Raw genomic sequence first — 107401 nt, forward strand, 5'->3', positions numbered from 1 at the left:
ACCAGCAGCCCGGCGGTCAGAACCCCGAGCGGGGCGGTGAACCCGAATACGAGGGGGTGGCGGCCGACGGGCCGTCGGGCCCTGCCGATGGGCAGGCCCGGCGCGTCCGGTCGCGGGCCGGACGCGTGGCCGTCCCGGCCGGCCGCGCCGGGTTCGCCCGGCGGGGCGGAGGGCGTGAACTGATCACCAGACATGGGGGCTCCTGAACCTGAGAAACCCCCTTCTCTGCCCGGCCGGGACGCGGTCTATCGTCACCGCCGCCGCCGGTGATCCGCCCGGTGGCCGAGGCGGGGACGCCGTGCCGCGCCCGCCGCACGATCAGGGCTCTGACCTGCGCCGTTTCGCCGGACCGGGCAGGGGGTAGGCCGCTCATCCCGGGGTGGGCGGGGAGCGGGCAGGACACGAGCCAAGGAAGAACGGCATGGGGGAACCGCAGCAGGTGCAGGTCGAGATCCTCGACCAGGTCGCCATCGAGGACCTGATCGGGAAAGTGGAGGACGTCGCCCGGCAGCCCGGCGCGGCCGACCGGGTGGCCAGCTGGCGTGCCGAGCACGGCTCCGAGCACGCCACGCCCCAGGCCCGTTCGTTCGTCGTCGTGGGGCCGACGCTGATGTTCCTGCACCCGTGCCCGGACGGCGTCGTCCTGCCGTTCGCCGCGTACCCGGACGGGACGGTGAAGGTCTACACCGATCCCGAGCACGCCGGGCTGAGCTTCTACCGCGACTCCGGCGGGTAGGCGCGTCCGGCATGGTGCCCGGTCAAGGGGGTACATCGTGGTTGCGGTCAACCCCCCGCAGGCGGCGCTCGTGCGAGCGGGCCCGCGCTGTGGCCTCGTCACCGGCCTCACACCACACGAAGGCACGAACATGAGGACATCACCACGGGGCCCGCGAGCGCTGCTGCCCTTCCTGTCGGCCCTCTGCGTGCTGGCGCTCCTGCCGGCCTGCAACCCGGGGCAGCGGGAGTCGCCCCTCCCCCAGGGCACGTCCAGGGAGGGGCTGGTCGACGGGCAGGTGGGCGCGATGCGGCTGCTGCACGTGCACATCCTGGCCCCGCCCATGGACCGGCAGAAGGCGGGCGACGACCTGGGCCTCTACCTGACGCTGGTCAACGAGAGCGACCAGCCCCAGAAGCTCGACGGCGTCACCACCGTGCACGCCAGGAAGGTCGTCTACCGCGCGGGGCCGGGTGCGCCGCAGCAGGACGTCAACGTGACGGTGCCGGCTCGCTCGACCGTCTCGCTCCAGGAGGGGCAGAGCCGTCCGCACCTGGAGGTCCTGGACATCGACCGTCCGCTCGGCGCCACGCCGATCGACGTCACCTTCCGCCTGACCACCGGCACGACCACCCTGCGCATCCCGGTGCTGCCGCTGGAACCGGGGAGCACGCCCGCCCCGGGCCACAGCTGACCCGTTCGCGAGGCTTCTGCCATTCTGTGGAGCCATGTATCCCGGGTCCGCGCTTGGTGAGTTCCTTCGTTCCCGTCGTGCCCGGCTCAGCCCCGAGGAGCTGGGGCTGAGTCACGGCGTCCGCCACCGCCGGGTGGCGGGGCTGCGCAGGGAGGAGGTGGCCCCGCTGGCCGGGGTCAGCGTCGGCTACTACACGCGTCTGGAGCAGGGGCAGAGCCCGAACGTCTCCGACGACGTGCTGGACGCGATCGCCCGCGTGCTGCGCCTGGACGAGGACGAGGTCAGGCACCTGCACCGGCTGGCCAGGGTCGCGCGGGCCAGGGAACGGGTCCGGCCCGAGCGGCTGCGTCCCGGCATCAGGCTCATGGTCGACTCCTTCGCCGGGGCGCCGGCGATCGCGGTGGGCCGGCGGGGCGACATCCTGGCCTGGAACCGGCCTGCGCACGCCCTGCTGGCCCCCCACTGGGCCTTCGACGCCGAGGAGCGACCCAACTTCATCCTCATGGACTTCCTGGAGCTGGACTTCGCCCGCCGCCTGTACGTGGACTGGCCGGGCAAGGCCCGGGACGACATCGCGTACCTGCAGGGGTCGCTGTCCAGGTTCCCCGGCGACGAGGGCGTGACCGGCCTGGTCGAGGAGCTGCTGGTGCGCAGCCCGGAGTTCCGGGAGATGTGGTCGGAGCATCCGGTCAGCAACTGCGCCTCCATCTCCCGCGACTACCGGCATCCGGAGGTGGGCGTCATGACCCTCACCGCCGAGCTGCTGCGCACGCCCGACGACGAGGGCCAGGGGGTGACGGTGTTCCAGGCCGAGCCCGGATCGCCGTCGGCGGAGCGACTGGGCCGCCTGATCGAACTCGTCGCCGCCCGACCCGTCCCGTCGCACCGGCTCGCCGGCGCCTGACCGGTCGCGTCGCCCATCAGGCGGCGAGGCGGCGGGCGGCGGGGCGTGCGGCGGGGGCGCGGCGCGGGAGCAGCGCGGCGGCCGCCGCGCCGAGCAGGGCGACCGCCCCCGCCACGACGAAGGCGGCGTGCAGCCCGCCCAGCGTCGCCAGCACGCGGGTGGTGACCGGGACGAGGGCCTCGGTGCGCGCGGCCACGACGGCGATCAGCCCCGCCACGCCCACGGCTCCGACGAACGTGGGCAGCTGCGCGAGGCTGCCGGCCACGCCCTGGTCGGCCTCGTCCAGGCCGGAGGTGATCGTGGTGATGGCGGCCACCACGGTCAGCACGTGCCCGAAGCCCATGGCCGCCGAGGTGGCCAGCAGCACCGGCAGCCCGCCCTGGGCCGGCAGCAGCACCATCGCCGCCGTGCCGGCGGCCTGCACGACCAGGCCGAGCACGATGGTCGCGGCGGTGCCCCTGGCGCCGATCAGCCGGGCCGCGACGGTGCCGGCGAGCAGCGCGGCGACGCCCTCGCCCAGGAAGCCGAGCCCCGTCCGCAACGGCGACCAGCCGAGCACGTCCTGCATGTAGATGCTGAGCAGCAGCGTCGCCCCGCCGCACATGCCGAACGTCACCAGCCCGATCGTCATCCCCCACGTGACGGTCCGGCGGCGCAGCAGGCGCAGGGGCACCAGGGGGGCGGGGTGCCGGGACTCGACGACGAGGAACGCGCCCAGCAGGGCCGCCGCGGCGAGCAGGATCACCGGCGTCACGAAGCCGTCCCCGTCGCCGGCGGAGATGCCGAAGACCAGGGCGAACAGACCGGCGGCGGCCAGCAGTGCGCCCGGCACGTCCAGCCGGGTCCGCTGCCTGGCGGCGCTCTCGCGGACCACGGCGAACGCGCCCGCCACCACGAGGACGCCGATGCCGAACAGGATGAGCATCGTCCAGCGCCAGTTCAGTCCGCTGGTGATGAGCCCGCCACCGATCGTGCCGATGACGAACCCCAGCGAGAGCAGGGCGCCGTTGACGCCCAGCGCCCGCGTCCGCCGCGGCCCTTCGGGGAAGGCGGCGGTCATCAGGGCCAGCGCGGTCGGGCCGATCATGGCCGCCGCCACGCCCTGCCCGGCCCGCGCCGCGACCAGCAGGCCGGGGGTCGGCGCGAGGCCCGCCAGCAGCGAGAACGCCGCGAACGTCAGCACTCCGGCGATGAACAGGCGGCGCCGGCCCAGCGTGTCGGAGGCCCGCCCGAACAGGGGCATCAACGCGGCCGTGGGCAGCAGGCAGGCGGTGGCCACCCACTGCAGGCCGGAAGCGGTGGCGAAGCCCAGGTCCCGGCCGATCTCCGGCAACGCCACCGTGATGATCGAATAGTCGAGGCCGGTCATGAACGTCGCACCGCACAAGGTGATCAGGATGAGCCGGCCGCGCAGCCCCAGCCGCGCGTCGCTCCGCAAGGTCTCTGTCATGCCGGCAAGCCTGCGGCGCCGCCAGGAGTCCAGCCAGCGCCCTGTTGAAGGTACCTCTGCCAGATGCAGGCTGAGCGCGCGGCCGGACGGCGGTCAGGAACGGAGAAGCGCCGCCAGGCGGGGCGCGGCTAGCGTGACCGGCATGGACATCACCATCCACTCCAGCTACCTCCCCCACGACGACCCGGACGCCTCCCTGGCCTTCTACCGCGACGCGCTCGGCTTCGAGGTGCGCGGCGACGTCGGCTACGACGGGATGCGCTGGATCACCGTCGGCCCCGCAGGCCAGCCCGGCACGTCGATCGTGCTGCAGCCGCCGGTCCCCGACGGCTGCGGGATCACCGAGGACGAGCGCCGCACCATCGTCGAGATGATGGCCAAGGGCACCTTCGCCGGCATCAACCTGTCCACGGACGACCTCGACGCCGTCTTCGACCGGCTGGCGGCCAACGGGGCGGAGATCGTCCAGGAGCCGGCCGAGCAGCCGTACGGGGTGCGCGACTGCGCCGTACGCGACCCGGCGGGCAACCTGATCCGCATCAACCAGCGGCTCTGAGGCGGCGAGGTCAGGGGCGGGCCGCGTCGAGGAACCGTCGCGCGCCGCGCAGCTCGGTCCGCAGCGCCCGCCGGGTGGCGGCGCAGTCGAGGCGCACGTCCAGCGGGCCGGGCACGCCCGACCCGGCGCGCAGGCCCGCCGGGATCCGGTCCGGGTCGAGGCCGTCGCGGCGGGCGACGAGCAGGCCCAGTTCGTACCGACTCAGCGCGTCGGCCCCGGCGACGTGGTGGACGCCGGACCGGCCGGAGGCGGCCAGTTCCAGGAGGGCCGCCGCGAGGTCGGCGACGTGCACCGGGCATCGCACGTCGTCGGTGAACAGCGCGCCCTTCGTCCGGCCGGTGGCCAGGGCGTGCACCAGCGCCTCGTGCGGCGAGCCGGCGCCGACGATCAGCGACGTCCTGGCGATCACCGCGTCCGGCGCGACCGCGGCCACGGCCGTCTCGGCGGCCGCCTTGGCCGCGCCGTACGGGCTGATCGGGTCGGGGAGGCACGTCTCGTCGTAGCGGGTCGCGGCCCCGGAGAAGACGGCGTCGCTGGAGACGTGGACCAGGTGACCGCCCGCCGCGGCGGCGGCCAGGGCGACGTTCGCCGCCCCGGTGGCCATGGTCGCCCAGTCGTGCTGCCGGGAGGTGGCGTTGACGACCGCGTCCGGCCGGACCTCGGCGACCAGCGCCTCGACGTCGGCGCGCCGGCGCACGTCGAGCGGCGACCACGCGACGCCGGACGCCTCCCCGGGACGGCTGTGGCAGGTCGCGGCCACCTCGTGCCCGGCCGCCACGCCCTGCCGGACGAGCTCGCCGCCCAGGAAGCCGCTGCCGCCGACGACGAGCAGCCTCACGGGTTCGTGGCCCCGACGTAGGCCGCCAGGTGCTCGCCGGTCAGCGTGGAACGGGCGGCGACGAGGTCGGCGGGGGTGCCCTCGAAGACGACCCGGCCGCCGTCGTGGCCGGCCCCGGGGCCGAGGTCGATGATCCAGTCGGCGTGCGCCATGACCGCCTGGTGGTGCTCGATGACGATCACCGACTTGCCGCCGTCGACGAGCCGGTCGAGCAGGCCGAGAAGCTGCTCGACGTCGGCGAGGTGCAGGCCGGTGGTGGGCTCGTCGAGCACGTAGACGCTGCCGCTCTTGTCGGCCATCTGGGTGGCCAGCTTGAGCCGCTGCCGCTCGCCGCCGGACAGCGTGGTGAGCGGCTGGCCGAGGCTCAGGTAGCCGAGCCCGACGTCGGCGAGCCGGCCGAGGATGGCGTGCGCGGCCGGGGTGCGCGCCTCGCCCGCGCCGAAGAATGCCTCGGCCTCGGTCACCGGCATCGCCAGCACCTCGCTGATGTCCCGGCCGCCGAAGCGGTACTCCAGCACCTCGGCCTGGAAGCGCCTGCCCTCGCACTCGTCGCACACGGTGGCGACGCCGGCCATCACGCCCAGGTCGGTGTAGATGACGCCGGCGCCGTTGCAGTTGGGGCAGGCGCCCTCGGAGTTGGCGCTGAACAGGGCCGGCTTGACACCGTTGGCCTTGGCGAACGCCTTGCGGATCGGGTCGAGCAGGCCGGTGTAGGTGGCCGGGTTGCTGCGCCGCGAGCCGCGGATCGGGCTCTGGTCGATCGACACCACGCCCGCGCCCGCCGGGACGGACCCGTGCACGAGCGAGCTCTTGCCGGAACCGGCCACGCCGGTGACGACGACCAGCACCCCGAGCGGGATGTCGACGTCGACGTCGCGCAGGTTGTGCTTGTCCGCGCCGCGGATCTCCAGCGCTCCGGTGGGCTTGCGCACCTCCTCCTTCAGGTGGGCGCGGTCGTCGAGGTGGCGGCCGGTGACCGTGCCGCTGGCCCGCAGCCCCTCGACGGTGCCCTCGAAGCAGACGGTGCCGCCCTCGGTGCCGGCGCCGGGGCCGAGGTCGACGACGTGGTCGGCGACGGCGATGGCCTCCGGCTTGTGCTCGACGACGAGCACGGTGTTGCCCTTGTCGCGCAGCCTGGCCAGCAGGCCGTTCATCCGCTGGATGTCGTGGGGGTGCAGGCCGATGGTGGGCTCGTCGAAGACGTACGTGGTGTCAGTGAGGGAGGAGCCGAGATGCCGGATCATCTTGACGCGCTGGGCCTCGCCGCCCGACAGCGTGCCGGCCGGCCGGTCGAGGGACAGGTAGCCGAGCCCGATCTCGACGAAGGAGTCGAGCGTACGGCCCAGGGTGGCCAGCAGCGGCGCCACGGACGGCCGGTCGAGGCCGCGGATCCACGCGGCCAGGTCGGTGATCTGCATCCGGCAGGCGTCGGCGATGCTGACGCCGTCGATCTTCGAGGACCGGGCCTCGGCGCTGAGCCGGGTGCCGTCGCACTCGGGGCAGGTGGTGAAGGTGACCGCCCGTTCGACGAAGGCGCGGATGTGCGGCTGCATGCCCTCCTTGTCCTTGGACAGGAATGTCTTCTGGATCTTCGGGATGAGCCCTTCGTAGGTGAGGTTGACGCCCTCGACCTTGACCTTGGTCGGCTCCCGGTAGAGGAAGTCCTGCATCTCCCGCTTGGTGAAGTCGCGGATCGGCTTGTCGGGGTCGAGCAGCCCCGACTCGGCGTAGACGCGTACGGTCCAGAAGCTGTCGGACTTCCAGCCCGGGATGGTGAAGGCGCCGCCGGCCAGCGACTTGGAGTCGTCGTAGAGCTGGGTGAGGTCGATGTCGGAGACCGTGCCGCGGCCTTCGCAGCGGGGGCACATGCCGCCCAGGCGGGTGAAGCTCTGCCGGACCGTCTTGCTGGAGCCGCGCTCGACGGTGATCGCGCCGGTCGCGCGGACCGAGGGCACGTTGAAGGAGTAGGCGTTGGGCGAGCCGATGTGCGGCTGCCCGAGCCGGCTGAACAGGATGCGCAGCATCGCGTTGGCGTCGGTGGCGGTGCCGACGGTGGAGCGGGGGTCGGCGCCCATGCGCTGCTGGTCGACGATGATCGCGGTGGTCAGCCCTTCGAGCACGTCCACCTCGGGCCGGGCCAGCGTCGGCATGAAGCCCTGGACGAACGTGCTGTAGGTCTCGTTGATCAGCCGCTGCGACTCGGCGGCGATCGTGGCGAACACCAGGGAGCTCTTGCCCGAGCCGGACACGCCGGTGAACACCGTGAGCCGGCGCTTGGGGATCTCGACGCTGATGTCCTTGAGGTTGTTCTCGCGCGCGCCGTGGACCCGGATCAGATCGTGGCTGTCGGCGACCTGCCGCTCGGGCGGCGTGTGCGTGCTCATCGTTTCTCCATCTCTCGCGCGGGGCCCCCGCCTGCGTCGCCTGAGCGGATCCGACCAGCTACGAGGGTATGACCCCACGGTAGCGGGGGTTCGGAGGCGGGTGCTTCTCCGTTCCTGACCGGTGCGCCCGCCCTCCCGCGGAGACGGCGTTCAGCGGCCGGTGCCGGCGATGAAGTCGAGCACGTCCTGGTTGAGCCGGTCGGCGTGGGTGATGAAGATGCCGTGCCCGGCCCCGGCGTACTCGTGGTAGACGTTGCCCGGCACCAGTTTCGCCAGCCGCCGCCCGCACAGCCAGACGGGGGCCGAGGCGTCGGCGTCGCCGTGGATGATCAGGGTCGGCACGCGGACGGCGGCGCTCTCCTCGCGCAGGTCGGTGCAGACGCCGGTCCTGACGACCTCGTGGGCGGCCCTGGCCGAGCAGTCGAGGCAGCGCTGCACGGTCCACTCGACGAGCTCGGAGGAGATCTTGTTGCCCAGGTGCGTGGCGAAGAACGCCTGGGCGTTCTGGGCCAGCCACCTCGGGCGGTCCTTGGCGCGGTCGGCCGCGACGGCGTCGAAGCGGGCCTGGTCGACGCCGTCGGGGTTGTCGGGCGTCCTGACGGCCAGGGGCGCGGTGGGCGAGATCAGCACGATCCGGCTCACCCGGTCGTCCCCGTGGCGGGACAGGTAGCGGATCACCTCGCCGCAGCCCATCGAGTGCGCCACCAGCGTCACGCCGCGCAGGTCGAGGTGGTCCAGCAGCGCCGCCAGGTCGTCGGCGAGGTTGTCGTAGTCGTATCCGTGGCCGGGCCAGTCGGAGCGGCCGTGGCCGCGCTTGTCGAAGGCGACGCAGCGCAGGCCGCTCTCCGACATCGGCATCATCTGGAACTCCCATGAGCTGCTGCTGAGCCAGGCCCCGGCCACGAACACGACAGGCTCGCCCTGCCCCCAGTCGGTGTAGAACAGGCTGGTCCCGTCGTGGCTGTCGAAGTACGGCATGTGATCCTCCCGCAAAGTCCTCGCGCTTACGGAAGAACTCTCGCGCGGGGCAGGTCATGCCGTCGATTACGTGCCAGGTAATGCCGTCGCCTACGTACCGGCCAGCCCCCGTTCCAGCACCTCGAACGCCAGGTCCACGGCGGCGACGTGGTCGGCGAGCACGCCGGCGGCCCTCTCCCCGGCCAGCTGGCGGGCCGCGGCGGTCAGGTAGGCCGAGCGGAACGCGCCGACGAGCATGGCCGCGGTCAACCGGCCGGGCAGCCCCTCGCCGGACTCGTCGATCAGGGCCGCGAGCACGGCCTCCAGCTCGTCGGCGATCTCCCTGGCGCGGGCCCGCAGCGCCGCGGAGCCGATCACCACCCGGAAGAAGTGCACGAACCGGTCGTCGATCCCGCCGAGCGGGTGGCCCTCGCGCGCGTGCCGGACGAGCATGTCCCGCAGCGCGGACAGCACCGGCTCGCCCGGCCGGCGGCCCCGGACGGTCTCGGTGACCAGGTCGACCAGCTCGGGGATGCGGTCGAAGAAGATGTCCTCCTTGCGGGGGAAGTAGTTGAACACCGTCACCTTGGAGACGTCCGCCGCCTCGGCGATCTCGCCGATGGTCACCTCGTCGAAGCCGCGTTCGTAGAAGAGCATCGAGCCGTGGTCGGAGATGCGCTTGCGGGTCTCGGCCTTCTTGCGTTCGCGGAGCGATGGGGTCTCTTTCACAGAAAAAGTGTATCGCACTCAAAATTTAGTCGGGTATAGTTTTCGCCATGGACTACGACGTGATCATTTCCGGTGGCGGTCCCGTGGGGCTGATGCTCGCCTGTGAGCTGCGGTTGCACGGCGTCCGCGTGGCGGTGCTGGAGCGGCTGACCGACATCGACCAGACGGTCAAGGCGGGCTCGGTCAACACGCCCACGGCGGAGGCGTTCTACCGGCGCGGGCTGTTCCCCGTGCTGGAGGAGGCGCAGGCCGAGACCATGAAGGCGATCCAGGCGTTCATGGCGCAGCGGGGCGGGGCGGCGGCGGCCGAGCAGCCCAAGGTGTCCTCCTTCGCCGGGCACTTCGCCGGGCTGTGGCTGCTCAGCGAGCTGGTGGACGAGAGCGACCCCGACTTCGCCGACCGCGGGCCGGCCACCCGCCTCACCGGCATCCGGCAGCAGGACATCGAGCGGGTGCTCGGCGAACGGGCCGCCGAACTCGGCGTGGACGTGCTGCGCGGCGTGGAGCTGACCGGCTTCGAGGCCGCCGCCGACGGCGTCGTCGTGCGGGCGGGCGAGCGGGAGTTCCGCTGCGGGTGGCTGGTGGGCTGCGACGGCGGCCGCAGCACGGTGCGCCGCCTGGCCGGCTTCGACTTCCCCGGCACGCCCCCGCTGATCACCGGCCACCAGGCCGTCGTGACGATGGAGGGCGCCGAAGGGCTGGCCGCGGGCTGGAACCACACCGACACCGGCACCTACGCCAACGGGCCGACCCCCGGCCGCATCCTCACCGTCGAGTTCGACGGACCGCCCGAGGACCGCACCACGCCGGTCACCGCCGAGGAGCTCCAGGCCAGCCTGCGGGCCGTCTCCGGCGTGGACGTCACCGTCACCGGCGTCAGGACGGCCACCCGCTTCACCGACAACGCCCGCCAGGCCACCACCTACCGGCTCGGCCGGGTCCTGCTGGCCGGCGACGCGGCGCACGTCCACTCGCCCTTCGGCGGTCAGGGGCTCAACCTGGGCATCGGCGACGCCGTCAACCTCGGATGGAAGCTCGCCGCCGTGGTCCGGGGCCGCTCGCCCGAGGCGCTGCTCGACACCTACACCGCCGAACGCCACCCCATCGGCGCGTGGGTGCTCGACTGGACCCGCGCCCAGGTGCAGCTCATGCGGCCCGAGGCCGGTCCCCGGGCGCTGCGGGCCGTCGTGTCCGACCTGATCGGCACGACCGAGGGCACCACGTACTTCGTCAAGCGGCTCTCGGGCGTCTGGCAGCGCTACGAGCTGCCCGGCGACCATCCGCTGGTCGGCCGGAGCGTCCCCGACCTGGAGCTGGCCGACGGCAGCCGGGTCGGCGACCATCTCCACGACGGGCGGGGGCTGCTGCTGGACCTCGGGGCCGGCCTGGCCGCCGACCCGCGCGTGCCGCTGCTGGCGGCCAAGCCGGTGGACGTCCGCGACTTCGCCGGCCTGCTGGTCCGGCCCGACGGCGTCGTCGCCTGGGCGGGCGACGCACCGGACGCGGCGCTGGAGGAGGCCCTGGCCACCTGGTTCTGACCGCGCTGTTCTGACCGCGCTCCGGGCGGCGCTCAGCCCTGGACGCGGCGGGCGGCGCGCGGATCCGGCACGAACCCGAACCCCGGACGGACCTCCTGCAGCACGGTCAGCGCCGTCCGCCGGGCCGTCGAACGCGGCCTCCCCGGTACGTCCTGGGACATGCGGGCCCTCCTTCCCGGCCGCCGGCGGCCTACTGGGCGACGGCCCAGTCCTGGTACGTGGTCCGCCCCAGGACGGCGTCGTCGCCGGGCACCAGCGAGCGCTCGCTCAGCTCGCTGCCGAAGTAGCGGGCGTGCACGTCCCTGACCACCTCGCGCGGGTCACCGAGACCGGCCAGGGCGTTGCGGAAGAACTCGTCCATGCGGTACTGCTCGGGGCCGGCGATCTCGATCCGGCCGTTCAGCGGCGTCCCGGTCGCGACCCGGCCGACGGCCGCCGCGACGTCGTCGCCCGCGATCGGCCGGAACAGCACGGGCGCGATGTGCACCTCGCCGTCCACGGTGGACGCGTCGGCGATGGCGCGCACGAACTCGAAGAACTGCGTCGCGTGCACCAGCGAGTACGGGATCCCCGACTTCTCGATCAGCCGCTCCTGGGCGATCTTCGCGGCGAAGTAGCCGTTGTCGGGCATGCGCTCGGCGCCCACGACCGACAGCGCGACGTGGTGGCCGACGCCCGCCGCGGCCTCGGCCGCCATCAGGTTGCCCGTGGAGCTCTCGAAGAACTCCAGGGCCGCCGCGCGCTCGAACGACGGCGAGTTGGAGACGTCCACGACGACCGACGCGTCCTCCAGGACCTCGGCCAGCCCCTCCCCCGTGACGGCGTCGACGCCCGTCCTCGGGGACGCGGCGACCGCCTCGTGCCCCTCCCCGGCCAGCTTGTTCACGAGCTTCGACCCGATCAGACCGGTCCCGCCGATCACGACGATCTTCATGACGACCTCCCTTTCGCCCGGGGCAACCCCTCTGGTGACATGTCCAGTCCGCGGCCCGGCGGCACCGGCCATGACGCGTCCATTACCCGTCGATGTCCTGTCCTGTCCGGACGACCCGGGAGATGATCGGGACGAGAGATCCCCGCCCTGGAAGGACCCCGCCTTGAGCGACGCGTACGCGACCCGGAGCCGGCTCAGCCCGAGCGCCTTGGCCCGGCCCTCCGCGATCCACGGCACCGGCCTGTTCGCCGTCCGCCCGATCACCCGGTGCGTTTCGGCAACCACTCCTGCGACCCCACCCTGTGGCACCTCGACGCGACCACGGTGGCCGCGCGCAGCGACCTCGATCCCGGCGAGGAGCTGACGATCGACTACGCCACCCACAGCGGGGTCGGGACGTGGGCGATGCCCTGCCGGTGCGGCACGTCCCTGTGCCGCGGACGCGTGACCGGCGGCGACTGGCGGCTGCCCCGGCTGCGGGCCGCGTACGGCGACCGTTGGACCCCGCCCCTGCTCGCCCGCATCGCGGCCGACCGCGCGGAAGGTTAGCCCGCGCCGCGGTCAGTCGTGCGCGGGGGCAGGAGTGCGGCGACCAGGGCGCGGAGGGCGGCCAGGGCCTCGGCGTGGTCGACGCGTTCCGGGGCGAGCAGCCACTGCTGGTGGACGCCGATGCCGGCGCCGACGAGCGCGACGGCCAGGGCCTCCGCCGGCAGGCCAGGCGGCAGCGGGAGGCGTTCGAGCCAGCGCCGGCAGTGGTCGCGCAGCGCCTCGTGGATCTCGACGTAGCGGTCGCGGACGGGCGAGCCGGGCTCCAGCGCCTCGACCAGCAGGGTGACGAAGAGCTTGGTGGTCGGAAGGGCGAACAGCGCGCCGACCCCCTGGTCGAACGGCTCGAACCCCGGATCGCCGGTCTCGGGGACGGCGGCCAGGCCGTCGCGCACCCTGGCCACCGAACGTTCGAGCACGGCCAGCAGCAGGCCCTCCTTGCCGCCGAAGTGCCATGGGATGGAGCCGCGGCTGATGCCCGAGCTCCGGGCCACGTCGTGGAACGTGGTCTGCCGGTAGCCCTTCTCGGCGAACAGCTCGGCCGCCGCGTTGAGGATCAGCTCGCGGCTCTCGTTGCTGGTCTGTTCCCGTCGCGTTGTCATGCCACCTCCTCTGTGCTAACAATCATATTCTATGTTGACCAACACAGAGGAGAATTCCATGAACGTCGCGATGATCGCCAAGCACTACCCGCAGGCCGCGTACCGGGAGGAGTTCGTCGGGCGGGTGCGCAAGGTGGCCGAGGCGTTCCGGGGCATGCCCGGCTGCCTGTCGGCCGAGTGCTGGCTGTCGGAGGACGCGGTGGTCTCCATCGTGCGCTGGGAGTCCGACGAGGCGTTCGCCGCGTCGCTGGCCGCGCTCGGGACCGCCGACGTCGACGTGGCCTTCGACGAGCGCGAGGCCCGGCCGCGCGAGATCGTCCGGCTGGTCGCCGCCTGAGGCTAGTAGCCCGAGGGGCGGACGAGCCCCGTCTCGTACGCGAAGACCGCCGCCTGCGTACGGTCACGCAGCCCGAGCTTGACCAGGATCCGGCTCACATGGGTCTTGACCGTCTGCTCGGCGACCACCAGGCGCTCGGCGATCTCGGCGTTCGACAGGCCCTGCGCGATCAGCGACAGCACCTCGGTCTCGCGCTCGGTCAGGTCGCCCACGCGCTCCTTCAGCGGCGCGCGCCGCGCGCCGCTGACCCGGGTGAACTCGGCGATCAGGCGCTTGGTGAGGTTCGGGGCCAGCAGCGCGTCGCCGGCCGCCACCACCCGCACCGCGTGGGCCAGCTCGGCCGCCGAGGCGTCCTTGAGCAGGAAACCGGACGCCCCGGCGCGCAGGGCCTCATAGACGTAGTCGTCGAGGTCGAACGTGGTCAGGACCAGCACCTTCGCCGACGCGTCCGGACGGGCGGCGATCCGGCGGGTGGCCTCGATGCCGCCGAGCTCGGGCATGCGCACGTCCATGAGGACGACGTCGGGGTCCAGCTCGGCGACCTGGGCGACGGCGTCGAGCCCGTTGACGGCCTGACCCACGACCTCGATCCCGGGCTCGGCGTTGAGCAGCACGGTGAAGCCCTGACGGACCATGACCTGGTCGTCGGCGATGAGCACGCGGATGCTCGTCATGAGGTGGCCTGGATGCCTTTCTCCTGGTCGACCGGCAGGAACACGCTGACCTCGTAACCGCCCGCCGGCGTGGGCCCGGCGACCAGGTCGCCGCCCAGCATGGCGGTGCGCTCGCGCATGCCGAGCAGCCCGTGCCCGGCGCCGGGCGAGGGCCGCGCCGGCCTGCCGGGCGGGCCGTTGACGACCCTGATCGCGAGCGAGCCCGGCCGGTACTCCAGCCGGACCGTCACCGCCGCGCCGGGCGCGTGCCGCATGGCGTTGCTGAGCGCCTCCTGCACGATCCGGTACGCCGACAGCTCCACGCCCGGCGACAGCGGACGCGCCCGCCCGGCGATCTCGGCGGTGAGCGTGACGCCCGCGCCGCGCACGTTCGCCAGCAGCTCGTCCAGCCGGTCGAGCGTGGGCTGCGGCGCGTCGCCCGGCTGGTCCTGCGCGCGCAGCACGCCCAGGACCCGGCGCAGCTCGGTCAGCGCCTCGACGGCGTTCTGGCGGATGCCCGCCAGGTTCTCCCTCAGCTCCTGCGGCGGGTCGTTCACCAGGTGCGGCGCGACCTGCGCCTGGATGGAGATCACCGACATGTGGTGGGCGACCACGTCGTGCAGCTCGCGGGCGATCCTGCTGCGCTCCTCCAGCAGCGTGCGGCGGGCCCGTTCCTCGGCGGTCAGCCCCTCCTGGGCCTCCAGCCGGGTACGGGTCGTCCTGAGCTGGCGCACCCCGGCCCCGACGGCGACCGCGACCGCGTCGGCCATCAGGGCCGTCACCCCCAGCCCGCCCCCGTTGGCCTCCGGCATGAGCGCCACGATCGCCACCCCGGTCAGCGCGGTGATCGCCAGCGCCTTGACGGCGACGCGGGGGCGTACCCGCAGCGCCAGCAGGAACAGCACGCCGGCCTGCAGGGCGACGCCGGAGCCCGTCCACGGGAAGGCGAGCGGTCTGGCCTGCGAGAAGGGCAGCCCCTCGTACGCCTCGGGATGCACCGTCCAGGGGAAGCTCAGATCATTCGCCACGTAGACCATGCCCGCCCGCGCCCCGGCGACCATGAGCACGATCGTCGCCCACCAGGCGGGCACCGGCCGCCACATCGCCAGCACCATGGCCGCCGCCATGGCCATGGCCAGCAGCGGGACGGTCGGGTCGATGCCCTCTCCGCCGGGGTACAGGCCCATGGCCGTCGCGTACAGGACGACGACGGCGTGCGGCAGCCGGGACAGGGCGCGCGGCCCGCCCATGCGGGGCAGGGGGTCAAGGGCCGTCGTCCACAGATCCGCGCGCAGGGTCGCGAGGGCCTTCCGCAGCCTGCTCATCCGCCCTCGCCCATGTTCCTTACGTCCCGGCTTGCACCCTTGGTCCAGCTTATTGGTGAGCCGGTCACGATCCGCGCGAGGTTCGCCGGCGCCACCCCCGACACGCACGCCGCCGGGCCCGCCACCAGCGCGGCGACGGACGTGGCGAGCAGAATGCGGCGGCCACGGGTGCCCATGGGGATCCTTTCGGTGCGGAGGAGCGGTCCCCCTCGACGCTACGGATCCCCCGGCTCGCGGGCCTCCCGCTGCGGAGCTCACTTCCCGCGTAGCTCTCGGGTACTACGGGATGTACCTCAGCCGTCCACGGGCAGGCGCAGGCGGCGGCCCCGCCAGCGGTCGCGCAACCAGCGGTCGTGGCTCGCCACCACGACCGCGCCCGGACCGTCCTCGGCCATGGCCGCCTCCAGCTCGTCGGCGAGGCCGGGTGACAGGTGGTTGGTGGGCTCGTCGAGCAGCAGGACGTCGGGCGGATCGGCGATCAGCAGCGCCAGCGCGAGGCGGCGGCGCTGGCCGACCGACAGCTCGCCCACGCGCAGGCCGTGGTCGCGCGGGCGGATCAGGCCGAGCGAGCGCAGCGGCACGGCCTCGGCCCGCTCCGGCCCCAGGGCTCGTTCGTACGTCTCCCGGACCGTGCGGGCGGGGTGCTCGAACGTCGTGTCCTGGGGCAGCAGGCCGACGGTCAGCCCCGGCCGCCGCCGTACCCGCCCGGCCGGTTCCAGGTCGCCGGCCAGGATCGCGAGGAGGGTGGACTTGCCCGCGCCGTTCGGGCCGGTCACCAGCAACCGGTCCCCCGGGCTCAGGTCGAGCCGGTCGAGCGAGAGCCGCCCCGCCACCTCGACGCCCCGCACCGACAGCAGCGGCTCGCCGCCACGGCCCTCCCAAGGAGCAACCGGGTCTTCCCGGGCGGCGACGAGGTCTTCCCGGGTGGCGAGGGGGGCTTCCCGGGGAGCGGCGGGGTCCTTCTTCGGGGGGAGGAGGGGGGCGGTGAGGCGGAGTGGGGGTGGCGGGGCGGGGACCTGATCGCGTTCCAGCTCGGCGAGCCGGCGGGCGGCCTCGCGCACCCGCCGGGAGATCTGCTGCTGCACGCGTCCGGCGCGGTGGCCGTAGCCCATCTTCTCGTTGTCGCGGCGCAGCCCGTCCTGGGCCACCCGCCGCGCGGTCACGGCGACGGCGCGGCGCAGTTCGTCCAGTTCCTCCTGCTCGGCCGCGTGACGCCGCTCCCAGCGTTCGCGCTCGGCGCGTCTCCCCGTCAGGTACGCGCTGTAGCCGCCGCCGTACCGGACGGGACCGTCCACGGCGGGGTCGAGGTCGAGCAGGTCCGTGCAGACGGCGTCGAGGAAGGCCCGGTCGTGGCTGGCCACGACCACCACGCCGGTCATGCCGCGCAGCTCCTCCTCCACGAAGACGGCGGCGTCGTCGTCGAGGTGGTTGGTGGGCTCGTCCAGCAGGAGCGCGGCGGGCCGCCTGATCAGCAGCGCCGCCAGCGCGAGGCGACCGCGCTGCCCGCCGGACAACGACCCGAGCGCGCGCGGACGCGGCACGCCGCCCAGCCCCAGCCGGTCGAGGACGATCTCCGCGCGCCGGTCGGCGTCCCAGGACTCGCGCTGCTGAGCCTGGTCGAGCCGGGCCCCGTACGCTTCGAGCAGCGCGGCGTCGTCCGGCGACCCCGCCAGCTCGCGGGTGAGCCGGTCGAGCTCGGCCAGGTCCGTCCGCGCCTCCCGCAGGGCGTCGTCGAGCACGTCGGCGAGCGTGTCACCGGCCGCGAACGGCAGCTCCTGGTGCAGGAAGCCCAGGTCGGCGGGGCGTACGACGGTGCCGGAGTCGGGCTCGTCCGCACCGGCCAGCAGCCGCAGCAGGGTGGACTTGCCCGCGCCGTTCTCGCCGATGAGCCCGATCCGGCGGCCGGGGGCGGCGGTGAGCGACAGGCCGTCGAGCACGCGCCGCGTGCCGAGCGTCCGGACGAGATCGTGGGCCAGCAGCGCGTCACTGACCGGCGGGCAGGGGTGGGAGACCATGTGAACCTCGGAGGAGGACGCGGGCGCGCCGAAGCCGCCCGGTGAGAAGGACAGGGATTCGGGGACGACGAAACAGGGCCTCGCCGGCGGCGCTCACGCGCTCACGCCGGGGCCGATCAACCTCCGGTGTCACCCGGAGATGTCGTCGTCACCTGCCATGTCCGGTCTCCTGGTCGTGGATCACAAGCGTTTCCCGACGTAGCCTACGCGGCCCCGGCAGGCGACGCACCCGTGGGGACGGCGGGCGGCCTGCCGTACCGCCCGTCGCCCGCTCTAGGGCCGGAGCACGATCTTGCCGTGGGCGTGGCGGCGTTCCAGCTCGCCGAAGGCGTCCCGCACCCGCGCCAGCGGGTACACGCGGGCGATCGGCACCTCCAGCTCACCCCGCGCGGCGAGCCGGGCCAGCTCCCCCACCACGACGGCGCAGGCGGCCGCCCCCTCCCCGTACGTCCGCGCGCCGCCCCTGGCCGCGCCCGCCCAGTCGCAGATGGTGTCGATGCGCTCGGGCCGCACGCCCAGCTCGACCGCGAGCTCCACGTAGCCGTCCCCGTAGGTGTCGATGAAGGCGTCCACGTTCCCGCCGGAGGCCGCCCGGATCCGCTCGGCCACGCACTCCCCGTACGCCACCGGCACGACGCCGTGCCCCTTCAGCCAGGCGTGGTTCGCCTCGCTCGCCAGCCCGATCACCGTCGCCCCCCGGCGCCGCGCGAGCTGCACGGCGATGGACCCGACACCGCCCGCCGCCCCGGACACCACCACCGTCTCCCCCGGCCCGGGATCGACCGCGAACACCGTGGCGTACGCCGTCGTGCCGGCCACGTACAACGACCCGGCGACCTCCCACGGCAGTCCCGCCGGGTGCAGGGTCAGCGCCACGTCGTCTACCACCGCCGGGCTGGATCCCGGCCGCGCGCACCTCGACCAGCACCTGACCCGGTCCCGGCACCGGACGCCCGACCTCCTCCACCCGCAGGACGTCGATCCCGCCGTACTCGTGGAACCGCACAGCCTTCATCGCCTGATCACCGCTCTTCCTCCTCAGGGCCGGTCCTCGGATCGGCCGCGCCCCACCATGCCCGCACCCGGCCGCCGGAGTAACGGAGCGCTCTTCCCAGGACCGGCGATCCTAGGGAGGGCCACTTGACTTCAAGTGGACTTGAAGCCGCAGGATCCCGCACATGACCAAGAACCAGACGACAGGCCGTACCGGCGAAGAGACCGACGCGCTCATCGCCCTGCTGGACATGGCGGACAACATGCCCGGGGCGGGCGAGCTGCGTGCGCGTTCCTACGAGTTGCTCGACCTCGTCCCGGAGGCGGCGGTGGCCGACGTCGGCTGCGGATCGGGCCGCGCGGTGGCGGAGATGGCCGAGCGGGGCGCGCGGGCGATCGGCGTCGACCCCGACGAGCGGATGATCAGCGTGGCGGGCGGGCGCTGGCCTGCCGGTGAGTTCCGGGTGGCGCAGGCGTACGAGCTGCCCTTCGCCGACGGCGAGCTGCGCGGCTACCGGGCCGAGAAGGTGTTCCACGTCCTGGACGATCCGGCCCGTGCCGTCGCCGAGGCGCGGCGCGTGCTCGCCCCCGGCGGGCGGATCGTGCTGCTCGGACAGGACTGGGACACCTTCGTCATCGACTCCGGCGACGCCGCGCTCACCCGCCGGATCGTGCACGCCCGCGCCGACCTCGTCAGGGCCCCGCGCGTGGTCCGCCGCAGCCGCAACCTCCTGCTGGACGTGGGCTTCACCGACGTCACCGTCGAGGTGCGCACCACGGTGTGCACCGACGCGACGATGGTGCCCGCGCTGGCCGATCTGGCCGGGAAGGCGCGCGCGGCCGGGGCCGTCACCGACGAGCAGGCCGAGACCTGGCTCGCCGAGCAGCGCGAGCGCGGCCGGACCGGGCGGTTGTTCCTCGCCCTGCCGATGTTCGTGACCGCGGCGACACGCTAGCCCGCCGGCGCCCGGGTCAACGGCGGGGCGGGGCGAGGTCGGCGAGGTCGGCGAGCTCGCCGCTCTGGTGCCGTTCGAGCAGAGCCTCGGCGCCGTGCTCAAGGGCCCGGGCCGCCTCCGCCGCGCGCGGGAGCATGGTCGTCTCGTACGCGGCCACGGCCTCGGCCACCGTGGCGGAGCCGGCCAGCGCGAGGGCGAGCTCGCAGGCGTCGAGCATGGCCAGGTTGGCGCCGGCGCCGAGCGGCGGCATCAGGTGGGCGGCGTCGCCGAGCAGGGTCACGGACGGCGACCGCTCCCACGCGTGCGGGACGGGCAGCGCGAACAGCGGACGGTCGACGTACGGCCCGTCGTTGCCGCTGATCATCCGCAGCAGCGACGGCGACCAGCCGGAGAAGGCGTCGAGCAGCCAGGAGCGGATTCCGGCGGTGTCGCCGGCGTTCAGGCCGTTCGCGGCGATCCAGCCGGCGGGCAGGCGCTGGATGACGTAGACGCGGATGTGGTCGCCGCCGTTGCGCTGGGCGAACAGGGCGCGGTCGCCGTCGGCCGCGGTGGCGCCGCCCTGGCCGACGAGCTCGGCGAGGTCGGGGTGCGCGTTCCCGACGTCCTGGAACCACGCCTCCAGGAAGGTGACCCCGGTGTAGCGCGGCACGGCGGCCGACACCGCCGGCCGCACGCGGGAGAACGCGCCGTCGGCCCCGACGACGAGGTCCGCCTCGACGGACGTGCCGTCGGTGAAACGCACCCGCCGCGGACCGCCGGCCGGGCCGGTGACCTGCTCGACGGCCTGGCCCCACCGCACGGTCCCCGGTTCCAGCGAGCCGAGCAGCAGGTCGCGCAGCGCGCCCCGGTCGATCTCCGGCTTGAACAGCTCGTCCTCGGCCGGGACGTGGTGGTCCAGCAGCCGTCCGGCCGGGTCGAGCAGGCGCATCTCCTGCCCTTCCGGGCGGGCCAGCCGGAAGAAGCCGTCGAGCAGGCCGGCCTCGCGCAGGGCGACCTGGCCGTCGTCGGCGTGCAGGTCGAGCGTGCCGCCCTGGTCGCGCGCCCGCGGGTGAGGGTCGCGTTCGTGCACGGTCACGGGGATGCCGTGCCGCTGCAGGACGCGGGCGCAGGTGAGCCCGCCAGGGCCTGCCCCGATGACGTGGATCCGCGCGGCGGCGGGTGCGGGTGAGCGCATGGCTGAACCTCTCGTTCAGGGGTCCGGGTGGGTACGGTCCCAGAGAAGCAGAACGAGTACAAAAGTGCAACTGGTCCACTTATTGCCTCATGCCACCTTTTGCTAGGGTGGGCGGCATGGACACGCCACCCGTCACCGGCCGCCGCGAGCGCAAGAAGGCCGCCACCCGCAAGGCCATCGCCGACGCCGCCCTGCGGCTGTTCCTGGAGCGCGGCTACGACCGGGTGAGCGTCCGGGACGTCGCCGAGGCGGCCGACGTGTCGACCACCACGCTGTTCAAGCACTTCCCGAGCAAGGAGGCGCTGGTCTTCGACGAGGAGGAGGACCGGGAGGCGGAGCTGGTCGCGGCGGTGCGCGGGCGCCCCGAGGGGCAGAGCGTCGTCGAGGCGCTGCGCGGGCACGTACTGGCGTCCTGGCCGCCGCTCGCCGCCCATCCGCTGCGGGCCGAGTTCACCGCGCTGGTGGAGTCCACGCCGGCGCTGCTGGAGTACTACGAACGGATGTGGACCCGGCACACCGCCGCCCTCGGCGCGGCCGTCGCCGAGGACGCGGGCGTGGCCCCCGACGACGTCGCTTGCCACGCGCTGGCCCGGTTCGTCCTGGAGACGCCGGCGCTCACCCGGGGGCGGAAGGATCTTCGCGGGGCCGTCGAGCAGGTCTTCGACCTCCTCGCGCACGGCTGGCGTCCGCCGAGCTGACGGCCGGACGCCGGCCCGCGCCCCTCAGACGATCCGCGACGACCGCCCTCCGTCGATCCCCCACGAGACGATCCTTGTGGGCGTGATCGTGATGACCTCCCGCGAGAAGTACGGCACCGGCGGCTCATGGTCGGTCGAGGCCACCGCCGTGCCCCGGATCTCGATGCCGCGCACCACCCACGGGTCGACCGAGGCCAGGTCGTCCACGACGAGGGCGACCGTGCTGCCCCGCTGGACGTTCCTGAACTTCTTGGAGGCGCCCATCGCGTGCCCGCCGATGGTGATCGTGCCCGAGGCGGCGTCCACGAAGAAGCCCACGGGGTTGTTCTGCACGTCTCCGGAGGGGGAGACGGTGGCCAGGCGGCCGAGGTGCTGTCCGGCCAGGTAGTCGAGCTCTGGCTGCGTGAAAATCATGCGGGAAGTATGCAACGTTGACACCGGCGTCATCCCAAATCACCTCATGTGGCGCGGATCACTGTCACAGGCGCCCGGTGGCCGGAGTCTCCTGTGCGACCGGCCACGACGGCGGCGGACGACGACCGTCCGGCGCCGGCGGCCGGCCACGACCAGCCGTCCACGAGTGAGGACCACGATCACGAAACCCCGTTTCGACCTGATGAGCAACGCGCTCGGCGCCAAGATCGCGGCCGCCGCCGGGGAGAGCGCGGTGCGGGTCAACCTGGTGGCCGCCTGGCGCGAGTCCACGGTGTACACCGACGCCGAACGCGCCGCGCTGGCCCTGGCCGAGGAGGGCACCCGGCTCGCCGACAGCCACCACGATGTGTCCGACGAGACCTGGGCCCGGGTGCGCGAGCACTACGACGACGACCAGGTCGTCGCGCTGGTCTCCCTGATCGCCGTGATCAACGCCAACAACCGGCTCAACGTGATCGTCCGCACCCCGGGCGGCTCCTACGAGCCCGGCATGTTCACCGGCCTGGCGAACTGACGCCGGCACGTCGCCCCGGGACGGGGGCCGGGCGATGTGTCAGCATGCGGCCATGAGCGACGACGATCTGATCGAGTTACGCCGCGAGATCCACCGCCACCCCGAACCGGCCGGCCAGGAGCGGCGCACCGCGGCCCTGGTCGCGGACACGCTGCGGGCGGCGGGCCTGGAGGTTCGGACGGGCGTGGGCGGCCACGGCGTGGTGGCCGTCCTGGACGCGGGCGACCGTCACGGCGTCGAGCCCTGACGGCCCGCGGGGGCTCCGACCCAGTTCTCAGTGATCCCCAAGGGGTCGCTCGCACACTGAGGCCATGAGAGGCATCCGGTTACTCATCGCCCTGGCAGCCTGCTCGGTCCTGCTGCCGGCCGTACCCCCGCCCAGGCGGCCGCTCCGGCGCGCTTCCGGCCCGGTCAGTGGCGGGACACCCGCAGCGGGAAGGTGCCAGCGCCGACGCCGCCGAGGGTGGTGGTGTAGGCCGCGAGGTACCGGTCCAGGTACGGCGAGCGGTCGCCCTGGGTGGCCACGTCGGACCGCGCCGACAGCAGGTCGAGGCCGAGCCGCGCGCCGGAGACCCTGATCGTGTTGCCCGAGGGCACGTCCAGCCAGCCGTCGGACTCGATGGTGCCGATCTGGACGCCCAGCCGGTGCCCCCGCTCGAACGTCCAGTCGGGCGACTTCAGGTCGAACGCGACCGGGCCGGCGCGCTCCAGCAGGGCGACGTTCTCGTCGAACATGGTGGCCCGGCCGTCGGGGGCGACGTCCCACAGGCGGACCATCACGTTCCCGCTCGTGCTCGCGTCGAGCCTGATCCTCGGCGTGCCGGTGAGCCTGAGCTTCTCGGCGGCGGGCGTGGACCAGGTCCAGAAGCTGCTCGAAGGGGCCGCGCTCTGCCTGGCCGAGTTCTTCTCGGCGGTGGTGAGCGGTTCGAGGGGCGGCGCGTGCTCCATGTCCCAGCGGCCCGAGGGGGTCGAGGTCGCCGTCGCGGCGCCGCCGCCGTCGTCCAGGTACGCGCCGGCCGACAGCCGGGCCTCGTACGACGTCGTGGCCACCGGCCAGGTCGGCTGGGCGCGCCACAGGCCGAGGCTGTCCTCGATCGCGTACGCCGGGTCGGCCACCGAGGGCCGCACGCCGCGCAGGTACTGGTCGTAGAACCGCATCACCTCGTCGAACCAGCCCGCGCGCCCTTGCAGCAGCCGTCCCTGGGCGTCGGTGTCGTTGCCGCGCACGTGCTCCCACTGGCCGAGCCAGCCGCGTTCGCGGCCCCGGTGGTTGGCGAGGTAGACCTCCATGTCCTCGGGCTTGGTGTTGGGCTCGATGAAGCCCTGGGTGACCAGCAGCGGCGTGCTGGTGCCGGCCGCCCGATCGGCCAGGTTGCGCGCCCGCCAGTAGGCCGAGCGCAGGTCGGGATTGTTGTTGTTGGTGACGTTGTCGGTCAGGCAGGCGGGATGGGCGGTCTCGTACTGGGCGTTCGCCTTGTACCGGTCGCTGTCGTCGGCCATCGGCGGCATCGTCGCGATCGAGTTGTACGCCTCCGGCGTGCCCGTGACGTTGGGCCGCGGGACCTTGTTGCTGAACAGGTAGTTGTACATGTTCCAGACCGGCTCCTGGGCGACGACCGCCTTCAGGCTCGGCAGCCTGAGATTGTTGCCGACCAGGCCGGTGACCGCGTCGTAGGACTTGCCGTACATGCCGACCTTGCCGGACGACCAGGGCTGGGCCGCCGACCACTCGACGGCGGCCCGCACGTCGGCCTGCTCACCGGGGCCGACCCAGTCCAGGCAGCCGGTGCTGCCGCCGAAGCCGCGCAGGTCGACCATCACGAAGGTGTAGCCGCGGGCCATCAGCCCGGCGCCGTCGACGAAGTCCTGGAAGCGCGCCGACGGGCCGACCCGGTCCCAGCCTTCGGGGCCGGTCTGCCCGGCGTGGGCGAAGTAGGGGCCGACCGAGACGATCACCGGCGTCCGCGCGGCGGCCGGCAGGTGCGCCGGGCGCAGCACGTCGGCGTGGAGCTCGACGCCGCTGCCATCGGAGGAGGGGAAATACGCCTCGGTCCAGGCGGCGCCCACGGGGACCCGGGGGTTCTCCTCGTGCGTCACCCCCAGGGCGGCGGTCCGGGCCGAGGCGGGCGGGCCGCCGGCGGTGAGGGCGGTGAGGGTGACCAGGGCGCCGGCCGCCACAGTGGCCGTCGCCTTTCCGCGGATGTTCATCGACTCTCCCATGCATGGGCGGCGTCCGAACGAGCGTGCATCACTCATATGCCAGCGCGCACGCCGAGGCAAGACCCGCCACACCCGTCCGGCGCGTCAGCGGGGGCGGCGGCCGGTCAGGCGCATGCGGATGTCGTGCTCGGCCCACAGCACGAAGCGTTCGACGGGCGTCACCGGATGGTCCTCGACCGGCTCGAAGGCGAACCTCCTGAGCAGCACGGCGAGCACCAGCTCGGCCTCGACCATGGCCAGGCTCGCGCCCTCGCAGCCGCGCGGCCCAAGGCCGAAGGGGAGGTAGGCGTAGCGGTGGCGGGCGGCCTGCGCCTCGGGGGTGAACCTGTCGGGTCTGAACGCGTGCGGGTCCGGCCAGTGGCGCGGATCGAGGTGGACGGCCCAGAAGGGGTAGAAGATCGTGGTGCCCGCCGGGACGTGGTGGCCGCCCAGGGTGAGGTCCTCGGTGGTCTCGCGGGCGCCGTACGGGCCGGGCGGGTAGAGGCGCATCGACTCCTTGAGCGCCATCTCCAAGTACGGCAGCCGTCGCAGGTCGGCATAGTCGGGGGCGGCGCGCTCGCCCAGCACGTCGTCCAGCTCGGCGGTCACCAGCGCGGCCGGGCCGGGGTTGCGCGCGAGCAGGTGCAGGGTCCAGGAGACGGCCACGCCGGTGGTGTGGTGGGCCGCGAGCATGATCATGAGCACGGTGTCCCTGATCCGGGCGGGCGACATGTCCGCCTTCGCCAGGGCGGTCACCAGTTCGCTGCCGCCGCGGGCCAGGACCCCGTCCACGACCTCGCGCAGGTACGCCAGCGCCCGCTCGCCGCGCGCCCGGTCGTCGTCGCGCTCGTACAGGCGGCCCAGGTGCACGGTCAGCACGGTCTCGAACGCGCTCACCACCCGGGCCGGGTCGGCGAGGCCGCCGCCCAGGGCGTACTGGGCGATCATGCGCAGGGACAGCTCGCTCAGGTCCTGCTGGAGCGCCACCGGGCCGTCGGCGGCGCGGCGTTCCCAGCGGTCGGCCAGCTCGGTGGCCAGGGTGACGAAGCCGGCGAAGTGCGCCTCGTGCGACCGGCGGCCGGCGAGGACCGAGAGCAGGACCCGGCGGAAGGGGCCGTGCTCGTCGGCGGGCAGCGTCTGCAGGTTGCCGTCCTCGCACAGGGGGGCCAGGAACTCGAAGAGCTCGTCGGGGCGCTCGTCGATCGCGGCCGTCGCCTCCAGCAGCACCGGGTCGGCCACCGAGATCGCCTCCGGCGCGCCGGGAAGCTGGAAGCGCACCAGCGGGCCGTACCGCTCGTGCAGCCGGAGCTGGTAGGTGTGCAGGCCGCCGGCGGCCGCGACGGCACTCAGCCCGCCGTCCGGCGCGGGAGGGGGACCGGGAATGTCAGGCACCTGGCCACCGTCTCGCGTACGCGCCCGCCCGGCAAGTACGCCACCCGGACCGAGAATTGACGGAGGTCGTCCCGTGCTGGACGATCGGTTGGAAGATTTCCGGCCTACCTTCGGTGCGCGGGCCGGCCGAGGCGCTGGAGGCCGTCCTGCCCATGCCGGTGCTGCCGGAGAACGACGTCGACCTGGCCGCGGTCGCCGAGCCGCACGAGCCTCCACCTACGAAGGGTTCCCTGATGACGCTCGCCTCCCGGCTCGGCCACGCCCCCGACGACCGGCTGCTCATCGTCAACGCCGACGACTACGGCATGAGCCGGTCGGCCAACCTCGGCATCACCTCCCTGTTGCGGGCCGGGGCGATCAGCTCGGCCACGGTGATGACGCCCTGCCCGTGGGCGCCGCAGGCCGTCGCCGAGGCCGCGGGCTTCGACGTCGGGGTGCACCTGACGCTGACCAGCGAGTGGGAGGGCTACCGCTGGGGCCCGGTCACCCGCGACCGGCCCGTCCCCACGCTGGTGGACGAGACCGGCTACTTCTTCCGCGACTGCGCCTCCTTCGAGCGGTCCGCCGACCCCGACGAGGTCCGCGTCGAGATCGTCAACCAGATCCGCAAGGCCGTCGCGCTCGGCCTGGACCCCTCGCACGCCGACAACCACATGGGCAGCCTGTACGGCCTGGCCACCGGCCGCCACTTCCTCGACGTCGTCCTGTCGGTGTGCGCCGAGTTCGGCCTGCCCTTCCGCCTGCCGCGCTCGCTGGAGGGCACCGGCGCGCCGGAGGAGCTGGAGCCCGTGGCGCAGGCCCTGGCCGCGATGGCCGACGAGGCCGGGGTGGTCATCCTCGACCGCCTGTGGTCGCTGCCCTTCCAGCAGGCCGACGGCGAGGACTACGAGTCGCTCAAGAAGGACATGATCGGCCTGCTGCGCTCGTTGCGGCCGGGCGTGACGGAGATCTACATCCACCCCTTCGAGGACACCGACGAGCTGCGCGCGATCATGCCGGGCGCGGCCAAGCGCGGCTGGGAGCTGGCCCTGTTCACCGACCCCGACGTCCGGGAGGTCCTGGACGGCGAGGACGTCAAGCTGATCGGCTGGCTCGACCTGCGGGCCGCGCAGCGCGGAGAACGCCCCTGACCTCGGGCGTGGCGGCGGCGTACGAGGGCCGGGCTGCAGGTTGAGTGGCGGCGGGCCGCGTGGGGGACACGCCGGGAGCCGGGCGGTGCCGTTGTTGTCCCGGTACACGCCATCGCACGATGGCCGGCCGTCCTCGTCATCGCCGCCGCCATCCTGGCGGGAACGGGCGCATCAACCGCGGACGTTGGTGGCGTTGTTCCAGGCGCAGGTGCCGTTGGTGGCGCCGAAGCCCTCCTGCCCGGTCGACCAGCCGCTGTCGTCGAAGTTCGGCTCGTAGAAGAACGGAGCGTTGGCCGCGGGCGGCACCTGGAGGTCTTTCCAGTCGGTGCTGTCGTGGCCGAGTACGGTGACGACCTTCTGCCGCCTCCTGGCCCGTGTGGCCTTCGTCTGCTACATGCTGCTGCTCGGCCTGATGTCCGCCGATCCGCCCCTCCCCCGCCGGACGGCGGCGGCCCTTCTCCTGTGGACCGTCGTGGCGGCCGCGGCTGCGCTCGCCCACCGGATCACGTCCAGGGGGCACTGGCCGTTCAGACGCGGGCCCGGCGTCTGGATCAGCGCCTTCCTCGCCTCCTGTACAGCGCTCCTTATGATCCTTTAACATCTGGGACTTTAAAGTGCTAGCAGGCTAGATATATGGAGGATCCAGGTGATCGAGTTCCATCTGGACGGCAGGTCGGGTGTTTCGCCGTATCTGCAGCTGGTCCAGCAGGTACGGCAGGCGCTGCGGCTCGGCGTGCTGCGCGAGGGCGACCAGATGCCGACCGTCAAGGAGGTCGTGGGCCATCTGGCGATCAACGCCAACACCGTCCTGAAGGCCTACCGCGAACTGGAGCACGAGGGCCTGGTCGCCGCCCGGCCGGGAGTGGGGACGTTCGTGACGGCGACGCTCACCAACGCCTCGCTGGCCGCGCACGGCCCGCTCCGGCTGGAGCTGCGGCGCTGGCTGGCCAAGGCCCGCCGGGCCGGACTCGACGACGAAAGCATCGAGGCCCTCTTCATGACCACCTTTCGGACCACCTCTCAGGAGGACATAGCGTGAACGCGGTCCTGCAGGCCCAGGGACTGGGCAGGAAATACGGCAAGCGCTGGGCGCTGCGCGAGTGCACCATCGACATCCCGGCAGGGCACGTCGTCGGGCTGGTGGGGCCCAACGGAGCCGGCAAGACCACGCTGCTGAAGCTGGCCAGTGGCCAGCTGGAGCCGACGGCGGGCGGCATCACCGTGCTCGGCGGCCGGCCCGCCGGCGGTCCGGCGCAGCTGGCCAAGGTCGGCTTCGTGGCCCAGGACACCCCCACCTACGCCGGGCTCAGCATCGCCGAGCACCTGCGGCTGGGCGCGCGGCTCAACCCCCGCTGGGACGCCACCATGGCGCGCGAACGAATCGCGCGACTCGGTCTCGATCCCGCCCACCGGGCGGGCAGGCTGTCGGGCGGCCAGCGCGCCCAGCTCGCCCTCACCCTGGGCCTGGCCAAGCGGCCCGAGCTGCTGATCCTGGACGAGCCGGTCGCCTCGCTCGACCCGCTGGCCCGCCGCGAGTTCCTGCAGGGTCTGATGGAGGCGACCGTCGAGCACGAGTTCAGCGTGGTGCTCTCCTCTCACCTGGTCTCCGACCTGGAACGCGTGTGCGACTACCTGATCGTGCTCGTCGACTCCCGCGTGCAGGTGGCCGGGGAGACCGACAAGCTGCTGGCCACCCATCACCGGCTCACCGGCCCGCGCCGCGATCCCGACCGGCTCCCTGCCGACCAGCACGTGATCTCCGCCAGCCACACCGACCGGCAGAGCACGTACGTGATCCGCACCGAGGCCCCCATCCACGACCCCGCCTGGACGGTCACCCCACTGGGCCTGGAAGACCTCGTCCTGGCCTACCTGGACAAGCACAGCGCGGACCGGCGAGTCGCCCTGGAGGTGCGCCGATGATCTGGCTGACCTGGCGCCAGTTCCGCGGCTCGGCCGCGGCGACGGCCGCCCTGCTCGTCGTCCTCGCCGTCGCCCTGGCCCTGACCGGCCCCGGTTTGGCCTCCGACTACTCCGCCGGGATCGCGGCCTGCGTCCAGGACGACACCTGCGACCGCTTCTACAACCGTTTCTTCGGCGGGCACGAGACCTCGTTCATGGGCCTGACCCTCGTCGTGCTGCTCCTGCCCGCCCTCGCCGGGGTCTTCTGGGGAGCACCGTTGATCACCCGCGAGCTGGAGGCGGGCACGCACCTGATGGTGTGGAACCAGAGCATCACCCGCGGCCGCTGGCTGGCGGTCAAGCTCGGGCTCATGGGCCTGACCGCCATAGCCGTCGCCGGCCTGTGCGCTCTCATGGTGACCTGGTGGTCCAGCCCTCTGGACAGGTCAGCCTCCGAGAGCCTGGCCCTGATGGCTCCTCTGGTGTTCGGCGCGCGCGGCCTCGCCCCGCTGGGGTACGCGGCCTTCACCTTCGTCCTCGGCGTGACCGTGGGCATGCTGGTACGCCGCACGCTGCCCGCCATGGCGCTGACGCTGGCCGTCTTCGCCGCCTTCCAGTTCGCGATGCCGCTGCTGGTCCGGCCGCACCTGATGCCCCCGATCACCGCGACCTTCGAACTCGGCAAGGCGAACGTGGACGGCATCGGCATCAACCGGGAGCGAGGCGGATATGTGGAGATCCGTCTGAGGTCGGCGGTTCCCGGTGACGCGGGAGCCTGGGTGCTGTCCACCGACCTGCTCGATCCGTCCGGGCGCGTGCTCGGCGGCGAGGGCGGCGACGGCGGCTACGGGACCGCCCGGGTGTCCACCACGTCGGGGCCCTGCTCGCCGTCGGCGGGGGCCGGGGACGGCTGCATGGTCGAGATCAACCGGCTCGGCTATCGGCAGCGGGCCACCTACCAGCCCCTTGAGCGCTTCTGGCCCTTCCAGTGGATCGAGACCGGGATCTACGCCCTGCTCGCCCTCGGCCTGTCATGGTTCTGCTTCTGGTGGATCCGCAGGCGCCTGTCATGACCGTCACCAGGATCGCGTCCGCCGGGCTCGTCCTCCTCCTGGCGGCGGCCTGCACGGCCCCGACGCCGCCGCGTGGCCAGGCGAGCACGGCAGCCCGCCGCCCCAGGGAGCTCCCGGCCCGGAGGCGGCCACCACGATCGACGTCATCGAACAGGCCTACTTTGCATCCTCGGCACCTACTACAGCGGTGCCACACTGGACGCCCGCGCGCTGCTGAGCGCCGGATTCGCCGCCCTGATCCGGGAGCTCAACCGCGACGGACGCGACCTGCCCGAGTCCACCATGCCGGCGCTGACCGGCGACCGCAGGACCGACTGGGCCGCCTTCGAGGCCGCCTACCGCAGGACCACCGATCAGGTCCCCGACCTTCGCGACAAGCTGGCCGTCGTCACCCTTGAGGCCATCGTGGCCGGCCTCGGCGACGACCACGCCCGCTGGGCGCACGACATCAAGCAGCCCCCTGACCACTACGACGTCGCCTACGTACGGCTGCGCGGGTTCGCCCCCGACTCCGCGGGCCGGGTACTGAAGGCGATCGCCGGTATGCGCACCGGCCGTCCCCTGTCCGGCGTCGTGCTGGACCTGCGCGGCAACGGCGGCGGCAGTCCTGTGGAGGCGACCCGGCTGGTCAGCGGGTTCGGCCACGGCAAGGTCACCGCCTACCAGTGCACCGTGGACGGCAGGTGCGAGACCTCGCGCGCCGACGACACCACTCTGAGCCTTCCCGTCAGGCACCACCTCGGGCCCGATCGCGAGGTGATCGACCGGATCGGCGTGCCGCCCGACCACCACGTGCCGCCGGCCCCGCGGGACGCGGCCGCCGGGCGCGACCCCGCGCTGGCCAAGGCCCTCACCTTGCTGGTGGAGTGAATGGACCTCTCGATGAGACGGCTCCCGGCGGTCGCCGCGGGACTGGTCGTCCTGGCCGCGTCCGCCTGTTCCGCGCCCATGCCGCCCCGGTCCGCCGCGCCGTCGGCCGCGTCGGCCGGGCCCGCCACGCTGCCCGCCCCCACCGGCGCCCATCCGGTCGGCACCACCGCCCTCTACCTGAAGGACGCCTCCCGCCCCGACCCCTGGAACCTCGACGTCGACGCCAGGGAGCTCAAGGTCACCCTGTGGTATCCGGCCGAGCGGCGAGACGGGCGGCGGGCGGCGTACATGACACCGCAGGAGGCGGAGCTCGGCCTGCGGCGCCTGGGGTCGGGGGCGTGCCGGACGGCACGCTCAGCGGGACGCGCACCAACGCCGTCGCCGACGCCGAACCCGCGGGCCGGAACCTGCCGCTGGTGGTGTTGTCCCCCGGCTTCACCAATCCGACGAACACGCTCACGTCCCTGGCCGAGGACCTGGCCAGCCGCGGGTACGTGGTGGCCGGGATCGACCACACCTACGAGAGCTACGCCACGACCTTCCCCGGTGGGCGGGTCGCCGAATGCCTGGCCTGCGACAGCGACACCGACCCGGGCTTCGGCACGGGGGTGGTCGCGGGACGGGCGGCCGACGTCTCCTTCGTGCTCGACCAGCTTCCGGCGAAATGGCGTGGGTCCGACCTGATCGACCGATCCACGATCGCGATGGTCGGCCAGTCGATCGGCGGGGCGAGCGCCATGGCGACCATGGTGCGGGACTCCCGCGTGCGCGCCGGCGTCGACATGGACGGCACCACCTACGCCCGCATCCCCAAGAACGGGTTCTCCCGGCCGTTCCTGTTCCTGGGGTCGCCGCAGCACGTCCCCGGCGGTCGCGACACCTCGTGGGAGCGTGACTGGAAGCTGCTGACCGGGTGGAAGCGCTGGCTCGTGTTGTCGGGGGCGGAACATCAGTCCTTCACCGACGGGCCGCTGATGGCCGGCGCCCTCGGGATCAGGCCCGCCTCCGGCGTCCTGCGCGCGGCCGAGCTCACCCGCACGTACGTGGCCGCTTTCCTCGACCTGCACCTGAAGTCGAAGCGGCAGCCCCTCCTGGACGAGCCGTCCTCGCGCTACCCCGAGGTCAGATTCTGCCCCGCGGCGTGCGGGCCGCGGTGACGTCGAGCTCCAGCACCACCTTCCGGCCGACCAGGACGGCGGTGACGGCGGCGGCCGGCCTGACCATCCTGGAGCGCACGGTCAACGGCCGGCCCGGCCTGGTGGCCCAGCAGGACGGTGTGACCGTGGCGGTGATGGCCTTCGAGGTGGCGAACGACCGGATCAGCCACTTCTGGGCCGTACGCAACCCCGACAAGCTCCGTGCCTGGACGGCGGGCTGCCCCCCGGTCAGGGGGCGGACATCGCCTCGACCGGCCTGACCCGCAGCGCCCCCGCGGCCGTGGGGATCGAGGCCGCCAGCACGAGCAGCAGCGCGCCCCCGGCGACGGCCGCGTACGTCCAGCCGGGCCCGGCCGCCATCGGCGAGCCGGTCCTGACCAGGTTGTACGGCACGGTGGTCGCCGCGGCGGCGACCGTGCCGAGCACGACGGCCAGGAGCGCGGTCACCACGCCCTCGGCCACGACCGTCGCCATCACCTGCCCTCGGGTGGCGGCCGACAGCCGCAGCAGCCCGAACTCGCGGCTCCGGCGGCGGGTGGCGGCGATCAGCGTGTTGACCACGACGATCGCCGTGAACGTGATGATCATGGTGACGACCAGGTAGTTCACCGGGGCGAGCCGCGCGCTGACGTCGGCGGCGCCCCGGTGGAGGCCGTCCTCGGTGCTCTGCATGGACAGCGTGCCGCCGGCGATGCCGACCAGGAGGATCAGCGGCCCGGCCACGCTCCCGGTGTGCTGGGCACGGGCGTGCAGGTTGCGGACGGCCAGCCGCCCGGACGCGCCCAGCCTGGCCTCGGCCAGCCGGCCGACGGGCCGTACGGCGACCGGGCTGAGCAGGGCCAGGCCGACCGCGACGGCGACGCCCGCCGGGCCCGCGGTGCTGGACAGCAGGGGGCCGTCGTCCATGAACAGGGTCGTCACCGACAGGCTCAGGCCCAGTGCCAGCAGCAGCGCGCCGGCGACGACGCGGCCCCGGCCGAGTGACCGGCCGGGCGCGGCGGCGGCGAGCGCCCGCACCGGCGGGATGGACGCGGCGCGCCGACTGGAGATCATCGCGGCGGCCAGGGCGGCGGCCAGGGACGTGCCCGCGCCGATCGCGACGCTCGGCCAGCCCGCCACCGGCTCGACGCCCGCCTCGACGAGGCCGCCGTCCGCCAGCCGGGCCAGCACGACCGCCCCGAGCCCGGCGCCCGGCGGCAGCCCGGCGGCGATCGCGGGGACGGCCACGAGGAGCGTCTCCAGCACGACGTTCTGCCGGATCTGGCGCGGGGTGGCCGCGATGGAGCGCAGCAGGGCCAGCTCGCGCTCGCGGTGCCCGATGGTCAGCGACACGGTGGACACGACGCCGAAGGCCACGATCGCCAGGGTCCAGCCGCCCAGGATGGCCGGCAGCATGACGAGGAAGCCCTGGTCGAGGCCCGTGGCCAGGCCGGTCTCCAGCAGGCTCGCGAACGCCGTGAGCAGCGCGGTGCCGGCCGCCATGACGGCGGCCGAGGCCAGGTAGGACGCCCGGTGGGCGCCGATCGTGCCGAAAGCCAGCCGCCACCTCATCGCACGCCTCCCGCGTGGACGGGCGCCGACAGGCGGGCCATGCGGGCCGCGACCGTGGCGGCGTCGGGGCGTGTCAGGTGGTCCACGACGCGGCCGTCTGCGAAGAACACCACGGCGTCGGCGTACGAGGCGGCCACCGGGTCGTGGGTCACCATCACGATCGTCCGTCCCTCCTGGGCGGCGGCCTGGCGCAGGAGGCCCAGCACCTCGCGGGCGGCCTGCGTGTCGAGCGCGCCGGTCGGCTCGTCGGCGAACACGACGGCCGGTTCGCCGAGCATCGCGCGGGCGATGGCCACCCGCTGCTGCTGGCCGCCGGACAGCTCGCCGGGCCGGTGTCCCGTCCGCTCCCCCAGGCCGAGCCGGGTGAGCAGCGCCCGTACCCGCCGCCCGTCGGCGCGGCGGCCGGCGAACTCCATGGGCAGCGTCACGTTCTGCGCCACCGTCAGTGTGGGCACCAGGTTGAAGGACTGGAAGACGAACCCCATCCGCTCGCGCCGCAACCGGGTCAGCGCCGCCTCGTCGAGGCCGTCCAGGCGGTGGCCGTCGAGGACGACCGATCCGGAGTCGGGCCGGTCCAGGCCCGCCGCGCAGTGCAGCAGCGTGCTCTTGCCCGAGCCCGACGGGCCCATCACGGCGGTGAAGGTGCCGTGCGGGATCGCCAGGGACACGTCGTCGAGCGCGGTCACGGCGGTGGCGCCGCCGCCGTGGCGTTTCGTCACATGGTGGAGTTCAAGAGCCATTTTCGTCACAGAATTGGCGTACGGTGCACGAGTCATAAATACACCGTACATCAATTGCCGATTAATGCGACTTTAAAGGGATGAAGTATAATTTCGTCACAGAATTCGGTGGTGACGAAAAGGGGCGCTACGTGGCGGTGTGCGAGGTGTGCGGGCGGGAGCTCCGGACGGCGGAGCGGGGGCGGCCCCGGCGCTACTGCTCGCGCGCCTGCCGCACGAGGGCCTACCGGGCGCGGCTCGCCGAGCCCCCGCCCGCCGAGGAGCCCGCGGCCCCGGCCGGACGGGCCGGGGCCGAGGCGGCGCTCGACCAGGGCCGGGTCGTACGGGCCGCCGTCGCGCTCGCCGACCGGGAGGGGGTCGCCGCGGTGTCGATGCGCCGGATCGCGACGGACCTGGGCGTCGGCGTGATGTCCCTCTACCGGTACGTCCCGAGCCGGGAGGAGCTCAACGACCTCATGGTGGACGCCGTCTTCGCCGCCCGCCCGCTGCCCGAGCCGGGGCCGGACGGCTGGCGGGCCAGACTGGAGCTGTCCGCGCGGCTGGAGTGGGAGCTCTACCGGCGGCACCCGTGGATGTCGCACCTGGTCGCGGTCACCACCCGGCCGCCGGTCGCGCCCGCGCTGATGGCCTACACCGACTGGCGCATGCGCGCGCTCGACGGCCACGGGCTCGACTTCGCCACGCTCGTCCAGGTCGCCATCCTGATCGGCACGTACGTGCAGAGCGCCGCCGTGCCGCTCGCCCACGAGGCGCAGGCCGCACGTACCAGCCGGCACTCGCGGCGGGAGTGGGCGCGGGCCCGCAAGGAGGCGTTCGCGCGCAGTATCGGGGCGGAGCGGCTGCCGATGGTGTCGGAGTTCGGGGACGAGGCGTTCGAGGCGTCGGAGCCGGAGAACATCTTCGAGTTCGGCATCCACCGCCTGCTCGACGGCATCGAGCTGCTGCTGCGGCGCGGGTGAGCGGCTATTCGGGGCCGGTGGGCACCCGGTAGCGGCGTTTGCGCTCGGTGAGGTCGAGGAGCCGGCCGCCGTTGGCCTCGATGACCCGCCGGGAGGCGGTGTTCGTCCGGTCGCACAGGACCAGGGCGTGGGCGATGCCCAGCCGTCGCGCGATCGGCAGCGCCGCGGCGAGCATCGCCGTCGCGTGCCCCAGCCGCCGGGCGCCGGGGCGCACGTCGTAGCCGATGTGGCCGCCGAGCCTCTCCAGCTCAGGGGTGAGCCGGTGGCGGACGGCCAGCCTGCCGAGGAAGCGGTCGCCGTCGGCCCACCACAGCGTGGTCATCGGCACGAAACCCGCGCGCGTGCCCGCCTCGGTGCGTTCGCCGAGCAGCCGGCCGGCGTACGCGGCGAAGGCCGCCGGGCCGGTCAGGGCCTCGGGATCGACGTCCTGGACGAACCACGGGACCGGGAAGTCCCGGTCGGCGCGGAACTCGGCCACCGCCTCCAGGAAGGACGTCCGCAGCCCGGCCGTGGGGTCGATGAGATCCGGCATGCCGGCCATCATGCCCGACGGCCGGTCAGGACGGGCGGGGTGTTCCGGCGGTGGCGCGGTCGAAGAGGTCGACGAGCTCGTCCGCGCAGTGGCCGGGGTCGAGGCCGCCGGCGACGCGGTCGGCCACGGCGTCGATGCAGGCGCGCAGGGACGTGGCCATCAGCACGCTGTCGAACGCCCGGAACGCGCCGGTGCTCTGGCCGTCCTCGAACAGGGCGGCCAGCCTGGCGACGGCGGCGTCCTGCTCGCCGTCCCCCACGTGCGCGCGGCCGAACGCGATCTGCTGGACCGCGCGCACGTGGGCGGGGTGGGCGGCGATGAAGGCGATGTTCGCCCTGATGAACGCCTCAAGCCGGGCACGGGCTCCGGACGCGGCCTCGATCGCCGGCCGCATGAAGGCGGCCGCGTCGGTGACGACCTGCCGGACGACGGCCTCGAAGAGCTGCTCCTTGGTGGAGAAGTGGTAGGAGATCAGCCGTTTGCTGCTCAGCCCGGCATGACCGCAGATGGCTTCGAACGTGGTCTCCGCGTAACCCCGTTCGGCCAGCACGGCGATCGCGGCGGAGGCGATCTGGGCCTTGCGGGCCTCGGTGGCCGCCTGACGGGTTCCGGAGCTCTCCATGTCAGCCCAGCTTGCCACGCTTCGGGAACGCGGCGCGCACGGCACGGCGGTTGACGACGACCGCGACGGCGGCGACCAGGACGCCGACCACGGCCTGCTCGGCCTTCATCCACACCGGGTAGCCGCTGTCCGGCGCGAGGAGGATGACGACGACGCCGATCGGCGCGGCGAAGGAGACGAAGCGGATGCGCACGTAGGCGGCCCGCCTGCCCTGGGCGGCCTGCCCGGCCAGGGAGACGAGCCAGGCGGAGGCCGCGGCGACGGCGGCGGCGCGCAGCCACACCACCCAGTTGCCGCCGACGACGGCGGCCACGCCCAGCGTGGCGATCGAGAGGACGAGCACGACGGCGAAGAGGATCCGGACGAGCCGCCAGACCTGAGAGTTATCCATATGGATAAATTTACACGCCCGGATAAAGAAGTGCGCAGTCCTTCGCGGTGGAGTGATAATCCGTTGCCGCCCGCGCGGCCGTACGGTCACGATCGACGATGACCGTGACACGAGAGGTGCTGGCCTACTACGCACAGGGCCTGGAGCACGACCGGCTGCGCCAGGGGCGCGGCCGCCTGGAGTTCTGGCGCACCCAGGACGTGCTGCGCCGCACGCTGCCGCCGCCCCCGGCCCGGGTCCTCGACGTGGGCGGCGGCACCGGCGTGCACGCCGAATGGCTGCTGGCCGACGGATACGAGGTGGAGCTGCTGGACCCCGTGCCGCTGCACGTGGAGCGGGCGGCGCTGGTGCCGGGGCTACGCGCCGCGACGGGCGACGCGCGGCGGCTGCCCGTTCCCGACGGCGGCGTGGACGCCGTCCTCCTGCTGGGCCCGCTCTACCACCTGTCCGAGCGGGCCGACCGGGTGCGGGCGCTGAGCGAGGCCCGGCGTGCCGTCCGGCCCGGCGGCGTGGTGGCCGCGGCCACCATCAACCGGTACGCGGCCGTGCTCGACACCGTGAACCTGGGCACCTACCTGGAGGAACGGCAGCGGGAGGCGGCCCACGCCGCCGCAGCGCACGGCGTGATGCTCTCACCCCGGCGCGGCTTCCCGGCCTACTTCCACCACCCGGACGAGGTTCCCGCCGAGTTCGCCGATGCCGCTCTGCCCGAGGCCGCCCGGTACGGCCTGGAGGGCACGTTCTGGCTGCACGGCGACGTGAACGACTGGCTCGACGACCCCGGACGCCGGGCCCTGCTCCTGGACGCCCAGCGCTCGATGGAGTCGGAGCCCTCGCTGCTGGGCGTCAGCGGACACCTGCTGACCGTCGCCCACCGGCCCGGCTGAGCCCGGACCGCTCCTGGACGACCGGGCCGCCACGCGTCCCTGGCGCCGGGGCGCCCGCGGTCAGGTGAGGCGGTCGAGCAGGTCGTCGAGCGTCTCGGCGAGGGCCTCGGACCTGGCCGGGGTGAACCAGGTGGTGCGGACGCGTTCGTTGCTGCCGTTCGGGGTCTCGTGGTCGGCCGCGAGCCGGGCCAGGGAACGGCTCTCGTCGCCCAGCGCCCGCCCCAGCTCCTGGAAGAGCCCGCGGACGTAGCCCTCGGCTACCTCGGGCGGGACGCCGTGGCCGGTGGCCCACGTGCTGAGCGTGGCCAGGTAGGACAGCTGGGTGGTGAGCGTGGCCGTCAGCGCGGAGAAGACGTTGAAGGCCGCCTCGTCCTCGGCCGCGAGCACGCCGCCCAGCCGTCCGAAGAGGGCGTCGGTCGCCGGGTGCGCCGGCCAGGTCACCGTGACGGAGCCGCGTTCGCGGACGGCGGGCAGAGGGATGGCGCGCACCAGGGGGGCGCCGGTGTCCAGGATCTTGCGCAGCTCCTCGACGGACACGCCGGCCATCACGTTGACCACGATCGTGTCGTCGTCCACGCGCAGGCCGGCCAGCGCCTCGTGCCGGTCAGGGGGGCGCACGGCGATGACGACCAGTTCGGAGCGGTCCACGACCTCCTGGTTGGAGGCGCACACGTGCACGTCCTCGTAGCGCTTCGACAGCTCCGCCGCCGCGCGCGCTCCCCGTGGCGAGAGGTACACCTCGGGACGCTCGCCGGGGCCCTCGCACAGGCCCGTCACGATGGCCCGGCCGATCTCGCCCACCCCGATGACGCCGATCCGCTTCACAGTGTCTTCCTCCGAGATGCATGGTCTTGTGCCTGACGTACTACAGCAGTCTGTACCGTCCTTTCGGTTGCTGGCGGGATTCATCGCGGCGGCCGATGTCCGTAGCGTCGTCTTCATGAGCGATCCGTACAGAATTGACACATATGACCGTTCGGCGCGCCGCCCTCGGACCCGGACTCGGCGACCGGTGTCGCGTGCCCTGCTGTGGGTGCTGGCGGTATGCGGAGCCTCGGTGAACGTGGTGGCCAACATCGTCACTCGGGGCGATCTGAACCCCGTCGGGCTGGTGGCGGGCGTGGTGGGCGTGGGCGCCATCGCCGGGCTCATCGTCCTGCACCTCGCCGGGCGCCGATCATGAGCGCGGGCACGGGCACGGGCATGGGCGCGGTCGTCATGCTGGAGCGGGTCAGCAAGACCTACGGGGACGTGGTCGCCCTCGACGACGTCTCGCTGGCCTTCCCGCGCGGCCGGTTCGTGGCCGTGATGGGGCCGTCCGGCTCGGGCAAGAGCACCTTGTTGCAGGCCGCCGCCGCCCTGGAGCCGCCGACCTCCGGCGAGATCACCATCTGCGGCGTCGAGGTCACCCGCATGTCGGAGACCCGCCGCACGGAGTGGCGCAGGAAGCACCTCGGTTACGTGTTCCAGTCCTACAACCTGCTGCCGACCGTCACCGTCGAGGACAACATCACGTTGCCGCTGCGGATGGCCGGCGTGCGCCCGGACCGGGCCTGGCTCGGCGAGCTGATCGACCGGATGGGCCTGCGCGACCGGCTGCGTCACCGGCCCACGGAGTTGTCGGGCGGGCAGCAGCAGCGCGCGGCGATCGTCCGGGCCCTGGCCGCGCGCCCGGACGTGGTGTTCGCCGACGAGCCCACCGGGGCGCTGGACCTGCGCAGCGCCGCCCACGTGCTGGACCTCCTGCGCGAGCTGGTCGACGACCTGGGCCAGACCGTCGTCATGGTCACCCACGACCCGGCCGCCGCGGCTCGCGCGCACGACACCGTGGTCATGGCCGACGGGCGGGTCCTCGACGTCCTGCCCGCCCCGAGCGCCGAGGACCTGGCCGTCCGGCTGGCCCGGCTGAGCGCGGAGCGGGTCGCGTGATCAAGCTCGCGCTGGCGCTCGCCAAGGCGGGCGGCCTGGTCGTGGTGTTCGCGGCGGTGCTGGGCGGGATGGCGCTGGTGACGGCGACCGGCGTGCTGGTGGACTCGGCCTTCCGCGCTCAGCCGCCCCTGCGGCTGTCGGGCGCGGACGTGGTGGTCTCGGCGCGGCAGTCGATCCCCCTCAAGGAGGAGCCGGACATCGCGCTGCCCGAACGCGCCCGGCTCCCCCGCTCGCTGGTCGCCTCGGCCGCCGGGGTGCCGGGGGCGGCGGCCGTGGCCGGCGACGTCGGCTTCCCCGCCGCCGTCGTCGTCGTCGGGACAACGGAACACCCGGCCGGTGACGCCGGGCGTACCGCCGATCCCGCGACCGCCGGGCACGGATGGTCGTCGCTCGCGCTGAGCGGCCGGGTCACGGCGGGTCGCGCGCCGCGCGCCGCCGACGAGATCGCCGTGAGCGGCGGCCGGGTCGGGGACCGGCTGCGGGTGACGGCGGCCGGCACGCCCGCCACCTACCGGGTGACGGCCGTGGTGGACACCCCGGGCGTGTACTTCCCCGACGACGTGGCCGCCACGCTGGCCGCCCGGACGGCAGGCAGGCCGGGGACGGTGGACCTCGTCGCGGTCCGGGCGACGCCCGGCGTCTCCCCCGAGACGCTGGCCGCCCGGCTGAAGACCCGGCTGGGCGACGGCTACGAGTACGCCACGGGCCGCGACCGGGCCGACGCGGAGTCGCCGGGCGCGGCGGCGGGCCGCGGGCTCCTGCTGGTCCTGCCCTCCTCGATCGGCGGCATCAGCCTGCTGGTGGTCGGGTTCGTGGTGGGTGGCGGCCTGGCGCTCTCGGTCAACCGGCAGCGCCGCGACCTCGCCCTGCTGCGCGCGGCCGGCGCCACCCCGCGCCAGGTGCGCCGGCTGGTGGCCGTCCAGGCCGTGGCGGCGGCGCTGCCGGCCGTGCCGCCCGGGGCCGCGCTCGGCTACTTCCTGGCCGCCCGCTTCGGCGAGCTGCTGGCCGGGATCGGGCTGGTGCGCGCGGACCAGCCGCTGGTCCACGGGCCGCTGCCGGCCGTGGCGGCGACCCTGCTGCTCCTCGGCGTCACGCGGGTGGCGGCCTGGGCGGGCTCGCTGCGGGTCTCGCGCATGCCGGTCGTCTCCGGGCTGCCCGAGCCGCGCACGCCGTCGCCGGCGCGGACCCGCGCGGGGCTGCTGCTCATGCTCGCCGCCCTGGTGCTGTCCGCGATGCCGCTGGTCGTGCGGAGCGAGGCGGCCGTGATCGGCCCGAGCACCGCCGCGATCGTGGCGGTGATCGGCCTGGCCCTGGCCGGGCCGCGGCTGGTGCAGGGGGCGGCGCGGGCGGTGTCCGGCTCGCGGCTCATGACGCGGCTGCCCGGCCCGCTCTGGCTGGCGGTGCACAACTGCCACGGGTACGCGCTGCGCACCGCCGGAGCCGTGGCCGCCCTCGGCATGGTCGTCACGCTCGGCCTCAGCGTGGTGCTCACCCAGACCACGATGGCCAGGGCGCAGTCCGACGAGGCCGCCCTGGGCCTGCGCGGGCTCGTCACGATCAGCGCTCCCGGCCTCGGCGGCGTCCCGCGCGACCTGCTGGCCGACGTGCGGTCGCGGACGAAGGCGGCGGGCATGGCGATGACGACCGTGGTGACCGGGCCGCTCCTGGCCGGTGACAGCCCCGCCCTGATGGCCAGACCGGCCATGGCGCTCGGCCCGGACGCCGAGGGCCTGGTCGACCTCGACCTCGCGGACGGCCGGCTGTCCGGGCTCAAGGGCGAGACCGTCGCGGTGGACGAGCACCTGGGCCGGGTCGGCCAGACCATGGACGTGATCATGGGCGACGGCGCGCGGGTGCGGGCGCGGGTGGCCGCCACCTACCGTCGGGCCCTCGGGTTCGGCCCGATCGTGGTCTCCCGCGACCTGGCCACCGCGCACACGACGACCGGCCTGGACAGCGCCGTGCTGGCCCGTCCCGCCGACTTCGGCGACCTCGCGCGCCGCGCCGAGCTGCGCTTCGACAGCCGCGCCGCGGGACCGCAGGCCGCCATGGCCTCGGCGCAGACGCTGGTGAACGTCGCCGTGCTCGCCGTGCTGCTGGCCTACGTGCTGGTGGCGGTCGCCAACCGGCTGGTGGCGACGACGACCGCGCGCCGCGAGGAGTTCGCCGGTCTGCGCGCGATCGGCCTGACCCCGCGTCAGCTCAGGCGCGTGGTGCGCTGGGAGGCGCTGCTCGTGGGGGCCGGGGCATCGGCGTCGGGGCTGGTGCTGGCCGCCGTGCCGCTGGTGCTGCTGAGCGTGGGCTTCCTGGCCCGTCCGCTGCCGGCGGGGCCGTTGTGGCTGGTACCGGCCTCTATTCTGGGGGCGATGACGATTGTGTCCCTGGCCATGGAGCTACCCGCCCGGAAGATCATGAATTGATGTGAAGAATCTGTGGGGGTTTGTTCGGTATCACCTGATCGTGTTCGCGTCGGCCCTGGCGGCCATGGTCGCACTGGCGGTGCTCGTCGCGGGCGTCCTGCTCGTCCCGGTGGGCGGGGTGGGGCTCGTCCTGGTGCCGCGCATGATGGCGGTGCTGCACAGGTGGACCGAATGGCAGCGCGTGCAGGCCGGCGCGGTGCTGGAGGTCGACGTCCCGCCGCGCCCGGCCCCGCCCGCCGCGGCCGGGGTGCGTGACCGGTGGCGGCAGCTCCTCCTGGGCACGCGGTCCCGGCGCGACCTGCGCTGGACGGCGCTGCACGTCGCCGTGGGCCTGCCCGTCGCGCTGGTCGCGCTCGGGGTGGCCGGGCTGCTGGTGAACCCCGTCCTGGAGGCCCCGCTGTGGTGGCTGTTCCCGGCCGACGAACCGCTGCGGCTGCTGCTGGCCTTCCCGGTGACCGGGTGGGAGCGGGCGATCGGCATGGGCGTCGCGCAGGTCGTCCTGGCCGCGCCGCTGGCCTGGTGGGCGCTGCCGAGGCTGGCCCGTCTGCACGCCCGCGCCTGCCTGGCCGCGCTCGCCCCGTCGGAGGCCGACCGGCTGGCCGAGCGCGTCGGGGAGCTGACCGAGAGCAGGTCGAACGTCCTCGACGCGCACGCCGCCGAGCTGCGCCGCATCGAGCGCGACCTGCACGACGGCACGCAGGCGCGGCTGGTCGCCATCGCGATGCGGCTGGCGATGGCCCGCGAGGCGCTCGACGACGACGGCGGGCCCGTCGGCCGGCTGCTGAAGGACGCGCATGAGGGAACCGAGGAGGCGATGACCGAGTTGCGCCAGGTGATCCGCACGATGTATCCGCCGATCCTGGCCGACAGGGGGCTGGCCGGCGCGGTGTCCGCCGTGACGGCGCAGGCCGGCCTGCCCGTCGAGACGGACGTGAGCGGCCTCGGCGCCGTGCCCGCCGCGGTCGAGACGGCGGCCTACTTCATCGTCGCCGAGGCGGTCACGAACGCCACCAAGCACAGCGGCGCCGCCCGCGTCGCCGTACGGCTGGCGTCGGGACGCGTGCTGCGCATCGAGATCAGCGACGACGGCAGGGGCGGCGTGGACGAGAGCCGCGGCACCGGCGTCACCGGCATCCGCAGGAGGGCCGCCGCGCTCGACGGTACGGTGAGCATCGACAGCCCCTCCGGAGGGCCCACCCGTCTCGTCGTGGAGTTGCCGTGCGCGTCGTGATCGCCGAGGACAACGTCCTGCTCTCCACCGGGCTGGAACTGCTCCTGACCAGCAAGGACATCGAGGTGGCCGCGGTCGTGCCGGACGCCGACGGCCTGCTGGACGCCGTCACCGAGCACCGCCCCGACCTGGTGATCGCCGACGTGCGGCTGCCGCCGTCGTTCCGCGACGAGGGCATCAGGGCCGCCGTCGCCCTCCGGCGCGCCGACCCCACTCTGCCCATCCTGGTCTTGTCCCAGTACGTCGAGCGCGTCTACGCCCGCGAGCTGCTGGCGCACGGCTCCGGCGGCGTCGGCTACCTGCTGAAGGACCGGGTCAGCCGGGTGGGCCAGTTCGTCGAGGACGTCCGCCGGGTCGCCGCGGGCGGCACGGTCATGGACCCCGAGGTCATCGCCCAGCTCATGGTCGGGCGCGGCGACGGCCTGGACAGCCTCACGGGCCGGGAACGCGAGGTGTTGTCGTGGATGGCCCAGGGCCTGAGCAACACCGAGATCGGCGAACGGCTGACGATCACCGACAACGCGGTGCACAAGCACATCGGCAGCATCTTCGCCAAGCTCGGCCTGGCCGTCTCCGACGGCGGCCACCGCCGCGTCCTGGCCGTGCTGACCTTCCTCGACGACCGCTGACGGGCCCCGGCTGGACGTCCGCCTACGCGTGCGGGTTGGGCCGTACCGTGGCCTCGGGCACGTGTCGCCGCGCCAGTTCGGCGTGGACCGGGCAGGCCGGTCGCCCCGCCGGGCCGCCGGGCAGGTCGACCAGCAGGCCGTGCAGGTTCGCCGGGTCGCACGGCTGACCGTCCTCGATCTTCCCGGCCCAGGCGTCGTCGTGGTCCGCGCCGCGGACGAGTTCGCACACGTTGCCGAAGCGGGTGGCCTCGTTCACCGCGGCGCGCGCCGCCTTCAGGGCTTCGACGGCCGAGGCCAGGTGGCTGCGCGCCGCCGGGTGCAGGAGGCGGTCGCGGTCGGCGGCCACGCCGTCGGTCTCGTCCCGCAGGTTCTCGACCGCTTCCAGCACTTCCATCAGGTACAGGGTCGCGTCGCCGTCGCGCTCGATGCGCTCGTAGGCGTCGTCGCGGCGCAGGCAGGGGTCGGCGGCGCGGGCCGTGGGCCCCAACCGGCCGGGCGTGGCGAGCTTGCGCGACTGCAGGACGAGCACGGGCGTGAACAGCAACGGGCGGTTGCCGTCGGCGTCGGCCTCTCCGGTGGCGATCGGCTCGCCCGGCGCCGCGAGGCCGCCGCGCTCGCCGACCGGCAGCAGCTCGGCTCTGGCCACGACCGCCCATCCCGCCGAGCTGCCCGGCTCGTGGCCCGGCTCGATCTCCTCGGCGTCGATCTGGACGGGAGTCCCCGTGGGGAACCTCCCGGCGAGGTCGGCGAGGTCGTCGGTGGTGCCTACGATGCGCACCTGCTCCTGTTCCATAGTCATTTCTCCTTGCCCGGCGAGGAAACCCGTACGCGCCGGCCCCGGTTCACGTCGCGTCCTGATCGTCGGCGACCACTCGCCTGAGCAGGTCGAGCATCATCTTCGATTCCGCCGGGGAGAGGGCGCGCAGCAGTTCGTCCTGGGCGTCGGCGATCAGAGCGCCGAGCCGCTCCAGATGTTCCTTCCCCTCGGGGGTGAGGGTGACGATGTTGCGCCGGCCGTCGGCCGCGTCGGGCCGCTGCCGCAGGAATCCCCGCTCGACCATCGTGGTGACGCCCGTCACCACGTCGCTGCGGTCGATCCCGGTGCATCTGCCCAGATCGGCCTGGCTGGACGGGCCGTACTCGTCGAGGGCCGACAGGATCGCGAACTGGCGCCGGGAACTCGTGCCGGCCAGCGCGCGGTCGGTCAGCCGGTTGGCGGCCGTCGCCGTCTGGTTGATCACCCAGCTCGGCAGGGCGCGCAGCCGGGCGGGGGTCGGGTGCGGGGCGCGGTTCACGTCGCCAGGCTAGTCGATTGTTGGTGGGGCCATCAAATGGGGTGTATTGTTGGTGGCACCATCATTGGTGGCACCAACAGAAGGTGCCGCCAGTCACGAAGGAGACCCCATGACCGTGAACCCCGGACCGCGTCCCAGCCTGGGCCGCGCGCTCGGCGAGACCGCACGCCTGATCGGCAGGCTGCACCGTCGCGCCCTCGCGGACTTCGACGCGGACTTCCCCACCTGGATGTTGCTGACCCTGCTCAAGGAGGCGGCCGCCCCCCTGCCCGCGGACGAGGTGGTGAGGGAACTCGACCGCCGTCTCGACCTGGCCGGGCCGGACGCCGTACGGGTGCTCGAACGCGCCGCGGCGGCGGGGCATGTCGCGTACCGGCCGGGGAACGCCCCCGCCACGGCAGAGCTGACCGAGGCGGGCGCGGCCTACTTCGCGGCCCTGTACGCGCATGCGCGCGAGATCACGGACGCCGCCTTCGAGGGCATCGATCCGGCCGAGCTGGACACCGCCCTCACGGTGGTGCTCACGGCCGGAGAACGCGCCGCCGCACTGTGACGCCCCCGGCCCACGCGCAGAAATCAGGCGCTTGACTTAAGGCGGCCCGCGTTGGTTGTCTGGATCCGACAAAGGAGAGTGCTGGTGCGTCACGCCGGAAGTCGATGAGCGCCGAGCGGGCCCACGCCACCCGCGCGCCCTGGCCGGCCCTGACGGCCCCCGCCACCACCGGCCCGGCCGGCCGGACCCATCGAGCGGAAGGAACACCGTCATGACGGCACTCCCGGACCAGGACACCTCCGGCACGTTGCCCGAGTTCCCCGGCGTCAGGGCGGCGGCGTGCCCGTTCGACCCGCCGCCCGCCTTGCAGGCGCTCCAGCGGGACACGCCGCTGACCCGGGTACGGCTGCGCGACGGCGGCACCGTATGGCTGGTCACCGGGTACGCCGAGCAGAAGGCGGTGCTGAGCCATCCGCAGGTCAGCTCCGACATCACCCGGCCCGGCTACCCGCTGCCGACGCTGTTCCCCAGGCGCCCCGACAGCTCGATCAGCTTCATCCTCATGGACGACCCCGAGCACCACCGGTTGCGCCGCATGGTGCAAGGGGCGTTCACCGTCAAACGGGTCGAGACCATGCGCCCGGCCGTCCAGCGCATCGTCGACGACCTCATCGACGACCTGCTGGCCGGGCCGAAGCCGGTCGACCTGGTGGAGGCGTTCGCGCTGCCGGTGCCGTCGCTGGTGATCTGCGAGCTGCTCGGCGTTCCGTACGCCGACCACGGCTTCTTCCAGGACAACAGCAAGATCATCGTCAAGCGGGACGTGTCGGTCGAGGACAGGGCCGCCGCGGGCGGGCGGCTGAGGCAGTACCTGGACGGGCTCGTCGGCGACAAGCTCGACCACCCGGGCGACGACCTGCTGTCGCAGGTGGCCGCCCGGGTCACGGCGGGCGAGCTGACCAGGCAGGAGGCGGCCCAGATGGGCGTGCTGCTGCTCGTGGCCGGCCACGAGACCACCGCGAACATGATCGCGCTCGGCACCCTCGCGCTGCTCCGCCACCCCGGGCAGCTCGCCCGGCTGCGCGAGGGCGACGACCCCGCGCTGATCGCGGGCGCGGTGGAGGAGCTGCTGCGTTACCTGAACATCACCCACGGCGGACGCCGCCGGGTGGCCAAGGAGGACATCGAGGTCGGCGGCCAGGTCATCCGCGCGGGCGAGGGCATCATCGTGGCCAACGACATCGGCAACCGCGACCCCGAGGTCTTCCCCGCGCCGGACGAGCTGGACGTGTCCCGCGACGCCCGCCGGCACGTGGCCTTCGGCTTCGGCGTCCACCAGTGCCTCGGCCAGCCCCTGGCCCGGATGGAGTTGCAGGTCGCCTACGGCACCCTCTACAAACGCGTCCCCACCCTCGCCCTGGCCACCGACTTCGAGAAGATCCCCTTCAAGCACGACGGCCAGGTGTACGGGGTGTACGAACTGCCCGTGACCTGGTGACGACGACGCCGGCCCGGGTGTCGAGCCGGCCGCCGGAGCCCCCCTGGCGTCTCAGCTCAGGAACGCGGGCCGGAGCAGGGTGAAGATCCGGTCCGCCAGGGCTTGCCGGTCGGCGGAGCCGTCGGCGCGCAGCCATTCGCGGGCCACCGCGTCGAGTGCCGCTCCGGCGGCCGTCGCGGCCAGGTCCGCCTCCAGCGTGGACAACCCGCGCTCGGCCAGCGCCTGGATGATCCGGGTGCGGGCGTGGTCGCGTTTCTGCAGGAGCCTGGCGCGCAGCGCGGGGGTGGACTCGATGAGCCGCATCACCTCGACCTGACTGTTGATCCGCGTTTCCCAGTCGCGCAGCACCGCGTGCAGGCACTCCCAGGGCCCTTCCCCCGGCGGCCGGGCCGAGATCTCCTCGGCGACCTGCTCCGCCATCGTCTCGACCTCGCCGAAGACGACGTCCTCCTTGCTCGGGAAGTAGCGGAAGAAGCTGCGCTTCGAGATGCCGGCCGCCTGGGCGATGTCGTCGACGGTCGTCTCGTCGAACCCGCGCTCGGCGAACAGCTCCAGCGCCCGGGTGGCCAGTTCGACGCGTACGGCGCGCCTCGTGCGATCCCGCAGACCTTCCATGGACGGTTACTCTACACCCATTGTCGTATGTGGCACTCGATGTCATATTGAGTGCAACGCTCTAACAGGAGGGTCTCATGCGAGGAAAGACCGCGCTGATCACCGGCAGCACCGGGGGCATCGGCAAGGAGACGGCGCGCGGGCTGGCCGCGCTCGGCGCCCGGGTGATCCTGGTGGGCCGCGACCCCGAACGCGTCCGGCAGGCGGTGGACGAACTGCGCACGTCCGGCGGCCAGGCCGAGGGCGTCGCGGCGGACGTGACCCGCCGCCGTGACGTGGCCGCACTCGCCGCCCAGGTGGCCGAGCGCTGCGACCGGCTGGACGTGCTGGTCAACAACGTCGGCGCGAGCCCGCCCCGCCGTACGCTGACCGAGGACGGCGTGGAGGTCACCTTCGCCGCCCACGTGCTGGCGCCGTTCACGCTCACCCGCCTGCTGCTGCCGCTGCTCGGCGGCCGGGTCGTCAACATCACCGGCGGCATCCCCGGCGGGCCGATCGAACCGGACAACCTGCAGGCCGAACGGCGCTATCTGGGGTGGACGTTCAGCCAGTACAACCACACCAAGACGATGCTGATGGCGATGAGCCTGCGCTTCGCCGAGAGGGTCGCCGGCACCGGCGTCACGGTCAACGCGGCCTACCCGGGGCACGGGCACACGCCGATGAACCGGTCGATGACGGCTGCCGGGTTCCCCTACCTGTACCGGCCGGTCGTCCCGCTGCTGCGGGTGGCCGCGCCGCGGCTCTTCGGCGACCTGAGCAAGCCGGCCCGCTCCAGCATCCACCTGGCCTCCAGCGCCGAGGTGGAGGGGGTGAACGGCGCCTACTTCAGCATGAAGTGCCGCCGCGTGGAGTGGCCGGCCAGTGTCCTGGATCGGGGCAACCAGGACAGGGTGTGGGCGTTGTGCGAGAGCCTGACGCGAGAGACGGTCTGAGACCCGGCGGGAAGCGACCGCCTCCCGGCCCCTTCACCCACCGGTCGTGCCCGCCTGAGTGAGGCCGGCGGCGACGATGTCGATGAGCAGGTCGAGGATCTTGGGGTGGAGGGCGGGGTCGCCGAGCCGTTCGCCGAACATCGGCACCAGGAGCACGCACTGCAGGACGCCGATGATGACGGCGGGTTCGACGGCGACCAGTTCGCCCTCGGCCCGGTGGGCGGCGACGTACTCCACCAGGGCGGTGGCGGGGCTGTCGGACATGGCGGTGATCCGCTCGGGCTCCAGCTTGCGGGCCACGGCCTGCATCTCCTCCGGATGGGTCATCAGGCGGCGCCACAGCGGGTTGACGGCCAGTTCGTCGATGGTGGCGTGCAGGAAGCGGCGCAGCCCCTCGCGGGGGTCGTCGGTGCTCAGCAGCGCGCCGTCGATGACCCGGCGCCTGACCTCGCCCGCCTGCTGGAGCATCAGCTCCAGATACAGTGCCTCCTTGGAGTCGAAGAACACGTAGAAGCTGCTCTTGGCCACTCCGGTGGGGGCCATCAGCTCCTCCAGGGACGTCTTGCGCAGCCCCTGGCTGGTGAACAGCTTCCGGCCGGTCGCCAGCAGCAGGGCGCCGATGCGGGTCTTCTCCTCGGCGGTGAACGCGGGCGGCATCGAAGACGGTCCTTCCTTCAGGCGAACAGATCGTTCATATGGTTTCACGGGCGCCATGGCTGGTCTCTCATCTTCTTTCGGGCGCGGCCTTCCGGTCAGGGGCGGGAGTCACTCGGCGGCGCCGCGCCGCAGTCCTTCTTCGTAGATGGCGACGAAGCGGTCGATCTGCCACAACTGGGAGACGAAGATCAGCGCCCAGCCGAAGACGGCCGGCCAGGCCTCGACGCGGACCAGGCCGTACACCATGATCGCGGCGCCGACGGCGGCCATGGCGATCAGCCACCGGATGGCCGGCCGGTGCGCCTCCGCCGCCAGGGAGTGGTCGGCGGCGTACATCTTCTCGCCGTAGATGCCCTTCGACGCCCAGCTGCGCGGCTCGTGGACCGGCTTGAACGCGTGCGGGTTGAGCCACATCCAGATCACGCCCACCGCGACCGGGGCCAGGGCCCACCAACCGAGCTCGTCGCGGAAGTAGATCGGCAGCAGGATCGGCGCCAGGCCGGCCATCCGGGTCCACACGCTCCAGGCGTTGGCGTGCCGCTTCCAGGAGTCGTCGTCGAGACCGAACGTCGCCGCGGCGGCCTGGGTGAGCTTCATGGTTGCTCCTTCAGAGGGGGTTCGCCGGGAACCTCCCGGCCATGCATCCATAAAACCAGTTGGGCGATTTGTTTTCAACTTGCCCTGTGACCTCAGGTTTCGGCGGGAGCCGGCGACTTCTCGACGGCTTCGAGGAACCGGGTGCCCCAGTCCCTCAGGTGAGCGACGAACTCCGGCGGCTGGAGCACCTCGAACGCGGCGCCGACGTTGCCCAGCGCCTGCGTGGGCCAGTCCAGGCTGGTGGAGATCATCGTGAGCCGGCATCGATCCCGGCCGACCGGTTCGATCTCACCCCATTGGCCGACCATCCGGCGTACGTGCTCGGCGGGTGCGTGAACCAGCGCGACGACCGTGCGGGCGGCCGGAACCTGGGCCGCGGTGCGTACGAACGCGGCGGCGTCCCCGCCGGGCAGCGGCCGCGGCAGGAAGGGGGCGCCGGTGTTGCGCGGCTCCGCCAGCCGGTCGAGGCGGAAGCTGCGCCAGTCGTGCCTGGTCAGGTCGTAGGCCACCAGGTACCAGCGGCCTCCGAGCGCGACGAGGCGATGGGGTTCCACCTCACGTTCGGTCTGCGCGCCGCCGCGTGTGGTGTAGCGGAAGCCCAGCCGTTCCTGGTCCCGGCACGCCTGGGCGATCAGCGTCAGCACCTCCGCCGGGATCACCGGCCCGGCGGACGCCGCCGAGACGGTCATCGCGCGCAGCGCGTTCACCCTGGCCCGCAGGCGAGGCGGCAGGACCTGCACGACCTTGGTCAACGCGCGCACCGCAGCCTCGTCCAGCCCCGCGATCCCGCTCTGCGCCGCGTCTCCCATGCCGACCGCCAGCGCGACCCCCTCCTCGTCGTCGAGCAGCAACGGCGGCAGCACGGCCCCGGGCTCCAGCTGGTAGCCGCCGTCGGTGCCCCGGGAGGCGCGTACCGGATATCCCAGCTCACGCAGGCGATCGACGTCCCGGCGCAGCGTGCGTTCCGACACCCCCAGCCGATCGGCGAGGTCCGCCCCCGGCCAGTGGCGGTGCGTCTGGAGCAAGGACAGGAGCGTGAGCGTGCGGGAGCTGGTGTTGGCCATAGGTCCATTGTCCGGGCACTTCCGGTCAAAAACTGACCGGAAGCCTCTCTACGGTGGACACCATGATGAACCACGAGATCCAGTTGACCGCCCAGATCGCCGGCGTCCCCGGCCCCGAGCACTTCACCGTCGCCCGGAGGGAGATCGAGGGCGACGTCGTGGTCCGCACCGACCACCTGGGGCTGGCCGCCACCTACCTCGAACTCATGCGGGCCGACTGCCACCTGCCGATCCCTGCCTGGCTGCCCGGCCGGCGGGTGGGCGTGACGGCGATCGGCACCGTGCTGCGCTCGGCCGACCCCGCACTGAAGGAGGGCGATCTGGTCCAGTCGATGAGCGGCTGGAGCACGTACTCGGCGGGACCGGCGGCCTCGTACGTCAAGCTGGACCCGGCCGCCTATCCCGACCCGAGCTACCACCTGGGCCAGGGCCCCACCGCCTACCACGGCATCGCGGACGTGGCCGAGGTCGGCGAGGACGACGTCGTGTTCGTCTCCGGCGCGGCCGGCGGCGTCGGCTCGCTGGCCGGGCAGATCGCCCGCAACCTGGGCGCCAGGAAGGTGATCGGCAGCGCGGGCAGCCAGGCCAAGGCCGACTACCTCGTGGACGAGCTCGGTTTCGACGCCGCCTTCGACTACCACCACGACCCGGCCGCCTCCCTCAGGGAACTGGCCCCGGAGGGCGTCACCGTCTTCTTCGACACCGTGGGCGGCGCGCTGTACGACGCCGCGCTGGAGACCGCCGCGCCGGGCGCCAGGTTCGCCCTCTGCGGATCGTTGTCCACGCAGCTCGGCGCCGCGACCGACCGCTTCCCCGAGCCCGACCGCGACGCCGCCCTGGCCAGAGGGGTCGAGCTGCTGCCGTTCTCCTGCCATCACACGCCCGACCAGGTCGCCGCCTGGCACCGCCACTTCCGCGCGGCGCTCGACCAGGGCCGTTTCGTCTACCCGCGGACCGTGGTCGAGACCGGCATCGACGGCGTGCCCGGCGCGTTCCTGGCCATGCTGCGCGGCGAGTACCGGGGCAACGTGTCGGTACGGCTGGCATGACCGCCCTGTCCCGCCGGGCGCTCAACCGGGCCCTGCTCCAGCGGCAGTTCCTGCTGGAGCGGTCCGGGCTGCCGGCCCTGGAGGTGATCGGCCACCTGGTCGCCATGCAGGCGCAGGAGCCGAACTGGCCCTATGTCGGCCTGTGGACCCGGCTCCGCCGCTTCACCCACGCCGACCTCAGCACGCTGCTCACCGAGGGGCGGGTGGTGCGTTCCGGCTTCCTGCGCAGCACGATGCACCTCACCGCGGCCGACGACTTCCGCCGGCTGCGGCCGGTGTTGCAGCCCGTCCTGAACCGGACCGCCGGCTCGGCGCACTTCCGGCGCAACAACGCCGGGCTCGACGCCGGCACGCTGGTGGCCGACGGACGCGCCCTGCTGCGGACCGGGCCGCTGCCCAGAAAGGAGCTGGCCAGGCGCCTCGCGGCGCTCCACCCGGGCCGCGACAGCCGGGTCCTGGCCGGTGAGATCGAGCTGCGGACACCGCTCGTCCACGATCCGGCCACCGCGTCGTGGGGCGGCTGGGGCACCCGTTCGTCGGTCACGGTCGGCGCCGCCCCGGTCGACGCCGTCCGCCCCGCCGCCGTCCGCGACCTGATCCGCCGCTACCTGGCCGCCTTCGGCCCGGCCACCGTGGCGGACGTCCAGGCGTGGTCCGGGTTGACCCGGCTGGACCAGATCGTCGCGGAGATGGGCCCGGAGCTGCGCCGTCACACCGGCCCCGACGGCCGGCGACTGCTCGACCTGCCCGACGCGCCGCTCCCCGACCCCGACACCCCTGCCCCGGTGCGGCTGCTGCCCGCCTACGACAACGCCCTCCTGGGCCACGCCGACCGCGGCCGCATCGTCGCCGACGCCGACCGCAGGCACGTCGCCCCCGGCCAGGCCAGGGTGCTCGTCGACGGCTTCGTCCGCGGCACCTGGTCCTGGACCGCGGGCGAGGTACGGGTGACGCCGTTCCGTCCCCTCTCGCCGGAGGAGCGGCAGGCGGTCGACGACGAGGTCGGCCGGCTGCTGCCGTTCCTGTCACAGCGCTGAACCCGGCGTTGAGGTGCGGATGTCCTTCGGCGGGAAGGGAGGGCGCCGAGTGATCCGGGTGATGCCGTCGGACGGCCCGGCGAACCTGCGGCGCGGGATCGCCGCCGAGGTGGCGGGGTTCACGCTCAAGGACGCGGCCCCGGACGAGCTCGCGTCGGCCACCGTCAGCCGAGCGAACTGACCCGCAGGCTCCCTCCTCGCCGGGCGGGCGGTGGCCGACGTTGGCGACCCGCAGCCGCACCCGTCCGTCCCGGACGTGCGCCTCCACGTGGCAGGTACGCGCCGCGGAGTGGCGTACGACGTTGGTGGCGGCCTCGCGCAGGACAGTGGCCGGCAGCGCGTCGGTCTCGGCCGGCAGCGCCCCGAGTACAACACCCGCGACGGGCAGGAGGGCGACTGGCTGCACCCCCAATGACGCCGGACTCGACGCCATGGCCGGGCGCGGTCGACCTCGGCACGCCCCGAATCAGCAAAACTTCCAGTTGCTGGAAGTTTCTAGCGAGAGTATATTTACCCGCATGCAGGAGTCGCGGCGGGAGCGGAAGAAACGGGAGACCCGGCAGCGCATCGTGTCGGCGGCCATCGCCCTGTTCGAGAAGCAGGGCTACGAGCAGACCACCGTGACGCAGATCGCCGCGGCGGCCGACGTCGACCCCAAGACGTTCTTCAACTACTTCCGCACCAAGGACGAAGTGCTCTTCGTCGACCTGGAACGCGACTTCGACGTGCTGGCCGGGGCCATCGCGGACCGCCGCCCGGCGGAGGGCCCCGGCGAGGTGCTGGCCAGGGCGGTCGAGCTGTACGCCGCCCACCGCCGGCCCAAGGTCCCCGTCAAGGAGGCCGAGGAGCTGGCCGGCGTGACCCGGCTGGCCCTGACCACGCCGGCGCTCCAGGCCAAGGGGCTCTACCTGCTGCTCGACCTTCAGCAGCGCGTCACGGACGAGCTGCTGAAGGCGTTCCCCGGCCTCGACCCGGTCACCGCGGCCGCGATGACCGGGGCCCTGATGGGCGCCATTCAGCAGGCGGGCCTGGCCAGCGTCCGGCTCGGCCGGTCGCAGGAGGAGTTGTGGGCGGCCGCCAGGCACGGCGTCGAGGTCGCCATGCGCGGCCTGCTCTCGGTGCCGCCGCCCACCCCTGGCCCTTGACGCATCACCGGAGACAGGAGCGACGATCATGGGGGAAAGCGTCCGGCGGCTCGCCCGCGACATGCGGCGCGCCGTACGGGAAGGCCCTGAGGCGATCGCGCGGCGGCGGCGGGCCCGGCTGGCCGAGTCGGTGGCCCACGCCCGCGCCCACTCGCCCTTCTACCGCGAGCTCTACCACGACCTGCCGCCGGGGGTCGACGATCCGGAACTGCTCCCGGTCACCGGCAAGAAGACGCTGATGGCCCGCTTCGACGACTGGGCCACCGACCGTGAGGTGACCCGTGAGCGGGTCGAGGCGTTCGTGGCCGACCCCGATCTCGTGGGCCACCGGTTCCTCGGCCGTTACCTGGTCACCATGACCACCGGCACCAGCGGGCAGCGCGGCCTGTTCGTGCAGGACGACCACTGCCTGGCCGTCCACACCGCCACCGGGCTGCGCACCGGCGCCGGGTTGTCGGCCCGCGACGTGCTGCGCACCCTCGCCCGCGCCGGCCGTACCGCCGTCGTCACGGCGCCGCGCGGCCACTTCGCCACCCTCGCCGGGCCGGCACGGGCGGCCCTGGACCGGCCGTGGCTCGGCCGGTTGATGCGGGTCGTCCCGACCGACCAGTCGATGGAGAGCATGGTCGACGAGCTCAACCGGTTCGATCCGGCGAGCGTCGCGGGGTTCGTGGGGCTGCTCACGCTGCTGGCGGGGGAACAGGAGGCCGGGCGGTTGCGCATCCGTCCGGCGCTCGTCATCCCCGGCGGCGAGACGCTGAGCCCGCAGGCCCGGGAACGCCTGGCCACCGCGTTCGGCGCGCAGGTCCGCGCAGCCTATGCCTGCGGCGAGTGCGGTTTCCTCACGTCCGGCTGCCGGGAGGGCTGGTACCACGTCAACAGCGACTGGGTCGTCCTGGAGCCGGTCGACGCCGACCACCGGCCGGTGCCGCCCGGGCAGCTCTCGCACACCGTCCTGATCAGCAACCTCGCCAACCGGGTCCAGCCGATCCTGCGCTACGACCTCGGCGACAGCGTCCTGATGCGGCCGGACCCCTGCCCGTGCGGCAACCCGCTGCCGGCCGTACAGGTGCAGGGGCGCGCGGCCGATCTGCTCACCTTCCCCGCCGAGGACGGCGAGCGGGTCGGCATCTCGCCCATGTCCTTCAGCACCGCGCTGGCCGTGCCCGGCATGGACCAGTTCCAGCTCGTCCAGACCGCGCCCACCGTCCTGCGGGTACGCCTGCGGGCCGCCGGCGGCGCAGACGCGGACCGGGTGTGGCAGGCCGCCCGTGACCGGGTCGTCCACCTGCTCACCGAGCACAGAGCCGGTCACGTCACGATCGAGCGCGCCGGGGAGCCGCCCGAGCAGTCGGCCGGCGGGAAGTACCGCAAGATCATCCCGCTGCCCGGTCCCTGACGGCGTCCGGGGGCCTCTCAGGCTTTGTCCGTGGCCTGCCAGATGCGGCTGCGCAGGTCCATGCCCCGGATGACCTGGACGCGCCAGGTGTCCAGGCGCAGCACGTGCAGCTTCGGATCGGCGGGCGAGCGCCAGAAGTCGCCCAGGTCGTAGCCGGCCCCGGGCGGGCTGGTCCGCCGGTAGAGGTCCCACACGTGACGTTTGACGTCCAGGTCGTCCACCCACTCGGCCACGGTGTCGACGGCGACGGAGTCGTTGCCGGGCATCCAGTACGAGAAGTTCGTGTGCGGGTTCCCGGCGATGTGCGCCGCCTTGACCGGGGTCCTGTACGTGGCGAGCCAGCCGAGCGGCCGGCCGTCGACGTTCTCCCAGACGGGGATCAGCACCCGGGTCCTCGGCCGTCCCTTGGCGTCCACCGTGACCATGGTGGCGTATCCGATCCGGCCGATGGAGGCGTTGAACTCGTTCTCGATCACGGCGAACGATCGTACCCGCACGGTCATGAACGGCTCCCGAGGTCGGCGGCCGGCCGGGTGCGGCGCAGGCCGAAGGCGGTGACCAGCACGCCCAGCGCGGCGGCGGTGATCGGCACGTACAGCGCGGTGTGGAAGCCGTCGAGCATCCCCTGCGGCGAGGTACGGCCGGCGGTCGCGGCCGTGGCGACGGCGGTGACCACCGCGAGCCCCAGACCCGCGCCGAACTGGAAGGACGTGTTGAGCAGGCCGCCCGCCAGGCCCTGCTCCTCCTCGGCGATCCCGTCGGTGGCGGCGATCGTCAGCGGCCCGTAGACCAGCGCGAACGCCAGCCCGAGCAGGATCATGGTCGGGAACATGGCGGCGTACGTCCAGTCCAGGGCGATCGGCTGGAACAGCGCGTAGGCCGCCGCGGCCAGCAGCAACCCCCCGAAGATCACCCGGACGTCGCCGAAGCGGTTGACCAGCCAGGGAGTGAGCGTCGGCGCCAGGACGGCGTCCACGCCGATGGCGAGCAGGGCCAGCCCGGTCTCCAACGGCGACCAGCCGCGCAACTGCTGCAGGTAGAGCACCGCGATGAACTGGAAGGCGAAGAACGAGCCGGAGAACAGGACGGCGCCCAGGTTCGCGCGGACGAGCGGGCCGGACCGGAAAATGCCCAGCCGCACGAGCGGAGAACGTGACCTGCGCTCGATGAGCACGAACGCGGCCAGCGACGCCAGGCTCGCGGCCAGCAGGAGCGCCGTCGTGACCCATCCGGTGTGCGCGGCCCGTTCGACGGCGAGGACGAGCAGCAACACCGAGGCGGTGACGCTGATCGCGCCCGCGAGGTCGAACCCGGACCGGGAACGGGCCGAACGGTCGTCCTTCGGCACCAGGACGAACGCCCCGGCGAGGATCGCGGCGGTCAGCAGGACCGGCGCGAAGAACACCCAGCGCCAGCTGATCGCGGTCAGCAGGCCGCCGACGACCAGGCCGAGGGAGAACCCGGCGGCGGCCGTGCCCGCGTAGACGAGCAGCGCCTTGTTGCGCAGCCGGCCCTCGGGGAAGCCGGTGGTGATGACGGACAGGCCGGCGGGGGTGAGGAAGGCCGCGGCGATGCCCTTGACCAGGCGGGACAGGATCAGCGCCCAGCCCTCGGTGGCGAACCCGCCCACCCCGGAGAAGACGAGGAAGACCGCCAGCCAGAACAGGAACATGCGACGGCGGCCGAGCAGGTCGGCGGCGCGGCCGCCCATGAGCATGAAACCGCCGTAGCCGAGCACGTACGCGCTGACCACCCACTGCAGTTCGCCGGTGGTCATGCCCAGCTCGGCCTGGATCGACGGCAGGGCGACGCCCATCATCGAGACGTCCACGCCTTCGAGGAAGATGGCGCCGCACAGGACGAGCAACATCGCCCAGGCTCGCCCGCTCATGCGGTCGGGCACGGTGTGGGCGCCCGGTCGTTGCAACAACATGACTTGCTCCTTGATCGGTCGATGGGTGCGGCCGGGGTTATGCCGGGTCCGGGGCCGGCCCGGTGAGGGCGGGGATGATCCCGAGGTCGCTCTGGAAGACGAGGTTGTGCAGGTCTGCGGAGGCGATGGCCCGCAGTGTGGGCAGTTCCGCCGCGGCGTCGTCCTCGGTCGTGACGTTCAGCGGCCACTGGCCGACGGTGCCGCCCTGCAGGTGCGGGAGGTGGAATCCGGCGCCGTGGAAGGCGTGCAGGCGGACGGGGTTCACGCCGGCGGCCCGCTGCGCCGGCCAGGACAGCTCCCACAGGGCGTCCAGGCCGCGTTCGAGGGTCCGGCGCACGCCGGTGGCGCTGGTCAGCCCGGTTTCGAGGAGCAGGTGGGTGTTCAGCTCCTCCAGGGCCCGGCGGGCGTGCGGATCGATGAGCGGCACCGCTCGCAGGAACAGCAGATCCTGGTCCTGCCGAGTCCGGGCCGGGCGGCCCGGTGGCCGGTCATGGAGGTGGTCGCGCAGGTCGGCGAAATGCCGTCGCAGCGCGGTCAGATGGGGAGGAGATGTGACGGAGAGGGTCATACGATTCCTGTCCGGTGGCAGTGCTCCGCGAGGGACGCACGCGAAAGGGGATCGGGCCGGACGTGTCAACGTCGTTCCGGCATATCCACAATCGAAGATTCCGCTGTCCGGAACAAGGACGATCTGCGGCAGAATCGGTGATGCAAACTTATCGATCGAGGTAAAGGCGATGGAACGGCAAGAGATCGAGGCATTCCTGACGCTGGCCGAGGAGCTGCACTTCGGGCGTACGGCCGAACGGCTCGGGCTGGCCCAGGGCCGCGTCAGCCAGATCATCAAGAAGGTGGAGCGGACCATCGGCGCCCCGCTGTTCGAACGCACCAGCCGCCGCGTCACGCTCACCCCGATCGGCCGGCAACTGCGCGACGGGCTGCTCCCCGGCCACCGGCAGATCCAGCGGGCCGTCGCCGAGGCCCGCGTCGCCGCGCGCGGCCTGACCGGCACGCTCCGCGCCGGCTACTCCGCCCCCTGGTGCGCCGAGATCCTCATCGCCGCCGCCGACCTGCTCCACGTCCGCAACCCGGCCGCCCAGGTGCAGGTCACCGAGGTCCAGCTCTACGATCCCCTCGGCCCGCTGCGCGCCGGCGCCCTCGATCTCCAGCTCACCGAGCTCCCGATCGACGAACCCGACGTCACGGTCGGCCCCGTCGTCTTCAGCGCGCCCCGCGCGCTCATCGTCCCGGTCGGGCACCCCTTCGCCGAGCGTGCCTCGGTCTCGTTGGAGGACTACGCGGCCGAGCCGATGATCACCGTGGGCGGCGGCGCCGTCCCGGCCTACTGGCACGAGCACCACTACCCGTCCGCGACCCCGTCCGGCCGGGCCGTACCGAGGGGGCCCGTCGCCACCTACTGGCACGAGATCCTGCCGCTGGTCAGCAGCGGCAAGGGCGTCTCACCCACCTGCCTGTGGGCCGCCCCCTACTTCGCCCACCCGGGCATCGTCCACGTCCCCCTCGACGACGCCCCGCCGATCGAGTACGGCATCCTTTGGCCGACCGCCCGCGACACACCCGCCGTCCGCGCCTTCGCCGACCTCATCCGCCAGGCCGCCGCCCGACGCACGGACCACTCGACCGGCCAGTAGGCCGCAAGCGGGTCGTACGGAGGCGGGCGAGTGGGGCGGGCGAGTGGGGCGGGCGAGTGGGGCGGGCGCGGTGGGCCGGGCGGTCCGAGGGCCGCCCGGCCCACCGGTTCAGCCTCCGACCAGCGGCAGGCTCTCGGGTACGGGCTCCGTCGCCGGGGCCGGTTCGAGGGTCGCGAGAAGCGTCACCAGGTGGTCCGCGATCGCGGAGATGGTGGGCTGCTGCCACAGCAGCGTCGCTGGGAGACGGCAGCCGAAGCGCTTCTCCAGACGCCGCCGGACCATGACGGTCATCACCGAGTCCAGCCCCTGCTCGACCAGGGGACGACGGATCGCCAGGTCCTCGGCGGACAGCCGCATCACGGCCGCGATCTCCGCGCGGACCTCGGGCAGGACGCGGTCGCGCAGGACCTCCGGCGCCAGGCCGGCGAACGACTCCCCGGCCCCCCGGAGATCCTCCTCGGCCGGGACGGGCGCGTCGATCACCGGGTAGCGCAGCCCCCTGAGGTGCCCCACCACCCGGCCGTCCACGTCGGCCAGCAGCGCCCGGACGGTGTCCTCGGCGGCCGGGTCCATCTCCGCGTCGATGACCACCGTCGAGGGCGGCGCGCCGGTCAGCACCACCTCATCGATGTGCACGACCATGCGCAGCACCGGATCGCCGGGGAACACGCAGGGCGCCACGGACATCGCGGCGTCCAGCGCGGCGGCCCAGCTCTCCGTCTCGCCGGTGCGGACCGTCGCCCGCAGCGCGCCGTGCGCGGCCAGCAGCCTCCCGATCGTCCAGTCGAAGCCCGTCGAGGGCACGCCGACGGCGGCCAGCCGCTGCTGCACGAACCCGGGGTCGACCGGGGCGAGCGCGCCGGCGTCCGGCAGTACGTCGGGCTTGACCTGGCCGGGGGCGGCCACGTCCGCGGTGACGTGCACCAGCCAGGCCGGTTCGGGCTCGTCGGGGTCGGCCGGCGTGCGGGCCGCGAGCCGTACCGCCGGGGGTTCGTGCACGACCTGGATCTGCCGGCGTTCCGCGGTCATCAGCGGATGCGTCATCTCCACGTCGGTGAGCGTGACGTCCTCGTCCTCGACCGCGTGCAGGAACGTGTTGACCAGCACGGCGGCGGGCACGATCTCGACGCCGTTGAGGGTGTGGCTGCCCGGGTAGGGCCGGTTGGCGTCCTCCAGGCTGGTCCGCCACACGCGGGTCCGGCTGCCCGCGAGGCCGGTCCCGGCGCCGAGCAGGGTGTGGGAGTGCACGTCGTGCCCTCGGTTGTCGTCGTCGCCGGAGGCCTCGCGCCAGTGGCGGCGGTGCTGCCAGGCGTACGGCGGCAGGTCGGCCAGGCCGCCGTCCGGTTGCAGCCGGTGCCAGTCCACCTCGACGCCGTGACAGTGCGCCGTGCCCACCGCGACGAGGAAGGCCGTCTGCTCCGGCTGGTTCCGGCGCAGCGAGATGCCGACGAACACGTCCTCGAAGTCGTTCTCCGAGAGCGTCTCGGTGACGGAGTGCGCGACCACGGGGTGCGGGGAGATCTCCAGGAAGACGCGGTGGCCGTCCTGGGCGGCGGCCGTCGTCGCGGCGGTCAGCCGTACGGGCTCCCTGAGGTTCGCCGCCCAGTACGCGCCGTCCAGGACGGGTGTCGCCCGGGGGTCGGCCAGCGCGGTCGTGTACATGGGGATGCGGGGCGCGCCGAACGACAGGTCGGCGGTGGCGGCGGCCAGTTCGACGGCCAGCGGGTCCATGTGCGGGCTGTGGAAGGCGACGTCCGAGGCCACCCGACGCACCACGATGCCCTCGGCCGGCCACTCGTTCACCACCTCCTCGACCGCGGCGACGTCGCCGGACAGCACGGTGGAGCCGGGCGCCGACGAGATCGCGGCCACCAGGTCGGCCCGGCCGGCCAGCCGCTCGGCCGCCTCCTCGAAGGACAGGTCGACCATCACCATGGCGCCCTTGCCCTCGGCCTGCCGCAGCAGCCGGGAGCGGCGGCAGATCAGGCGGGCGCCGTCGGCGACGCTCATCGCGCCGGCCGTCACCGCCGCCGCGATCTCGCCGACGGAGTGGCCGATGACGGCCTTGGGCGCGACCCCGTACGCCTTCCAGAGCCTGGCCAGGCCCAGCTGCATCACGAAGATCATGGTCTGCACGCGGTCGATCGTGTCGAGGTCGCCGTCGGCCAGGACCTGCCGGGGCGAGAAGCCGATCTCCGCGGCGAAGATCGGCTCCACCTCGTCCACGACGGACGCGAACTCCGGCACGGCCAGCAGTTCCCGGCCCATCCCGCGCCACTGGCAGCCCTGCCCGGAGAAGATCCAGACCGGCCCGGGGCCGAGGTCGGGCAGCACGTCCCCGGTGAGGACCGCCTCGGCCGGCGCGTCGTCGGCGAGCCGGCGCAGGTGGGCCGCCAGTTCGTCCTGGTCCGTCCCGATCACGACGGCGCGACGGGCCAGGTGGGTGCGCCGGAGCGCCAGCGTGTGCCCGGCCGACGCCAGGTCGGGCCCGTCGCCGAGGTGGTCGGCGAGCCTGCCCGCGTACTGCCGCAGAGCCTGCTCCGAGGCGGCCGACAGCGGGAACAGCCGCTCCGACCGGGCGGGCGCACCCTCGGCCTTGGGAGCGGGCGGGGCCTGCTCAAGCAGGATGTGCGCGACCGTGCCGCCGTACCCGAAGCTGGAGACGCCCGCCCGGCGGGGGTGGTCACGCTCCGGCCAGGCCGATCGTTCGGTCACCACGCGCAGGCCCGAGGTTTCCCACGCGACGGCCGGGTTCAGGGTGTCCAGCACGCTCGGCGGGATCTCGCCGCGGTGGAGGGCGAGCACCGCCTTGATGACGCCGGCGATGCCGGCGGCGCCTTCGAGATGGCCGATGTTGGACTTGACCGAGCCGATGAGACACGGGTCGCCGGGCGGCCGCCCGGCGCCGTACACCGCGGAGAGCGCGCCCGCCTCCAGTGGGTCACCCAGCCGGGTGCCGGTGCCGTGCGCCTCGACGTAGTCGACGGTGGACGGCGCGACGCCCGCCTGCTTGCAGGCCCGGGCCATCACATGTTCCTGGGCCTCCCCGCACGGTGCCATGATGCCGTTGGTGTGCCCGTCCTGGTTCACGGCGCTGCCGGCGACGAGCGCGAGGATCCGGTCACCGTCGCGCTGCGCGTCCGACAGCCGCTTGAGCACGACCACGCCGCAGCCCTCGCCGCGGCCGTAGCCGTCGGCCGAGGCGTCGAACGACTTGGACCGCCCGTCGGGGGCCAGCGCTCCGGCGGTGCCGAGCGTGAGGGTCTGGCCGGGGGTGACCAGCAGGTTGACGCCGCCGGCCAGGGCGACGTCGCTCTCCCCGAGCCGCAGGCTCTGCGCGGCCAGGTGCAGCGCGACCAGCGACGCCGAGCAGGCGGTGTCGATCGCCATGCTGGGGCCGCGCAGGTCGAGGGAGTAGGAGATGCGGTTGGCGACGGCGCAGGTGGCGGCGCCGATCCCGGTCCACGCCTCGATCTGGGGCAGGTCCTCCAGCAGCCGGCCGCCGTAGTCGGCCGTGCAGACGCCGACGAACACCCCGGCGTCGGTCCCGGCCAGCTCGTGCGGCGGCAGGCCGGCGTGCTCAAGGGCCTCCCACGCGGTCTCCATCAGGATGCGCTGCTGCGGGTCCATCAGCTCGGCCTCGCGGGGCGACAGGCCGAAGAACTCCGCGTCGAAGCCCTCGATGTCGCTCAGGAAGCTGCCGTGCCGTACGGCGTCGCGCAGCGCGGCGGCGTGTTCGGGGCTCCGGGTCTCGTAGCGGCGCCAGCGTTCGGCGGGCAGCGGCCGGGTCGTGTTCCGTCCGGCGCAGAGCAGGTCCCAGAACTCGTCCGGCGAGTGGACGTCGCCGGGAAGACGGCATCCGATCCCGACCACCGCGACTGGTTCCACCCGGGCTCCGCGCGGAGTGTCGACCATCTGTGTTCGTTTCCCTTCGATGTCAGATCCACTGGGGAGTGTCGATGATGTTGATCACGGCGCCGGAGACGGTCACTCCCGGCCCGGTGCCGAGCATCAGCAGGTGGTCGCCCGGGCCCAGCTGCCCGGTCGTGAGCAGGTGGTCGAGGGAGAGGACCTGGTCGCTGGCCCCGCAGTGGCCGATGGTGCGGCCGTAGTGCCAGGTCGAGCGGGACATGGGCAGGTCGAGCAGGGCCATGCACCGCTGTTCGACGATCTCCTCGGAGTAGTTCATGAACGCCACGCGGGTGAGGTCGCGGGCCTCGATCCCGCTCTCGTCCAGCACGCGCTCGACGATCTCCATGAGCGCCCGCTGGATGTTGAACAGCGCGGCGGTGGCCTCGCCCTTGGGCATGACCTGCTGCCGGAACTGCTCGTTGCGGGCCGCGAAGCTCATCCGGCGCCCGACCGTGACCCCCGGGGGGAACAGGGGCTCGCTGCCCCGGTGCAGTTCCTCGGCCTCGGCCACCGTCGTCGTGCACACCGACTTCAGACGCGCGAAGCCGCCGTCCTTGGAGAGCACGAGCGCGCTGCCGGCGTCCCCGCCGATGTATCCGGGGCCCATCCGCCACCGGTCCATCAGCGGAGTGCCGTAGTTGTCGGCGGCGACCAGCAGGGCCGCCTGCCGGCCGGGGGCGGCGTCCAGGTGGCCGGCCGCGAGCTCCAGGGCGATGAACATGCCGTTGCAGCCCTGCCGGATCTCGGTGGCCAGGACGTCCCCGCCGACGAGGTGCCGTTGCAGGTAGGAGTGCGGGGGCCAGCCGTCCGGTCCCTGGTGCCAGGTCGAGGCGTACAGCAGGAGGTCCAGGTCGGCGGGGGCCCGGCCGCTGCGCTTGATCGCGCTGCGCGCCGCGTGCAGGGCCATCTCCGGCGCCGGCACGTCCCCGGCCACCACCGTCCCCGCCAGGTTGTGCAGCTCGGCCTCTTCGGCCGGGTACCAGCCCTTGGCGACGGCCTTCTCGACGCTGACGGCGGTCCGGGGAAGGTAGGCTCCCACGCCGCTGATGTACGTGTCCGCGTACCGCATGACTTCGTCCTCGTCCCGGTTATGCGGATCGGAGTTCTCTGACCATCGTCACGATGGCCGCGACGTCCCTGAAGTTCTCGGGGTCGAGCCTGGCCGCGCTGATCGTGACGCCGAGGTCCTTGCGGAGGAAGTTCAGCAGGCGCGCCGTGCGCAGGGAGTCCAGGAGACCGGACACGAGGAGCGGGGTCGTCTCGTCGACCTTGACGTCGTCGCCGTCCAGGACGAGGTGCTCCTGGATGAAGTCGACCAGCCTCTGCGTGATGTCGCTCATGCGCGCGCTCCTCGCGTGACGGGAGAGGTGGACAGGACCCTGAACGCGGCCGCGGCGACCGACGTCCCGGAGCCGAACCCGACCATGAGCAGGTGGTCGCCGGCGACGAGCCCGCCGGTCGCGAGCAGGTGCTCGAAGGCGATGAACTGGTCCACCGCGCCGCAGTGGCCGACGCGCCGCCCGTAGTCCCAGGTCGTCTGGTCCTCGTCGATGCCCAGCCAGGACATCTGCCCGTCCAGGTCCTCGCGGCGGCCGTGCGGGAAGGCCACCTTCGTGATGTCGGAGAGCCCGATCCCGGCCTCCTCCAGGGTCTGCTCGACCTGCTGCATCATCGTCTTCTGGATCGTCAGGTGGATCCCGGTCCCCTGCGCCTTGAGCAGCCGCCGGCGGAACTCCTCGTGCCGGTCGCCGAAGCTCAGCCCGATGCCGACGGTGGCGTCCGGGGGGAACAGGGGGTAGGCGCCGTCGTTGACCGCGTCGGCCTCCGGGATCACCGTCACGTTCACCGACAGGAGCTCGGCCATGCCGTAGTCCTTGCCGAGCACCATCGCCGCCGCGGCGTCGCCGATCAGCGCCCCGGGGGTCATCCGCCAGCGGTCCACCAGCGGTGTGCCGTGATTGTCGGAGGAGACGACCACGGCCGTGTCCCGGCCCGCGTCGGCCTGGAGGTAGCTCGCCGCCAGTTCGAGCGAGCTGATCATCCCTACGCAGCCGCTCCGGATCTCGTGCGCCGGCACGCCTCCGCCGAGCAGGTGCATCTGCAGGTAGTGCTGAGGCTGCCAGCCGTTCGGTCCCTGGTGCCAGACCGACGGGTAGAGCAGCAGGTCCAGATCGCGCGGGGACGACTCGCCCCAGCGGTCGTACGCGTCCAGGACCGCGAGCCGCGCCATCTCCGGCGCCGGCATGTCCCCGGCCACCGCCGCGCCGATCTGCCGGAATTCCTCGGCCTCCGCGGCCGGGTACCAGCCCTCGCGAACCGCCTGCTCGACGCTCACGCTGTCAGGCACATAAACGCCTAAGCTCCTGACGAACATGTTGGATGTACGCACACGTCCCCTTACTCATCGACGAATCCCGGACAACGGCCTCCGGCAGGGGAAGGCGGCTTATCCGATTCAATTCGGCTCCGGGAATCACACGGCCACGGCCGGACAGGGAAAACAACTCAAATGGGCCGGCGGGCCGTCCGGGGTAAGGATAGGGGCGGCCCGTCGGATAAAGCAATAACTTGGTCCGCGACCTTCCGTGACCGCGGATCGACGGAACGTGGCGCATTCAGGAAATGCGCATTTCCGCTTCACTCCATGGATTCTCGAATGCAATTCCGGAATCCGCGCCCTCAGGAGAGGGCGCGTCGGGCCGTCGCCATTCGGCTCCGCCCCGGCGCGCGTCGTCTCAGGGCACCCGCGTGCAGGGGATGTCGTTGAGTTTGAACTGGGCGGGAATGGCGTTCGTCCCGGTGACGGTCGCCGAGAAGCCGAGGCTCTGACTGGAGCCGGGGCCGATGTAGGTGTTGCTGCCGTCGTCGCGGGCGGTCACCTGCGTGCCGGTCTGGGTCACCGTGGAGTTCCAGGCGTACGTGATCTGCTGGTTGCCCGGCCAGGTCCAGTTCAGGGTCCAGCCGCTGATGGGGGTCGTGCCGGTGTTCTTGACGACCACGGTGCCGTTGAAGGCGCCGTTCCAGACCTCGGTGAGGTAGGTGACCTCGCAGGAGGTGCCCATCTTGAGCCCGCCGCGCAGGAAGGTCGCGAAGTTGGCCCAGGTGGGGTTCAGCGTGCCGGTGCCGACGGTCTCGGTGCAGTTCTTGGTGGTGGAGACGGTCTGCGAGCCGAAATGAGCGGGGTCCATGATCTGGGGGACCATGTGGTCCGCGCCGGGCACCGAGATGAACGTGGCGTCACCGCACTGGGCCTTGATCCTGTTGTAGAGCAGGACGCTCTGCCCGTGCGGCACCAGGAAGTCGGCCTGGCCGTGCATGAACATCAACGGCGGGTCGTTGCTGTCGACGTACGTCATCGGATTGGCCTGGGCCACGGTGGCCGGGCAGGTCTGGATCGGGCAGCCGACCAGGAGGGACTCCGGGGAGGCGGGCGAGTCGTGGTCGAGCCCGCCGGTCGGCAGGTTCTGGGAGTTCATCTGCAGGAAGTTGGTCGGGCTGAAGAACGCGACCCCCACCTGCACCGCACTGGAGACGCCGGTCGTGCCGACGGTGCCCTCCAGCGCCGACACGCCGCCGGACAGGGTGGCCATCTCCGTCAGCCAGCCGCCCGAGGAGTCGCCCATGATCGCGAAGCGGTTGGGGTCGAGCTGGTACGTGGCGGCGTTCGCGCGCAGCCAGCGGATGGCCGCCTTGATGTCGTGGACCTGGGCCGGGAAGATCCCTTGGGAGCTGGACCGGACGCTGACGCCGGCCACGGCGAAGCCCAGCGGGTTGTAGATCGCCGCGATGGCGTCCGCGCCGGCCTTGCCGTCGTCGCTGCTCCACGCCGAGCCGGTGTGCCAGATCAGCAGCGGCCGGGGGGTGAGGCCGGCGGACGGCAGGTAGAGGTCCAGAAGGTGCCCCTTGCTGCCGGCCGGTTGTGCGGGCGCGTACGCGATGTTGGTGATCGTCTGCGCGGCTTGAGCCGGCGGCGCGAAGGCCGCCGGCACACCGACGGCGGCCAGCACGGTCATCATCAGGCCGACGAGCCAGGCCGTGCGGATGCGAGCTTGCATGGTGCGACTCCGGTTGGTCGGATGGTCGCCGCTTCCCGGTGGCCGTGCGCGTCTCGTCCGGGGCAGCCGTGATCAGCACGCCGACGGTGGTGCCTGCGAGAACAACGTCGTGCTCGAGTGTCGCGGCTCACATCGATATGGGCGGGGAGACGATATGACACGTCCGCGACGATGGTCAAAGTTTTCTTGGTTTCGTTTCCCTTCAAACGAAAAAGCGGCATAAATCGTACTTTGGGGGCGTAAGGCGCGGAGACGGCCCCAGAGCATCCATGCCGCGCCCAGGCGGTCCGATACGCACCGACGAGGCCTTTCACGGCCGTCCGGCTCCGCAATTGACAGCAGCCCCAACTCCGTGCGTCGTTCCATGGCAACGCCGATGAAAGTTTCATGGCCGCCCTCGGCTGATTCCGTCGGGACAATCCCTCCGGCGCGGTGGGTGATAATGTCCTGCGTCATGATCTCCCCAGCCGCAGGAGGACGAATGCGAAAGGCACGCGCTGTTCTCGTCTCAGCCGTCATGGCCCTTGGAGTGACGCTGACGATCGGGGCCGCCCCGGCGCACGCCGAAAGACTGGCCGGCGTCTTCAGGGAGCACGCGGAGTGCGAGCGGACCGGAACCTACGGCGTCACCCAGGAATGGTGGGACGACTATTCATGCCAGTGGGAGGACCGGTACCTGTACTACTTCCTCTACGCCTGATCCCGTGAGACGCACGCGCCCCCGGCCCTGAGGGTCGGACCGGGGGCGCGTGCGTCATCGGCATGTCCGGGGGCATTCCCGCGCCCGCCGTCGACGCCCCCGCGCCCCCGAGGAAAACTCCCGCCCGGCGATGCAACATCTTGATCCCTTCGGCCGTCTGGGATGTGACTACCGAAGGGACTGCACGTGGATGACGAACCCGGCTTCGACGACTTCGTGGCGGAGCAGACGGACGCGCTGCTCCGCTACGGGTACGTCCTGACCGGAAACCCTCATGACGCGGCCGACCTGGTCCAGGAGGCTCTGGTACGGCTGTGCGGCGCCTGGCCGAGGGTGAGACGCAAGGACAGCCCGCACAGCTACGTCCGGACCACGATGGCGCGGCTGCACATCAGCGTCTGGCGGCGGCACAGGCGGGAGCAGCTCATCGGAGAGCCGCCGGAACGGGGGCACCACGATCTCCTCCCTCCCGACGAGGACCAGGGCCTCTGGGAAGAGCTGGCCGGGCTGCCCCGCAGACAGCGCGCCGTACTGGTGTTGCGCTACTACGAACAGCTCGCCGACAGCGAGATCGCCAAGGTGCTCGGCATCTCCCCCGGAACCGTGCGCAGCCAGGCCTTCCGCGGCCTGGACAAGCTGCGTTCCGCCCTCTCCCCCGCGCCGGCGTCCCACAGGAGCATGCGATGACCGATCTGGAAGACAAGCTGAACCGCGTCCTGTCCGGGGCGGCGCAGCGTGCCCCGCAGGCGCCGGCCGGGCTGCTCGCGACGGTCAAGACGCGCCATCGCCGACGGCGGGCGCGATCCGCCGCCATGCACGCGGCCGCGGCCGTGGTCCTGGTGGCGGGCGGGGTGGGCGTGGCGGTGAGCGCCATGGGCGCGTCGGCCGAGCCGGCGCCCGCAGTCGGCGCGACCGGCGCGACCGGCGCGACCGGCACGGCCAGCCGCCCCGCCGACCGGATTCCGCCGCCCGTCGAGAAGGTGTGGCCGCAGGCGGTGCACAAGATCCCGGTCAGATTGCCCGACGGGCGCGCGTACTACCCGCAGTTGCTCCTCGACGATCGGACGCTGCTGGTCATGACGGGCGTCAGCGATGGGAGGCGTCAGTTCCTGTGGGCCTTCGACCTGGGCACCGGCCGGGCCAGGCGGATCGCCGAGATCCCCCCGACGAAGGGATCGGCGATCTTCGCCGACGGCGTCGCCGCGGGTGGCGGCGACATCGTCTGGTGGGCGTCCTACAAGGAGGCGGGCGGCCCGCGGGTCGCCCGGATCTGGACGGTCCCCGCCACCGGCGGCCGGCCCCGGCCGGTGACCGACGTCCCTCTCGGAGACGTCATGAAGCAGGGGCACATCAACGGGCTGGCAGTGACGGGCTCGGACGTGGTCTTCGCCTACGAGAAGGGCGGGGTCTACCGGGTGCCCCTGAGCGGGGGCTCGCCGCAGCGGGTGGAGGGCACCGAGGGGTATCACGTCCTGCGATGGCCGTGGGTGGGCCGCCACCAGGGGAAGGCGGTCTTCCGCGACCTGCTCAACGTCGAGACCGGTGAGCGGCGCGACGCCGTCGTCAAGGCCGACGAGGAGGTCAGGTGCGGCGTCGAGCGGTGCGCGGGCGTGGCCGTGCGCTACGAGACCGTCAAGGTCGAACGCCCCCGCGACCGCTCCGGCAAGGAGATCAGGTGCGGTGCTCGCCGGTGCCCGGACACGACGCGGGTGCAGACGATCCTGCGCAGGTTCGTCCGCGACCGGGACGGCTCCCACGAGCGTGAGCTGCCGCGCAACTTCCAGCAGGGCGACGACGCGCCCCTGGAGCGCTTCTTCAAGGTCGACCTGATGGCACCGGGGAACCAGTCCGTCCTGACGCTGTACGACGCCGACACCGGCACCTCCGCCGACCTCGGCGTGCGGCCGGACGCGCAAGGAGGCATGGCCTACCCCGACGGCGGCCTCGACCGGCTGATGACCTACCCGATCAAGAACGAGATGTACGTCCTGGACCTGGCCGCGATCAAGTAGTGGCACGCCCCGGGCGGCGGCGGGCCGGGAGGTCGGGGCCGCCCTTGTTCAGCCGGGCGTTGATCTGGCCGGCCTCCACCTCCGTGATCACGCCGTGCGGCAGCTCCACGCCCAGCGCCGTGGCCAGTTCGCGCTGGCGGACGTCCACCAGGCTCTCCACCAGGGTCGCGTACGCGTGGGCGTGGCGTCGCGCCGCCGATCGGCCGGCGGTCAGCAGGCCGGCCGCCACCACCGCCCCCGGCCACCACAGGCAGCCCAGGAGCGCGTACAGCAGCCCCCAACCGGCGGTGAGCGCGGCGGTGTCGAGTGCCGCGCGGGCCTCCCGTACGGGCACCCGCTGGTGGTCCTCCAGCAGCGCCCACAACCGGGGCCACACCAGGGACACCCGCAGTCCGTGGTACTCCGCCCGCACCCGCTCCTCCAGCAGCGCGAGCCGCCGCCCCGGCCAGGTGAGCCTGCGCCCGCGCCGTTCCAGCAGCCACAACCGCTCCACCGCCCCGACCGCGAGCCGGGCCAGCCCCGCGGCCGCGACGGCGGCCGCCACGGCGAGCACGCCCACGGTCACCAGCGCCACCGGGTCGACGCCGATCCGGGTCAGGCCGTCGCGGGTGCGGCGGACGAGCAGGCCCAGGTCCAGCGCGTGGGCGTGGCCGAGGGTGATCGCGCACCAGGAGGCCGCCGCGAAGCACAGGCCGAGCGGCCAGGCCGGGGACAGCCAGCGTTCGGTGGCCTTCTTGCCCACCTCGGTGAGCAGCCCGTCGAGCACGGCGGTCACGACTCCGTGAAGCGCATGGGCCGGCGGCGCAGGTCGCAGACGGGGGGCCGGTTCCTGGCGTCGCGGCCGGCCCGGCGGCCGCACCAGCCGTCGGGGCAGACGTACACGCCGTGCAGCTCGGGCCCGGCGGCGCCGAACAGCAGGTACGGCTGGAGGTCACCGCGCACCTCCTCGTCGGCGTCGTCCGCCGGGGCGGGATCGAGCAGGGCCAGCACGTCGAGGGCGGTGCCGCCCTCGTCGAGCACGGTCAGCGCATCGGCCAGGGCCGCCGTCCAGCCGCCGGCGGCGGCCTCCTGGCGCAGGGAGGGAAGTTCGGCGCACAGGAACGCCCGCGCCTCGTCCTCGGTCATGCCCCACATCGTCCACGACGACGGGCGTCCCCGGTATCCCTTGACGGCCCCGCCCGCTCTGGGAGGACATGGACTCCGACGCGGCCGAGCTGCTGGCCCGCTACGAGCGCGAGGACGACCGGGACGCCCTCGACCGGGCCGTCGATCTGTACGCCGGTGAAGGCGGCACGGCGTACGCCAGGGCGCTGCTGATGCGCCACTCCCGCACCGGCGCGCGGGAGGACCTGGACCGGGCCGTCGCCGTGTGCGGGGCGGCGCTGGAGAACCCCTCCGCGGTCCCCCGGGAACGCCTCAAGGAGCTGGTCGTCGCGGCCGACGCGCTGGTCGCGACCTGGGACGTCACCGGCGCCCCGGCCGACGTGGACGCCGCGATCGCCTGGTACCGCCAGGCGGTGGAGCTCGAACCCGGCTCGGCCGTGGCGCTGTCGAAGCTGGGACTGGCCGTCGCCAGACGCCGTCTGATGGGCGGAGGAGGGCCCGGGGACCTGGCCGAGGCGCTGGAGCTGTGCCGCCGGGCCGTCACCCTGGGCCGCCCGGAGGGCGACACCGACCTGGACCGGGCGGCCGATCTGAGCAGGCTGTCCCTGGCGATGAGCGGGCGGGCGACGGAGGCCGAGGACCCCGCGCTCGCCGAGGCGGCGGTGGAGACGATGGACGACGCGCTCGCGCTGCTCCCGGCGACCGGCCCGCAGCGCTGGGGGTACGAGATCGGGCGGTTGACGGTCATCGGCAACCGGTACGCCCTGCTGGAACGCCCCGAGGACCTCGACACGCTGCTCACCGGCCTGCCCGCCCTGGCCGGCACGCTGCCCGAGGACCTGCCCGGCCGCCGTATCGTCCTGCTCCAACACGGTCTGATGCTGTACGCCCGGTTCAGCCGTACCAAGCTGCCCGGCCACCGGGACGACGCGATCAGCGTCCTGCTCCGGACGCTCGGCGACCCGCGGCCGGGCCTGTCGGCGATCGAGGGGCTCGCCGACCGGGTTCTCCGCAACCTGCTGTGGAACCGCATCGCCCGGGGGCCGCGGCTGGAGGACGTCGACGAGCTCATCGCCCGCGTCCGCGCCCTCCTCCAGGACCGGCCGGGCGACCAGGAGCTGCGCGAGGAGCTGCACTCGGCGGCCACCGCCCGTTTCTCGGTCACCGGCGACCAGGCCGACCTGCCGACGGGCGAGGACCTGCGGGACGAGGTGAGCCGGACCGAGGCCAGGGTGATGCGGGCCATCGCCGCGGGCCGGGAGGAGCTGGACGCGGCCATCGCCCAGGCCGACCGGGTCCTGGCCGCGCCCGGCCACGACGAGGACCGGCTCCTCCCGCTGCGCTTCACCCTCACCGGAGCCCTGTACGCCCGTTACGCGGTCCGCGGCGACCGCGACGACCTCGACCGCGCCGCCGACATCCTCACCGACCAGCTCGGAAGCGACGGCCCGATCACCGGCCACGTGCACGTGCAGCTCGCCCTCACCCGGTGCGCCCTCCACGACGTGACCGGCGAACCGGCCGTCCTCGACGAGGCCCTGGCGCACGTCGCCGACGCCGGCCGGCTCATCCCGCCCGGCCACTCCGACCGCAGGCTCGTCGAGCACGTCCGCGGCATGGCCTTCACCCGCCTCCACCGGCGGGACGGCGACCCGGCCCACCTGGACACGGCCGCCGACGCCTACCGGGCGGCGCTCGCCACCATGCCCGCGAACCACCCCCACCGCGCCCTGTTCGAGTCGGAGCTCAGCCTGGTCCTGCAGGAGCGCGCCGCGCAGTCGGGCGGGCCCGGCGTCGGTGCCGGTCTCGATGCCGGCGTCGATGCCGCCCTCGACCTGGCCCGCCGGGCCGGGCGCGCGGCCCTGCCCGGCGAGCAGCGCTTCACCGCGTACTTCGCGCTCGGCCAGGCCCTGTCCCAGCGCTTCCGGCTGACCGGCGACACCCGCGCGGTCGGCGAGGCGATCACCGCCTTCCGGCGCGCCCTGCCGGAGTTGCCGGACGGCCACCCGAACCGGGCCTTCGTCCTGAGCGGGCTGTCGCACGCCCTGGCGGCGCACGCCGAGTGGACCGGGTCCCCGGCCGCCCTGGACGAGGCGATCGCGGCAGGGCAGGAGACACTGCGGCTGCCGGTGCACGGAGCCGTGCGGGTGAACGCCGTGCTCGGCCTGGCCGAGGCGCTGCGGCTGCGCGGCCAGCGCACCGGCGGGCGGGCCGACGTCGAGGCCGCCGTCACGACCGTCACCGCGGCGCTCGCCGACCTCCCCGAAGGCCATCCGCAACGGCCGGCCTGCCAGGTGCAGCTCGCCGTCGCGCTGTCGCAGCGCTACACGATGAGCGGCGACGTCGGCGACCTCGACCGGTGCGTCGACGTCGCCCGCTCCGCGCTGGGCGCGCTGCCGCCGCACTCCCCGCTGCGAGGGCCCGCGCTCCACGCGCTCAGCGGCGGCCTGTGGAAGCGCGCCGACCATCGCGGCGACCTGGAGGACCTCGACGAGGCGGTCGAGACGATCGAGCAGGCCCTGGCCGCTCCCACCGGCGACCACCGGCATCGGGCGCCGATGCTCTACCACAAGGCGGGCGTGCTGCGCCGCCGCGCCGACGCGCGCGGGCGGCCCGGCGACCTCGACGCCGCGATCGAGGCCGGCCGCGAGGCCCTGGAGGCGCTCCCGCCGGGCCACTCCTACCGGCCCGTCCTCACGAAGGGCCTGTCGCTGCTGTACGTCAGCCGCTACGACGACGACAACCCCGGCGACCTGGAGGAGATCGTCCGCCTGGGGCGCGAGGGGCTCGCCGCCACGCCTGAGGACGACCCGTCGTGGGCCAGCCAGCAGCACGTGGTGGGCCACGGCAGCCTGCTGCGCTTCTGGCGTACGGACCGGATGCGCGACCTGCGCGCCGCGATCCGCCACCTTGAGCTGTCCGTGGCCGCCACCGCACCCGACGACCCCCTCCTGGCCGCCCGCGCCGCCCAGCTCGGCCTGGCCGTGAACATCAGGTACGAACGCCGCCACCGCCGTCGCGACCGCGACCGCGCCATGGCCGCCCTCAGGCTCTCGGCCGGCGTCACCTCGGGCGACGTCCTGTCCCGGCTGGCGAACACCCGCATCTACGCCGGCTACAACCTGCACCACGACCGCCCGGCCGAGGCGCTGGAGCAGTACCGGGTGTGCGTGCAGGAGCTGCTGCCGCTCGCTGCCTGGCGCGGCCTCGACCGCGGCTCCCAGGAGAACCAGCTCAGGCAGGCGACCGGGCTCGCCACGGAGGCGGCCGCCGCCGCGCTGGTGGCCGGCTCGCCGAGGTCCGCCGTCCAGCTGCTCGAACAGGGCCGCAGCGTGTTGTGGGCCCAGCTCCTGCAGACCAGGAGCGACCGCAGCGAGCTGCGTGCCCGCCATCCCGGGCCGGCCGCCGAGTTCGACGAGGTGAGCGCCGTCCTGGACAGGCCGCCGGCCGGCGAGCCGCTCCAGCCGGATGAGCTGGGCTCGGCCGGACGTCCCGCCCGGCGGGCCGAGGCCGACCTGCGGCGCGAGGCCACGGCCCGTTTCGCCGAGCTGTGCGATCAGATCAGGCAGTTGCCCGGTTTCGCGTCGTTCCTGCGGCCCCCCGACTTCGCGGCCCTGAGCGCGGCGGCCGACCGCGGGCCGGTCGTCATGGTCAACGTGGACCGGCGGCGCTGCGACGCGTTGCTCCTCACCTCCGGCGGGCTGCGCGTGCTGCCGCTGCCGCGGCTGAGCCACCAGGAGGCCGCCGGGCGGGCCGAGGGGTTGCGCCGCACGCTCGGCGCGGCGCACGGCGGCAGGGCGGCGCGCATCTCCGCGAACCAGACCGTGCTGGCCACCCTCGAATGGCTGTGGGAGGCCGTCACCCGCCCGGTGCTCCACGAGCTCGGCCTGCTCGCGGCCCCGGGCGGCGACCCGCCCAGGCTGTGGTGGTGCCCGACCGGCCCGCTGGCGGCCCTGCCGCTGCACGCCGCCGGACGCCACCGTGACGGCGGGCCCTGGGTGGGCGACCACGTCGTGTCCTCCTACACGCCCACCCTCCAGGCCCTGCTGCGGGCCAGGTCCACACCGGCCGCGCCGCCGTCCGCGCCGGTGCTGGTGGCCGCGCTGGCCGCGACCGCGCGCCCCGGCGGGGGGTACGCGGACCTGCCGCAGGTCCCCGCGGAGGTGCGTGCCGTCCGCGACGCCCTGGGACCGCGGGCCGTCGTGTTCGAGGGTCCGGCCGCCACCCGCCGCGCCGTCCTGGACGCCATCCCGGCCTACCCGTGGGTCCACTTCGCCTGCCACGGCGACCAGGACGACGCCGAACCGTCCGCCAGCCGCCTCGTGCTGCACGACGCCGACCTGACCGTGCTCGACCTGACCAGCGTCGGCGTGGACGGCGGCGACCTCGCCTTCCTGTCGGCCTGCGAGACCGCTCAGGGCGACACCGCGCTCACCGACGAGGCCATCCACCTGGCGGCGGCGTTCCAGCTCGCCGGCTACCGCAACGTGATCGGCACCCTCTGGTCGATGTACGACGCCTCGGCCGCCGAGGTGGCCGCGGACGTGTACGCCGTCCTCGCCGCGGGCGCGGCCGATCCCGCGGTGGCGCTGCACCGGGCCGTCACCCGGCTGCGCGGGACACCCCGTTTCGGCAGCCCGCTGTTCTGGGCGCCCTACGTCCACCTCGGCGTGTGATCGCGGGCGGCTCGACGGCGTCGAAAACGCGTCTGGCCACGGCCGTCGAGGCCGACGTGAAAGGTAGGGCGTACGGGGTTCGCCCGGAGCCCGGCCACTATGGCGGCACTCACATTTGTCCAAGTTCTGGCGTAATGTCCACCGGCGCGGCCTTCGCCTGTTAGATTCCGTACTGATGATCAAGGAAAGGCGCGACGGCGGCCCCGCCATGGGCCGCTGAGGCGTGAAGGGGTGCTTCACGGTCCGGGGACCTTCGACGGGGGTCTGATCCTGTCCCCGCGCGGCCGTCCGGTACGGCGAGCCCAGGACCCGATCGTGTGCCGTGCGAGCAGCCCTGCCGATCAACGTGCCGATCGACGATAGGAGCAATGTGCTGAGAAGAACTCCCCTGCTCGCCGCCGCCCTCATGATGGTGACGACGCTGTTAACCGTCCCGATGGCGGGGACGGCCGGCGCGGTGGTGACCGGGCAGGACGTCACGGATGCCGTCGGCAAGCGCGGCATCACCTGGGGGCCGTGCGAGGAGGAACCAACCGTCGAGTGCGGCACGCTGGCCGTGCCCATCGACTGGTCCAGGCCCGACGGCCCCACCGTCGACCTGGCCCTGGCCCGCCGCAAGGCCACCGACCCGGCCGCCCGGATCGGTTCCCTGCTGAGCAACCCCGGCGGGCCCGGCAACTCCGGCGTGAACGACATCCTTCGCCCCTCCGGCTTCAGCCAGGAGATCCAGCGACGGTTCGACATCGTCGGCTACGACCCCCGCGGCGTCGCCCGCAGCGGCTCGGTGACCTGCTCGGCCTCGGTGTACAACCAGATGCCGAACCCGGTCATGACCAGCCAGGCCGACTACCTCAAGTGGGTCGCCTACGACGCGAGGCTTCGCGCCGACTGCCGCAAGCTCACCGGCCCGCTGTACGACCGCCTCGACTCGGCCAACGTGGCCCGCGACATGGACGCCATCCGTGCCGCGCTCGGCGACGACAAGCTGACCTCCTACGGCGTCTCCTACGGCACGCTCGCCCAGCAGATGTACGCCGAGCTGTTCCCCGGCCGCATCCGCGCCATGGTGCTGGACAGCAACATGGACCACAGCCTGGACGTCAAGGCGTTCCAGGTCACCGAGGCGGCCGCCGTCCAGGACAGCTTCCAGGAGTTCATCGCCTGGTGCGAACGCGACAGCGAGTGCGTCCTGAACGGTCGCGACATCCGGGCGCTGTGGAAGGGCCTGCTGGAGAAGGCGGACCGGGGCGAGCTGCTGTGGCCGGGCGACGGCCGTCCGGTGAGCGCGCACAACCTGATGTGGCTGGGCGTCGTGCTCAACGAGGCGCCCTCCTGGCGGCAGGAGGCCGCGGTGCTGCGCGCGCTGGACGGCGGTCCGGTGCCGGACGACATGCCCGGCCCTCCCGGCAACTGGCCCGTGAACGGCCAGTACGCCGAGCTGCCCACAGCGATCCTGTGCCAGGACTGGAACCTGTCCCTGCGGGGCTACGACCAGTACGCCGAGGTGATGCGCGCCTCCAACGCGGTCGCCCCGGACATGCGGTACAACCCGATGCCGATGGGCGACATGCCGATCTGCCAGGGCCACCCGGTCAACAACCCCCAGCACCCGCTGCGGTACCGGGGCACCACGCAGCTGCTGGTGGCCAACACCAGGCACGACCCGGAGACGCCGTACGAGTGGTCGGCCAACGTGGCCCGGCAGCTCGGCTCCAAGGCCACCCTGCTCACCTACGAGGGCTGGGGCCACGGCGTCTATGGCATGACCGAGTGCACCACGGTCGCCATGGACAACTACCTGATCTCGCCGACCGTACCCGTCAAGGGCAACCGCTGCCCGGCGGAAGAGCCCCAGGGCTAGGCGGAACAGCAGTGTGAAGGTGCCGGGCCGACACGATTCGGCCCGGCACCCAGGCATCCTTGACGAACTGCCGATCGGGTGGCGTGCGCACCACGATCCCGTATGGTGTACGGTACGTCGTACGATACGAGTGGAGGGGCAGCATGCACCAGCCGAGCGCCGAGGAACTGAAGAGCGTCGATAACTGGTTCGCCGACTACGACGCACGCGCCGAGCAGGGCGAGATCGAGAAGTTGGCCGACCTGGCGGTCTTCCCCATGAACGTGGCCACTGACGTGCCGGACGGCCACGCCAGCGTCCGCCAATGGACCCGGGACGAGTACGTCGAGGCGATGAAGGAGTCGATGGGGGGCGGCACCGCCGGGCTCGGCCTGCGCTCGACGCGCACCCCGCGCTTCCTCAGCCCCAACCTGGTCGTCGTGGAGACCGAGGCGACGATGACGATCGAGGGTCAGGAGCACCACATGCACTACGCCGACCTGCTGGTGCGCACCGAGGAAGGCTGGGCGTTCCAGACCATGGTCCAGGGGGGCTGGGGCCACGGCTGGCCGTCCGCCAAGCGCGGCTGACCTCGCCGCCCCGGCCAGGACATGCCCGGGTGAGGAGCCGGCAGGCAGGCGGCCGGCTCGTCACCGTCCGAACGCCCCCTACTCCGGGCCGAGGCGGTCGAGTACGGCGGCGTGCACGTCCGGAGGGAGGGGGCCCTTGCGGGCGGCGGTGATGTTGGCCCGCAGGTGTTCCGGGCGGGCCGAGCCGACGATCACCGAGTGCAGGTCCGGATGCCCGAGGATGAACCGGAGCAGGATCTCGGTCACCGGCGCGCCGTCCGCCAGTTCGTCCAGGCGGGCGGCGGCGAGCCGGGCGTGGCGCTCGGCCAACGGCCGGCGCACCGGCTCGGGCACGGCCTCGGGCGGCGGCGCGAGCGAGCGGGCCACCGAGCCGCGGGCCACCGTCCCGGCCCCGGTCGCCGCGGCGGCCCCGACCAGCCGCTCGTGGGAACGGTCGAGTGCCGAGTACGGCAGCAGGAACACGTCGAACGCCCCCGTCGCGATGTGGTCGGGAAGGTGGGGCAACTCCCCCGACATGCCGGTGAAGCGGATCTTGCCCTCGTCCCGGAGCGCCCGCATCTCGGCGACGGTGTCCTCGGCCTCCATCACGGCGACGCTCGGGCTGAGGTGCACCATCAGGATGTCGAGACGGTCGGTGCGCATCCGGCGCAGGCTCCGCTCGACCCCCGCGCGGACGTTCGCCCTCGTGTAGACGTGCGCCGGGTCGCCGCCCGGAGGCGGGCAACCGCACTTGCTCGCCAGGACGAACTCGTCGCGGCGATGCGCGATCCAGCGGCCGATGTGCTCCTCGGCGTCGCCGTAGTCGGGTGAGGTGTCGATGAGGTCGACCCCGGAGTCGAGGGCCTCGTTCAGCATGGTACGGGCGGCGTCGTCGGTCACCTGCGGGCCCCAGGCGCCGGGGCCGCGCAGTTCCATGGCTCCGTAGCCGAGGCGGCTCACGCGCAGGCCGGTGCGGCCGAGGATCGCGGTCGGGAGGGTCACGTCGCCGTCCTCAGGATCGATGGGTGGTGCATCCGCCAAGCCTTTCCACGGGGTGATCGAACCGGAAGGTGAGGTCAGTGTTCGCCGTAGTGGCCCGCGACGGCGGCGAAGACGGCCTTGGGGTCCCAGGGCAGGCCGGGGTAGGCGGTCCCGAGGCGGTCCTCGTACACCTTGACGATGCCGTAGGAGGCCAGGTCCAGGTCGTCACGCGGGTCGCCGTCGGGGCGGTGCGGGTGGTCGCGCAGCGCGAAGGTGAACACGAAGGCGCCGTCCACGCCGGCGGCGTCGAAGATCTCCAGGAGCTCGCGCACGTACGCGGCCTGGCCGTCCTCGTCCCGGACGTGTTCGCCGGTCAGCCGGAGGGGTGCGCGGGTGCCCTTCTCGTACTCGACGACCTCCAGGCCGAGCGCGCCCCGGTCACCCGCGCCCCGGTACGTCGCCGAGCCGAACTCGGTGATCGCGACCGGCCTGCCCTGCGCGACGAGGGTGCGCACGCCCTGCTCGAACACGCCGGCAATCTCGGCCGACCGGTAGAGGTCCACGGAGACGAGGTCGAAGGGCGTCCAGTCGACGGCTTCGAGCGGCACGGAGGCGTAGGTCACCCGGCCGCCGAACCGCTCGCGCACCACGGCCACGGCCCGGCCGAGGAAGTCGTTGACCCGCGCGCCGACCCCGCCGACCAGCTCGCGCACCCGTTCCGGACGGCTCAGCAGGGCGACCCGTTCGTCGATGTCGTCGCCGGGCAGGAAGTCCTTGTTCATCAGGCACAGCTCGGCCCCGGTGACGAAGACGACCTCGGCGCCGCGCCGCCTGATCCGTTCCGCACGTTCGGCGCAGTCGGCGAACAGCGCCAGCATCTCCTCCTCGGTCAGCTCCAGCGGGTAGGGCGAGAACCAGACCTCCAGGCCGAGGTCGGCGGCATGGCCGGCGGCGATCTCCAGGCGTTCGGGGTCACCGCCCATGACGCGGACGGCCGTGCAGTGCAGGTCGTCCCGGATGACGCGCATCTCGCGCGCCACCACGTCGGGGTCGAACCCGGGGTGGCCGATCGATCCGTTGACGACGAAGCCGGTGTCGTAGCTGATGCCTTTGGCTCGCATGATCGCGTCCTCTCCATTTACGGTACTGAACGTACCTTAACCGATTTGCGGTACGGTCAGTACCCTCAGGCCGAGGAGGGCGGGCGATGACCGAGGCGAGCGGGCGGACGCGGCGGCGCGGCGCCGCACTGGAGGAGGCGATCCTCGGCGCGGCGGCCGACGAGCTGACCGCGTCCGGGTACGCCGGGCTGACCATGGACAAGGTCGCCGCCCGCGCCGGCACCAACAAGAACGCCATCTACCGCCGCTGGCCCAACCGCCTGGCCCTCGGCGTCGCCGCCTACAAACGGCTGGCCACGACGGTCTCGCCGCCCGACACCGGGGAGCTGCGCGGCGACGTCCTGGAGCTGCTGCGCCGGGCCAACCGCTACTGGAGCTCGCCCCTCGGCGCGATCCTGCGCGACCTGATCGCCGCCGCCGGCGGCGCCGCCGAGCTCCTGGCCCAGCTTCAGGAGCAGTCGGACGACGCGGTGGCCGCGCCCTGGCTGGCCGTCCTCGAACGGGCGGTGGCCCGCGGCGAGGCCGCCCCCGAGGCGCTGCGCCCGCGGGTCGCCACGGTGGCCATCGTGCTGCTGCGCAACGAGTTCGTGGTGCGGGGAGCGCCCAGCGCGCCGGACGACGTGCTCGTGGAGATCGTGGACCAGGTCTTCCTGCCGCTGGTCCGGCGGCGTCAGGGCGCGTGAGGAAGGCTCACCAGAGCCGGTCGATCTCTCCCGGGTGGAGGCCGATGCGCGCGTGGTGGAACGACAGCCGGCGCGCCCGCCCCTCGGACGAGAGGAAGTCGCCCATGGTGACCTTGTCGAACCCGGGCTGGTCGCTGGGGAACGGCGCCTGCGGGGTGCCGCCGACCAGGACCGCGCCGGGGATCATCGACCAGCCGGCGCTCTCGTAGAAGCCCTGGAGCGGGCGGTCGCAGGTGAACAGGGCCAGGTCGAAGCCCGCGTCGGCGATGGCCTCGTGCGCGGCGGTCACCAGGTGGCGGCCGTGTCCCCGGCCGCGGGCCGCCTTCCTGGTCACCACGGTGCTCAGACCGGCGGCGCGGAACCGGTGGCCGGCGTGGGTGAGGGGTTTGGACAGGATGTCCAGGGCGGCCACGACCGTGTCCCCGTCGAGAAGGATCATGGACCGGGGGGCGAGGGCCGGGTCGTGGGAGGGGCCCCCGCCGTCGGGCGCGGGGAAGGAGTGGCCGGGCCAGGCTTCGCGTTGCAGGTCGCGCACCTGGGCCAGCAGCTCCAGGGGGATGTCCGGCTCGGGGAACGACCTGATGAGCATGGCTCCCGAGTGTGCCCGGCGACGGACGCGCGAGGCAAACCGATTCCCGGAGGACGGCGGTGGTCAGGGGTTGGGTGGGGGTGTGGCAGGAGGCTTGCCGGGGGTGTCCGCCAGGACGGAGGTCAGGATCGCCAGGATGCGTTCGGCGTCGGTGAGCAGGCTGCCGCTCAGGGCCCAGCCCGCCGGATGGACGACCTCGCCCTTCTGGATCTCCGTCGTCATCTGCTCGTGGATGCGGCCCGCCTGCGCCTCCGCCCGGCCGAGCAGGGTGCGCGCCCTGGACGGGTCCGGGTCCCGGCGTACGGTGGCGGTCAGGGCGTCGCCCAGCAGATCGAGCAGGTCGGCGTAGTCGCGGGCGTAGTCGGGGCTGACGTCGGTCGAGGGCCCGTCGTGGTGTTCGAGGTGGGACAGCGCGTGCACGATCGTGTGCGCGTGCGCGGCCAGCGTGGTCAACCGGCGCAGGACCTGGTCGTGGTCCTGCGCGGCGGCGGCCGGATGAAGGCTGTGGCGCAGGTTGTAGCGGCGGCTCTCGGCGCCGTCGGCCACGGCGGCGGCCGCGTCGGCCAGGCGCTCGTCCAGCCGGACGGCCTGGCGTTCCCAGTCGGGCAGCGCCGAGAGGTTCCATTCGTCCCGTAACCCCTCGGCGACGGAGGTCAGCAGGGCGGCCGTCTCGCGGGCCAGGCGGCGGACGGCGGCGCCGGGCCGGTCGCGGTACAGCGGCGGCCACAACACACTGTTGACCAACGCCCCGCTCAGCGCCCCGATGGCCGTGGCCAGCACGTACGCCAGCAGGTAGCGCTCCTGGGAGGCGGCGGCGAAGGAGAGCAGCAGCACGGCCGTGGTGGCGACGTCCGAGCCGTGGTTGCCCATGCGGTGCCAGCGGGCGGCGACCAGGGCGGGCGGCACGACCAGGACCAGGCTGAGCACGCCCAGGCCGAGCAGGTGCCCGATGCCGCCGGCCAGGATGACCCTGGCGCCGACCGCGGCCACGCGGCGCAGGCCGTTGGTGAGGGTGCGGTACACGGTGGCGTGGACCATGATCACCGCGGTGGCCGGGGCGATCCAGGTGGCGCCGAGCGCCAGCAGCCTGCTGGCCGTCAGCCAGGCCAGCACCGCCGCCAGCGTCGCCTTGGCGATCTGGAGCGCCTGCAGCCGCTGGTACGACCCGGGCTTGGCCAGCCCGGCGGCCTGCCCCCGGACGTACGACACCTCACGCCTGACAGCCGCGGACATCCGGTCACCCCAGCCACCCCACATGACGTGACATTTACTCACATTTAGGACGAGCCGCAAGCACTCCCCCGCGCGAGTCCGGGCACGCGGCGACATGAGAGGATCACGGGCCATGGAGATCATCGACAGCGGCCGGTTCGCGCCCGCCCCGGACGGTTCCGCCCACTTCGCCGAACACCTGAGCGTGCCCGCGCTCAGCTTCGGCACCTACTCCATCCCGGCCGGCGCGACCGACGGCCAGTCGCCGCACGCCGAGGACGAGATCTACGTCGTCACCGGCGGGCGCGCCTCCTTCACCTCGGGCGGCGTCACGGTCGAGGTCGGCCCCGGCACCACGCTGTTCGTCCCGGCCCGCGAGGAGCACCGCTTCCACGACGTCACCGAGGACCTGGTGACGCTGGTGTTCTTCGGCCCCGCCTACAGCGGCGTCCCGGAGTCCTAGCCCCCGCGGGCGACGGACGGAGAGGACGGTCCGTCCCCGGAGGCGCGAACTCGTGGGCCGCGACCGCGCCACGCGGGCGGAAGGCTGACGAGACTGGAGGACGGGAGCGGCGCGAGCGGCCGTCCCCGTGCGTGTAACCGTTGCCGCCCGGCCCTGACGAGATGAGAGCCCTCATGACTGTCACCCCCGCCCAGCTGCGCGACCTCGCGCGCCGCGCCCAGGACCTCGCCGCCGAGGTCCGCTCCCTGTGTGACGCCGAGCCCGCCGGATCTCCCGAGGGGGACCAGCTCAGGGCGGCGCGGCACGCCGCCGACTGGCTGGACCGGGGCGGGGAGGACCTGCAACGGTCGGCGGGCGACCTGGCCAGGCTCCGTGCCCAGCGCGAGCAGGTCTGCGGCATGCCGTGGGGCGTCTGCCCCGAACACGGCAACACCCTGTCCTACCGGGCGAACATCACCGAGTGCCGCGTCTGCCACCGCACCTGGCCGCAGGACCGGCTCGGCAGGCCCTGCCAGGAGCTGGTCCGGTGGAAGGTGACCGACCAGGCCGGGACGGTGACCAGGATGTGCGACGGGCACGTGCTCGGCGCCCGCGCCGTCCTTCAGGGCGCCACGTTCACCCGGCTTGATGCCGAGGGCGCCCAGGCCTGAACCGGCCCGACAGCACCGTCGCGGTGTTGATCACCGACACGTGGCTGAAGGCCTGCGGGAAGTTGCCGACCTGCCGGTCGTTGACGGTGTCGTACTCCTCCGACAGCAGGCCGACGTCGTTGCGCAGGCTGAGCAGCCGTTCGAACAGCTCGACGGCGTGGCGCCGGCGGCCGGTCGCGGCCAGGGCGTCGGCCAGCCAGAACGAGCAGGCCAGGAAGGTGCCCTCGCCGCCGGGCAGGCCGTCGACGTCCCCGGCCGCGGACCGGTAGCGCAGGACCAGCCCGTCGTGCACGAGGTCTCGGGCGACCGCGTCCACGGTGCCGACGACGCGCGGGTCGTCCGGGGGCAGGAAGCCGAGGCGCGGGATGAGGAGCAGGGCGGCGTCCAGGGCGGTCGAGCCGTAGTACTGGGTGAAGGTGTTGCGTTCGGCGTCGTAGCCGTGGGCGCAGACGTCGTGGTGGATGCGTTCGCGCAGGTCGCGCCAGCGCCCGGCGGGGCCGTCGCGGCCGAACGCCTCGACGGCCTGGATCATGCGGTCGGCCGCGACCCAGGCCAGCACCTTGGAGTGCACGAACTGGCGGCGCGGCCCCCGGGTCTCCCACAGCCCGTTGTCGGGCTGGTCCCAGATGCCTTCGAGGTAGTTCATCAGGGTGGTCTGGAGGTCCCAGGCCTGGTCGTCGATCGCCAGGCCGGACCGGCGGGCCAGGTGCAGGCAGTCGAGGGTCTCGCCGTAGACGTCGAGCTGGAGCTGGCCGGAGGCGGCGTTGCCGACGCGTACGGGCTCGGACCCCTCGTAGCCCGACAGCCAGTCCGCGGTCCACTCGGGGATGCGCCTGCCGCCCTCGACGGTGTACATGATCTGCAGGTCGGCGGGGTGCCCGGCCACGGCCCGCAGCAGCCATTCGCGCCAGGCGCGCGCCTCGGCGTCGTAGCCCGCGGTCATCATGGCCTGGAGGGTGAAGCTGGCGTCGCGCAACCAGCAGTAGCGGTAGTCCCAGTTGCGCGGGCCGCCCAGTTGTTCGGGCAGCGAGGTGGTGGCGGCGGCGACGAGCCCGCCGGTGGGGGCGTAGGTGAGGGCCTTGAGGGTGAGCAGGCTCGTGCGGACGGCCTCGTCGTAGTCGCCGCGGTAGCCGCAGCGGCGGGCCCACTCACGCCACAGCCGCTCGGTGTCGGCCAGGGCCTCGGGCGGGTCGACCGGCTCGGGGCGCGGCAGCCACGACTGCTGCCAGGTCAGCGCGAACGGCACCCGCTGCCCCTCCCCGACGGTGAACGAGGCGGTGGTGCGGTGCTCGTCGTCGTCCGGGCACAGCTCGACGGGGGTGCGCAGCCAGGTGGCGTCGCCGCCGGCGACCGCGGCCAGGACGCCGGGCTCGTACCGCAGCCAGGGGATGTCGTTGCCGTAGTCGAAGCGCAGCACCAGTTCCATGGTCATCTCGACGCTGCCGCGCACACCCTCGACGATCCGCACGACGTCGGGGGCCTCGCCCCGGGGCGGCATGAAGTCCACCACCCGGACGCTGCCGTCGGGGCCGTCCCAGGTGGTCTCCAGGATGAGGGTGCCCTGGCGGTAGCCGCGCGAGGTGGCCCGGCCGCCGCCGGCGGGGGCCAGCAGCCAGCGTCCGGCGCGCGGGCCGTCGAGCAGCGCGGCGAAGCAGGCGGGCGAGTCGAAGCGGGGCAGGCACAGCCAGTCGATCGAGCCGTCGCGGCCGACGAGCGCGGCGGTGTGCATGTCGCCGATCAGGGCGTAGTCCTCGATCCGCATCGGCGCCCGCTCCTTCCGTCAGGCCACGCGGTGGGGTTCGGCGGCGGCGGCGCGCAGTTCGAGGCCGTGGCCGGGGGCGTCGGGCCGGGGGCGGGCCAGGCCGCCGGAGGGGTCGGCGGCGCCGTCGAACAGCTCGGACTCGATGCGCTGGTGGTCGTGGAACCATTCGACGTGGCGCAGGTTGGCGGTGCTCGCGGCGGCCGGGAGGTGCAGGTTGGGCGCGCAGTGGGCGGACACCTGGAGGTTGTGGCCGGCGGCGATCGCGGCGGCGGCGAACCAGCCGGTGTAGCCGCCGCAGCGGGTGGCGTCGATCTGCAGGCAGTCGACGGCCTGGGCCTGGCACATGCGGGTGAAGTAGGCGGGGTCGCAGCCGTACTCGCCGGCGGTGACGTCGGGGACGGCCCGCTCGCGTACGAGGCGCAGGCCCGGCAGGTCGTCGGAGGAGACGGGCTCCTCGAACCAGGTCACGTCGTGCTCGCGCATGCGGCCGGCCAGGCGGATCGCCTGTTTGGCGGTGTAGCCGCCGTTGGCGTCGACGTACAGCTCGGCCCGGTCGCCGATGACGCGGCGGGCCAGGGCCACGCGGTGCAGGTCGCGGTCGGGGCGGGTGCCGGACGACTCGCCGATCTTGATCTTGACGCGGCCGATGCCCTGCTCGTGGACCCAGTGCGCGAGCTGGGCCGTGGTGGCCTCGTCGTCGTAGGTGGTGAAGCCGCCCGAGCCGTACAGGGGGACCTCGGGCCCGGCGGCGCCGAACAGGCGGGTCAGCGGCAGGCCGAGCAGCCGCGCCTTGAGGTCCCACAGCGCCACGTCGGCGGCCGAGACGGCGTAGCCGGCGACGCCGGGACGGCCCGCGTTGCGCACCTGCCGGACCATCTCGCCGTGCAGGGCGGGGATGTCGGCGGCGTCCGCGCCGGCCAGGACGCCGGCCAGGATCTCGGTGACGACCGCGACCGCGGCGGCGGGGGCGTACGTCCAGCCGGTGCCGGTGAGGCCCGCCGCCGTCAGGGTGACGACGACCATGGTGGTGGACCGCCAGGCCAGCGTCCCGTCGGCCTCGGGCCGGTCGGTGGGGACGCGGTAGGCGGCGGCCCCCACGTTCTCGATCGTGCTCATGACACCCCTGGCCCTACCCGGTGGATCCCGCATGACGCCTCGCCCCCTTTAGGCAACCTGGATTGCCTGATCCCGCGACGGACGCCTAGGGTGGCTGGAATGTCAGTCAAGGAGCCCGCGGACGCGCTCGCGGCCGTGGTCGCGCTGCGCCGCCTGGCCGACCAGCTGGAGGACGCCGCCGTCGAGCAGGCGATGCGGGCGGGCTGGAGCTGGCCGCAGGTGGCCGAGGCGCTGGGCATCACCCGCCAGGCGGTCCACAAGAAGCACGCCAAGCGGCTCATCGCGGCCGGGGTCGAGCTGAGGAGGCGGGCGTGAGCGGCGCGTTCGACACCTACCTGCACGAGGTGCTGATGCGGGGGCAGGCCGAGGCGCGGGCGGAGAGCTCGGCCACGATCGAGGCCCACCACCTGCTGCTGGCCATGGCGGCGCCGGAGGACACCGGGGCGCGGGCGATCCTGGCCGCCGCCGGGCTCGACCAGGCGGGGGTGCGGGCGGCGCTGCGCCGGGAGTTCGAGCACAGCCTCGCGGCGGCGGGGGTGTCGGCGGCCGCCTTCGACCTGCGTTCGACGCCCGATCCCGAACGCCGTCCGCAGGTGGGGGCGTCCGTCAAGCTGGCGCTTGAGCGGCTGGCCTCCACGCATCGCAAGAAGGACCTGCGGCCGATTCACGTACTGCTCGGCGTCCTTCAGGCCGAGGTGGGCACGGTGCCGCGGGCGCTGGCCCTGGCGGGCGTCGACCGCGCCGCGCTGGCCGAGCGCGCCCGCGAACTTCTGTGACCCGGTGATGTCGATCCGGCCCCCCGCCGTTCGTGTAGGGGGCAAAGGAGGCATGACGACATGATCGAGACGAAGACACTGGTGACCGGACTGTGCGTGGCCGAGTCGCCGCGCTGGCACGAGGGCAGGCTGTGGTTCTCCCACTGGGGAGAGCAGGAGATCCTCGCCGTCACCCCGGACGGCGACCGCGAGGTGATCGCCCGCGGCCCGAAACCTGCCGGTTTCTGCCTCGCCTGGCTGCCCGACGGCCGCCTGCTGGTGACCGGCGAGCGCGAGCTGCTGCGCCTGGACCTCGACGGGACGACGGCCGTCCACGCCGACCTGGGCAAGCTGCCGGCCGGGCCGAACGAGGTCGTCGTGGACGGCCGCGGCCGCGTCTACGTGAACTGCGTCGGCTTCGCCTTCGGCCGGGAGGACTTCGCGCCCGGCGTGATCGCCCTGGTCGGCCCGGACGGCGAGACCCGGGTGGTCGCCGAGGACCTGCACTTCCCCAACGGGATGGCGGTGACCCCGGACGGTTCCACGCTGGTCGTCGCCGAGTCCTGGACGCGGCGGCTGACGGCGTTCGACATCGGCGCGGACGGCGGCCTGTCCGGCCGCCGGGTGTGGGCCCCCGTCGGCGGCGACGGCATCTGCGTGGACGCCGAGGGCGCGATCTGGACCCAGGTGGACGACGAGGACGGGGCCGCCTGCGTACGGGTGCGCGAGGGCGGCGAGGTGACCGACCGGATCGACCTCGACCGGGCCTGCTTCGCCGGCGCCCTCGGCGGCCCGGACGGCCGGACGCTGTTCATGACGGTCGCGGTGTTCCCGGGCGTCGAGCGGATGGCGGAGATGTTCGCCGGCCGCACGGGCGAGGTCCGGACCGCCTCGGTGACCGTCCCGGGGCTCGTCTGAGCCGGTTCCCCGGCGGGGCCGCGCCGGCCGGTCAATGGAACTCGGCCTGGAACAGGTCGGCGCAGGTCCCCAGGAAGTCGCCCCAGTCGCCGTTCACGTTGGCGGTCAGCGTGTGCGTGCCCCGGCGGTCGCCCATCGCGTACGTCATCGACCCCTGGATGAACCCGCCGCCGCCCCAGAGCGTGACCCCGGACGGAAAGCGCTGGGAGTAGACGCCGAGCCCGTAGCGCGCGTCGGGCACCCAGCCGGCGCCTTCGGTGGACACGGTGGTGAACATCTCCTCCTGCTGCGCCGGCGGGAGGAGGTGCCCGCCCAGCAGGGCGGACAGGAAGCGGTGCAGGTCGGCCGTGGTCGAGACCATGCCGCCGGCGGCCCAGGCCCAGGACAGGTCGGCGTCGGTCACGTCGTGGCGGCCGACGTCCTGGCCCGTCTCGTCCTGGCCGGAGTAGTGGCGGGCGTGCGGGTCGCGCAGCCCCTCGCCGGCTCCGGGCAGGTACGTCCCGGTCAGCCCCAGCGGGCCGGCGACGCGGCGGTCGATCTCCGCGGCGAGCGTCGAACCGGACACCGCCTCGACGATCATCCCGGCGAGGTTGTAGTTGACCTTGGAGTAGACGAACCGCCCGCCGGGCTCCTCCGCGGGCGGGGTCTCCTGGCCGGGGATCGCGTCCGGCAGGCCGCTGGTGTGGTTGAGCAGCAGCCGCGGGGTGATGCGGCCGGCGTCGGCGTCGGGGAAGTACTGCTCGACGACGCCGGGCAGCCAGGTGGTCACCGGGGCGTCCAGGTCCAGTTCGCCGTCGGCCGCCAGGCCGAGCACGACCGTCCCGACGAACGCCTTGGTGAAGCTGCCGATGCGGAAGTGCTCCCCGGGCCTGCGGGGGCGGCCGGTCTCCAGGTCGGCCACGCCCGCGGCGCTCGACCACGGCGGCTCGTGGCCGTTCCGGACCTCGACCACGATGCCGGGGCCGCGGTCGTCGGCCACCAGCCGGTCGATCACCCGCCGCAGCCTCGGACGATCGGCGTGAATCATGGACACGTTGCCTCCAGCGACAGGAAGGGGATCGGCGAACGCGAGCAACCGTAGTTGACTATTCGGCAGACAGTCAACCACGGTTGCTTGTCGCGGGCACGGAAGGCCCTGGAGGCCGCAGAGGGTCAGGCGTCGCGGCGGGCGGAGGCGATCAGCCGCATCAGCGCGGCGTGCAGGTCCTGGAGCTCGTCGAGGTCCATGCCGAGCCGGGCGACGATGGCCGGCGGGATCTTCTCCGCCTCGGCCCTGAGCTGCCGGCCGGCGGGCGTCAGGGTGACGGCCAGGGCGCGCTCGTCCTTGCTGTTGCGCTCGCGGTGGACGTAGCCCAGCGCCTCCAGCCGCTTGAGCAGCGGGGACAGCGTGCCGGGGTCGAGCTGCAGCAGCTCGCCCAGCTCCTTGACCGACAGCGGCTCGTGCTGCCAGAGCGCCAGCATCACCAGGTACTGCGGATGGGTGAGCCCGAAGGGCTGCAGGAGCGGCCGGTAGAGTCCGATCACGCTGCGCGAGGCGATGCTGAGCGCGAAGCACACCTGCCGGTCGAGCGCCAGCAGGTCTGTCGCCTCTGTCACAGGCTCCATGCGTGTCCGCCTCCGATGCCGTCTGGTAACTTACTTTGTGTACAAACTAATAGCCTGCAAATCGATGCCACACAAATCGTACCCGTGGCCGGGCCGCCGAAAGAGGGACGCCTCATGTTTCACCGCAAGCCCCTGGAGGAGCGCATCGCCGAGCGCCAGGCCAAGCTGCCTCCGTTGAAGGAGGGCAAGCACTTCGAGCACGGCCCGGCCAAGTTCGTGTTCGTCACGCTCCTCGTCGTGGTGGTGGTCACGCACCTCGTCGGCCTGGCCATCGTCATGCACTTCGCCTGATCTGCCGGGAACATCCCGGAAGCGGGTGCCGTTACATCCATCGTGGCCGGTGTGCCCAGTGTCCCCGGGCCTCACCTATCGCCTTCGCGGACTACCGTTCGGCTGGAGCCGCGTTGTGCCCTTCGCCGAGAGGCGACACGCACACCGGTACGCACGCGTTGAGGGCCCCCGCCCGTCCCGGCGGGGGCCCTCGCGCGTCCCGGGCCCCGGCGGGGCGACCGGGTCAGGAACGGGGCCAGGGGCGGCCGGCCAGGCGTTCGATGTCGGTGTTGAAGCGCCGGAGGTAGTCGGCGAAGGCGGTGACGTCCTCCGGCGACCAGTCGGCCATCACCTTCTCCAGCCCGCGCACGTTCTTCGCCCGCTCCTCGACAAGGCTCTGCTCGCCCTCCGGCGTGAGCCGGAACTTGCGGGCGATGCCGCCCTCGGGGTCGGGGATGCGTTCGACCAGGCCGGCGCGCAGGAGGGCGGAGGTGTGCCGGTTGAGGGTGGAGGCGTCCAGGCCGAAGGCCTCGCTGAGCTGCCCGATGGACATCGGGCCCGAGCTGTGCAGCCGCCTGAGCAGGAGGTGGGCACTGCGGTCGTAGTGCCGGTGCCGGCCGAGCAGCATCGTCTCGAACTCGATGAGATGTGTGGGCTTTTCCATCCCAATCCCCCCTTTCGCGAGGTATGTGCACCTTACATGAATTGTGTACGTAACACATGATGTGTAGCGTGCACATCCTTCGACGACGGGAGAACAACGTGGGGGGCTCCACATCCACCGCCCGCCCCGGCGGCATCGTCAGCGTGATGGCGGTGGCCAGCATCGTCGCCTCGCTCATGCAGACCCTGGTCGTGCCGCTGGTCGGCGAGCTGCCGCGGCTGCTGCACAGCACCGCCTCCGACGCCTCCTGGGTGATCACCGCCACCCTGCTGGCCGGCGCCGTCACCACGCCGGTCACCGGACGCCTCGGCGACCTGTACGGCAAGCGCCGCATGATGCTCGTCTGCACGGCGCCGCTGATCGCGGGGTCGGTGATCTGCTCGCTGGCCGGGTCGCTCACGCCGATGATCGTCGGCCGCGGGTTACAGGGCATGGGCATGGGCCTGATCCCGCTCGGCATCAGCGCGCTGCGCGACCTGCTGCCGCCCGACCGGCTCGGCCCCTCGATCGCGTTGATGAGCTCGTCCATGGGCATCGGCGGGGCGCTGGGCCTGCCGGTCTCGGCCGCGGTCGCCGAGTACGCGAGCTGGCGGGTGCTGTTCTGGGGCTCGGCCGTGCTGAGCGTGCTGATCGCCGTGCTGATCCGGCTGCTGGTCCCGCCCACTCCCCCGCTGCCCCGCGAGGGCGCGGCCGGGCGGCTCGACGTGCCGGGCGCGCTCGGCCTGGGCGCGGGGCTGGTGTGCCTGCTGCTGGGGGTGTCCAAGGGCGCCGACTGGGGCTGGGCCGGTGGCACCACGCTCGGGCTGCTCGGCGCGGCCGTGCTGGTCCTGCTGGTGTGGGGCCGGTGGGAGCTGCGGGTCCGGGAACCGCTGGTGGACCTGCGGGTGACCGCCCGGCGTCAGGTGCTGCTGACCAACCTGGCCTCGATCGTGGTCGGCTTCTCGATGTACGCCCAGGCGCTGATCGTCATGCAGATCCTCCAGCTCCCGGCGGCCACCGGCTACGGGCTGGGCCAGTCGATGCTGGCCGCCGGGCTGTGGATGGCCCCCTCCGGCCTGATGATGATGGCGGTCTCGCCGCTCGGCGCGCGGCTGTCGGCCGCCCGCGGCCCCAAGGTCACCCTGATCGCCGGAAGCCTGGTCATGGCGCTCGGGTACGGCTCCTCGATGGCCCTGCTGGGCTCGGCCTGGGGCATGCTGGTCGTCACCTGCGTGTGCAGCCTCGGCGTCGGCCTGGCCTACGGGGCGATGCCCGCCCTGATCATGGGCGCGGTGCCCCGGTCGGAGACCGCCGCGGCCAACAGCTTCAACACGCTGATGCGCTCGATCGGGACGACGGTCTCGGCCGCGGTCGTCGGCGTGATCCTGTCACAGATGACGATCCGGCTGGGCGCGCACACGCTGCCGTCGGAGGCCGGGTTCCGCGTCGGGATGCTGGTCGGCTGCGGGGCGGCGCTGGCCGCGGCGGCCGTCACCATGGCACTGCCCGCCCGTCCCGGCGACCACGCGGCCGGGGACGAGGCCGCCGCACCCGTCTCGCCCGCCCGCCGCTGACGGCGGGACGGGCCGGTCGCCGCGGCCGGCTGTCGGGGCCGCGGCGGTTCGGACGGCTCAGCCGGTGAGGTCGCTCTTGTAGAAGACGGTCGCCCGGAACTCGTCGGGACTGCCGCTGATCTTGCTGGAGAAGCCGAACGCCAGACGCGGCCCGTCCGACGATCGCCAGATCGCCATTCCCTGAGGCTCACGACCGGGCAGGGACTCGCCCGCCCTCGTCCGGTAGACCTCCTCCACCGAAGCCCCGGCCTTGTTCATGTCGAGACGGACCAGATAGGAGGGCTTGGCAGGGGCCGAGGGCTTGGCGGGCGGGCCGCCGTAGGAGAGGTACACGTACTGGCCGTACGAGGTCACGCCCTGGAAGTGGTCGGATTCGGAGAGGCCGAGCTCGGCGTTGGTCGGGAGAGCGCGCTTGGCGAGGACGGGAGTGGTGTCGCCGATGCCCTTGCCGATGACGGCGGGAAGGTCGAACAGCGCCAGGCGCCACGGGCTCGTCGTCCCCATGTACCGAACGAGCAACCGGTTGGTGTAGGGATCGATCGAGGGCCTCGGACAGTCCCGGAAGTCGGAGAGGCCGATCGGGAAGTTCCGGACCCCCGCGTCCTTGTAGCCGAGCGCGCCCCCGTCCCTGTACTTGACGCGGCAGATCGTGTGGCTGTTCGGGGCCGTGCCGGCGGACAGGCTCCTCCAGTCGCCCGCGAGCCAGATGTAGGGGGATTCGGCGGTGTCCGGCTGGATCGCCATCGACGAGCCGTGATCGAACCCGTGCAGCGCCATGGCGCCCAGCACCTTGCCGTGCAGGTCGGTCCTGGTCACCCAGAGGTCGCCGTTCGTGCTGCCGACCTTGGTCTGCACGAAGTAGATGTGCCCGTGGACGTGGTCGAAGGCGAAGGACTGCATCGCCCAGTAGGGCTGGTGGAGTGTGGCCCGTACGACGGGGTCGCCGCCGGCCCCCTCGAAGACGAAACGCTGCGACGCCGGGACGGTCGCGTACGCCGGTTCGGCCGCGAAGAGCGCCAGGCCGCCGCCCGCGGCGGCGGCCGCCATCCCCGCCCCGGTCCTGAGGAGCGCGCGACGGCTCACGGCAGATGTTCCGCTGATGTGTGGATTTTCACGCAAGTGCATCACCCTGCTGGTCGTTCGGCCGTTGTGGTGGATCATGATCAACCTAGCGGTCGGGCCGAGGGCGTCGAAGACAGAGACGGCAATCGGACGAGCGGAGCGGCTCCGACCTCTTGAATTTCCGACACTGTTGGTAGGAAAGTTAGGCAATAGCGGTTCTCGTCACTGGGAGGAAAACGGTGCCCTTGCCTGATTTCCTGATCGCGGGAGTGCCCAAAGCGGGGACGACGGCGCTGCACACCGCGCTGCACCCGCACCCCGACCTGTTCCTGTCGCCCATCAAGGAGCCGAAGTTCTTCCTCACCGACGGGCCACCGCCCGGCCGGGGCGGACCGGGCGACGCCGAGACCTACCGGGAACACGTCTGGCGGCGCACGGACTACGAAGCGCTGTTCGCCACCGCTCCCCCCGGCACGCTCGCCGGCGAGTCCACCCCCTTCTACCTGTACGACCTGGACGCCCAGCGGCGCATCCGCGAGACGATCCCGCACGTCCGGCTCATCGTGAGCCTGCGCGACCCGGTCGAGCGCGCCCACTCCAACTGGACCCACCTGTGGTCGGCCGGCCTGGAGCCGATCGGCGACCTGGTCCGCGCCTGCGAGGCCGAGCCGGACCGGGTCGCGGCCGGATGGGCGCACTTCTGGCACTACACCGGCCTCGGCCGGTACGGCGGGCAGCTCGCCCACCTGTTCACCCTGTTCCCGCGCGACCAGGTGCTGATCTTCCGCTACCGGGACATCGTGGACCGGCCGGCCGAGACCCTGGACCGCATCTGCGGCTTCCTCGGCGTACGGCAGGGCCTGCTCGACGGCGTCCCCAGGGAGAACGTGACCGCGCACCCGGCCCCCGGCGCGCGGCACGCGCTGCTGTCCATCCTGCGCCGCACCCTCCCCGCACCCCTGTCCGGGCCGCTGGAGCGGCTGCTCCAGCGCAGCGGCCGGGCCCGCCGGCCGCTGGAGTGGGAGCAGCGGCAGCGGCTGATCCGCTACTTCGCCGCGGACGTCGAGCTGCTCCAGCAGGTCACCGGCGAGGACTTCAGCGACTGGCTGCGGCCCCGGGAACGTTCGGGCGGCCTGGTCGGCAGCCGGCCACCCGGCCAGCGCCAGGCCAGAAACGGCCGCGCCCACTGACCGGGTGCCGGGGACCGGGGCCAGAGGGTCGGGGCCAGAGGGTCGGGGTCGGCGGACTCCGGCCCGGCCCGGCCCGACGCCGGGGCCGGGGCCGGGCCGGGCCGGCCCGGGGCCGGGGCCGGGCGGGTCGCGGTCAGGGGGCCGGGCGTAGTTCCGTGCGCAGGTCGTGGGCGCCGTCGGCGCGGGTGTACTCGTAGTAGAGGCGCAGGCGGCCGTCGGGCAGGTCGACGAAGTGGAGGTAGCGCAGGCCCCCGCCGTGGTGCGGCGACATCGCGGCGGGCCGGTCGCCCAGGGCGGTCAGCGCGTCGGGGTCGGCGCCCACGGCGACGCCGGTGCGCTCCTCGTAGTTCTCCTCGGCGCTGGCCCGGCCGTCGTAGAAGGCCACGACCCGGTCGCCGTCGAAGCGCACCGCGCTGATCCGGACGCCGCGCGCGTCCCACAGGCCGGGGCGGCCGGTCAGGGCGGTGCCGTGCCAGGTCCAGTCCAGGCCGTCGGCGCTGGTGGCGTAGTCGGTCACCATCTGGTCGGCCTCGTCGGGGTCGGCCAGCGGGTGGCAGGAGGCCCACAGGTGCCACACGTCGCCGCGCCGCACGATCACGGTGTCCTTGACCCCGGTCTTGGGGTCGCCGGGCAGCACGGTCGTCCGGGTGCGCGGGTCGAACGCGGCGGGGTCGTCGGCCTCCACGACCTCCACCCGCCAGTGCTTGGTGCCCGGCGTGGCACAGCTCAGGTACAGCCGCCAGCGTCCCTCGGGGGTGCGGACCAGGGCGGGCCGTTCCAGCGACTCGGCGTGCATCTCCTCGCGGGTGATCGTCGTCAGCGGCTCGAAACGCTCGCCGTCGGCGGAGCGGGCGACCACGACCGCGTACCCGCGGCCCTCGCCGACCGGACGGCGCAGGCGGTAGGCGAGGTAGATCAGGCCGTCGGCGGCGACGGCGCTCGGCGCCCCGGCCCAATGGCCGTGCGCCGGGACCGGCGGCTCGACCGCCACGACGGCGCGGCCGGGATCGGGCAGCAGGGCGTTCTCGTCGATCGGCATGGAACCGAGGCTAGGCCAGGACGTGGAGCCGGACATGGCTGCTTACCTCTCCTTGGGATTATCCTTATTACCTATAGACTTTATGGGGTTATGGCGTCCCGCCGCATGCCCGGCACGCCGGAAGGCCCCGGCTTCTCAGCCCTCCCGCCCGCCACCTGGGTCTTTCGGGGGCCGGGCTCGGGTGATCAATGACGAATATGCTGGGCGGATGCCAACCCCTGAGTTCGTCCTCGCGTTGCGCGAGAAGATCGGCACCGAGCCGCTGTGGTTGTCCGGGGTGACCGCGGTCGTGCTGCGCGAGGACCAGGTGCTGCTGGTCCGCCGTGCCGACACCGGCGCCTGGACCCCGGTCACCGGCATCATCGACCCGGGCGAGCAGCCGGCCGACGCCGCGTTGCGCGAGGTCGCCGAGGAGACCGGCGTACGGGCCGTCGCGGAACGGCTGGCCCTGGTGGACGTCACGCGCGAGGTCACCTACCCCAACGGCGACCGGGCCCGCTACCTCGACCTGGTGTTCCGCTGCGCCTGGCGGTCGGGCGACCCGTACCCGGCGGACGGCGAGAACAGCGAGGCCCGCTGGTTCCCCTTGCGAGCCCTGCCGGACCTGACCGCCGAGATGCGCGCCCGCCTCGACGCCGCCCTCGCCGACGACCCGGCCGCCCGCTTCCGCACCACCGGCCCATGACCCCGCGCCGGACGGATCCCTTCGGCGACGCACCGGGCGGTGGCGTGGCGGGGGCGCCGTCGAGCGATCTATGGTGGTGGGCGGATGCGGAAGGATCGGGCCCATGGCGGGAAAGACCATCATCCTGACCGGCGCGAGCGACGGCATCGGCCGCGCCGCGGCACGCGCCCTGCGGGAGCGGGGCGACGAGGTCGTCGTCGTCGGCCGCTCGGCAGGCAAGACCGAGGCGCTGGCCAAGGAGCTGGAGGCCGACCACCACGTGGCCGACTTCGCGCGCCTGTCGCAGGTACGCGCCCTGGCGGCCACCCTGCTCGACCGCCATCCGGCCATCGACGTGCTGGTCAACAACGCCGGGGCCATCATGGGCTCGCGCACCACGACGCCCGACGGCCACGAGGCGACCTTCCAGGTCAACCATCTGGCGCCGTTCCTGCTGACCACGTCGCTGCTGCCCCGCTTGCTGGCCTCCGGCGGCACGGTCATCACGACCTCCAGCCTGGTCAACACCCGTGCCCGTCTCGACCTCGACGACCTCGACGCCGTCCGCCGCTACTCGGGCAGCCGGGCCTACGCCAACTCCAAGCTGGCCAACATCCTGTTCACCCGGGAGCTGCAGCGCCGCCACGGCGCGGACGGCCTGGCCGCGGCCTCCTTCCACCCCGGCGTGGTGGCCACCAACTTCTCCGGCGGCGGCGACAGCACGGCGCGCCTGCTCTACCACACGCCCCTGAAGCGGCTCCTGCTCACGCCCGAGCAGGGCGCCGACACCCTGGTCTGGCTGGCCACCGCGCGGCCGGGCGCCGACTGGACCCCCGGCGGTCACTACGAGAAGCGCCGCCCCTCGGCCGTCCACCGCCTGGCGGACGACGCCGACCTGGCACGCCGCCTCTGGGACCGCAGCCAGGCCCTCGTCGAGACCGCCTGACCACTCCTCGCTCCTCTTCGTCGGCGCCAAGAGCTGAACTTCCTGCCCCGTCATGCCGGTGTTAGGTCAGGCACGGCATCCTGGAGGCCCCGGAAGGAGAGAGATGCCGCCACGTCCCAGGTTGCCCGCCCGCACGGCACGGCTGCGCTTCACCGTCCTGTACGGCGGGCTGTTCCTGGCCTCCGGCGCGGCCCTGCTGGTCCTGGTCAACCTCGTCGGCCTGCCGATGTCGCGGACCGAGCCCGCGCCGGGTCCCTCCGGCGGCGGGACGGCCCTCGACCAGGCCCAGGAGCACGTCGCCCTGCTCCAGGCCCAGCTCGCCGACGTGCACGCGACCCAGTCGCGGCAGCTGCTGGCCGGGTCGGTGCTCGCGCTGGCCGTCATGGCCGTGGTGTCGATCGTGCTCGGCCGGGTGGTGGCGGGCCGGGTGCTGCGGCCGCTGCGGACGATCACCGCCGCCACCCGCCGCATCTCCGCCGACAACCTGCACGAGCGCCTGGCCGTGCCGGGCCCGGCCGACGAGGTCAAGGATCTCGCCGACACCATCGACGGGCTGCTCGCCCGGCTGGAGGGCGCCTTCGCCGCGCAACGCCGGTTCGTCGCCGACGCCTCGCACGAACTGCGCACGCCGCTGGCCACGATGCGGGCCCGGCTGGACGTGGCCGTGGCCAAGCCGGAGCCCGTACCGGCGCAGACGTTGACGCTGGCCGACCGGCTGCGCACCGACCTCGACCAGGTCGACCGGCTCCTGGAGGGCCTGCTCGCGCTGGCCCGCGCCCAGCACGGCAGCCTGCCCGACGCCGCCGCGATCGCGCTCGGCGACCTGGTGACGCGGACCCTCGACGCCCGCGCCGCCGACCTCGCGGCCCGGCGGCTCGTCGTGGACGACGAGGGCGTCCAGGACGGGGTCCGGACGGTGGGAAGCGTGGCGCTGGTCACCCGCCTGGTGCACAACCTCATCGACAACGCGATCGTGCACAACCGGGACGGCGGCTGGATCAGGGTCGCGGCCGCGGCCGACGGCCGGTGGGCGCGGCTGGTCGTGGAGTCCGGCGGCGACCTGCTGGACCCGGCGCAGGTGGCCCGGCTGGGGCGGCCGTTCCAGCGGCTCGGCGCGGACCGTACCGGATCGGGGGACGGCTCGGGGCTCGGCCTGTCGATCGTCGCGGCCGTCGCGCAGGCGCACGGCGGCGGCCTCGACCTGGCCGCCCGCCCCGAGGGCGGGCTGCGCGCCACCGTGCGGCTGCCGGCATGAGGGTGCTGGTGGTGGAGGACGCGCGGCCGCTGGCCGCCGTGCTCGCCGAGGGCCTGCGCGACCAGGGCATGGCCGTGGACGTCGCCCACGACGGGCTGGAAGCGGCGGCCAAGCTCGACCTCAACCCCTACGACGTGGTGCTGCTCGACCGCGACCTGCCGGGCATCCACGGCGACACGCTCTGCCAGATGCTGACCGACCAGGACGAACGTCCCATGGTCCTGATGCTGACCGCGGCCGGCTCGCCCGGCGACCGGGTGAGCGGCCTGACCCTGGGCGCCGACGACTATCTGGCCAAGCCCTTCCACTTCCCCGAGCTGGTCCTGCGGGTACGGGCGCTGGCACGCCGCCGTCCCGCCGCCCGGCCGCGTACGCTGCGCGCGGCCGGGATCGAGCTCGACCCGCTGCGGCACACCGTCACCCGGGACGGCCGCCCGCTGGAGCTGTCGGTCAAGGAGTTCGCCGTGCTGGCGGCGCTGCTGCGCGTCTCGCCCGGCTTCCTGAGCACCGAGTCCCTGCTCGAACAGGTCTGGGACGAGCACGCCGACCCGTTCACCAACACCGTGACCGTCACCGTCGGCCGTCTGCGCCGCAAACTGGGCGATCCACCGGTGATCGCCACCAGGCCGGGCGTCGGTTACCGGATCGGCTGACGGGTCGTCCGGCGCGTCCCGGATGCTCCGGCTCGACGTCAGACCACGGGCTGATGCGCGGCGGCGTCCCGTCTGCGATCGTGAGGGCGTGAGATCGGCCGGCGATCGCCCTGTCAGGGGGCCGGAGGAGACGCCATGATCAGATTCGGCTACGCCGACACCCCGCTCGGCCAGATCCACCACGCCTCGTGCGGCACGGGCGACCCGGTGCTCCTGCTGCACCAGACCCCCCGCTCGTGGGACGAGTACCGCGAGGTGCTCCCCCTGCTCGGCCGCACCCGGCGGGCCGTCGCCATGGACACGCTCGGCTTCGGCAACTCCGCCCGCCCGCCCGAGCACTCGATCGAGACCTACGCCGACGGGGTGCTGGCCCTGATGGACGCCCTCGGCCTGCCACGAGCCGCCCTGGCCGGGCACCACACGGGCGGCGTCATCGCGGTCGAGACGGCGGCGCGCGCCCCCGAACGCGTCACCGCCCTGGTGTTGTCGTCCACGCCGATGATCGACCCCGAGGGGCGGCAGCGTCGTGCGGGCCGTCCCTCCATCGACGCCGTGCGCGAACAGGCCGACGGCTCCCATCTGGGCGAGCTGTGGAGCCGGCGGGCCCCCTACTATCCGTGGCCGCTGCTGACCCGGTTCGTGCGCGACGCGCTGACCGTGCTGCCGGAGGTGGAGAGCGGGCACGAGGCGGTGGCCGCGTACCGGATGGAGGACCGGGTCGGGCTGGTGCGCTGCCCCGTGCTGGTCGTGGGCGCCACCGACGACCCCTTCGCCTTCCCCGAGCTGGAACGGCTGGCCGCCGCCCTTCCGCACAGCACCAGGGCCGTGGTGAAGGGCGGCGTGATCCCGCTGGAGCACCAGGCGGCGGAGTTCGCGGCGCTCGTCCAGGAGTTTCTCGACGGCCAGGCCGCAGAGGCCGACTGACGGGGGCTCGGGCCGGGCCGTCCGACGTCAGTGAGGGACGTGGGAGGGGGCCAGGGGCGGGCCGGGCGGGGTCTGCCAGGTCGCCAGGAAGTCCTCGGCCAGCGCGCACGCCCCGGCGTACGGGCCTTGCGGATGGTCCAGAGCGGTGGCGGTGAGCTCGGCGACGCGGCGCTCGACCAGGGCACGGGCGGCGTCCGCGTCGGCGACCGTCCCGGCCCGCTCGGCGAGGTAACCGATCGTGGCGCCCGCGCCGCAGACGAAGTCCGCCAGCGTCACCACGCCCCGCTCCCCCAGCGTCCGCAGCCCCTCCCCGGTGTAGGGCACGTTCGCGGCGGGCGCGACCAGGCCGGCCCGAACCGCCGCCGCCCGCCGCGCCGACAGGGCGCCGGTGCGCGCCCCGGGCACCAGCACGTCGGCGGCCACCTCGTACAACGCCTCCGGCGGCTGCACGGGCAGGCCGAGCCGGGTCACGCACGCGTCCCCGTGCCCGGCGCGCAGCTCCTCCAGGGCGTCGACGTCCAGTCCGGCCGGGTCGCGCACGCACCCGTGCAGCGTGGACAGGGCCACCAGGCGCGCACCGCGCCGCGCGGCCTCCCGCACCACGGCGCTGCCCACCTTGCCGAAGCCCTCCACCGCCACCGTCCGCCCGGCCAGCCCGCCGAGCGCCGTCTCGGCGGCGACGACCACGCCCAGCCCCGTCACGACGGTGTCCACCAGCTCGCCGCCGACCTGCCCGTGCATGATCGAGTCGGTCCGGTACCCGGGCAGCGGCGCGAAGTCCTGCGTCCGCGTGCCCAGGTCCGAGGAGGTGAGGAAGGCGCCCTTCTCCACCAGCGGCGCGATCTCCCGGCAGAAACGGGCCACGGTGCCCGCCCGGTCGCCGGACGAGGCCCGCAACACCGCCTTGGCCCCGCCGATCCGCTCGCCGAGCACGGCCAGCTTGTACGTCATCGCCCGCGCCAGCAGCCCTGCCTCCTCGCGGGTGACGTCCGGCGCCAGCCGGGTGCCACCCGCGCTGACCTGGCAGTCCAGGTCGAAGGCGATGCAGCCGTCCACCGAGACGAGCTCCATGATCCTCATCCACGCTCCCCGCGTCCGTGCGAACCGGGCCCGACCGCCCGGACTCGACGCCGCCCGGCCGCCGGTCCGGCCGGGCCTACCGTCCAATCTCGACGCGGCCCAGCCGGCTGTCCATGGGTCAGGGAGCGTTGTAGCCCAAGGTGTACGAACCAGACCCGGAGTAGGAGTGCACCCGATAGCGGTAGTATCCGGCCGCGCCGGTGTAGGTGAGCGTCTCGTCGGCTCCCGCCCCGGTGCTCTGGGCGACCGTGGCCCATGACGACCCGTTCCAGCGCTGCAGGTACAGGTCGTAGTCGGCGCCGGACGGCCCGTCCAGGCACGCCTGGTGCGGGCCGGTGACGGTGGTCTGGAGATACCCGCCGTCAGGCTGGTACTGCTCCGCCCCGGAGGCCAGCGTCCCCGTCTTGGTGGTCTCGTAGCCCGAGCAGCCGCCGGCGACGGCCACGGAGAGAACGAAGGCGACCGTGTGGGTGGCCGAGCCGGTCGCGGTCACCGTGATCGTGTACACGCCCCCGGGCGTCTGCGCGGAGGTGGAGACCGTCATGACGGACGTGCCGCCCGACGGGACGGAGGGCGGCGCGAACGTCGCGGCGGCTCCCGCCGGCAGCCCGGAGGCCGCGAACTGCATCTGCTGGGGCCCGCCGCGCGTGACGGCGGTGCTGATGGTGCTCGTGGTCGACCCGCCCGGCGTGACGCCGCCGCTCGTGGGCGAGAGCGAGATCGCGAAGTCGTCGTCGCCGCCGTTCGGCGGGGTGTTGTCGATCATGCCGGAGATCTCGTTGTACACCTCGGTGATCCGCGTCCCCCAGTTGGGGCAGCCGCCGAGGTGGTGCAGCGCGATCACCTTGTGGCTGGAGGCGGCGATCACCGGGGAGCCGGAGCTGCCGCCCGAGGTGTCGCAGCGGTAGCCGGTGTTGACGCCCGACGACACCACGTCGATCTTGCAGGCCGCGCCGCCCTGCGTGTCCTCGTACAGGGACAGGCGTTTGGGCAGGGTGTCGCCGTGGCCGGGGATGTAGATGCGCTCGCCCGCCACGGGGGTGCGCGGATCGAGGTACAGGGTGCCGAACGCCTGGATCGCGGCGAAGTCGGCGACGCTGAAGAGCGTGTAGTCGAGCGCTTCGAGTGCGCTGGTCTTCAGGAACTGCCCGCCGCCGACCTTCGTCCCCGCGCCCGGGTTGTCGCCGCCGCAGGTCGCGCAGTCGTAGTCGAACTGGAACTCGCTGGCGCTCAGGTCGGCGGCGCTCTCCATGCAGTGGTTGTTGGTCAGCATGCGGTTGGTGTTGCCGACCCGCCACGCGGTGCAGTAGCCGAGGCCGTTAAGGAGCTGGCGGGCCACGGCGCGGCTGCGGGCGTACTCGGTGGGGTTGCTGTCCTTGTAGCAGACGACGTCCCGGCGGGCGTCGGTGCCGCACACGCTGAACGTCCTGGGCGTCAGGGCCGCGGCCTCCTGGGTGGTGTAGCCACGGAAGTACCGGTCGACGCGTACGCCGAAGCCCTGCCTGGCCAGCCGGACGGCGTTGCGCGGCCCGGAGGCGTGCAGGGTGACCACCGCCGTGTCGCCGTCCACGGAGAGCGCGGCGAAGCCGGGCACGCCGTGCAGCGTGTAGCCGGAGTTGGCGGGGTAGCGCCCGCGGGTGGGGTCGCCGTAGTAGGTGTGGATCTCGCGGCCGTCCGGCGCGGCGACGGTGACGTAGTCGCCCGGGACGAGGGTGAGCGCGGCGAAGTGCACCTTGACGTAGCGGGAGCCGGGCCGGGTGACGCGCGTGCTCCAGCTCCGTCCGGCGCCGCCGTAGGGCAGGGACAGGTCGGCGAGAACCTCCTCGCCGGCCGGGGAGACCCGGCTGTCGATCTGCGCCTTCAGGGGTACGGCGGCGGGGGCCTGAGCGAGGGCGGAGGCCGGGGTCGCCGGCGCGACGACGGCCAGTGCGGCGATCAACGCCGTGGCCGCCGCTCTCCATCGGGAAGGACTCATGCGGGGGACACCTCCACGTGAGGGGTGACCGAAGCAGGCCGCCGGTCGCCGGGTGCCGGGCCCGGTCCGGGCGTGTAGGCCGCGCCGGCGGAGGGCCGGCGATTCCGGCGAACAGGCGGCCCGCCGTGGTGGGGGGTGGCCAGAGGGTAACTCCGTCCCCCATCCGTACCGTTATCGGTAGCGATACCGATATTTCGCGTTATCGACCCAAATCACCGACACTTCGCTCCCCCATCGCGGCGATGTCCAAAATACTTGACATCATGTCGGCCTTCTTTTACGTTCGTCATGTCTACTTTCTTTGACATGGAGACCTGCCTTGAAGGCCATCACCCGGCACGTCTACGGCCCCCCGGCCCTCACCGACCTCGACCGTCCCGCCCCGGGCCCCGGCGAAGCGCTCCTGCGCGTGCACGCCGCCTGCCTCGACCACGGCGTCTGGCATCTCGGCGCCGGGCTGCCCTACCCCGTCCGCCTCGCCACCGGGCTGCGCCGCCCCCGTTCCCCCCTCCTCGGCCGCGACGTCGCCGGGTCCGTCGAGGCCGTCGGCCCCGGCGTCACCGGCCTCGCGGTCGGCGACGAGGTCTTCGGCGTCTGCGACGGCGCGCTGGCCGAGCACGCGGTCGCGCGCGAGGACCGCCTCGTCCGCAAACCGGCCGGTCTGTCGTTCGAGGCCGCCGCCGCCGTCCCGACCAGCGGCCTGACCGCGCTCCAGGCGCTGCGCGACCACGCCCGCGTCCGGCCGGGGCAGCGCGTCCTGGTCATCGGCGCGGGCGGCGGGGTGGGGACGTTCGCCGTCCAGCTCGCCAAGGCGTACGGCGCGCACGTCACCGGCGTCTGCGGCCCCGGCAAGGGCGACCTCGTCCGCTCACTCGGCGCTGACGAGGTCCTCGACTACACCCGCCAGGACCCGACCACCGGGCCCGGCCGCTACGACGTCGTCCTGGACACCGCGGGCAACCGTTCCCTGCCGGGCCTGCGGCGCGTGCTCACCCGCCGGGGCACCCTCGTGATCGTCGGCGGCGAGAACGCCTCCGGCCGCTGGCTGTACGGCACCGGCCGCCAGCTCAGAGCGACGGCGATGTCCCCGTTCGTCCGGCACACCCTGCGCGCCCCGATCGCCAGGACCGACCCGCGGGACCTGCGCCACCTGGCCGGCCTCGCCGCGTCCGGCGAGCTCACCCCCGTCGTCGGCAGGGCCTTCCCGCTCGCCGGTTTCCCCGACGCGATGGACCACCTCCGGTCGGGGCACGTGACGGGCAAGATCATCATGGTCATGCCCGTCACGGAGTAGATCACCAGTCGCCGGCGGGCACGCGGGTGTTGCGCAGCGGTTCGCCCGCGCCCTCGGCGGGCGCCGCCCACACCACCGCGTTGGCCAGGATCCGCCGCACGCCCGGCTGGTGGAAGACCGGGTAGTTCTGGTCGCCGGGGCTGAAGTAGAAGACGCGGCCCTTGCCGCGCCGGTAGCAGCAGCCGCTGCGGAACACCTCGCCCCCGGAGAAGGAGCTGACGAACACCAGCTCGTCGGGCGCCGGGACGCCGAACGGCTCGCCGTAGGTCTCCTGCTCGGGGATGACCAGCGGCTGGGGCACGCCCGCGGCGATCGGATGGGCGGGCTCCACCGTCCAGACCAGCTCGCGGTCGGCGGTGTCGCGCCAGTTGACCGTGCAGGTGGTGCCCATGAGGGCGCGGAAGACCTTGGAGTAGTGGCCCGAGTGCAGCACCAGCAGGCCCATCCCGGCCCAGACGCGCTCGCACACCCGCGCCACGACCTCGTCGCCGACCTCCTCGTGCGCCGCGTGCCCCCACCAGGTGAGCACGTCGGTCTCGGACAACGTCGCGGCGTCGAGGCCGTGCTCGGGGTCCTGCAGGGTCGCGGTGCGCACGCGCACCCGCTCCCCCAGGTGCTCGCGCAGGCCGTCGGCGACCGCGCCGTGCATGCCGCCGGGGTAGCGGCGGCGCACCTCCTCCTCCCGCTGCTCGTGTACGTTCTCGCCCCAGACGGTCACGTTGATGCTCACGCGCGATGCTCTCCCTCCGGACCTGCCGCACCTACCGTCCGGTCCTTACCCGCCAGGCACTCGGGTCACAGCCCCGCGCCGCCGACGGGCGAGGCCGGCGGACGGGCGGAAAATGTCTCGCGGAAGGCAGGAGCGTTTGGGTAGGTTCGCCAGTGACCATGGAAGTCATGCCACGCCCCGCGCAGGCCGCCCTCGTACCGGACGGCCGTCCTGTCGAGATCGCCTGCGACGAGTCCGGCGCGGAGGGCGAGAAGCTCGTCGGCGGCAACACCGACGTGTTCGCCCATGCCGGCGTCTCCCTCGACGCGGCCGCCGCGGCCGACTGCGTACGGGAGCTGCGGCTGCGGGCGCCCTCGCCGGTCACCGAGTACAAGGCCGAGCACGTGCTGCGCGAGAAGAACCGGGCCACCCTGGTCTGGCTGCTCGGCCCGTCGGGCCCGATCCTCGGCCATGCGCGCGTGCACCTGACCGACAAGGCGTACTTCGCCGTGAGCAAGGTGACCGACCTGCTGACCGGCCACCATTCCGTCCTCGGTGGCCTCGACCAGGACGAACGGTCGGCGGCCATGGCGGTCACCCTCTACCAGGAGGGCCGCCGCGCCTTCGGCCCCGCACGCTGGACGGCCTTCCTCGACGCCTTCAACCACCTGCTCAGAGCCAGGAACGGCCGGGGCCCCGAGATCTCCGCCGACTCGGTCTTCGAGCTGGTCGCCGACCTGCGCACGACGCCCGGCCCGGCCGGCGAGATCATGGACGAGCTGTGGGCCGCCAGGCCGCTCGTGGACGCCTTCACCGCGCGCCTGCTCGACGACCCGCACCTCTTCCCCGCGCTCGACCCGCTGATCCCGGGCATCGCGCACGCGGTCGCCCACTGGGGCGCGGGCGGCCGGCCCGTCTCCGTCGTGCACGACCGGCAGACGACGCTGACCGAGGAGCGCATCGAACGGCTCCGGCTGCTGCTGGCCCGCCCGGACGCCCCCGGAGGCCCGCTGGTGCTGACGAGCCTGACGCTGGTCGCCTCCCACCTGGACCCCCGCGTCCAGGTGGCCGACATCGTGGCCGGGGTGGCGCGCAAGATCGCGTCCAAGGAGCTCAACGGCCGCGGCGACCCGGAGCTGACCGGCCTGCTGCGCCCGTACGTGGACGTGTCCTCGGTCTGGCCGGACGAGCGCAGCCGGGCCGCGCTGATCCCGGCTCAGCCGAGCCAGGCGCGGGCCTCGGCGGCGGCCTCCGGACCGAGCACCGGCTGGGAGTAGACCTCGACCAGCGTGCGCATCAGCAGGCGCTCGCCCTCCGGCGTGGACAGGTCGGCGTCCATGCCGCGGCAGACGTGCGGGTACAGGACCGTGACCGACAGCGCCATCGCGGCCATCACGGCCGCCCGCGCCCGCGGCGGCACGTCCGGCGGGTCGGCCCGGTCCCGGTCGGCCGCGGCCAGCCAGCGTTCCCCGATCCGGGTCATCTCGTCGAACAGCGGCGCCGCCCAGCCCTCGGTCAGGGCCCGCGCCAGGTAGGCGCGGTAGGGGCCGAGGGCGGCCACCGGGTTGAACCCGGCCGGCGGGCTGCCGGCGGCCTCGGCGTTGAGGCGGCGCACCGTCTTCATCAGGTGCTCGTCGCACGCCTCGCGCAGTGCCTGCTTGGAGCCGAAGTGGTGGCGTACCAGGCCGAGTGAGACCCCCGCCGACTCGGCGATGTCGCGGATCGTGGCCCGCTCGAACCCGTGCTCGCCGATGTGCCGGATCGCGGCGTCGCGGATGCGGGCCCGCGCGGTGAGGTCCTCCGGGTCCTGGACGGTTGTCATCGCACCACCGATTCGTACAGCGAACTGTTCACGAAAAAAGCATCCTATACCGGCGTACAGCACCGACCGGCCGAACCACGCGGGACCGGCCGCGTACGTGCAGCACCGAGCGGCCCCGACCATGCGGGACCGGCCGCGGGCGGGCGGTGTCGTTCGGCCCCGGGCGCGCAAGGCCGGCCATCGGCGACTACGCTCCTGCCCTGTGCCGACGTTCGAACTGCCCCTGCGCCTGGACACCACGATCCGCCCCTACGACTGGGGTTCCGTCACCGCCATGCCCGAGCTGTTCGGCACCGAGCCGACCGGCCGCCCGCAGGCCGAGCTCTGGATGGGCGCCCATCCCGCCGACCCGTCGATCGCCGGCGGGGTGCCCCTCGACCGGCTCATCGCGGGCGACCCCGTCGCCGCCCTCGGCTCCCCGGCCGTCGAGAGGTTCGGGCCCGCGCTGCCGTACCTGCTGAAGGTGCTCGCGGTCGCCCGGCCGCTGTCGCTCCAGGTCCACCCCACGATCGCGCAGGCCGAGGCCGGGTTCGCCGCCGAGGAGGCGCGCGGCGTCCCGATCGGCGACCCGGCCCGCACCTACAAGGACCGCTCGCACAAGCCCGAGATGGTCTGCGCGATCACGCCCTTCCACGGGCTGTGCGGCTT

113 protein-coding genes and 1 pseudogene (1 of these 114 cut by a window edge) are annotated in these 107401 nt (G+C 73.3%); 58 read left to right on the forward strand and 56 right to left on the reverse strand.

Features of this window, described 5'->3' with window-relative positions:
- Positions 1-194 (reverse strand): annotated as a pseudogene (locus AB0J97_RS11965) (hypothetical protein); the annotation flags it as partial.
- 227 nt (positions 195-421) lie between these two features.
- On the opposite strand from AB0J97_RS11965, the gene AB0J97_RS11970 reads away from it, so the two are divergent.
- The 3 genes from AB0J97_RS11970 to AB0J97_RS11980 all read left to right on the forward strand — a co-directional run bounded on the left by AB0J97_RS11970 (position 422) and on the right by AB0J97_RS11980 (position 2313).
- Complete coding sequence (locus tag AB0J97_RS11970) at positions 422-736, forward strand: hypothetical protein (RefSeq protein ID WP_357707879.1); 315 nt, start codon at positions 422-424, stop codon at positions 734-736.
- Between the two features lie 130 nt (positions 737-866).
- A complete protein-coding gene (locus tag AB0J97_RS11975; RefSeq protein WP_364087395.1) occupies positions 867-1409 on the forward strand; it encodes a hypothetical protein in 543 nt (180 codons plus the stop codon).
- Between the two features lie 34 nt (positions 1410-1443).
- Entirely contained in the window at positions 1444-2313 is an 870-nt protein-coding gene (locus AB0J97_RS11980; RefSeq protein ID WP_364087397.1) for a helix-turn-helix transcriptional regulator, read from the forward strand.
- A 16-nt stretch (positions 2314-2329) separates the two neighbouring features.
- Here the strand turns inward: AB0J97_RS11980 and AB0J97_RS11985 are convergent, their stop codons facing one another.
- Positions 2330-3763: an MFS transporter gene (locus tag AB0J97_RS11985; protein ID WP_364087399.1), complete on the reverse strand. Its 1434-nt coding sequence runs from the start codon at positions 3761-3763 to the stop codon at positions 2330-2332.
- A 142-nt stretch (positions 3764-3905) separates the two neighbouring features.
- Here AB0J97_RS11985 and AB0J97_RS11990 point away from each other — a divergent pair, with 142 nt between their 5' ends.
- Entirely contained in the window at positions 3906-4319 is a 414-nt protein-coding gene (locus tag AB0J97_RS11990) for a VOC family protein (RefSeq protein WP_357707873.1), read from the forward strand.
- A gap of 10 nt (positions 4320-4329) precedes the next feature.
- Here the strand turns inward: AB0J97_RS11990 and AB0J97_RS11995 are convergent, their stop codons facing one another.
- The 4 genes from AB0J97_RS11995 to AB0J97_RS12010 all read right to left on the reverse strand — a co-directional run bounded on the left by AB0J97_RS11995 (position 4330) and on the right by AB0J97_RS12010 (position 9227).
- Positions 4330-5157, reverse strand: coding sequence for a sugar nucleotide-binding protein (locus AB0J97_RS11995; protein ID WP_357707872.1), 828 nt, complete (start codon positions 5155-5157; stop codon positions 4330-4332).
- Positions 5154-7541 carry an excinuclease ABC subunit UvrA gene (locus tag AB0J97_RS12000; RefSeq protein ID WP_364087402.1) on the reverse strand — a complete coding sequence of 796 codons (2388 nt, stop codon included), beginning with the start codon at positions 7539-7541 and terminating at the stop codon, positions 5154-5156. Before AB0J97_RS12000 ends, AB0J97_RS11995 begins: the two co-directional genes overlap by 4 nt.
- Before the next feature lie 150 nt (positions 7542-7691).
- The gene (locus AB0J97_RS12005; RefSeq protein WP_364087404.1) at positions 7692-8519 is read right to left on the reverse strand and encodes an alpha/beta hydrolase; all 828 of its coding nucleotides are present in this window, start codon (positions 8517-8519) and stop codon (positions 7692-7694) included.
- 90 nt (positions 8520-8609) lie between these two features.
- Positions 8610-9227, reverse strand: coding sequence for a TetR family transcriptional regulator (locus tag AB0J97_RS12010; RefSeq protein ID WP_357707867.1), 618 nt, complete (start codon positions 9225-9227; stop codon positions 8610-8612).
- A 47-nt stretch (positions 9228-9274) separates the two neighbouring features.
- On the opposite strand from AB0J97_RS12010, the gene AB0J97_RS12015 reads away from it, so the two are divergent.
- The gene (locus AB0J97_RS12015) at positions 9275-10765 is read left to right on the forward strand and encodes an FAD-dependent oxidoreductase (RefSeq protein ID WP_364087407.1); all 1491 of its coding nucleotides are present in this window, start codon (positions 9275-9277) and stop codon (positions 10763-10765) included.
- A gap of 32 nt (positions 10766-10797) precedes the next feature.
- Here AB0J97_RS12015 and AB0J97_RS12020 read toward each other — a convergent pair whose 3' ends face one another.
- Both AB0J97_RS12020 and AB0J97_RS12025 read right to left on the reverse strand, forming a co-directional pair.
- Positions 10798-10926, reverse strand: a complete 129-nt coding sequence (locus tag AB0J97_RS12020; protein ID WP_364087409.1) for a hypothetical protein — start codon at positions 10924-10926, stop codon at positions 10798-10800.
- A 29-nt stretch (positions 10927-10955) separates the two neighbouring features.
- The gene (locus AB0J97_RS12025) at positions 10956-11699 is read right to left on the reverse strand and encodes an SDR family oxidoreductase (protein ID WP_357707863.1); all 744 of its coding nucleotides are present in this window, start codon (positions 11697-11699) and stop codon (positions 10956-10958) included.
- A 267-nt stretch (positions 11700-11966) separates the two neighbouring features.
- On the opposite strand from AB0J97_RS12025, the gene AB0J97_RS12030 reads away from it, so the two are divergent.
- Positions 11967-12248, forward strand: coding sequence for an SET domain-containing protein-lysine N-methyltransferase (locus tag AB0J97_RS12030; protein ID WP_364087411.1), 282 nt, complete (start codon positions 11967-11969; stop codon positions 12246-12248).
- Here AB0J97_RS12030 and AB0J97_RS12035 read toward each other — a convergent pair.
- Positions 12245-12847 (reverse strand): TetR/AcrR family transcriptional regulator, encoded by a 603-nt coding sequence (locus AB0J97_RS12035; RefSeq protein ID WP_364087413.1) that lies wholly within the window; start codon positions 12845-12847, stop codon positions 12245-12247. The genes AB0J97_RS12030 and AB0J97_RS12035 overlap by 4 nt on opposite strands.
- A 58-nt stretch (positions 12848-12905) precedes the next feature.
- Here AB0J97_RS12035 and AB0J97_RS12040 point away from each other — a divergent pair, with 58 nt between their 5' ends.
- On the forward strand, positions 12906-13184 hold the full coding sequence (locus AB0J97_RS12040; RefSeq protein ID WP_357707858.1) for an antibiotic biosynthesis monooxygenase family protein: 279 nt from the start codon (positions 12906-12908) through the stop codon (positions 13182-13184).
- A gap of 2 nt (positions 13185-13186) precedes the next feature.
- Here AB0J97_RS12040 and AB0J97_RS12045 read toward each other — a convergent pair whose 3' ends face one another.
- The 5 genes from AB0J97_RS12045 to AB0J97_RS12065 all read right to left on the reverse strand — a co-directional run bounded on the left by AB0J97_RS12045 (position 13187) and on the right by AB0J97_RS12065 (position 18065).
- Positions 13187-13858, reverse strand: coding sequence for a response regulator transcription factor (locus tag AB0J97_RS12045; RefSeq protein ID WP_357707856.1), 672 nt, complete (start codon positions 13856-13858; stop codon positions 13187-13189).
- The gene (locus AB0J97_RS12050) at positions 13855-15162 is read right to left on the reverse strand and encodes a sensor histidine kinase (RefSeq protein WP_364087420.1); all 1308 of its coding nucleotides are present in this window, start codon (positions 15160-15162) and stop codon (positions 13855-13857) included. Before AB0J97_RS12050 ends, AB0J97_RS12045 begins: the two co-directional genes overlap by 4 nt.
- Positions 15159-15338, reverse strand: a complete 180-nt coding sequence (locus tag AB0J97_RS12055) for a hypothetical protein (RefSeq protein WP_364087422.1) — start codon at positions 15336-15338, stop codon at positions 15159-15161. Before AB0J97_RS12055 ends, AB0J97_RS12050 begins: the two co-directional genes overlap by 4 nt.
- A gap of 117 nt (positions 15339-15455) precedes the next feature.
- Positions 15456-17177, reverse strand: a complete 1722-nt coding sequence (locus AB0J97_RS12060; RefSeq protein ID WP_364087424.1) for an ABC-F family ATP-binding cassette domain-containing protein — start codon at positions 17175-17177, stop codon at positions 15456-15458.
- Between the two features lie 273 nt (positions 17178-17450).
- Entirely contained in the window at positions 17451-18065 is a 615-nt protein-coding gene (locus AB0J97_RS12065) for a zinc-binding dehydrogenase (RefSeq protein ID WP_364087426.1), read from the reverse strand.
- Between the two features lie 290 nt (positions 18066-18355).
- Between AB0J97_RS12065 and AB0J97_RS12070 the strand changes: the two genes are divergently transcribed.
- Positions 18356-19126 (forward strand): methyltransferase domain-containing protein, encoded by a 771-nt coding sequence (locus AB0J97_RS12070; RefSeq protein WP_364087428.1) that lies wholly within the window; start codon positions 18356-18358, stop codon positions 19124-19126.
- A 16-nt stretch (positions 19127-19142) separates the two neighbouring features.
- On the opposite strand, the gene AB0J97_RS12075 is transcribed toward AB0J97_RS12070, so the two are convergent.
- Entirely contained in the window at positions 19143-20300 is a 1158-nt protein-coding gene (locus AB0J97_RS12075; protein ID WP_364087430.1) for an NAD(P)/FAD-dependent oxidoreductase, read from the reverse strand.
- Positions 20301-20416: 116 nt separating this feature from the next.
- On the opposite strand from AB0J97_RS12075, the gene AB0J97_RS12080 reads away from it, so the two are divergent.
- Positions 20417-20998 carry a TetR/AcrR family transcriptional regulator gene (locus tag AB0J97_RS12080; protein ID WP_364087433.1) on the forward strand — a complete coding sequence of 194 codons (582 nt, stop codon included), beginning with the start codon at positions 20417-20419 and terminating at the stop codon, positions 20996-20998.
- A gap of 24 nt (positions 20999-21022) precedes the next feature.
- Here AB0J97_RS12080 and AB0J97_RS12085 read toward each other — a convergent pair whose 3' ends face one another.
- Positions 21023-21412 (reverse strand): PPOX class F420-dependent oxidoreductase, encoded by a 390-nt coding sequence (locus AB0J97_RS12085; RefSeq protein ID WP_357707843.1) that lies wholly within the window; start codon positions 21410-21412, stop codon positions 21023-21025.
- Positions 21413-21578: 166 nt separating this feature from the next.
- Here AB0J97_RS12085 and AB0J97_RS12090 point away from each other — a divergent pair, with 166 nt between their 5' ends.
- Positions 21579-21947 carry a hypothetical protein gene (locus tag AB0J97_RS12090; RefSeq protein WP_364087436.1) on the forward strand — a complete coding sequence of 123 codons (369 nt, stop codon included), beginning with the start codon at positions 21579-21581 and terminating at the stop codon, positions 21945-21947.
- A gap of 52 nt (positions 21948-21999) precedes the next feature.
- The gene (locus AB0J97_RS12095) at positions 22000-22194 is read left to right on the forward strand and encodes a hypothetical protein (RefSeq protein WP_364087438.1); all 195 of its coding nucleotides are present in this window, start codon (positions 22000-22002) and stop codon (positions 22192-22194) included.
- A gap of 164 nt (positions 22195-22358) precedes the next feature.
- On the opposite strand, the gene AB0J97_RS12100 is transcribed toward AB0J97_RS12095, so the two are convergent.
- Positions 22359-24155: a CocE/NonD family hydrolase gene (locus AB0J97_RS12100; protein WP_364087440.1), complete on the reverse strand. Its 1797-nt coding sequence runs from the start codon at positions 24153-24155 to the stop codon at positions 22359-22361.
- A gap of 96 nt (positions 24156-24251) precedes the next feature.
- Positions 24252-25538, reverse strand: coding sequence for a cytochrome P450 (locus AB0J97_RS12105; RefSeq protein WP_364087442.1), 1287 nt, complete (start codon positions 25536-25538; stop codon positions 24252-24254).
- A 113-nt stretch (positions 25539-25651) separates the two neighbouring features.
- On the opposite strand from AB0J97_RS12105, the gene AB0J97_RS12110 reads away from it, so the two are divergent.
- Positions 25652-26668, forward strand: coding sequence for a polysaccharide deacetylase family protein (locus tag AB0J97_RS12110; RefSeq protein WP_364087444.1), 1017 nt, complete (start codon positions 25652-25654; stop codon positions 26666-26668).
- A gap of 171 nt (positions 26669-26839) precedes the next feature.
- Here the strand turns inward: AB0J97_RS12110 and AB0J97_RS12115 are convergent, their stop codons facing one another.
- On the reverse strand, positions 26840-26974 hold the full coding sequence (locus tag AB0J97_RS12115; RefSeq protein ID WP_364087448.1) for a hypothetical protein: 135 nt from the start codon (positions 26972-26974) through the stop codon (positions 26840-26842).
- 340 nt (positions 26975-27314) lie between these two features.
- Between AB0J97_RS12115 and AB0J97_RS12120 the strand changes: the two genes are divergently transcribed.
- From AB0J97_RS12120 to AB0J97_RS12145, 6 genes are all read left to right on the forward strand, one after another.
- The gene (locus tag AB0J97_RS12120; protein WP_364087450.1) at positions 27315-27707 is read left to right on the forward strand and encodes a GntR family transcriptional regulator; all 393 of its coding nucleotides are present in this window, start codon (positions 27315-27317) and stop codon (positions 27705-27707) included.
- A complete protein-coding gene (locus AB0J97_RS12125; RefSeq protein ID WP_364087453.1) occupies positions 27704-28591 on the forward strand; it encodes an ABC transporter ATP-binding protein in 888 nt (295 codons plus the stop codon). Before AB0J97_RS12120 ends, AB0J97_RS12125 begins: the two co-directional genes overlap by 4 nt.
- Positions 28588-29643, forward strand: coding sequence for an ABC transporter permease (locus AB0J97_RS12130; RefSeq protein WP_364087455.1), 1056 nt, complete (start codon positions 28588-28590; stop codon positions 29641-29643). Before AB0J97_RS12125 ends, AB0J97_RS12130 begins: the two co-directional genes overlap by 4 nt.
- A 72-nt stretch (positions 29644-29715) precedes the next feature.
- A complete protein-coding gene (locus AB0J97_RS12135; protein ID WP_364087457.1) occupies positions 29716-30513 on the forward strand; it encodes a S41 family peptidase in 798 nt (265 codons plus the stop codon).
- A 338-nt stretch (positions 30514-30851) separates the two neighbouring features.
- Entirely contained in the window at positions 30852-31670 is an 819-nt protein-coding gene (locus tag AB0J97_RS12140; RefSeq protein ID WP_364087459.1) for an alpha/beta hydrolase, read from the forward strand.
- Positions 31655-31930, forward strand: a complete 276-nt coding sequence (locus tag AB0J97_RS12145; protein ID WP_364087462.1) for a hypothetical protein — start codon at positions 31655-31657, stop codon at positions 31928-31930. The genes AB0J97_RS12140 and AB0J97_RS12145 overlap by 16 nt, the downstream gene beginning before the upstream one ends.
- Here the strand turns inward: AB0J97_RS12145 and AB0J97_RS12150 are convergent.
- Both AB0J97_RS12150 and AB0J97_RS12155 read right to left on the reverse strand, forming a co-directional pair.
- On the reverse strand, positions 31899-33221 hold the full coding sequence (locus AB0J97_RS12150; RefSeq protein WP_364087464.1) for an FtsX-like permease family protein: 1323 nt from the start codon (positions 33219-33221) through the stop codon (positions 31899-31901). The two genes, AB0J97_RS12145 and AB0J97_RS12150, sit on opposite strands and share 32 nt — an antisense overlap.
- Complete coding sequence (locus AB0J97_RS12155; RefSeq protein WP_364087466.1) at positions 33218-33961, reverse strand: ABC transporter ATP-binding protein; 744 nt, start codon at positions 33959-33961, stop codon at positions 33218-33220. The genes AB0J97_RS12150 and AB0J97_RS12155 overlap by 4 nt, the downstream gene beginning before the upstream one ends.
- Before the next feature lie 131 nt (positions 33962-34092).
- Here AB0J97_RS12155 and AB0J97_RS12160 point away from each other — a divergent pair, with 131 nt between their 5' ends.
- The gene (locus AB0J97_RS12160) at positions 34093-34920 is read left to right on the forward strand and encodes a TetR/AcrR family transcriptional regulator (RefSeq protein WP_364087468.1); all 828 of its coding nucleotides are present in this window, start codon (positions 34093-34095) and stop codon (positions 34918-34920) included.
- A 4-nt stretch (positions 34921-34924) separates the two neighbouring features.
- Here the strand turns inward: AB0J97_RS12160 and AB0J97_RS12165 are convergent, their stop codons facing one another.
- From AB0J97_RS12165 to AB0J97_RS12175, 3 genes are read right to left on the reverse strand one after another with little or no spacing between them, the layout of a single operon-like run.
- Positions 34925-35452, reverse strand: a complete 528-nt coding sequence (locus AB0J97_RS12165; RefSeq protein ID WP_364087471.1) for a GNAT family N-acetyltransferase — start codon at positions 35450-35452, stop codon at positions 34925-34927.
- A 25-nt stretch (positions 35453-35477) separates the two neighbouring features.
- Positions 35478-36074 carry a TetR family transcriptional regulator gene (locus tag AB0J97_RS12170; protein WP_364087473.1) on the reverse strand — a complete coding sequence of 199 codons (597 nt, stop codon included), beginning with the start codon at positions 36072-36074 and terminating at the stop codon, positions 35478-35480.
- A gap of 1 nt (position 36075) precedes the next feature.
- The gene (locus tag AB0J97_RS12175) at positions 36076-36465 is read right to left on the reverse strand and encodes a hypothetical protein (protein ID WP_357707816.1); all 390 of its coding nucleotides are present in this window, start codon (positions 36463-36465) and stop codon (positions 36076-36078) included.
- 98 nt (positions 36466-36563) lie between these two features.
- Between AB0J97_RS12175 and AB0J97_RS12180 the strand changes: the two genes are divergently transcribed.
- Positions 36564-37352, forward strand: a complete 789-nt coding sequence (locus tag AB0J97_RS12180; RefSeq protein ID WP_357707815.1) for a class I SAM-dependent methyltransferase — start codon at positions 36564-36566, stop codon at positions 37350-37352.
- 60 nt (positions 37353-37412) lie between these two features.
- Here AB0J97_RS12180 and AB0J97_RS12185 read toward each other — a convergent pair whose 3' ends face one another.
- Positions 37413-38177 (reverse strand): NAD(P)-binding domain-containing protein, encoded by a 765-nt coding sequence (locus AB0J97_RS12185; protein WP_364087476.1) that lies wholly within the window; start codon positions 38175-38177, stop codon positions 37413-37415.
- 187 nt (positions 38178-38364) lie between these two features.
- Here AB0J97_RS12185 and AB0J97_RS12190 point away from each other — a divergent pair, with 187 nt between their 5' ends.
- The 5 genes from AB0J97_RS12190 to AB0J97_RS12210 are packed head-to-tail and all read left to right on the forward strand — an operon-like array spanning position 38365 to position 43561.
- Entirely contained in the window at positions 38365-38535 is a 171-nt protein-coding gene (locus AB0J97_RS12190; protein ID WP_364087479.1) for a hypothetical protein, read from the forward strand.
- A 20-nt stretch (positions 38536-38555) separates the two neighbouring features.
- Positions 38556-39281 (forward strand): ABC transporter ATP-binding protein, encoded by a 726-nt coding sequence (locus AB0J97_RS12195; RefSeq protein ID WP_357707922.1) that lies wholly within the window; start codon positions 38556-38558, stop codon positions 39279-39281.
- Positions 39278-41701 (forward strand): ABC transporter permease, encoded by a 2424-nt coding sequence (locus AB0J97_RS12200; RefSeq protein WP_364087482.1) that lies wholly within the window; start codon positions 39278-39280, stop codon positions 41699-41701. The genes AB0J97_RS12195 and AB0J97_RS12200 overlap by 4 nt, the downstream gene beginning before the upstream one ends.
- Before the next feature lie 40 nt (positions 41702-41741).
- Positions 41742-42932, forward strand: coding sequence for a sensor histidine kinase (locus AB0J97_RS12205; protein WP_364087484.1), 1191 nt, complete (start codon positions 41742-41744; stop codon positions 42930-42932).
- On the forward strand, positions 42920-43561 hold the full coding sequence (locus AB0J97_RS12210; RefSeq protein ID WP_364087486.1) for a response regulator transcription factor: 642 nt from the start codon (positions 42920-42922) through the stop codon (positions 43559-43561). The genes AB0J97_RS12205 and AB0J97_RS12210 overlap by 13 nt, the downstream gene beginning before the upstream one ends.
- A 22-nt stretch (positions 43562-43583) precedes the next feature.
- On the opposite strand, the gene AB0J97_RS12215 is transcribed toward AB0J97_RS12210, so the two are convergent.
- A complete protein-coding gene (locus AB0J97_RS12215) occupies positions 43584-44354 on the reverse strand; it encodes a hypothetical protein (RefSeq protein WP_364087488.1) in 771 nt (256 codons plus the stop codon).
- A 49-nt stretch (positions 44355-44403) separates the two neighbouring features.
- Positions 44404-44856: a MarR family winged helix-turn-helix transcriptional regulator gene (locus AB0J97_RS12220; RefSeq protein ID WP_364087491.1), complete on the reverse strand. Its 453-nt coding sequence runs from the start codon at positions 44854-44856 to the stop codon at positions 44404-44406.
- Positions 44857-44965: 109 nt separating this feature from the next.
- Between AB0J97_RS12220 and AB0J97_RS12225 the strand changes: the two genes are divergently transcribed.
- A complete protein-coding gene (locus tag AB0J97_RS12225; RefSeq protein ID WP_364087494.1) occupies positions 44966-45409 on the forward strand; it encodes a MarR family winged helix-turn-helix transcriptional regulator in 444 nt (147 codons plus the stop codon).
- A gap of 211 nt (positions 45410-45620) precedes the next feature.
- Entirely contained in the window at positions 45621-46847 is a 1227-nt protein-coding gene (locus AB0J97_RS12230) for a cytochrome P450 (RefSeq protein ID WP_364087496.1), read from the forward strand.
- A 51-nt stretch (positions 46848-46898) separates the two neighbouring features.
- Here the strand turns inward: AB0J97_RS12230 and AB0J97_RS12235 are convergent, their stop codons facing one another.
- Positions 46899-47462, reverse strand: a complete 564-nt coding sequence (locus AB0J97_RS12235; RefSeq protein ID WP_357697213.1) for a TetR family transcriptional regulator — start codon at positions 47460-47462, stop codon at positions 46899-46901.
- A gap of 77 nt (positions 47463-47539) precedes the next feature.
- Here AB0J97_RS12235 and AB0J97_RS12240 point away from each other — a divergent pair, with 77 nt between their 5' ends.
- Positions 47540-48397 (forward strand): SDR family NAD(P)-dependent oxidoreductase, encoded by an 858-nt coding sequence (locus AB0J97_RS12240; RefSeq protein ID WP_364087499.1) that lies wholly within the window; start codon positions 47540-47542, stop codon positions 48395-48397.
- Between the two features lie 33 nt (positions 48398-48430).
- Here the strand turns inward: AB0J97_RS12240 and AB0J97_RS12245 are convergent, their stop codons facing one another.
- The 3 genes from AB0J97_RS12245 to AB0J97_RS12255 form a co-directional block, all read right to left on the reverse strand.
- Positions 48431-49054: a TetR/AcrR family transcriptional regulator gene (locus AB0J97_RS12245; protein ID WP_364087502.1), complete on the reverse strand. Its 624-nt coding sequence runs from the start codon at positions 49052-49054 to the stop codon at positions 48431-48433.
- Between the two features lie 108 nt (positions 49055-49162).
- A complete protein-coding gene (locus AB0J97_RS12250) occupies positions 49163-49651 on the reverse strand; it encodes a DUF6653 family protein (RefSeq protein ID WP_357697206.1) in 489 nt (162 codons plus the stop codon).
- A gap of 92 nt (positions 49652-49743) precedes the next feature.
- Positions 49744-50715, reverse strand: a complete 972-nt coding sequence (locus AB0J97_RS12255; protein ID WP_364087504.1) for a YafY family protein — start codon at positions 50713-50715, stop codon at positions 49744-49746.
- 62 nt (positions 50716-50777) lie between these two features.
- Between AB0J97_RS12255 and AB0J97_RS12260 the strand changes: the two genes are divergently transcribed.
- The 6 genes from AB0J97_RS12260 to AB0J97_RS12285 all read left to right on the forward strand — a co-directional run bounded on the left by AB0J97_RS12260 (position 50778) and on the right by AB0J97_RS12285 (position 55345).
- Positions 50778-51764, forward strand: coding sequence for an NADP-dependent oxidoreductase (locus tag AB0J97_RS12260; RefSeq protein WP_364087507.1), 987 nt, complete (start codon positions 50778-50780; stop codon positions 51762-51764).
- Positions 51761-52801 carry a winged helix DNA-binding domain-containing protein gene (locus tag AB0J97_RS12265; RefSeq protein WP_364087509.1) on the forward strand — a complete coding sequence of 347 codons (1041 nt, stop codon included), beginning with the start codon at positions 51761-51763 and terminating at the stop codon, positions 52799-52801. The genes AB0J97_RS12260 and AB0J97_RS12265 overlap by 4 nt, the downstream gene beginning before the upstream one ends.
- A 49-nt stretch (positions 52802-52850) precedes the next feature.
- Entirely contained in the window at positions 52851-52982 is a 132-nt protein-coding gene (locus AB0J97_RS12270) for a hypothetical protein (protein WP_364087511.1), read from the forward strand.
- Positions 52983-53090: 108 nt separating this feature from the next.
- Entirely contained in the window at positions 53091-53216 is a 126-nt protein-coding gene (locus AB0J97_RS12275; protein WP_364087514.1) for a hypothetical protein, read from the forward strand.
- 103 nt (positions 53217-53319) lie between these two features.
- The gene (locus AB0J97_RS12280) at positions 53320-53946 is read left to right on the forward strand and encodes a TetR/AcrR family transcriptional regulator (RefSeq protein ID WP_364087517.1); all 627 of its coding nucleotides are present in this window, start codon (positions 53320-53322) and stop codon (positions 53944-53946) included.
- A gap of 28 nt (positions 53947-53974) precedes the next feature.
- A complete protein-coding gene (locus AB0J97_RS12285) occupies positions 53975-55345 on the forward strand; it encodes a hypothetical protein (RefSeq protein WP_364087519.1) in 1371 nt (456 codons plus the stop codon).
- Positions 55346-55362: 17 nt separating this feature from the next.
- Here AB0J97_RS12285 and AB0J97_RS12290 read toward each other — a convergent pair whose 3' ends face one another.
- From AB0J97_RS12290 to AB0J97_RS12300, 3 genes are read right to left on the reverse strand one after another with little or no spacing between them, the layout of a single operon-like run.
- Positions 55363-55848, reverse strand: coding sequence for a pyridoxamine 5'-phosphate oxidase family protein (locus AB0J97_RS12290; RefSeq protein ID WP_364087521.1), 486 nt, complete (start codon positions 55846-55848; stop codon positions 55363-55365).
- On the reverse strand, positions 55845-57278 hold the full coding sequence (locus AB0J97_RS12295; protein WP_364087525.1) for an MFS transporter: 1434 nt from the start codon (positions 57276-57278) through the stop codon (positions 55845-55847). Before AB0J97_RS12295 ends, AB0J97_RS12290 begins: the two co-directional genes overlap by 4 nt.
- A gap of 37 nt (positions 57279-57315) precedes the next feature.
- On the reverse strand, positions 57316-57846 hold the full coding sequence (locus AB0J97_RS12300; protein WP_364087527.1) for a hypothetical protein: 531 nt from the start codon (positions 57844-57846) through the stop codon (positions 57316-57318).
- A gap of 169 nt (positions 57847-58015) precedes the next feature.
- On the opposite strand from AB0J97_RS12300, the gene AB0J97_RS12305 reads away from it, so the two are divergent.
- On the forward strand, positions 58016-58930 hold the full coding sequence (locus AB0J97_RS12305; protein ID WP_364087529.1) for a LysR family transcriptional regulator: 915 nt from the start codon (positions 58016-58018) through the stop codon (positions 58928-58930).
- 108 nt (positions 58931-59038) lie between these two features.
- On the opposite strand, the gene AB0J97_RS12310 is transcribed toward AB0J97_RS12305, so the two are convergent.
- From AB0J97_RS12310 to AB0J97_RS12330, 5 genes are all read right to left on the reverse strand, one after another.
- Complete coding sequence (locus tag AB0J97_RS12310; RefSeq protein ID WP_364087531.1) at positions 59039-62818, reverse strand: beta-ketoacyl synthase N-terminal-like domain-containing protein; 3780 nt, start codon at positions 62816-62818, stop codon at positions 59039-59041.
- A 49-nt stretch (positions 62819-62867) separates the two neighbouring features.
- Complete coding sequence (locus tag AB0J97_RS12315; RefSeq protein ID WP_357697182.1) at positions 62868-63911, reverse strand: ketoacyl-ACP synthase III family protein; 1044 nt, start codon at positions 63909-63911, stop codon at positions 62868-62870.
- Between the two features lie 19 nt (positions 63912-63930).
- Positions 63931-64182 (reverse strand): phosphopantetheine-binding protein, encoded by a 252-nt coding sequence (locus tag AB0J97_RS12320; protein ID WP_364087534.1) that lies wholly within the window; start codon positions 64180-64182, stop codon positions 63931-63933.
- Positions 64179-65189 carry a ketoacyl-ACP synthase III family protein gene (locus AB0J97_RS12325; protein ID WP_364087536.1) on the reverse strand — a complete coding sequence of 337 codons (1011 nt, stop codon included), beginning with the start codon at positions 65187-65189 and terminating at the stop codon, positions 64179-64181. The genes AB0J97_RS12320 and AB0J97_RS12325 overlap by 4 nt, the downstream gene beginning before the upstream one ends.
- A 388-nt stretch (positions 65190-65577) precedes the next feature.
- Positions 65578-66897, reverse strand: a complete 1320-nt coding sequence (locus AB0J97_RS12330) for a cellulose binding domain-containing protein (RefSeq protein ID WP_364087538.1) — start codon at positions 66895-66897, stop codon at positions 65578-65580.
- Between the two features lie 481 nt (positions 66898-67378).
- On the opposite strand from AB0J97_RS12330, the gene AB0J97_RS12335 reads away from it, so the two are divergent.
- The 3 genes from AB0J97_RS12335 to AB0J97_RS12345 all read left to right on the forward strand — a co-directional run bounded on the left by AB0J97_RS12335 (position 67379) and on the right by AB0J97_RS12345 (position 69609).
- A complete protein-coding gene (locus AB0J97_RS12335; RefSeq protein WP_364087540.1) occupies positions 67379-67597 on the forward strand; it encodes a hypothetical protein in 219 nt (72 codons plus the stop codon).
- Positions 67598-67783: 186 nt separating this feature from the next.
- Positions 67784-68284 carry a SigE family RNA polymerase sigma factor gene (locus AB0J97_RS12340; protein ID WP_357697172.1) on the forward strand — a complete coding sequence of 167 codons (501 nt, stop codon included), beginning with the start codon at positions 67784-67786 and terminating at the stop codon, positions 68282-68284.
- A complete protein-coding gene (locus AB0J97_RS12345; RefSeq protein ID WP_364087542.1) occupies positions 68281-69609 on the forward strand; it encodes a hypothetical protein in 1329 nt (442 codons plus the stop codon). The genes AB0J97_RS12340 and AB0J97_RS12345 overlap by 4 nt, the downstream gene beginning before the upstream one ends.
- Here AB0J97_RS12345 and AB0J97_RS12350 read toward each other — a convergent pair.
- Entirely contained in the window at positions 69602-70384 is a 783-nt protein-coding gene (locus AB0J97_RS12350) for a hypothetical protein (RefSeq protein ID WP_357697168.1), read from the reverse strand. The genes AB0J97_RS12345 and AB0J97_RS12350 overlap by 8 nt on opposite strands.
- Positions 70381-70734: a hypothetical protein gene (locus tag AB0J97_RS12355; RefSeq protein WP_357697167.1), complete on the reverse strand. Its 354-nt coding sequence runs from the start codon at positions 70732-70734 to the stop codon at positions 70381-70383. Before AB0J97_RS12355 ends, AB0J97_RS12350 begins: the two co-directional genes overlap by 4 nt.
- Before the next feature lie 68 nt (positions 70735-70802).
- Between AB0J97_RS12355 and AB0J97_RS12360 the strand changes: the two genes are divergently transcribed.
- The 3 genes from AB0J97_RS12360 (at position 70803) to AB0J97_RS12370 (ending at position 77819) form a co-directional block, all read left to right on the forward strand.
- Positions 70803-75389: a CHAT domain-containing protein gene (locus AB0J97_RS12360; protein ID WP_364087545.1), complete on the forward strand. Its 4587-nt coding sequence runs from the start codon at positions 70803-70805 to the stop codon at positions 75387-75389.
- Positions 75390-75759: 370 nt separating this feature from the next.
- Complete coding sequence (locus tag AB0J97_RS12365; RefSeq protein WP_364087547.1) at positions 75760-77250, forward strand: alpha/beta fold hydrolase; 1491 nt, start codon at positions 75760-75762, stop codon at positions 77248-77250.
- A 143-nt stretch (positions 77251-77393) separates the two neighbouring features.
- Positions 77394-77819, forward strand: a complete 426-nt coding sequence (locus AB0J97_RS12370; protein ID WP_364087551.1) for a nuclear transport factor 2 family protein — start codon at positions 77394-77396, stop codon at positions 77817-77819.
- A 78-nt stretch (positions 77820-77897) separates the two neighbouring features.
- Here the strand turns inward: AB0J97_RS12370 and AB0J97_RS12375 are convergent, their stop codons facing one another.
- Together AB0J97_RS12375 and AB0J97_RS12380 are read right to left on the reverse strand one after the other, a co-directional pair.
- On the reverse strand, positions 77898-78800 hold the full coding sequence (locus tag AB0J97_RS12375) for an aldo/keto reductase (RefSeq protein ID WP_364087553.1): 903 nt from the start codon (positions 78798-78800) through the stop codon (positions 77898-77900).
- A 74-nt stretch (positions 78801-78874) separates the two neighbouring features.
- Positions 78875-79900: a hypothetical protein gene (locus AB0J97_RS12380; protein WP_364087555.1), complete on the reverse strand. Its 1026-nt coding sequence runs from the start codon at positions 79898-79900 to the stop codon at positions 78875-78877.
- Positions 79901-79986: 86 nt separating this feature from the next.
- On the opposite strand from AB0J97_RS12380, the gene AB0J97_RS12385 reads away from it, so the two are divergent.
- On the forward strand, positions 79987-80583 hold the full coding sequence (locus AB0J97_RS12385; RefSeq protein ID WP_357697152.1) for a TetR/AcrR family transcriptional regulator: 597 nt from the start codon (positions 79987-79989) through the stop codon (positions 80581-80583).
- A gap of 7 nt (positions 80584-80590) precedes the next feature.
- On the opposite strand, the gene AB0J97_RS12390 is transcribed toward AB0J97_RS12385, so the two are convergent.
- Positions 80591-81172: a GNAT family N-acetyltransferase gene (locus AB0J97_RS12390; protein ID WP_364087558.1), complete on the reverse strand. Its 582-nt coding sequence runs from the start codon at positions 81170-81172 to the stop codon at positions 80591-80593.
- 63 nt (positions 81173-81235) lie between these two features.
- Complete coding sequence (locus AB0J97_RS12395; protein WP_364087561.1) at positions 81236-82405, reverse strand: hypothetical protein; 1170 nt, start codon at positions 82403-82405, stop codon at positions 81236-81238.
- A gap of 112 nt (positions 82406-82517) precedes the next feature.
- On the opposite strand from AB0J97_RS12395, the gene AB0J97_RS12400 reads away from it, so the two are divergent.
- Both AB0J97_RS12400 and AB0J97_RS12405 read left to right on the forward strand, forming a co-directional pair.
- On the forward strand, positions 82518-82847 hold the full coding sequence (locus AB0J97_RS12400; protein WP_364087563.1) for a cupin domain-containing protein: 330 nt from the start codon (positions 82518-82520) through the stop codon (positions 82845-82847).
- A 173-nt stretch (positions 82848-83020) separates the two neighbouring features.
- Positions 83021-83497: a hypothetical protein gene (locus tag AB0J97_RS12405; protein WP_357697146.1), complete on the forward strand. Its 477-nt coding sequence runs from the start codon at positions 83021-83023 to the stop codon at positions 83495-83497.
- Here AB0J97_RS12405 and AB0J97_RS12410 read toward each other — a convergent pair.
- Positions 83463-85259, reverse strand: a complete 1797-nt coding sequence (locus tag AB0J97_RS12410; protein ID WP_364087565.1) for a glycoside hydrolase family 15 protein — start codon at positions 85257-85259, stop codon at positions 83463-83465. The two genes, AB0J97_RS12405 and AB0J97_RS12410, sit on opposite strands and share 35 nt — an antisense overlap.
- Positions 85260-85277: 18 nt before the next feature.
- Positions 85278-86375, reverse strand: coding sequence for an enolase C-terminal domain-like protein (locus AB0J97_RS12415; protein ID WP_364087567.1), 1098 nt, complete (start codon positions 86373-86375; stop codon positions 85278-85280).
- 99 nt (positions 86376-86474) lie between these two features.
- Between AB0J97_RS12415 and AB0J97_RS12420 the strand changes: the two genes are divergently transcribed.
- Genes AB0J97_RS12420 through AB0J97_RS12430 form a run of 3 tightly spaced genes read left to right on the forward strand, consistent with a single transcriptional unit; the run spans position 86475 to position 88048 of the window.
- Positions 86475-86690 (forward strand): hypothetical protein, encoded by a 216-nt coding sequence (locus tag AB0J97_RS12420; protein WP_357697141.1) that lies wholly within the window; start codon positions 86475-86477, stop codon positions 86688-86690.
- On the forward strand, positions 86687-87151 hold the full coding sequence (locus AB0J97_RS12425; protein WP_364087569.1) for a Clp protease N-terminal domain-containing protein: 465 nt from the start codon (positions 86687-86689) through the stop codon (positions 87149-87151). The genes AB0J97_RS12420 and AB0J97_RS12425 overlap by 4 nt, the downstream gene beginning before the upstream one ends.
- 60 nt (positions 87152-87211) lie before the next feature.
- Entirely contained in the window at positions 87212-88048 is an 837-nt protein-coding gene (locus tag AB0J97_RS12430) for an SMP-30/gluconolactonase/LRE family protein (protein WP_364087571.1), read from the forward strand.
- Positions 88049-88079: 31 nt separating this feature from the next.
- On the opposite strand, the gene AB0J97_RS12435 is transcribed toward AB0J97_RS12430, so the two are convergent.
- Positions 88080-89075 carry a serine hydrolase domain-containing protein gene (locus AB0J97_RS12435; protein ID WP_364088063.1) on the reverse strand — a complete coding sequence of 332 codons (996 nt, stop codon included), beginning with the start codon at positions 89073-89075 and terminating at the stop codon, positions 88080-88082.
- Between the two features lie 125 nt (positions 89076-89200).
- On the reverse strand, positions 89201-89644 hold the full coding sequence (locus AB0J97_RS12440; RefSeq protein ID WP_357697133.1) for a MarR family transcriptional regulator: 444 nt from the start codon (positions 89642-89644) through the stop codon (positions 89201-89203).
- A 123-nt stretch (positions 89645-89767) separates the two neighbouring features.
- Here AB0J97_RS12440 and AB0J97_RS12445 point away from each other — a divergent pair, with 123 nt between their 5' ends.
- Complete coding sequence (locus AB0J97_RS12445) at positions 89768-89944, forward strand: hypothetical protein (RefSeq protein ID WP_189650423.1); 177 nt, start codon at positions 89768-89770, stop codon at positions 89942-89944.
- Positions 89945-90167: 223 nt separating this feature from the next.
- Here AB0J97_RS12445 and AB0J97_RS12450 read toward each other — a convergent pair whose 3' ends face one another.
- Positions 90168-90587, reverse strand: a complete 420-nt coding sequence (locus AB0J97_RS12450) for a MarR family transcriptional regulator (RefSeq protein WP_364087574.1) — start codon at positions 90585-90587, stop codon at positions 90168-90170.
- 98 nt (positions 90588-90685) lie between these two features.
- Here AB0J97_RS12450 and AB0J97_RS12455 point away from each other — a divergent pair, with 98 nt between their 5' ends.
- A complete protein-coding gene (locus AB0J97_RS12455) occupies positions 90686-92140 on the forward strand; it encodes an MFS transporter (RefSeq protein ID WP_364087576.1) in 1455 nt (484 codons plus the stop codon).
- A gap of 57 nt (positions 92141-92197) precedes the next feature.
- On the opposite strand, the gene AB0J97_RS12460 is transcribed toward AB0J97_RS12455, so the two are convergent.
- Complete coding sequence (locus AB0J97_RS12460) at positions 92198-93223, reverse strand: hypothetical protein (protein ID WP_364087578.1); 1026 nt, start codon at positions 93221-93223, stop codon at positions 92198-92200.
- Between the two features lie 218 nt (positions 93224-93441).
- On the opposite strand from AB0J97_RS12460, the gene AB0J97_RS12465 reads away from it, so the two are divergent.
- Positions 93442-94392, forward strand: coding sequence for a sulfotransferase (locus AB0J97_RS12465; protein ID WP_364087580.1), 951 nt, complete (start codon positions 93442-93444; stop codon positions 94390-94392).
- 133 nt (positions 94393-94525) lie between these two features.
- Here the strand turns inward: AB0J97_RS12465 and AB0J97_RS12470 are convergent, their stop codons facing one another.
- Positions 94526-95431, reverse strand: a complete 906-nt coding sequence (locus AB0J97_RS12470) for a hypothetical protein (protein ID WP_364087582.1) — start codon at positions 95429-95431, stop codon at positions 94526-94528.
- Positions 95432-95639: 208 nt separating this feature from the next.
- Here AB0J97_RS12470 and AB0J97_RS12475 point away from each other — a divergent pair, with 208 nt between their 5' ends.
- The 5 genes from AB0J97_RS12475 to AB0J97_RS12495 all read left to right on the forward strand — a co-directional run bounded on the left by AB0J97_RS12475 (position 95640) and on the right by AB0J97_RS12495 (position 99873).
- On the forward strand, positions 95640-96116 hold the full coding sequence (locus tag AB0J97_RS12475) for an NUDIX domain-containing protein (protein ID WP_364087584.1): 477 nt from the start codon (positions 95640-95642) through the stop codon (positions 96114-96116).
- Positions 96117-96219: 103 nt separating this feature from the next.
- Positions 96220-97041 (forward strand): SDR family NAD(P)-dependent oxidoreductase, encoded by an 822-nt coding sequence (locus AB0J97_RS12480; RefSeq protein ID WP_364087586.1) that lies wholly within the window; start codon positions 96220-96222, stop codon positions 97039-97041.
- A 103-nt stretch (positions 97042-97144) separates the two neighbouring features.
- Positions 97145-98296 carry an ATP-binding protein gene (locus tag AB0J97_RS12485; protein ID WP_364087588.1) on the forward strand — a complete coding sequence of 384 codons (1152 nt, stop codon included), beginning with the start codon at positions 97145-97147 and terminating at the stop codon, positions 98294-98296.
- Positions 98293-98949 (forward strand): response regulator transcription factor, encoded by a 657-nt coding sequence (locus AB0J97_RS12490; RefSeq protein WP_357697115.1) that lies wholly within the window; start codon positions 98293-98295, stop codon positions 98947-98949. Before AB0J97_RS12485 ends, AB0J97_RS12490 begins: the two co-directional genes overlap by 4 nt.
- A 135-nt stretch (positions 98950-99084) precedes the next feature.
- Positions 99085-99873 (forward strand): alpha/beta hydrolase, encoded by a 789-nt coding sequence (locus AB0J97_RS12495; protein ID WP_364087590.1) that lies wholly within the window; start codon positions 99085-99087, stop codon positions 99871-99873.
- 27 nt (positions 99874-99900) lie between these two features.
- Here AB0J97_RS12495 and AB0J97_RS12500 read toward each other — a convergent pair whose 3' ends face one another.
- Together AB0J97_RS12500 and AB0J97_RS12505 are read right to left on the reverse strand one after the other, a co-directional pair.
- Positions 99901-100953 carry a Glu/Leu/Phe/Val dehydrogenase dimerization domain-containing protein gene (locus AB0J97_RS12500; RefSeq protein WP_364087591.1) on the reverse strand — a complete coding sequence of 351 codons (1053 nt, stop codon included), beginning with the start codon at positions 100951-100953 and terminating at the stop codon, positions 99901-99903.
- A 118-nt stretch (positions 100954-101071) separates the two neighbouring features.
- Positions 101072-102928 carry a trypsin-like peptidase domain-containing protein gene (locus AB0J97_RS12505; protein WP_364087593.1) on the reverse strand — a complete coding sequence of 619 codons (1857 nt, stop codon included), beginning with the start codon at positions 102926-102928 and terminating at the stop codon, positions 101072-101074.
- 319 nt (positions 102929-103247) lie between these two features.
- On the opposite strand from AB0J97_RS12505, the gene AB0J97_RS12510 reads away from it, so the two are divergent.
- Positions 103248-104222: an NAD(P)-dependent alcohol dehydrogenase gene (locus AB0J97_RS12510; RefSeq protein WP_357697107.1), complete on the forward strand. Its 975-nt coding sequence runs from the start codon at positions 103248-103250 to the stop codon at positions 104220-104222.
- Position 104223: 1 nt separating this feature from the next.
- Here AB0J97_RS12510 and AB0J97_RS12515 read toward each other — a convergent pair whose 3' ends face one another.
- Entirely contained in the window at positions 104224-104952 is a 729-nt protein-coding gene (locus tag AB0J97_RS12515; protein WP_364087596.1) for a ThuA domain-containing protein, read from the reverse strand.
- A 167-nt stretch (positions 104953-105119) separates the two neighbouring features.
- Between AB0J97_RS12515 and AB0J97_RS12520 the strand changes: the two genes are divergently transcribed.
- Positions 105120-106208 (forward strand): hypothetical protein, encoded by a 1089-nt coding sequence (locus tag AB0J97_RS12520; protein ID WP_364087599.1) that lies wholly within the window; start codon positions 105120-105122, stop codon positions 106206-106208.
- Here the strand turns inward: AB0J97_RS12520 and AB0J97_RS12525 are convergent.
- Positions 106148-106753 carry a helix-turn-helix domain-containing protein gene (locus AB0J97_RS12525; protein WP_357697101.1) on the reverse strand — a complete coding sequence of 202 codons (606 nt, stop codon included), beginning with the start codon at positions 106751-106753 and terminating at the stop codon, positions 106148-106150. The genes AB0J97_RS12520 and AB0J97_RS12525 overlap by 61 nt on opposite strands.
- A gap of 202 nt (positions 106754-106955) precedes the next feature.
- Here AB0J97_RS12525 and manA point away from each other — a divergent pair, with 202 nt between their 5' ends.
- Positions 106956-107401, forward strand: partial view of a mannose-6-phosphate isomerase, class I gene (manA, locus tag AB0J97_RS12530; protein WP_364087602.1) — the start only. The gene runs 724 nt beyond the window's last position; 446 of the gene's 1170 nt are visible here — the first part of the coding sequence; the start codon lies at positions 106956-106958; its stop codon lies beyond the right edge, outside the window.

Source organism: Nonomuraea sp. NPDC049607 (assembly GCF_040675375.1).
Lineage (GTDB): Bacteria > Actinomycetota > Actinomycetes > Streptosporangiales > Streptosporangiaceae > Nonomuraea.

What these genes read in the sequence shown, in the direction of transcription:
- AB0J97_RS11970 (WP_357707879.1), top strand. Translation starts at nt 422, where the DNA reads ATGGGGGAACCGCAGCAGGTGCAGGTCGAGATCCTCGACCAGGTCGCC.
- AB0J97_RS11975 (WP_364087395.1), top strand. Translation starts at nt 867, where the DNA reads ATGAGGACATCACCACGGGGCCCGCGAGCGCTGCTGCCCTTCCTGTCG.
- AB0J97_RS11980 (WP_364087397.1), top strand. Translation starts at nt 1,444, where the DNA reads ATGTATCCCGGGTCCGCGCTTGGTGAGTTCCTTCGTTCCCGTCGTGCC.
- AB0J97_RS11985 (WP_364087399.1), bottom strand. Translation starts at nt 3,763, where the DNA reads ATGACAGAGACCTTGCGGAGCGACGCGCGGCTGGGGCTGCGCGGCCGG.
- AB0J97_RS11990 (WP_357707873.1), top strand. Translation starts at nt 3,906, where the DNA reads ATGGACATCACCATCCACTCCAGCTACCTCCCCCACGACGACCCGGAC.
- AB0J97_RS12000 (WP_364087402.1), bottom strand. Translation starts at nt 7,541, where the DNA reads ATGAGCACGCACACGCCGCCCGAGCGGCAGGTCGCCGACAGCCACGAT.
- AB0J97_RS12005 (WP_364087404.1), bottom strand. Translation starts at nt 8,519, where the DNA reads ATGCCGTACTTCGACAGCCACGACGGGACCAGCCTGTTCTACACCGAC.
- AB0J97_RS12015 (WP_364087407.1), top strand. Translation starts at nt 9,275, where the DNA reads ATGGACTACGACGTGATCATTTCCGGTGGCGGTCCCGTGGGGCTGATG.
- AB0J97_RS12020 (WP_364087409.1), bottom strand. Translation starts at nt 10,926, where the DNA reads ATGTCCCAGGACGTACCGGGGAGGCCGCGTTCGACGGCCCGGCGGACG.
- AB0J97_RS12025 (WP_357707863.1), bottom strand. Translation starts at nt 11,699, where the DNA reads ATGAAGATCGTCGTGATCGGCGGGACCGGTCTGATCGGGTCGAAGCTC.
- AB0J97_RS12035 (WP_364087413.1), bottom strand. Translation starts at nt 12,847, where the DNA reads ATGACAACGCGACGGGAACAGACCAGCAACGAGAGCCGCGAGCTGATC.
- AB0J97_RS12040 (WP_357707858.1), top strand. Translation starts at nt 12,906, where the DNA reads ATGAACGTCGCGATGATCGCCAAGCACTACCCGCAGGCCGCGTACCGG.
- AB0J97_RS12045 (WP_357707856.1), bottom strand. Translation starts at nt 13,858, where the DNA reads ATGACGAGCATCCGCGTGCTCATCGCCGACGACCAGGTCATGGTCCGT.
- AB0J97_RS12050 (WP_364087420.1), bottom strand. Translation starts at nt 15,162, where the DNA reads ATGAGCAGGCTGCGGAAGGCCCTCGCGACCCTGCGCGCGGATCTGTGG.
- AB0J97_RS12055 (WP_364087422.1), bottom strand. Translation starts at nt 15,338, where the DNA reads ATGGGCACCCGTGGCCGCCGCATTCTGCTCGCCACGTCCGTCGCCGCG.
- AB0J97_RS12060 (WP_364087424.1), bottom strand. Translation starts at nt 17,177, where the DNA reads ATGGTCTCCCACCCCTGCCCGCCGGTCAGTGACGCGCTGCTGGCCCAC.
- AB0J97_RS12070 (WP_364087428.1), top strand. Translation starts at nt 18,356, where the DNA reads ATGACCAAGAACCAGACGACAGGCCGTACCGGCGAAGAGACCGACGCG.
- AB0J97_RS12075 (WP_364087430.1), bottom strand. Translation starts at nt 20,300, where the DNA reads ATGCGCTCACCCGCACCCGCCGCCGCGCGGATCCACGTCATCGGGGCA.
- AB0J97_RS12080 (WP_364087433.1), top strand. Translation starts at nt 20,417, where the DNA reads ATGGACACGCCACCCGTCACCGGCCGCCGCGAGCGCAAGAAGGCCGCC.
- AB0J97_RS12085 (WP_357707843.1), bottom strand. Translation starts at nt 21,412, where the DNA reads ATGATTTTCACGCAGCCAGAGCTCGACTACCTGGCCGGACAGCACCTC.
- AB0J97_RS12095 (WP_364087438.1), top strand. Translation starts at nt 22,000, where the DNA reads ATGAGCGACGACGATCTGATCGAGTTACGCCGCGAGATCCACCGCCAC.
- AB0J97_RS12100 (WP_364087440.1), bottom strand. Translation starts at nt 24,155, where the DNA reads ATGAACATCCGCGGAAAGGCGACGGCCACTGTGGCGGCCGGCGCCCTG.
- AB0J97_RS12130 (WP_364087455.1), top strand. Translation starts at nt 28,588, where the DNA reads ATGATCTGGCTGACCTGGCGCCAGTTCCGCGGCTCGGCCGCGGCGACG.
- AB0J97_RS12150 (WP_364087464.1), bottom strand. Translation starts at nt 33,221, where the DNA reads ATGAGGTGGCGGCTGGCTTTCGGCACGATCGGCGCCCACCGGGCGTCC.
- AB0J97_RS12155 (WP_364087466.1), bottom strand. Translation starts at nt 33,961, where the DNA reads ATGGCTCTTGAACTCCACCATGTGACGAAACGCCACGGCGGCGGCGCC.
- AB0J97_RS12165 (WP_364087471.1), bottom strand. Translation starts at nt 35,452, where the DNA reads ATGCCGGATCTCATCGACCCCACGGCCGGGCTGCGGACGTCCTTCCTG.
- AB0J97_RS12170 (WP_364087473.1), bottom strand. Translation starts at nt 36,074, where the DNA reads ATGGAGAGCTCCGGAACCCGTCAGGCGGCCACCGAGGCCCGCAAGGCC.
- AB0J97_RS12175 (WP_357707816.1), bottom strand. Translation starts at nt 36,465, where the DNA reads ATGGATAACTCTCAGGTCTGGCGGCTCGTCCGGATCCTCTTCGCCGTC.
- AB0J97_RS12180 (WP_357707815.1), top strand. Translation starts at nt 36,564, where the DNA reads ATGACCGTGACACGAGAGGTGCTGGCCTACTACGCACAGGGCCTGGAG.
- AB0J97_RS12195 (WP_357707922.1), top strand. Translation starts at nt 38,556, where the DNA reads ATGGGCGCGGTCGTCATGCTGGAGCGGGTCAGCAAGACCTACGGGGAC.
- AB0J97_RS12215 (WP_364087488.1), bottom strand. Translation starts at nt 44,354, where the DNA reads ATGGAACAGGAGCAGGTGCGCATCGTAGGCACCACCGACGACCTCGCC.
- AB0J97_RS12225 (WP_364087494.1), top strand. Translation starts at nt 44,966, where the DNA reads ATGACCGTGAACCCCGGACCGCGTCCCAGCCTGGGCCGCGCGCTCGGC.
- AB0J97_RS12230 (WP_364087496.1), top strand. Translation starts at nt 45,621, where the DNA reads ATGACGGCACTCCCGGACCAGGACACCTCCGGCACGTTGCCCGAGTTC.
- AB0J97_RS12235 (WP_357697213.1), bottom strand. Translation starts at nt 47,462, where the DNA reads ATGGAAGGTCTGCGGGATCGCACGAGGCGCGCCGTACGCGTCGAACTG.
- AB0J97_RS12240 (WP_364087499.1), top strand. Translation starts at nt 47,540, where the DNA reads ATGCGAGGAAAGACCGCGCTGATCACCGGCAGCACCGGGGGCATCGGC.
- AB0J97_RS12245 (WP_364087502.1), bottom strand. Translation starts at nt 49,054, where the DNA reads ATGCCGCCCGCGTTCACCGCCGAGGAGAAGACCCGCATCGGCGCCCTG.
- AB0J97_RS12250 (WP_357697206.1), bottom strand. Translation starts at nt 49,651, where the DNA reads ATGAAGCTCACCCAGGCCGCCGCGGCGACGTTCGGTCTCGACGACGAC.
- AB0J97_RS12255 (WP_364087504.1), bottom strand. Translation starts at nt 50,715, where the DNA reads ATGGCCAACACCAGCTCCCGCACGCTCACGCTCCTGTCCTTGCTCCAG.
- AB0J97_RS12260 (WP_364087507.1), top strand. Translation starts at nt 50,778, where the DNA reads ATGATGAACCACGAGATCCAGTTGACCGCCCAGATCGCCGGCGTCCCC.
- AB0J97_RS12265 (WP_364087509.1), top strand. Translation starts at nt 51,761, where the DNA reads ATGACCGCCCTGTCCCGCCGGGCGCTCAACCGGGCCCTGCTCCAGCGG.
- AB0J97_RS12280 (WP_364087517.1), top strand. Translation starts at nt 53,320, where the DNA reads ATGCAGGAGTCGCGGCGGGAGCGGAAGAAACGGGAGACCCGGCAGCGC.
- AB0J97_RS12285 (WP_364087519.1), top strand. Translation starts at nt 53,975, where the DNA reads ATGGGGGAAAGCGTCCGGCGGCTCGCCCGCGACATGCGGCGCGCCGTA.
- AB0J97_RS12290 (WP_364087521.1), bottom strand. Translation starts at nt 55,848, where the DNA reads ATGACCGTGCGGGTACGATCGTTCGCCGTGATCGAGAACGAGTTCAAC.
- AB0J97_RS12295 (WP_364087525.1), bottom strand. Translation starts at nt 57,278, where the DNA reads ATGTTGTTGCAACGACCGGGCGCCCACACCGTGCCCGACCGCATGAGC.
- AB0J97_RS12300 (WP_364087527.1), bottom strand. Translation starts at nt 57,846, where the DNA reads ATGACCCTCTCCGTCACATCTCCTCCCCATCTGACCGCGCTGCGACGG.
- AB0J97_RS12305 (WP_364087529.1), top strand. Translation starts at nt 58,016, where the DNA reads ATGGAACGGCAAGAGATCGAGGCATTCCTGACGCTGGCCGAGGAGCTG.
- AB0J97_RS12315 (WP_357697182.1), bottom strand. Translation starts at nt 63,911, where the DNA reads ATGCGGTACGCGGACACGTACATCAGCGGCGTGGGAGCCTACCTTCCC.
- AB0J97_RS12320 (WP_364087534.1), bottom strand. Translation starts at nt 64,182, where the DNA reads ATGAGCGACATCACGCAGAGGCTGGTCGACTTCATCCAGGAGCACCTC.
- AB0J97_RS12330 (WP_364087538.1), bottom strand. Translation starts at nt 66,897, where the DNA reads ATGCAAGCTCGCATCCGCACGGCCTGGCTCGTCGGCCTGATGATGACC.
- AB0J97_RS12335 (WP_364087540.1), top strand. Translation starts at nt 67,379, where the DNA reads ATGCGAAAGGCACGCGCTGTTCTCGTCTCAGCCGTCATGGCCCTTGGA.
- AB0J97_RS12345 (WP_364087542.1), top strand. Translation starts at nt 68,281, where the DNA reads ATGACCGATCTGGAAGACAAGCTGAACCGCGTCCTGTCCGGGGCGGCG.
- AB0J97_RS12355 (WP_357697167.1), bottom strand. Translation starts at nt 70,734, where the DNA reads ATGACCGAGGACGAGGCGCGGGCGTTCCTGTGCGCCGAACTTCCCTCC.
- AB0J97_RS12360 (WP_364087545.1), top strand. Translation starts at nt 70,803, where the DNA reads ATGGACTCCGACGCGGCCGAGCTGCTGGCCCGCTACGAGCGCGAGGAC.
- AB0J97_RS12370 (WP_364087551.1), top strand. Translation starts at nt 77,394, where the DNA reads ATGCACCAGCCGAGCGCCGAGGAACTGAAGAGCGTCGATAACTGGTTC.
- AB0J97_RS12380 (WP_364087555.1), bottom strand. Translation starts at nt 79,900, where the DNA reads ATGCGAGCCAAAGGCATCAGCTACGACACCGGCTTCGTCGTCAACGGA.
- AB0J97_RS12385 (WP_357697152.1), top strand. Translation starts at nt 79,987, where the DNA reads ATGACCGAGGCGAGCGGGCGGACGCGGCGGCGCGGCGCCGCACTGGAG.
- AB0J97_RS12390 (WP_364087558.1), bottom strand. Translation starts at nt 81,172, where the DNA reads ATGCTCATCAGGTCGTTCCCCGAGCCGGACATCCCCCTGGAGCTGCTG.
- AB0J97_RS12395 (WP_364087561.1), bottom strand. Translation starts at nt 82,405, where the DNA reads ATGTCCGCGGCTGTCAGGCGTGAGGTGTCGTACGTCCGGGGGCAGGCC.
- AB0J97_RS12400 (WP_364087563.1), top strand. Translation starts at nt 82,518, where the DNA reads ATGGAGATCATCGACAGCGGCCGGTTCGCGCCCGCCCCGGACGGTTCC.
- AB0J97_RS12405 (WP_357697146.1), top strand. Translation starts at nt 83,021, where the DNA reads ATGACTGTCACCCCCGCCCAGCTGCGCGACCTCGCGCGCCGCGCCCAG.
- AB0J97_RS12410 (WP_364087565.1), bottom strand. Translation starts at nt 85,259, where the DNA reads ATGCGGATCGAGGACTACGCCCTGATCGGCGACATGCACACCGCCGCG.
- AB0J97_RS12415 (WP_364087567.1), bottom strand. Translation starts at nt 86,375, where the DNA reads ATGAGCACGATCGAGAACGTGGGGGCCGCCGCCTACCGCGTCCCCACC.
- AB0J97_RS12420 (WP_357697141.1), top strand. Translation starts at nt 86,475, where the DNA reads ATGTCAGTCAAGGAGCCCGCGGACGCGCTCGCGGCCGTGGTCGCGCTG.
- AB0J97_RS12430 (WP_364087571.1), top strand. Translation starts at nt 87,212, where the DNA reads ATGATCGAGACGAAGACACTGGTGACCGGACTGTGCGTGGCCGAGTCG.
- AB0J97_RS12435 (WP_364088063.1), bottom strand. Translation starts at nt 89,075, where the DNA reads ATGATTCACGCCGATCGTCCGAGGCTGCGGCGGGTGATCGACCGGCTG.
- AB0J97_RS12445 (WP_189650423.1), top strand. Translation starts at nt 89,768, where the DNA reads ATGTTTCACCGCAAGCCCCTGGAGGAGCGCATCGCCGAGCGCCAGGCC.
- AB0J97_RS12450 (WP_364087574.1), bottom strand. Translation starts at nt 90,587, where the DNA reads ATGGAAAAGCCCACACATCTCATCGAGTTCGAGACGATGCTGCTCGGC.
- AB0J97_RS12470 (WP_364087582.1), bottom strand. Translation starts at nt 95,431, where the DNA reads ATGCCGATCGACGAGAACGCCCTGCTGCCCGATCCCGGCCGCGCCGTC.
- AB0J97_RS12475 (WP_364087584.1), top strand. Translation starts at nt 95,640, where the DNA reads ATGCCAACCCCTGAGTTCGTCCTCGCGTTGCGCGAGAAGATCGGCACC.
- AB0J97_RS12480 (WP_364087586.1), top strand. Translation starts at nt 96,220, where the DNA reads ATGGCGGGAAAGACCATCATCCTGACCGGCGCGAGCGACGGCATCGGC.
- AB0J97_RS12485 (WP_364087588.1), top strand. Translation starts at nt 97,145, where the DNA reads ATGCCGCCACGTCCCAGGTTGCCCGCCCGCACGGCACGGCTGCGCTTC.
- AB0J97_RS12490 (WP_357697115.1), top strand. Translation starts at nt 98,293, where the DNA reads ATGAGGGTGCTGGTGGTGGAGGACGCGCGGCCGCTGGCCGCCGTGCTC.
- AB0J97_RS12495 (WP_364087590.1), top strand. Translation starts at nt 99,085, where the DNA reads ATGATCAGATTCGGCTACGCCGACACCCCGCTCGGCCAGATCCACCAC.
- AB0J97_RS12500 (WP_364087591.1), bottom strand. Translation starts at nt 100,953, where the DNA reads ATGAGGATCATGGAGCTCGTCTCGGTGGACGGCTGCATCGCCTTCGAC.
- AB0J97_RS12505 (WP_364087593.1), bottom strand. Translation starts at nt 102,928, where the DNA reads ATGAGTCCTTCCCGATGGAGAGCGGCGGCCACGGCGTTGATCGCCGCA.
- AB0J97_RS12520 (WP_364087599.1), top strand. Translation starts at nt 105,120, where the DNA reads ATGCCACGCCCCGCGCAGGCCGCCCTCGTACCGGACGGCCGTCCTGTC.
- AB0J97_RS12525 (WP_357697101.1), bottom strand. Translation starts at nt 106,753, where the DNA reads ATGACAACCGTCCAGGACCCGGAGGACCTCACCGCGCGGGCCCGCATC.